The organism is Paenibacillus sp. OAS669 (genome assembly GCF_014873645.1).
GTDB classification, from domain to species: domain Bacteria; phylum Bacillota; class Bacilli; order Paenibacillales; family NBRC-103111; genus Paenibacillus_S; species Paenibacillus_S vulneris.
This window is the reverse complement of record NZ_JADBDR010000005.1, coordinates 173014-288356: the sequence shown is the minus strand read 5'-3', so window position 1 is coordinate 288356 and position 115343 is coordinate 173014. Positions and strand designations below refer to the sequence as shown.

The following is a 115343-nucleotide window of genomic DNA, read 5'->3' as shown; positions in this document are numbered from 1 at the left end:
GTGACGGCTTTAAGCGTTCCGAGCCGCTGCTTCCAAAAGGCAACCCCCGAATGATCGCAGAGTGGGTCAATGAGAAGGAAATCAAGATGACGCCGTTCCTATTCAAGAAAGAGTTTCAGACGAGCATTCCTGTCAAGCATGTCTCCAAGGACATGATCCGGTCAAGGGGCTTAAACACAGCATATACTCAGGCGATTGCACATGAACAGGAGGTATCGATAGTAAGCTAAACGGAATGGGGGAGCGAAGGATGAGCCCTGGATCCTTCCTTAACGCCGTGCATTCATTTTGTCATCAGCGAGGAGATGATTAGATGACCTACCATATTCGCGTAAGGCCCAGTGCATTAATCATACAGTCCAACTGTATTTTAATGGTCGAATATAAAGACAGTGACGGCGTTCATTACAATTTGCCGGGAGGAGGGGCCGAGCCGGGAGAGACTTTGGTGGAGGGTGCAGCGAGAGAAGTGCAGGAAGAAACCTGCGCTGCTGTAGAGGTTGGCCCGATAGCCTTCGTATATGAAATGGCTCCGCATAAGCAATCCGGCGATTATCCGAACGCACCGCACACCTTGTCTGTCATTTTTGAATGCTTTTTAAAGGAGGATGAGATCCCGAGATTACCGGACCGGCCGGACCTGCATCAAACTGCTGTGAAGTGGGTTCCTATACCGAGTCTGGATTCTATTGTGTTGTATCCCAATATCAAAAGTCATATCCGGGAATATGTGAGCAGGCGCAAAACTATCGAGCTTATCGAAGACCATAGCCTGGAATGCTATTAAACCCATTGGGATACTCCCAGAAAACGATGTCAGGAGGTACTAATGAAGCCGAGCCCCATCCAATTATTGAAGCAATTTGCAGAGTTCATTCCCTATGTAGAAGCGCTAGCCCGTTACGGAAATGAGTTGTGGGACAGGCCGCTGCAAGAAGGCAAATGGACGGTCCAACAAATTATCGCCCATATCCTGCTATGGGATCAATATTTCTACGAGCAGGCTATTCGGCATCTGGGTACAGGAGCTTCCTTGCCTCTTAGGCATCTGGATTTCGACGAGTTCAATAAGCAGGCCGTAATCTTCAGCCACCAACATGGCAAAGAGGACATAGTCAGACTTGCAATGGAATATCGGCAGCGAATTGTGGATCGTATAGGCCAGTTGACGGAAGAAGACTATCATGTTCCATACGTCGATCGGGATGGCAATGGGTTCACTGTATATGAGTACCTTATAGGTTTCGTTCCTCATGACAACCATCACATGCAACAGATTGAACAATGCTTGGAGGCTGCAAGGAGGTGCACGGTATGACCTTCCACAAACCTATAGCATCAAAAGAAGGCTTGAAGCTGGTTGAGCGAATCAGGAGGTTCTGCCAGGCTTTCCCCGAGGTGACGGAGAAGATCGATCAATTCGGTCATACCTCGTTTCGCGTCAGCGATAAACCGTTTGTCATGCTGGGTGAAGGGGAAGCCGTCTCCATGTCGATCAAGGCGGATAGAGATACCCAGGAGTTTCTCCTTCAGCTAGAGGATACGAACTACGCGAAAACCCGATATATCGGGCATCACGGGTGGGTCACGATTATTGACCTTGCCAGAGCGGATTGGAAAGAGATCGAAGAGCTGATAGCCGAAGCCTATGTCCGGACTGCTCCCAAAAAATACGCAAAATGGCTCCAGCAGACAGAGAACAGATAGAATCCTTCCAATAGCAAGAAGAAGGGTTCTATTTTGGGGTCGTAATGGAATTTGATGAACTAGGCCAAACGAAGAATCGGGAGAATGTATGTTGATCTATTTTAAAGATTATTTGCTAAATTTATTTTTTATCTTTTCTCCATTCGTGCTTTACCCCTATATCTACAAAACCAAAAAAAGGCCTTTGTTGTACCGCTTCTTGATCTATACCCTATTTGCCTGCGCACTGATCGTGACCATGTCTTTCCCTACTCATCTGGATGGGCTGCTATTTGATTTTCGTTCGATACCTTTAACCTTGGGGTCGTTTTATGGCGGGAACGCGGTGTCGGCCTTCTTATATATCACACTGATGGGATATCGCCTGATTATGGGTTACCCCAACAACTTTATCTATGCGATCTCGCTGGCGCCAAGCTTTCTGATTCTTTTGTACTACATCAAAAAGTACCCGACTTATAAGCTCCATCAGAAGGTGTGGAGTGCTGTATGGCTGTGCAGTTTCATTAAGCTGACGACCTTTACGCTATATCTTGCTTTGACTGATCATTTAGAGCTGCTGTGGATTGAGCCGATAACGAAGCTGGAAACGTATCTGCTGCAGGGGCTTATTGCCGGCTTGTGCGTGTACTTAATCGAGTTTTTGAACAACTATTTTTATATGCAGGAAGAAGTCGTTAATAGCGAAAAGGTGAAAATTGTAAGCGATATGGCGGCTTCCGTAGCTCACGAAATACGAAACCCGTTGACCACAGTGAGGGGATTTATTCAACTGCTGGGCTCGGCAAGCCTGGACCAAGAGAAGAAGCAGTACTATCAAAAGCTGTGTCTGGAGGAATTGGACCGGGCCCAAGTCATCATTACCGATTATTTGTCCTTGGCTAAGCCTGACCCGGAAGTGATTGAAAAGATCAATGTCAATGAGGAAGTGCGTTATTTATCGAACGTACTTCTTACTTATGCCAACTACTACAACATTCAGATTGACGGAAACGTGGGCCAGGACGAAGCTCTCTACATATTGGGGGACAAGTATAAATTCAGACAGGCGTTCATCAATATCGGGAAAAATGCAATCGAAGCCATGGTGAATGGAGGACTCTTGGCATTTACGGTAAAAAGCCAGGAGAATCACGTCTCCATAATTGTCAGTGATTCCGGAGTAGGGATGACGGAGGAGCAGGTGCGCCGGCTGGGAACACCGTACTTTTCGACGAAGGAGAAGGGAACGGGGCTCGGGACGATGGTTTCCTTCGGGATTATTAGAAAGATGAACGGAAAAATCGAATTGAGAAGCGAGCTGGGGAAGGGGACGGTATATACGGTCGTCTTTCCCCGGGTTTAGACCTCATTAAAGAGAGAAACCCTGTGTCCACAAGGTTTCTCTCCAATCCGAACCGGTTAGGCGGTTTCTATAAGCTCGGTTAAATAAATGCTTGTTTTAATAACCGTTCCATTTTTATCGAGTTTTACGTAAATCCACTCGGTCTGCTTGTCAACGACCGTCCCTCTGCCTTCTCTTGTTAACACCTTGGTTTTGTTCAACAAAACTTGAAACGGATAATGTGCTGATTGACTTCTTAGGACTTTCTTCGGCATCATTATATCTTCCTTTTTTGATAATGTATACATCATTTGTATACACATAATTCTAGCATGTCCTTTAGAAAGATTCTGTTTCAAATATCACAGATTGCGAAATTCATGATAATAATGTGGAGGGGATTTCAAGAGATCGGTATGGGTAGGGTATAAAACAATTTCTTGATACGTTGCGACAAGGTTTCTACATCTTTCGCTATTTTCCACCCGTTTACAATTGTTGGGACATGCTTCACAATGAAATGGAGTACAAACCAATACGGGAGGGATTCCGTTGTCCAAAAAAATTCTTATCATCACCGGCGATGCCGTAGAAGCGCTTGAAGTGTATTATCCGTATTATCGCGTGGTGGAGGCTGGCTATGAAGCCGTTATCGCCTCGCCGACGAAGAAGACGCTGCGTACCGTTGTGCATGATTTTGAAGGCTGGGATACGTATACGGAGAAGCCGGGCTATCAGCTTGATTCCCACATCTCCTTCTCGGAAGTGGACCCATCCCAGTTTGACGGCTTAATTATTCCTGGCGGAAGAGCGCCCGAATATATTCGTCTGGACGAGCATGTACCTCGCATTCTGACTCATTTCCTGGAGACGAATAAGCCTGTCGGAGCGATTTGCCATGCAGCATTAGTGTTCGGGGCGTTAAAGGACAAATCTGTGTTCGAAGGACGCACAATGACGGCCTATACAGCATGCCGCTTCGATGTGGAGCAGCTGGGAGCGACCTATGCTTCCGAAACGCTGCATGTGGACAGGAATCTGGTCTCCGGTCACGCATGGCCTGATTTGCCGGGATTTATGCGGGAGTTTTTGAAGCTGCTGTCTTAAATGATGATAAACCATGCGCCGGTAAACGGGGATATGCCTCGAATACCGGCTTTTTCCATGTTCATCGTTTTCCCTCCTTATAGCAATCCCGCCGCCAAACTTATAACTGCTGTGCTTATCAGCCACTCCATCATGGAAACCTGCGCCCGCCAACGATAGCGGCTCCGGCTGGTTCTCTCCATTTCTCCCTGACGTTCTTTCATCTGCCATTCAAGCTCGAATACATTCATCATGTTTTCTTCACTCCTTTTGTTAATGATTATAGCTGGATAAAGATGAATAAAAAGTGTAGAATGTCGATTGTATTCTTCATCTTTTATTTCAGGAGGATGTTCTATGCTGGAGTACTACTACCTGACTCTTCGAAAGCATCTCCCGAGCGCGCAGGATAAGGAAGAAATCGAGATCACTCTGCCCCAATTGACAGAATGGCTGCATTGCTCGAGCCGGAACGTGAATTTAATTTTAAAAAAAATGGAGGAGCATAAATGGATACAGTGGCTTCCGGGGAGAGGGAGAGGGCATCGGTCGAGAATCGTATTCAGGATGACCTGTGAGTCGCTAGTTCTGCAGATGGCACAGGATCATGTAAGAAAAGGCGATTTGCAGAAAGCTTTCGCTTGTATTGACGAGCACGGCTACTTGCCGACACTGAGAGATCAGTTCGTATTCTGGCTGGACAGCCACTTCGGTTATCGTCCGGAAGGGAATGAAGAGGATAGGACGGATACGCTTCGCATTCCCTATAATAAACCGATTCAATGTCTGGATCCGCCCTTTATCACCTTTGTTGTAGAATCGCATATGGCCAAACAAATTTTTGATAACCTGGTTCGTTATAACCGGCAGACGAAAACCATTGAGCCGCATCTGGCGCATTACTGGACCCGCAATGAGACGGGAACGGATTGGATGTTCTACCTGCGCAAAGGCGTGCTGTTCCACCATGGAAGGGAAATGACGGCGCTTGATGTGAAATTCACATTGGACCGAATCCGCTGTGAAGAGATTGACAGTCCTTATCGTTGGATGTTTGAGTGCGTTGACAAGATTGAAGTGTGTGCCCGATATGCCGTCAGAATCCGTTTGTCGCGGCCAAATGCGCTGTTCCTGCACTGCCTAAGCTTTGATAGGGCTTCCGTCGTTCCGGAAGATTTGGTCCTCTCCTTGGGGGATGCATTTCAACGCACACCTGTCGGTACGGGACCGTTCCAGGTGGTGCAGCATGATAACAATATGCTGGTGTGTGAAGCCTTCGCGCGTTATTTTGATAAAAGAGCCCATCTCGACCGGATTGAAATATGGTACACGCCGGAAGTGGAGTGCAAGGCGAACTGGATAGAACGGACGATGTATCGCATCCGCACCCAGTCCGGAGAGGAATCGCAAGAGCAGAAGACCAATGTGGAGATAAGATCCGATGGCTGCAGTAAAATGCTGACCTTTAATCTGAAGCTGAAGGGACCCCAGCAGCAGCTCAGCTTCCGCCAAGCCGTTATTCATGGAATAGACCGCAGCAGGAGTGAGCTGTTACCCTCACCTGAAGACGCTTATTTGGCGGACTGGTTTGTTCCTCGTGAGCATGTATCTCAGCAGGATACGCTGTACAACCCGGAGCTTGCAAAGCGGCTTCTCCAGGAAAGCGGTTATCAAGGGGAAATGATCCGTCTGGCCGTCTCAAAGGCGAACCTTGGTGAGGCGGAGGCAATTCAAAGGATGCTGGGAACAATGGGCATCCGCGTGGAGCTGAACATCTTCGGCGATGACTACCGGCAGCGAATAGAGGCTGTAGAGAAAAGTCATTTATGCTTCTATGTCATTATTCTCGATGACGATTTAGTCCTCTCCATATTGGAGCTGTTTCTTGCCGAAAACAGCTTTGTCCGAAGACATCTTAGCGATGAGCTGTTCGGAGAGCTGAAGCAGATCATCCATCAGCTATACAGCCATGAATCGGAGTGTGGGTCCGAGGGGCATATGGAGTGGATTAACCAGCTGGAGCAATTGGTGAAAAAAAACGCCGCCGTTTATTTCATGTACCATTGGCGGCAAAGAACTTATTATCATCCCTCTTTAAGAGGCGTAGCTTTGAATGCACTTGGCTGGGTATCGTTTCGCGATGTATGGTTTGAACCGGTAGCCGGGAAATAATGGGCAGGGACGAGCTTGCTGCGCTGCCCGTAATGAGCGCAAAGGGCAAGGGATCTTGATGGACTTATGGGAGTCCATGGGGGTCCTTTTTTGTTCCTGTTCAAAACGTTGATTCAACTCATCCTCATCGGAAAGAATTGCTCAAAGTTTGCTATTGGTGGATAAAAACGAAGTAGAATGAACTAATGGTCAATAAATTGCCTTTTAAATCGGGCAAAAATTCGAATTATAACGCACTATTGTTTTTAAATAGTGTGTATGATATCGTAATCTCATTAGAATTATTCCACTTCATTCCACATTCGGCTTTACATATTAGGACAGGGGGAACTGCCAATGGCAAGGGTGATGTCTTTTGGGCAAGGGGATGCAAGTATGAAGCATTTATTAGGCGGTAAAGGTGCTAATCTGGCCGAGATGACGCGGGTCGGATTGCCAGTGCCTCCAGGCTTTACAATCACGACCGATGTTTGCCGGGCTTATTATGCGGCCGGCCTCAGACTTCCGGAAGGTCTGTTTGAGGAAGTGCTTTCGGCTATGAAGGAGCTGGAGGATGCCAAGGGAGAGCGCTTCGGTGATCCATCGCGGCCGCTGCTAGTATCCGTCCGTTCGGGCTCCGTTACCTCCATGCCGGGGATGATGGACACCATTTTGAATCTCGGCTTGAACGACGATACGGTGGAAGGACTTGCCCGCTCTACCGGTGATGCGCGATTCGCCTATGATTGCTATCGACGGCTGATTCAGATGTTCGGTAATGTGGTATTCGACATGGAAGGCTATCATTTCGATTTTCTTCTGGAGCGCATGAAGCAGCAGCAAGGCTTCGAACAAGATCACCAAGTGACGGCCGATGGCTGGAAAGCGCTGATCGATGAATATAAATCCGTTATGGTGAAGCATGCGGGACGCTCCTTTCCCCAACAAGTGAAGGAGCAGCTCCAGCTGGCTGTAGAAGCGGTATTTCGCTCGTGGAACAATCAGCGCGCGCAAATCTACCGCCGTCTTCACCAAATTCCCGATGAGCAGGGAACAGCGGTCAATGTGCAATCCATGGTATTTGGCAATAGGGGAACGGACTGCGGTACAGGGGTTGTATTTACACGCAATCCTTCCACAGGCGGGCATGAGCTGTATGGGGAGTTCCTGATGAATGCCCAGGGAGAGGACGTTGTGGCTGGAGTCCGGACACCGATGCCGATCAGCAAGCTGGAGGAGGAGCTGCCGCAGGCTTACGAACAGCTTGTATCGGCGGCAAGGAAGCTGGAGCAGCATTACCGGGACATGCAGGACATTGAATTTACGGTAGAAAAAGGCAAGCTGTTTTTCCTGCAAACCCGGAACGGCAAACGAACCGCCCAGGCGGCTGTAAAGCTCGCGGTCGGGTTTGTGAAGGAAGGCACCATTTCCAAAGAAGAAGCCCTGCAACGGATCGAACCGTTCCATCTGGATCAATTGCTGCACCGCGCTATTGATTCCTCATCGCCCATGGAGGTGCTGGCTTCAGGCCTTCCGGCATCCCCCGGAGCGGCTGCAGGGCAAGCCGTCTTCGACGCCGATACGGCGGAAGCCTGGTCGCGCGCCGGGAAGAGGGTGATCCTCGTGCGTTCGGAGACGACGCCCGAGGATATCCACGGCGTGCTCACTGCCGAGGGCGTGCTTACGAGCCGCGGCGGGATGACCAGCCACGCGGCGGTCGTAGCCCGCGGGATGGGCAAGCCGTGCGTATGCGGCTGCGAGCCCATCCGGCTGCGCGATCGCGCCTTCGATGTTGCCGCCGCCGACAAGGTGACGGCGACGATAGCCGAAGGCGAGTGGATCTCGATTGACGGCGCCACAGGGCGCGTCATTCGCGGGGTGGTGCAGCTGCGCGAGCCGGAGCTGACCGCGGAGCTTGAAGAGCTGCTGGCGTGGGCGGATGAGATCCGCCGCCTGCAGGTCTATACGAACGCGGACACGCCGGAGGATGCCGGCAAGGCTCGCGGCTTCGGTGCGGAGGGCATCGGCCTATGCCGCACGGAGCATATGTTCATGTCGCCGGAGCGGATACCTGTGGTCCGCGGCATGATCCTGGCTGAGCAGCCGGAGGAACGGGCTGCCGCCCTTCGTGAGCTGCTGCCTATGCAGCAAAGCGATTTCGAAGGCATTTTCCGCGCGATGGACGGATTGCCGGTCACGATTCGCCTGCTGGATCCGCCGCTGCACGAATTTTTACCTAATTTGGAGGAGCTCGCCATCCGGCATTCTCTATTATCACAGCAGCCAACCGGTGATGGCGAGGAGCTGAAGCGGGTGGAACGAATGCTGAGGAAGGTCAGGAGCCTGCATGAAATGAACCCGATGCTGGGAACTCGCGGCTGCCGGCTGGGGCTCCTTTATCCCGAAATCTACGAGATGCAGGCCGAAGCGATTTTTCGTGCAGCCATCCAATGTCTGGACGATAACGTCGATGTTCAGCCGGACATTATGATTCCGCTGGTAGGGCATGACAGTGAGCTGAAAATCATACGCGAGCTGGTGGATCGCAAGGCGGCCGAGGTACTGGGCACCAGATGGAGCGCGATAAAGTATAGAGTAGGCACGATGATCGAGGTGCCGCGGGCGGCTATTACTGCCGGGGCGATTGCCAGGCATGCAGACTTCTTCTCCTTCGGTACGAACGATCTGACCCAGATGACGCTTGGATACAGCCGGGACGATGCGGAAGGCAAGTTCCTTACGCATTATGTGGAAAGCAAGCTTTTGCCCAACAACCCGTTCCAGGTACTCGATCAGGAAGGCGTCGGAACGCTGATCAGCTGGGCCGTTACCCAGGGCAAATCCGTTAAATCACAGCTGAAAACCGGCATTTGCGGCGAGCATGGGGGCGACAAGGAATCGATCTTCTTCTGCCATGCGGAGGGGCTTGATTACGTTAGCTGTTCTCCATATCGGGTACCGCTTGCCCGTATTGCGGCCGCACAGGCGGCTATTGCCTTGGGGAACCCTTCGGATAGAACCTCCTCACAGCTTGATCAAACCGCATCATAACCTTTTTAAGAGATCGTCATTATAATAAAGGGGTAAATGGGTAATAATGGATAATCCATTTAGTAACGATGACGGCGGGATGAGGTGCAGCCAGTTGGAAAAAACATTTTTAATGGTCAAACCCGATGGGGTACAGCGCGGCTTGATCGGTGCAATTGTTCAACGCTTTGAGGACAAAGGGTTCCAGCTAATTGGAGCCAAGCTGATGCATATAAGCAAGGAGCAGGCTCAGGTTCATTATGCGGAGCATGCCAGTAAACCTTTTTACGGAGAGCTGGTAGACTTCATTACATCAGGCCCTGTGTTCGCTATGGTGTGGCAGGGAGAGCAGATCGTCGCCCTGTCCAGAGCCATGATGGGGAAGACTAGACCGATGGAGGCGGCCCCTGGAACGATCCGTGGAGATTATGCGGTCCGAACGGAAAGCAATGTTATTCATGGCTCCGATTCGCCGGAAAGCGCGGAGCGGGAGATCGCCGTGTTCTTTAAGCCTGAAGAGCTGCTGAGCTATGAGCACGCAATTCAGCATTGGATCTAATCTCACAGGGACATGGATGCAGTGTCTTGGTTCCAGGCCCACTTTCCGATGCGGTCATCGGGAGTGGGCTTTTTTTCATATTACCGTGATGTCTGATAATCGTTTGATGTTTCAATCAAAATTGGTTACATTGATAAGGGAGGGCTGCCATAAAATCAGTAAGAGCTGTACGTTTTCCGCATGGTTTGCCCCATTGTCCGATGAACCGATAAGGAGAGAGAATAAGCAATGAGAGACCCTAGATTAAAAGTGCTGGCAAGCAACTTAATTCGATATTCCGTGAACTTTCAGCCGGGCGAAAATATTTTGATTGAGATGATAGGAATCAAGGATCAGGAATTGACCAAATGCTTGATTGAGGAAGTCCATGCTGTCGGCGGGCATCCGTTTATAGAGCTTCGCGACCCGGCGGTTACTCGGAGCCTGATGCTTCATGGCACGAAGGCGCAATATGAAACGCTAAGGGAGCTGGAGCTGAACCGGATGAAGCAGATGCAAGCTTACATTGGAGTCCGCAGCGGAGACAACATTACGGAAACCTCCGACGTGCCGGATGCGCAAATGAAGCTGTACGTGACGGAATATCAGCGCCCGGTAACGGATCAGCGCGTGAATCATACCAAATGGACAGTCATGCGCTACCCTAATCCGTCTATGGCTCAGCTGGCGAACACGAGCACCGAGGCGTTCGAGGATTTTTATTTTGAGGTATGTAATTTGGATTACAGCAAAATGGGGAAAGCGATGGAGTCTCTGGTGAGTCTGATGAACCGGACGGACAAAGTAAGACTGGTTGCTCAAGGGACGGACCTGACCTTCTCTATCAAGGACATACCGGCTATTCCCTGCGCAGGCAAAAACAATATTCCGGACGGCGAGGTGTTCACTGCGCCTGTGAAAGATTCTGTGAACGGCACGTTGTCTTACAACACCCCGACGATCTATCAGGGAACCTCCTTCGAAAATGTGGTGCTCCGCTTCGAGAACGGTAAAATCGTGGAAGCGACAAGCAACAATACGAAGAAGCTGAATGAAATTTTGGATACCGATGAAGGGGCAAGATACATAGGCGAATTCGCCATTGGAGTCAATCCGTACATCAAGCATCCTATGAAGGATATTTTGTTCGATGAAAAAATCGACGGAAGCATTCACTTCACGCCGGGGAACGCTTACGAGGAGGCGGATAACGGCAACCGCTCCTCCGTTCATTGGGACATGGTGCTGATCCAGCGGCCGGAATTCGGCGGCGGGGACATTTATTTCGACGATGTGCTGATTCGTAAGGACGGCAAATTCGTTATTCCGGAGCTGGAATCGTTAAATCCGGAGCATCTTATCTAATCTACTCCATAAAAGGACGCAGCCCCACTTAGCTGTGTCCTTTGATTTTTGAGAAACTAATTTTTTGAGAAATATGCTAAAAGGGAAGTGGGGTATGCCTCGGAGGAGTTTACGTCCGCCTTTGAAACCCGTGAAAATACAAAAAAATAGAATCGAAATTTCACGGGTTTCAACAGCGGCTGGAGGGGCATACCCCACTGTAGCTTCTTAGCAATATTTCGAGCGTACTTGTTTCTCAAAAATCACAGCCCCACGGCTGCGCCCTCTTTACTTCCCCGCCCACTTGCGGTACTGCAAAGGAGACATGCCGCAAGCCGATTTGAAGATCCGCCCGAAATGCGTGCTGCTGTCGAAGCCGACCTGCTCGGTAATGTCCGTAACGGACAGCCTGGTCGATTTGAGCAGCTTCTGGGCTTCTTGAACCCGCAGGCTGTTAACGTATTCGATGACGCCGAATCCGGTTACTTCTTTATAAATGCGGCACAAATAATAAGGGCTGATGTGAAAATGGCCGGACAACGCCTTCAATGACATCGGCTCCCGGAAATGCTCATTAATATATTTCACGATATCAGATACCTTGCGGTGAAGCGTGGTCGGATGCTCCGAGGTTCTGGCTTTGCTGTCCGAATGCTGGATATGCCGGTAGATCAACAGCAGCAGCTCGCTTAACAAGAGCCGGACGTAGCCTTCCGTGCCGTAATCGGTTTGTCTTCGCTCCCTCAGCAATTTTTCCATGATGGATTCGATCATAATAAGCTCTCTTGCATCGGGATGTAGAACCGGCCCCTCTCCGAACACGTCGAACAAATCCTCCAGTACCGAACGGTACATCGGTTCCATGAAGTAGGATTTGAAATTAATCAAGATCCGCTCATGATGGGGGGAATTGGCTACCATCGTTTTATGGAGCACATTGGGCTGAATAAGGACCAGATCCCCCTTTTTCACATGATAAGACCGGTCTTTGATGAAATAATACCGTTCACCCGCCCGCATATAATAGATTTCATATGAATCATGGGAATGGTTCTGATGCATGTTGAACGTATCCGTACGAATGGAATGATCCAGATGAAAGCCGTCCTTCTCGGCTACGAAGGAAAACGGCTTGGGCGCCGGCTTCGGCGTATTAGGAAGTAGGGGATGTTTCATAGATAAAGGACCTCCCTGCCGCGATGTTTTGGAGATTGTGCAATATAAGTTGAAAAATATTTAATGTAAGCAATTTCTGTGCTGTTTTCGAATATTTATTGCGCTATACTCACAATAACACAGACAAGGGAGGAAATATAGATGTCAAGCCGTAAACGTTATGCACTCGTGGGAACCGGAGGTAGAGCGGGATTTTTCTACACATCCATTGCCCGCGATTTTAAAGAAACATCTGAGCTCGTTGCTTTCTGCGACATCAACCAGACTCGGATGAATGTTGCCAACCAAAAATTGGAGCCGTTCGGCGTAGGTCCGATTCCTACTTATAAATCGCAAGATTTCGACCGCATGATCGAAGAGACCAAACCGGATATTGTCATCGTTACTACGGTTGACCGGACACACCATACTTATATTATCCGCGCCATGGAGCTCGGATGTGATGTTATTACTGAGAAGCCGATGACAGTGGATGAAGTGAAGTGCCAGGAGATCCTGGATGCGGTGAAAAGAACCGGCCGTAACCTGCGCGTAACATTTAATTACCGTTATTCTCCGCACAACACAAAAATCCGTGAGCTCATTATGGACGGCACGATCGGTGATGTTCACTCCGTACACTTTGAATGGCTGCTTAATACGAAGCATGGCGCCGATTATTTCCGTCGTTGGCACCGTGACAAACGCAACAGCGGCGGCTTGCTCGTTCACAAATCGACGCATCACTTCGATCTGGTTAACTTCTGGCTGGGCACACAGCCTAAGACTGTCTTTGCGTTGGGCGACCTCATGTTCTACGGACGTGAAAATGCCGAGAAACGCGGCGTAACCGAGTTTTATTCCCGTGCACACGGCAGCGAATACGCCAAGAACGATCCGTTCGCGCTGCACCTGGAGCAAAATGAGAATTTGAAAGCCATGTACCTGGATGCCGAGAAGGAAGACGGCTACTACCGCGATCAAAGCGTATTCGGAGACGGAATCAACATTGAGGATACTATGGGCGTTATGGTGAAATACCGCAACAACGCGATTCTGACTTATTCCTTGTATGCTTATGCTCCATGGGAAGGCTTCCGCGTGTGCTTCAACGGCAGCAAAGGCCGTATCGAAATGAACGTGGTTGAAGCATCGTATGTCAATTCCGGCGGCGAGCAGGCGCTGGAAGGTGCGGTTAAAGGGAAGAAAATTACGGTATTCCCGATGTTTGACGCTCCTTACGAAGTGAAGGTGGAAGAAACGAAAGGCGGGCATGGCGGCGGAGACCCTGTGCTGCTGAACGACTTGTTCGGCGAAAAAGCACCGGACCGCTTCAACCGTGCGGCTTCACACGTAGATGGCGCAATGTCCATCCTGACCGGTATTGCCGGCAATCATTCCATCAAAACCGGACTTCCGGTTCAAGTAGCTAACTTGGTTCAGTTCTAATTGTTTCCTTTTTCAAAAGAGTGCGGGGATCTGCTTGAATAAGCGGCCCTGCGCTTTTTTTGTGAAAATAAATCGTATATACTTTGTATATCTATGAAATTTATTCTAGTAAGGAGAATGCGAGAATGGGTCAAGGCTTTTTAGCAATTTTCATGATCATTGCCGGCATTGTTCATTTTGTAAGTGTTGGTGATGCAGGTATTGTAACGGCTGTGCCTGAAGAGACCAAGGCCGTTGAGCAAAACGCTGTACCTAACGAAACTAAAGCAGATGAACAGGAAAATCACAAGAAATACGATAAAGCTCCGGAAATGTCCATCGATGTGAACAAAACCTATGAGGCTGTCATCCATACGAGCAAAGGCGATTTTACGATGGAGCTGTTTCCGAAAACGGCGCCTTTGACGGTCAATAACTTCGTATTTTTGGCGAGAGACGGCTTTTATGAGGATGTTGAGTTTCACCGTGTTATTGAATCGTTCATGATTCAAACAGGAGACCCTACAGGCACTGGAACGGGCGGTCCAGGCTACAAGTTTGCCGACGAGCTGAACACTCCGTACAAGTACGAGCCAGGCATCGTTGCTATGGCCAACGCAGGCCCTAACACGAACGGCAGCCAGTTCTTTATTTGTACAGGAGAAGACAGCAAAAGCTTGAACCAATACCCGAACTATACGATTTTCGGAAAAATTACGGATGGGATGGACACGGTGCTGACCATAGCAGGAACTCCTGTGAAGGCATCGGGCTATGGCGAAAGAAGTCATCCTATTGAATCGGTCAAGATTCAAAAGGTGGACATTATTGAGCGGGATGCCGAGTAAAATAACAGGTAGAGCTGGTGAAGGATATGGAACAGTATTCAACGTTAATTGGCGTCATTTTGGAGAAGCTGGATCAGACGTATAAGGACCTGAAATTTAATTATAACGGGATGGACGGTGTCTTGAACCAGCATTCCGAGGAAGAACGTTCAAACACACCGGAGCTTCTTACTCTTGCTGAGCTTCGCGATGTATACGGTGAATTGATACAACGCTTGGAGGAACGAATGCCCGGTATTAAAGATTAAGAAAGGAAACACGACCTAACAGCTCGTCAGGCTGTTGAGGAACCTTTAATGGTTTAGAATATGGCAGATGGGTGGAGGTGGAGTATCCCCTGTAGGAGCGATAGCGACCGCCTTTGTTCTTGGGAAAATACCGCTATCGCACGATTAAAATCAAATTTTCCCAAGAACAACAGCGGCTGGAAGGGGATATTCCACCGGAGTAGCACGTACATATTTGCATCCTCAAAGGTTTTTCAGCAGACTCACGACCTCAATAGGTCGTTTTTCTTTGTCACACTAGGGAGGACATCATCATGAATCGGATAGTGGAAACACTCCTTGTCACATTTATCGGGGGACTGCTGTTTACACTGCTTCACGTCCCGCTAAGCTGGATGCTTGGCCCGCTGACAGCTGTTCTGCTGTGGACGGCATTCACCCGCCGCAGGATGACGTGGCCTGCCGGACTCCGAAATGCGGGCCTGGCGGTGTTAGGGTACGGCATGGGACTTACCTTCACGTTAGAGAGTGCCAAACAAATTTCGTCGCAGCTGCCTACGATGCTGATGGCAACCGCATTAACCATTGCTTTTAGCCTGGCCGCTGCTTATATTACATCGCGGCATACCGGGATCAGTATGGCAAGCAGCGCGATCGGCAGTATCCCGGGAGGCTTGTCGCAAATGGTTGTGTTAAGCGAAGAGATTGATGGGGCAGAGACGACGGTCGTAGCGTTTATGCAGACGATACGGCTGTTGACGGTGATTTTTACCGTTCCATTTCTCGCAGTACACGGACTGGCTGACGGAATTCAAACAGACGCTGCGTCAGGATTGAGCAAGCAAGGGGGCGGGAACAGCAGCATTATCGACTCGCTCCTGCATTGGATGCAAGATGCCGCTGCAAGACCGATGTGGTTTGTTCTCGTTGTCGCCGTCGTGGCCGCTTCGGCTTGGCTTGCTCTTAAGCTGAAATTTCCGACCCCTTTTTTTCTGGGGCCAATTATAGCAGCAGGGATATTAACCGTAACAGGGTGTGATCTGCCTCATTTGCCGTCCTTATTCACGTTGCTGGCGCAATGGAGCCTTGGCATTTATATGGGCCTCGGGATCAAATTAAGCGGCCTGTCCAATTGGAGGAAGCTGCTGCCATACTCTATCGCAGGCAGCATAGCGGTTGTCGCATTTTCGCTAGGCCTATCGTATGCGATAAGCATGGTTCACCCGATATCCGTGATAACCGGGTTTCTCAGTACTTCGCCAGGCGGGATGACCGAGATGGGGGTCACGGCCTCCCTGATCGGGGCTGATGTATCCATGGTCGTTGCTTATCAAATGTTCCGCATTTTGTTTATATTATTCTTCGTGCCTTATGCCCTTCGTTGGGGCTTCCGCCGGTTCAACGGCTCCAAATCAGCAGAAGGCCGCGGTTAGCGCTGCTGCTTGCGGTACTCGTGCGGAGTAAGCTTCGTCAACTTTTTAAACATGCGGCCAAAGTGAGCGATGTTCTCGAATCCGACGCTGTCGGCAATGTCTATGATTTTGCGGTTCGACTCCCTAAGCAGCTTCTGCGCCTCCCGTATGCGTGTCATATTGACATATTCGATGAAGGTGAAGCCTGTAATCTCTTTGAAGGCCCGGCTCATATAATAGGGGCTCATATAGAACAGCTCCGAGATACCGGATAAGGTCATGGGCTCCTGATAATGGGCGTTAATGTGCTGGACGATTTCGGATATTTTTTTGTGCAGCGGGCTCGCATGCTCGAAGGGCACGGCTTCGTGACGCTCCGCATAACGGCTGGAGAACAGCAGCAGTTCTACCAGCAGAAGCTTGATGTAGGTTTCATAGCCGGTCTGCTTCTCCTTAAGCTCCTTGGTGAGCTTGTTCATAATCGTCTGTACAAAGATTTGATCCTGTAGATTGAGACTCAGCACATGAGCCGACTGCTGATAGACGCCCAATAACGACGGATGGTAGAAAGGATGGTCCGTACCGATAAAATCGTCGCTGAAATTGATAACAATTCTTTCATGCCCGGGCTGTCCGACATCCGACGTTTTATGGACATCATGCTTGTTGATAAACACGAGGTCACCCGGAGAAATCAAATAGGAGCGGTCTTTAATAAAGTAGGTCCGCTGCCCGGATAACAAGTAATAAATTTCGTAGGTACCGTGAAAATGGTTGGTCCGCTCGAAAGGCTCCGTACGCTTGATATGCTGAATATAGAAATCGCCTTCTTCCGCACCATAGGTGAAGGATACCGTTTCGCTCATAGGGTTCACGTCACTTCCATGCTAGGTTTATCCCGCTAACGGGAATTTGATTTAATATAGATTTAATGGGCTCCAAGCAAAGACGCTGAAGCAGCTTCGAAGCCAAGACCCCAATTTGCGTGGACAGTCTCACCCACATTGCAGGGGATTTTTTTCATTGTAGCAGAGAATGATACTTTTTCATAGCAAGATGCGCATAGGTTTATCTAAATTAGACAAAATAGGCGAAGAAAGTGGTATGATTTTGCGCTATGATCGAATTATCTTATTATTCAAGGAGGCTTTATTCATGAGCAAGTTTCAGGCGATCGCCCAAGCAGTAAAAGAGGGTAACGTGAACCAAATCGACGCTAATGGCATCAAAGTGTATCCGCATTCATTGTCTGAGTCCGGAAACGTGAAGCTGGTTATGGTGAAGGATGGTCAGACCAAATTGATTTTGGCTGTCGGCGAGGGTCCATTGTTCGACGAGCTTCAAGGAACTGTAGAAGGCGGTATTAAAGCCTGCCCGTTAACACATGAAAACCGTCTGGTTATTAATAAATATTTCGATTATACCGTGCCTCGCGCATTCGGTACGCAAGTGGCGACGATCGGTCTTGGCGACCGTCTTGGCATCGCTTCTCCTGGTCATATCAAAACCGTACGCGGCAGAAATGTTCGCCCTATCTTGGCGCAGCAAAGTATTCGTGAATTGAACCTGACGGGCCGCGATTATAAGCAAGTTGTTGACGCTGCTTGCTTCGCGGCATTCCAGGAAGGCTACAAAGACGGCTTCGGCGCTGACGGCGACCACTTGAAAGTAGAGGCCGACATTGAATTGGCGCTTGGCCTTGGCTTCACCATGCTGACTCTGGACTGCTCCGAGTACATCGATAACTCTATCGAAGGTTCCTCCGCGGCAGATCAAGCAGCTAAATACAATGCTTTGTCCGAAGAAATCCGCAAGCATTACGAGTCCCGCTACCTGAACCAAACCTTCGAAGTAGCCGGAACTTCCATTACGTTTGACAAAGAAACATTGATCAAAAACGTGCTCATCTACGGACCTGCTATCGACTTCATGGAGCATATTTTCAACAAATATATCAAAACGGCTGACCGCGAAATCGACTTCGAAATCTCGATCGACGAAACGGCAACTCCTACGGCTCCTGAGTCTCACTTCCTGGTAGCTAAAGAATTGTACGCCCGCGGCTTGACAATCTACAGCATGGCGCCTCGTTTCATCGGCGAATTCCAAAAAGGGATCGACTACATCGGCGACATCGCGCAATTCGAGAAAGAATTGATCATCCATGCAGGGATTGCTGACGATTTTGGGTACAAGCTTAGTATCCACTCCGGTAGTGACAAGTTCAGCGTATTCCCGATTATCGGAAAATACACCAAAGGCCGTTTCCATGTGAAAACAGCGGGAACCAACTGGCTGGAGGCTGTTAGAACGGTAGCGAAAGTTAACCCAAGCTTGTACCGCAGAATGCATCAATATGCTTTGGAGCATTTTGAAGAAGCGACAGCTTATTACCATGTAACGACCGATCTAAGCAAAATCGTTCCATTGGACCAAGTGGCTGACGCGGATCTGGCCGATACGTACATGAACGAGAACAATGCCCGCCAAGTGATCCATATCACTTATGGTATTCTGCTTCAAGCGAAGGATGCGGAAGGCAAATCGTTGTTTAAAGACGAGTTCTACAGCACGTTGAGCGACCAAGAGGAAGCATTCGAGCAATCGCTGATTTCTCATATCGGCAAGCATTTGGATCTGTTGGGCAAGTAATATATCATCCAGGCCGAAAGGTGCTTACAGCACGTTTCGGCTTGGTCATAATTAACAATCATGGGAGAAGGGATGATTCCTGTATGAAGCAATTTCTCGACGAGAACTTTTTGTTGTCTAACGAAACGGCAGTACGTTTATATCATGATTTCGCTAAGGATATGCCGATTATCGACTACCACTGCCATTTGAGCCCGCAAGAAATTTACGAGAACAAAACATTCAAAAACATTACGGAAGCTTGGCTGTACGGAGACCATTACAAATGGAGAGCAATGAGATCCAATGGAGTGGAAGAGAAATTCGTTACCGGCGGCGAAGGCGCTTCCGATTATGACCGTTTCCTTGCATGGGCCAAAACCGTTCCGCAAACGATCGGCAACCCGCTTTATCATTGGTCCCACTTGGAGCTGCAGCGCTATTTTGGCATTTATGATCTGCTTAACGAGAAGAATGCCCCTGCCATTTGGGAAAAAGTAAACGCTCAACTGAACGGCGAAGGCTTCGGAGCGAGAGATTTCATCAAGAAATCGAACGTCAAAGTCGTATGTACCACTGACGATCCTACGGATTCCTTGGAATACCACATTAAAATCAAAGACATCAAAGATTTCGACGTCTTGGTGCTTCCTTCATTCCGTCCGGATAAAGGACTTGAAATCAACCGCGCAACCTTCCTGCCATGGGTAGAGAAGCTGGGGCAAGTTGCCGGTCAAGCAATCGACAGCTACGATCAATTGCTGGCGGCGCTGGAATCAAGAATTCGTTTCTTCCATTCAGTCGGCGGCCGCGTGTCTGACCATGCGTTGGATTATGTTGCTTACGCTGAAACAACGAAAGAGCAGGCGGCTGCGATTTTTGCCAAAGCTTTGAAGGGCGAAGCCGTAAGCCTTGAAGAAGAAAAGCAGTACAAAACGTATACCCTTGTCTTTATGGGCAAGCTGTATGCGGAATTGGGCTGGGCTATGCAGTTCCATATTAATGCTGCACGCAACAACAACAGCCGTATGTTCGGCAATCTCGGTCCGGATACCGGTTACGACTCCATCAACGACAGCTCTCTTGCATATCCTCTTGCCAAGCTGCTTGACGCTTTGGATAGCGAAGATGCATTGCCTAAGACGATTCTGTATTCCTTGAACCCTAAAGACCATTATGTGCTGGGCACGATTATGGGCAGCTTCCAGGGTGGAGGCGTTCCAGGCAAAATTCAGTTGGGCTCCGCTTGGTGGTTCCTTGATACTAAGGACGGCATGATCGAGCAAATGAAAGCTCTATCGAACCTGGGCTTGTTCAGCCGCTTTGTCGGTATGCTGACGGATTCCAGAAGCTTCCTGTCCTACACAAGACATGAGTACTTCAGAAGAATTGTATGTAATTTGATCGGCGAATGGGTCGAGAACGGAGAGGCTCCTAACGATCTCGAGCTGCTCGGCACCATCGTTCAAAATATTTGTTATAACAACGCCAAAGAGTATTTCAATTTCTCCTAAGCGGCAGGCGAATCTCGACAAGTCCGGTATATCCTCGCGATATGCCGGGCTTTTTTTGCATTGCGGAGCTTATTCATTGGATAAAAGGAAGGATATGGTTAGACGGCATGGAATACGTATGATGGAGAGGCACAGGAAGCGACTAAACGATGGAGGACCTCGATACATGGACAGCCGCAATGCAACGATGCATCCGGATGAATTAGAAGAGCAACGATTATCTTATAGAAAGCTGCTGGCCTTCTTCATTCCGCTGGGTGCCTCGGCCAGTCTGGTCATGATCTCCCATATCATTATTAACGGAACCTTGGCCAGAGCCGATCATCCGGAGCTTATGATTGCCAGCTACAGCATAGCCTTGAGCCTGATGGACGTCATTGAAAGGCCTGCGGTTTTGCTGAGACAGACTTGTTCCGCTTTGGTGCGTGACCGGGTATCGTTTCGAGCAATGTCGCATATCGCGATGTGTCTATTGCTGTGCAGCTTCGTGATCGGTTTGGCCATCAGTTATACTCCGCTTGGAGATTGGGTCTTTCTGCATGGTTTCGGGGCAAGCAGCGAACAGCTTCCCGAAATTATGAGCGTATTCAAGCTGCTCATTTTCGTCATTCTATTTTCCGGTATCCGGTGCTTGTACCATGGCATCATTATATACAACCTGCGGACCAAATGGCTCACGATCGGGATGGCTATCCGGTTGGTAGGGATGTTCCTTGTGGCGGCTTATTTTGTAGCCTTTGACAGGGTGACGAGCGGAGCCGTAGGTGCGCTTATTTTTCTCATCGGGATGGCGATAGAATGTATTATTAGCGTTATCGAAGGCCGGTCTCTGCTGAAGCATTCGATTCCGGAAAAGCTCGAGGGACATCCGATCACAAGCAAGCGCCCTATATTCCGGTTTTATCGGCCCTTAATGTATTCCTCCTTCCTGGCGGTGATCATTGATCCGTCTATCAATGCGTTTCTTGGCCAGACGTGGAATATGGAGCTCGCTATTGCTTCCTTTGCCATCGCGTTGAATCTGGCGCATTTAATGCAGAGCTTCTTTTCGTATATGCATCAGATCGTTCTGAACTTTTACCATGTGAGCGCCGGGCATGTATTCCGCTTTGCCCTGCTGATGAGTCTGCTGCCCGCAGGGTTGTTATCTATTCTTGCGTATACGTCAGTCGGCCCCTGGTTCATGGAGCATGGGCTGGGGTTGCAGGCGGGAAGCCCGTTAATGAACGAAAGCTTGAGAGCTCTCCGCTTTTTTATGATTATGAATCTGGTATTTCCGTGGCTGGACTACTGTCATGGCATCGTGATGCTTAGGGGGCAGACCCGAATCATGGTATGGTCGCAGGCGTTTAACGTTATCGTGACGCTGGTTACCCTATACGTTCTAGTTAAGCTTGTTCCGGGCTGGAGCGGATCTATCGGGGCTTTGGCGCAATCGCTTGGACTAACCGGAGAAATTTTGATTGTGCTATGTATTTTACGAATGACGAACCGTACCCGGCTCGGACCTGCTTTCGCCCGTTCATTGTAGACGGGGGAGGAAAGCTATATAATAAGCTGTGACTCATTAAAGCAAACTGGGGAGGTAATCGGGATGAAAGTGGAAGTTTGGTCGGACATCATGTGTCCGTTCTGTTATATCGGTAAAAGACGGTTTGAAGCCGGGCTGGAGCAGTTTGCCCATAAAGAGGAAGTGGAGATCGTCTATCGCAGCTTCGAGCTTGATCCGAGCTCGCCAAGGCATTCCAGCCAGAACGTCCATGAGATGCTGGCTTCCAAATACGGAATGAGCGTGGAACAGGCCAAGGGAATGAATGCGGATGTAGGAAAACAAGCCAAGGCAGTAGGTCTCGACTTTGCATTCGACACCATGATCTTGACGAATACGTTTGACGCCCATCGTCTAATCCAATTCGCCGCGGAGCACGGCAAAGGTAAAGAGGCAGCAGAGCTGTTATTTAAAGCATACTTCACCGATTCGCTTCATGTAGGCGAGCATGAGACATTAATTGAAATTGCGGGTCAGGCCGGACTTTCCCGGGAAGAAGCGGCAGCCATGCTGGCTGGCAACCAATATTCCGACGAAGTGCGGGCGGACGAAGAGGAGGCTCGCCGATTGGGAGTGAACGGGGTGCCGTTCTACGTCATTAACCGCAAATACGGCGTGTCGGGCGCTCAGCCAAGCGAGACGTTCCTTCAAGTACTGCAGCAGGTATGGGAAGAAGAGCAGCCGCTTCAAATGATTCAAGGTGAATCTGGCCAGGCTTGCAGCGATGGGGTATGCAGCCCTGGCGATCCGGATCAGGATCGTAAATAAGTGTCCATAAACGGCAAAACCGTCCTTGATAAGGACGGTTTTTGTCGTAAAGAGCCTGTTTGAGCTTAGGCGAGCTGCTGCTTTCTGGCTTTTCTGCCGTATTTGGCGTGGAAAAATTTGGTGAACAGCTCTTTCACCATCTCGATTTCCTCAGCGCTCAGCTTCATCACTTCCACATATTTGCGGGTCTTTTCATCCTTGATGAACTGATTCCAGGTTAACGTCTGCTCTTTTTCCAACGCATTATCCAACGATAGAGTGATCCATTTTTTAATGCCCCCGGTACATAGCTTAAATTGATTAGGGACAAAATAATCGGTAGAAGCAACCACCTCAGGCTTCAATTGAAGCAGCTGGGCCGTATTTAACGCATCATCCAATGCCGAGTGATGCTGCCCGATTGGTTCGAGATGATGGTCTGCCAGCGCTTGCTGCAGGCCGCCTTCGAAATAGGCGGTCACATCCAGCAGGTTGACGAGCCATTCATCGCTCAGCTGATTCACCTTGCAATCCAGGAACAGGTGGAAAAAGTCGCCTCCGCCCCAAGCTAGCATCGTATACTCCTCGCCGCAGAATTTCCGGAAGGCTTGTACCACTTCGGCAAAGCGTTTGCTTCGGTGCAGCGTTTCTTTGGAAATTCCGCAAAATTGCAGGGCAAATCTATTAATATAGAAATTAGGATTAATATAGCTTTGAAATGTATCGATGACCTCCAGCCGCTCGTTCAGCTTGACGGCTCCAATCTCGATGATTTCCATGGGATAAATATCGTAATGCTTTCTTCCGTTAAATTCGAGGTCTATCACGATATAATTCATTCTTTCACCCCCTGGTACAAGCATACCACGTTTAGGGCCTATTTTTGTAATGTTTTTCGTTACCAGAGTTGACGAAAAAAGTCGATAAACAGCCGAATTTGTAAACCTTTCGCACTTTAACGCTTTTCTTGTTCATAATAAGCCGACTTTTTGGTATAATGAAGTGAATTTTCGTACGCGAAGGGGATTAGTATGGACTATATTAGCACGCGAGGAAAAGTAGAGAAATGTGGATTCATCGACGCCTTCCTGATGGGGCTTGCCAACGACGGCGGTCTGGTCATTCCAAGTGAAATTCCGGTGATCTCGGAGCAGAAGCTGAAGGAATGGGAAAGCCTGTCCTACCAGGATCTGATGCTTGAAATATTCTCTTATTTTACAAATGACGAAATTCCTTATGAGGATCTGAGAAAGCTGATCTATGACAGCTACTCTACCTTCAGGGATGAGAACGTAACGCCTCTGAAACCAATCAATGATTCGCTGTATGTGCTGGAGCTGTTCCATGGGCCGACCTTTGCATTCAAAGACGTCGCGCTTCAGTTCATGGGCAATCTGTATTCTTATGTAGCGACCAAAAGAAATGAAATCATTAATATTCTCGGTGCAACCTCAGGGGATACCGGAGCGGCAGCCATTCAGGGCGTACGGGGCAAAGAAGGAATCCGGATTTGCATCCTCCACCCTCATCAAAAGGTAAGCAAGGTTCAAGAGCTTCAGATGACGACGGTGCAGGATGAAAATGTGCTGAACTTATCGGTCAAAGGCAACTTCGATGATTGTCAGCAGTTCATTAAAGAGCTGTTCGCGGATGTGGATTTCAAGCATAAATATCATTTGCGTGCCATCAATTCCATCAACTTTGTAAGGATTTTGGCGCAAACCGTGTACTACTTCTATGCTTATTTCCAAATTTCCAAATCCAAACCGGTAGGCAAGGTCAACTTCAGCGTGCCTACAGGCAACTTCGGGAATATTTTCTCGGGCTATTTGGCGAAGCAAATGGGTCTTCCGGTAGGCAAGCTGATCTTGGCTACCAATGAGAATAATATCCTGGAGCGTTTCGTTAAAGAAGGCGTATATATGCCTGGAGAATTCCACAGCACCTACAGCCCTTCCATGGATATTCAAATTGCCAGCAATTTCGAACGGTATTTGTACTACTTGACCGGGAAAAATTCGGAAAAGGTAGCTTCTCTTATGAACCAGTTCCGTTCCGAAGGCAAAATTGAGATAGCCGGCGAGGAGCTTCAAAAGGTTCAAGCTGATTTTGAATCCAAAGGGGTTCAAGGCAAAGATTGTCTTCAGGTTATCGAAAAGTATTACAAGCAATACAGCTACTTGTTCGATCCGCATACGGCCTGCGGTGTCTCCGCATACGAAGCTTGCAGCGGCGACGACGAAGTGTGTGTCGTATTCGCTACCGCTCATCCGGCCAAGTTCAACGAGTCCATCGAGCTGGTTCGTATCGAACAGACGTTCCCGCTGGAAATCCAAGGCCTGTTCGATAAAACACAGTACCAGACCGTTGTTGATAACGAAAAGCAGCAGCTGGTGAAGCAATTGGAAACCTTTTTCGCATAAATGGAATGTAAAAAAAGACATCGCTTTGGAGTTTGAGGGCGATGTCTTTTTTTCATTCCATAAAATTATCGTTTAGCGGAGGAGCCAATCTGGATATTGCGGCCGGCCCCAATCCCGCACATCAAGTATAATGCAGTTGCGATGATAAGCACGAGCAGCGGAGCGGACCAAGCGCCGGTCAAGTCATGCAGCCAACCGATCAAGATAGGCCCTACTGCGGCCAGCAGATAACCCAAGGATTGGGCCATCCCCGAGAGCACGGCAGCTTGAGCAGGAGTTGCCGACCTGAGCGCGAAGAAGGCAAGCGCCAAGCTGATGCTGCCTCCCTGCCCGATTCCGATCAGAACGATCCAGAGCGGAGCAATGGATGGAGAGCTTGTGAGCAGCAGTCCGACATAGCCCAGCAAAGCGGAGCAGGCGCTGAAGGCTACCAATCCGCGTTGACTGGCCCTTCTGCCGGCTAACGTCGGCATGATGAAGGAGAACGGCAAGCTGACGGCTTGCATCAGGGATAACATCCAGCCAGCCGTGGTCGGGCTCATCCCTCTGTCATGCAGGATGGCAGGCAGCCAAGCGATCGTTACATAAAATGCCAGAGACTGCAGCCCCATGAACAGAGTTACCTGCCAAGCGAGGCGAGAACGCCACAAGCTGATGGAAGCGCTCTGTGCGGCTGCCGCCGTGCTCTTGGACTGCGTGGAACGAAGCTGCGGCAGCCAAACGATAAGTCCCGCTATGGAGAGTACCGCCCAGCAGCCGAGCGACCCTCGCCAACCAAGACCGAGCCCGCTGGAAATAGGAACGCTGATACCCGAAGCCAGGGCGGCCCAAGTGCTCATGGACATGGAGTAGAGACCGGTCAGCAGTCCGACTTTGCCTGGAAAATCACGTTTAATGAGGCTGGGAAGCAGAACATTGCCTACTGCGATACCCGCGCCCATGACGGCTGTGCCGATAAATAGTGGGGCGACGCCCGGAACAGAGCGCAGCAGGATCCCTAAGGTCAGTGCGATAAGGCTTGCGAATAAAGTTTTCTCCGTTCCGATCCTCCTGGCTATTCCGGGTGCCAATGGCGACAGCAGGGCAAATGCGAGCAGCGGGAATGCCGTCAGTAAGCTGGCCAGCACATTCGATAAGCCGGTCTCCGCTCGAATGGTCGAAGTGAGAGGGCCTACGACCGTGATGGATGCGCGTAAATTCGAAGCTATCAGCACGACGCCGAGCATAAGCAGCAGGCTGCCGCTGCGAGCTGTTCCAGTTGCCTGGGCTTGTAAGGAAGAGGACGATGCATTATTGCTCATGATTAAGACTCCTTCTTAAGAAAATATAAGTCTGCAGCGAAAGAAAAATGGGCTTCTAGGTCTGCATCACGATTGCTTCTGACAGTAAACTATAATATACTTATATTGCAGAAAAGTAAACTATAATTTATTTTTGTGAGGTGGACTGGATTGGATTTACCGAAAGATACGGAGCAGGACATGATGGAGATGGTGCGGAGAATTGGACATCAGCTTAGGCACATGCGCAAGGAACGGAAGCTGAGCCTCGATGATCTTGCGGATCTCACCGGCGTCAGCAAGCTGACACTGGGGAAGATAGAGCGGGGGGAGACGAATCCGAGCCTGGCTGTCATTTGGCGTATTGCCGACGGATTATCCATTCCCATGTCCTCTTTATTCGAGAATGAGACATTCGTTCAACTGTCACGCTCGGGGGAAGGCATTCATTTTACAGACGGCCCTTTTCGGGTGGAGCCGATTTTTACTCGTTCCTCGAATGGAATAGCCGACAGCTATCGTGTATTTTTGCAGCCTGACAGCTCCTATTCCTCCGAGTATCATCCGGCCGGTCTCATTGAGACAGCGACCGTCATGTCGGGCTCGGTCCGGATCAATGTATGCGATACGTCTTATGAGATGGGGCTGTACGACTCCATTCGCTTTCGCGGCGATTACAGCCATTCCTACATCAATACCTCAGATTCCACGGCCGTCATCCATATTTCACTTGAAAGGCAGGGTTAGCAGTCACCTAATTAGTTTTGAAAACCGGCTATGTACCAGCTTAGAACCTCACTCCAGTCCCATTGCTCGTAATAGTTGGAGCCTAGATCAATGGAGCTGATCCATGTAATTGCCCCAGACCCGTCCGGCTGTCCCAGCATGACGGATGCCAGGTTACGGTCGGAACGGACCCATCCGAGCTTGTTCGCTGCAGGAATATAGGCAGGCGAATAGTCTCCGAACCCGGCAGGAGGCGCGGTAATAGGACGCTGCACGGCGCTCTGAAGCATTAAACGAACCAGGACGGGGACCGGACGTGCCGCAGGATCGGTCGACCATTTGCTCTCTGTAGCACGGGATACCACTATCGTATCCTCATTCAGCCATGCAAAATTGCCGTCGGCAAAGCCTTCAGGTGTTAGTGTCGGAGAGTGCAAGGCCGGCAGCTCCTTGATTTTCAAATGCTTGTTCTCCAATGCCATTCTTCCTCCGCCTTGAATATAGGCCAGCCGTGTTTTGACGGGAGCCCACTGAAACCAGCCGGTATTCGCCAGCATTTCATCGAGGGGTAGAAATGTTTTGCCATTGGAAGAAAGCAGGCAGAGCATGTCGCTGTCCGCCGACCACGAAGCCGTAGGATGAACGACGAAAGCAATCCATTTCCGATCGTAGGACCACTTGAAGAGGGTTGTGCCGATAGAGAGCACCGTGACGTTCCCTTGGGTCAGTTGAGAAGGGATGGTGAAAAAGGGCTTGATCTTCTTTTCATCGAGCTTGGCGTCGACCGGTATTTTGTACAGAATAGGCCGGGTCCAGCCGTCCGGCAGACGAGCCGCGGTAGAAGAAGCCAGGAAGCCTGTTCCATCCGGCAGCCAAGAGTAGTTATTGACCCCAAGTGCAACATTGTCGAAGCGATTGCCGGTTACCTTCTCGGCGTCGGTAATATTCAAAATCAGTTCATCCTGAAAGGCCAGAATATTAGAAGTTGGCGACCACTGGAGGTTGCTTCCGCGGCCTCCATAAGCTTGCTCATGACGACCGGTGTTGATGTGATAGACCCATATTTCGTTGTTTTGTTCTCCGGATGCCTTCATATAGGCGATCCATTGCCCGTCATAAGACCATCTCGGATGGGAGGCCCCGCCGTCTCTTGTCAGCTGCTTCTCGGTATCCCCTTCCTTTACCCATAGATTGCCGCCTCGAATAAACGCCGCTTTTACGGGAGTTTCCGGTGACGCATCCGCTGCAGGCAGAAGACCGGACATTCCGAACCACACGATGGCAATCAGACCCAACCATCTCAATAGATGTCCCCTCCTTATAGAATCAATGAACTTGAATCTTCCTTAATTTGCTCCTCGGGGTACCGCTTCATTCCATAAGTTATTGTCCATTGACACATTAGGTGGCGGAGGTTATATTTAACTTAGTACTAGGTACTAATACTTGATAATAAAAAAGGATGATGGGCTGTGGAAATCCAAAAAGCCAGAATAACCGCAATTGGCACCTACGTGCCTGAAAAACGATTGACGAATCACGATTTGGAGGGCATGGTGGAGACCAGCGATGAATGGATCGTTCAGCGTACAGGCATCCGTGAGCGAAGAATCAGTGAACCCAAACAATATACAAGCGATTTGTGCGAGGCTGCCGTAAAAGATATGATGCACCGGTACGGAAAGTCCGTATCCGACGTCGATTTTATTATCGTTGCTACCAGCACTCCCGATTTTCCTTTTCCGAGCACCGCTTCGATTTTGCAGGACCGTCTTGGCATTTCGGCTTCCACTGGGGCTATCGATGTTAGTGCCGCCTGCGCCGGATTCGTCTACGGTCTACATATGGCGAACGGACTGATCGCATCGGGATTGCATCGCAAAATATTGGTCATAGGAGCGGAGACGCTGACTAAAATTACGGACTACACAGACCGGACGACATGCGTATTGTTCGGGGACGGTGCAGGTGCCGTGCTCGTGGAACGGGAGGATGGAGACCTTCCGTCCAGCTTCCTGTCTGCCCATTTGTCTACGGACGGCAGCGGCGGCACACATATTTATCAAACCCGGATTGCTAACCAGTGGAACGGGATTGAATTAATCGATAAGCAGCTGCTAGTTCAGAACGGCAGGGAAGTATTCAAATGGGTTGTAAGGACGGTGCCGGATGGAATGAAGGAAGTACTCCGGAAGGCGCATATGGATTTGGAACAGGTCGATTGGTTCATCCCTCACAGCGCGAACCTGAGAATGATAGAGCCTCTCTGCGAACGGAGCGGTATTCCTATGGAGAAAGCGTTGTACAGTCTGGTGCATTTCGGCAATACATCGGCAGCTACTATCCCGCTTGCGCTGGATTTGGGACTCAGAGAAGGCAAGGTGCATAATGGGGACAGCGCCCTTTTATACGGGTTTGGGGCCGGACTTGTCCAAGCAGGAATGCTGATCCGTCTTCATTTGGACCGTCAGGAAGCTGATCCCGCACCTCTGTAAAAGGCGCCGGCATTCCATTTGGTTGCTTGCCGAATTCTTGGTATGATGGTATGTATATGGATAAGTACCTAAGACAGAGGAGTGAGTAGCTGTGGAAACCAATACAAATCAGGAAAGCGGGCTGGAACTGGCTACATTTGCGGGAGGATGCTTCTGGTGCATGGTCACCCCTTTCGACCAGCTGCCGGGCATCGTGAAGGTTGTGTCAGGGTATACGGGGGGACATAAACCGAACCCGACCTACCAGGAGGTATGCTCCGAGACGACAGGGCATGCCGAAGCGGTTCAAATTACGTTTGACCCGCAAATATTTCCATATGAAAAGCTGCTGGATACGTTCTGGCGCCAGATCGATCCGACCGATACCGGCGGCCAGTTCCATGATAGAGGGCCGTCTTACCGCACAGCCATTTTCTACCATACCGAGGAGCAGCGGCAGAAGGCGGAAGCATCGAAGGCTGCGCTCGAACAGAGCGGCCGGTTTGATCGTCCGGTTGTGACGGAGATTGTGCCTGCCACTGAATTTTATGAGGCGGAGGAATATCATCAGGATTACTATGTGAAAAATCCGCTTCGCTACAAAATGTACAGAAAAGGCTCGGGGCGGGATGCTTTTATCGAACAGCATTGGAACACGACCCGGGATAAAGAGCAGCGCAAAGGCCAATTGACCCCGCTGCAATACGAGGTAACGCAAAACAACGCCACCGAGCCCCCGTTTCAAAACGAGTTCTGGGACCATCACGAAGAAGGAATTTATGTAGATATCGTATCGGGAGAGCCTCTGTTCAGCTCCAGGGATAAGTTCGATTCCGGCTGCGGCTGGCCGAGCTTTACCAAACCGCTGATATCGGCTAACGTTAAGGAAAAGCAGGACTACAGCCATTTTATGATTCGTACCGAAGTTCGGAGCCGGGAGGCCGACTCCCATTTGGGCCACGTATTTACGGATGGGCCGAAGGAAGCGGGGGGACTGCGCTACTGCATCAATTCCGCCGCGCTTCGGTTTATACCGAAGGATCAGCTGGAGAAGGAAGGCTACGGCGCTTACGCCAAATGGTTTGATGAATCAGGGGAATAAACTGGAAGGTACACGCGGAGGCGTCTTTGTTCTCCTAAGGCAAAATCTCTTTGCGGCAAGCCGTTCAAGCATAGCTCCATGTTAGGAAGTGTATTGTTCCTGCTGTATCAGGCTGTTGAGATCATCTCGGCAGCCTTTTTTGCAGGGAGTCGTGCATGATTATACATAAAAGTGGAATTTTCATTGAGTTGGTAATATAGAAAATTTTGTCCGAATTGTGAACGGATCGATTTCGGATATGGAAAAAGTTTGAAAAAGTACTGCAATTCACCATCGATGCATTATATGATGGAGCAGAATTGTAAACCGTACTTATTTCGGAGGAATCATGTCAAAATCGATATTGTTGCTATTGACCGGCGATATCAGGTCTATTGACCCGATGCTGCAGGAGCAAGTATATAAAGAGTTTTACAGGCTCGTCTACCCGTTAATCCTCTATATTGTGAAGGATCATCCGACTACCGAAGATATTATTCAGGATACCTTTTTGACCATTATTCGAAAAAGCCCCCATGATATCGAAGAAATCCGGCTTCATGCCTGGATTCGAGCTGTTGCCCGCAACGCAACCATAAGTTATTTAAGAAAAAATAAAAAAAGGCGTGACGAACTTCTTTCTGATGACGTCTATATTGAAAATGCCGTTCCTCTGCCGCATCATCCGGCTTTCTCTACCGAATCCGAAGTGGAGGCCAAGCTGCTCGAGGAGGCTATTATACATTATATTCATCAGCTGAAGCCGATTTATCGTCAGGTGATCCAAATGCGTTGGACCGAATGTTTATCCTACAAGGAAATGGCGGATCGGTTAGGCGTCACGGAGGAGAAGATCCGTCAAACGCTGCACCGCTCCAGGGAAGCTATCAAGAAAAAACTGCAGCGTGATTGGAAGGTGAACGAGCCTTGAACAGATCCGATTTTGAGGCTGAATTTGATCGTATGTTTGAAGAAGCTGTCCGCAGGAGTGAGCTTGACGAGATTGCTGTGCCTGACGCCGATTCCTCGTGGCAGCGAATTCGCTCCAAGCTTCGCAAGGAACGGCAGAGGGTCCGATTTCTTCGCGCAGCCAAATGGAGCGGGCTTGCCGCTGCATCTTTAGGTTTGGGCACCTTTTTATTTCAATCCCTGCAGCCTACGGAAGCATTTCGTCCGATGTTTGAGATGGTCTATAAAGTAAAAGGCGGCTCGGTGAGCCTGAATGTGGCTAGTACGGACCAATCAACGGCCGGAGCCAAGACGGCTCCGCCGCCGCCAGATGACGAGCTTCCTGTTCAACCAGTGAAGGATAATCGGGATTTGCCGGAAGAAAACGCCTTTCGGCGGGAGAAGGTGACGATGGAGGAAGCGGCGGCCAGAACGCAGTTCGCGCTGCCTGAGCCGAAATATATTCCCGATGGCTATACATTACAAGAGGTCACGATCCATATAACCATCGGCCAGCCCAAGGCCAGCGCTGCCAAGCTGGTCTACGTTAAGGAGAACGTGCCTGAGCAGCTCTCGATCCTGGTCCGCAAACGCTCCTATAGTGATCATGCGGATTTGCCGGACGGCAAGCGGGAATTAACAAAGCCCGCTGCAGCTGTCAATGAGCTGGAGCTTAATGTTGGGGAAATCAATGTCATTGTTAAGGGTGCGCTTGAGGCAGGCGTGCTGAATCGGATTATCGATGGCATGAATTTGAGCGAATAAGCTTTGGGGAGGTCTTATGAATACGGGATGGCTGCTGTTATTTAAGGAGGATATCACTGCTCTCAAGTCTTCCGTCCAGTACGCTTTGTTCGAGGAGTATGTCCGACTGGCTGCTGCATCGGGTCTGCTCTTGGGGCTGAACGAGACGAACGCGAGGCTTGTCGTCAAGACGGTCTTTCTGCAGGCGGCGTCAAGACGTTTTGCAGACAAGAATGAAATTCAGATCAAAGAGCATTTAATGCGAATGATTGAAGGAGCGGTCTTGAAGCATCAAACGGCTGCTGGCTGTAAGTCTGATGCCGGAGTTCAAGCGGAACAGCTAATGGAGGCATGGAACGATATAGCCCCTGTTCTCCAAAGGAAGGTGCTGCGCCGCAGACGTTTCAGGCTGATGCTGTCCGTATGCTCGTTTGCGGTCATTTTGATCATTGGCGGCTTTGCGTTTGGTACGACGACTCCGGCGCAAAAATCAGCCAAAGTCGCTGCACCGCCGAATAAAGAATCGGATGGATCGGAGCTAACGCAGCCCGTTAGCGGCATTCAACATCCTTTGAAGGTGACAGCTGAGGAGGCGCGGCAGTATGCGGATTTTCAGCTGGGGATTCCGCAGATTTTGCCGGATGGCTACCATTTTGAAGAGGCTTTGGTATTCTTGAGCGGACAGGAAACCAAATCCAGGAACATTGTTTTGGTATATACCAATGAAGAGAACTATTTGCTGAGGGTTTTGTACAATAAGCTGGTTCCCCGCAGTGCGCTGTCTACAGGCGTTACGCTGCCCGAGAGCATGGAGGAGATCTTTTTAAGAGGCAGCAAGGCGCTTCTCGTCAAAACGAAGGACAATTATTCCCGGCTCGATTGGCTGGAAGGAGATACCTATACCAGTATCTCGGGAAGAGATATTGACGACAGGCAGCTGGTAAGCATGGCGGAGAGTCTTCAATAACCAGCTGTGGGGCCTGCATGTGGAGGAGAACCGTTCGGAGCAGCGTTCCGGACTGTTTTTGCTTATTCAGGATAACCGAGTCTAGGATGCAGGGAAAGCTTATGCCTCCTGGCTTTTTTGGCTTTTAGCGAAAAAAATGGTAAAGTAGGGTTGATGCAAGAAATGAGAAACGGTTCGAAAAAGGAGATTCGCAGGAATGATAGTATTGTTCATCTTGTTTATTTTAATTATGGGGTCCTTTTTTAGCGGTGCGGTCGTGTTGTTTTTCCAGAAAAAAACAAAGCTCGGCTTCCTTATGCTGGTTTTGGGAGCCATCTCCACATTCATGTTCTATTATTCTATCTACCAGGGCTGGGTTACCGTTCCTTCGCAGAGCTAGCAGCGTCTATCCTCTGGAGAGACATTGAGAGATCGCCGGAATTCCGGTGATCTTTTTTTGACCTCAGGGAGCATGTATCCTGGAACAAGAGGTATTTCAAGCGAATCCTTCCATATCCGGTTCCCCGCCCTTGCCTGCCCAAGGGTTAAGGCTTTGACAAGGAGATGCAGATCAGATATTGCTCCTTCCTCATCCGATGGACAGACACACAATTATCGGCAGGCGGTTCATGTACCCAAGCTATCGCGGCCATTACCGCATAGTGTACAGTACAGAACCAAGTGGGAGAGTATCAGGCGGCATTCCACTCCCGTACAAAATGAGGATACTGCAAAGGAAAGGGATTCGTATGAAAAAGACCATGGTGTCCAGAACGACGAGGCCATCTATGCATGCCTCCAAACCTTCGGCAAGGACGTCGGCCCGCGGACTGAAGAGAACGGCGAGCCCTCGCAAAGCACCATCATCGAGGACAAGACCAACAAGAAACAGCATGTCTAGAGATACGTTTACCGACAGTGACATTATGTCTTCAAGATCAGCAGGCATCAACGGCTTTTTTGATGGAGGAGGCGGAGCTGCCGGCGCCCTGCCTGTAGCCCAGGAAACGGCTGCCGCAGAAGCCGGAAATACAAGAGGCTTAGGATCTTTTTTGAGCGGCTTTGGAGGCATTGACGGCATCATATCGATGATGACCAAGGCGCAGCAAATGTTCAAGCTGTTTCAACAAATGGGCCCGATTTTTAAATTGATCAGCTCATTCGGCGGCGCGAAGGCTTCAACAGCAAGCGTCAGGCCGAGAAGAGGCCGAAAAACGGCATACCCGATAAAAGGGAAACGATAAGTGAAGCAGCCCGGTCCATGACCGGGTTTTTTGTTTTAACCTGCTGAGGAGGAAGCAATCATATAGCGCCAGGCATCCTTACCTTGAAGTAACTAAATGAAGTCATCGTCAGTCCTTATATTTCTTCGAAATATTTTATATGATGATAAGAGGCAGCCATAGTTTCATACAACACCTGCAGGAGACGGATTCAGATAACGGGAGGTAGTAAGGATGCTAATCAAACGGATCGGACATTTGGCGCTTACGGTGGAGGATATGGTGAAATCGCTTCATTTTTATTGCGATGTGCTTGGATTTGCCAAAGCCTTTGAGCTGCATGATGCAGAGGACAAGCCTTGGATCGTTTACTTGCGGGTGTGTGAGGGGCAGTTTCTTGAGCTGTTTTACGGCGGCTTGAACAAGCCGGAGCCCGTTCATCGGCCTATTGGATTTAATCATCTTTGTTTGGAAGTAGAGAATATTGATGAGATTGCCGGTCATTTAAAAAAGCACGGGATTCCTTTGGACGTTGAGCCCAAGCAAGGGAAGGATACGAACTACCAATGCTGGGCAAGAGACCCGGACGGAAACCGGATCGAATTTATGCAGCTGATGCCTGGCTCGCCGCAAATGAGAGGGCATCAGAGTGAGCTTGAGCAATGATCAAATAACCAGGAGGTAGGAAGAAATGGAATATCGGACATTAGGTAAAACAGGCATTCAAGTATCCAGCCTTTGCTTCGGTACGATGTCATTCGGGGGTCCGGCGGATGAAGAAGAGTCCAGGGCCATGTTTCGCCGCTGCAGAGAAGCAGGCATTAATTTCTTCGATACGGCCAACGTGTATAACCGGGGGCTATCGGAAGAAATATTGGGAAGATGCATCGCGGATTGCCGTGATGAGATTGTGCTGACGTCCAAGGTGAACTTCGCGATGGGACAGGATGTGAACGCCAAAGGGCTGTCTCGCCGTCATATTATGCTTGCGGTGGAGCAAAGCTTGAAGCGGCTTGGTACGGACCGGCTCGATTTATATTTTGTTCATCACTTTGATCCCAAGACCCCGATGGAGGAGACGCTGCGGGCGCTGGACGACCTTCAAAGGCAGGGAAAAATCCTGTTTCCCGCCGTCAGCAACTGGGCAGCCTGGCAGATAGCGAAGGCACAGGGGATTTCAGCGAAAGAGGGGCTTGCCCGGTTCGAATGCATCCAGCCGATGTATAACCTGGCCAAGCGCCAGGCGGAGGTTGAAATCCTGCCATTAGCCGCTTCGGAGCAAATCGGCGTCATTTCATACAGCCCACTTGGCGGAGGATTGCTGACAGGAAAATACGGGAAGGACCGGAAGCCTGCCGAAGGGCGCTTGGTCGATCAGAAAAATTATACCGAGCGTTACCGGGATGAAGTTTATTATGCCATTGCCGATAAGTTTACGGATTATGCGCTGGAGCATGACGTGCATCCGGCGTCGTTGGCTGTAGCATGGGTTATGAGCCATCCCGCCGTTACGGCTCCCATCATCGGAGCACGGAGTGTGGAGCAGCTGGAGCCGTCCCTGGCAGCACTGAATATTCCGATGACACAGGAATGGCGGGAGGAGATATCAGCGTTATCCGTGGCTCCTCCTCCGGCTACAGACCGAAGCGAAGAAAGATGAGGTGAACCGCTTAAAGAAGCGGCAGCATGAGCTTACCTAATTCAATTAGAAATATCGGCATTGTTGCTCACGTCGACGCCGGGAAGACAACAACGACCGAACATATGCTGTTCGAGAGCGGACGGATTCGTTCCCTTGGCAGGGTAGACGCAGGGACAGCCCAGACCGACTGGCTGGATGTGGAGCGGGAACGGGGCATATCCGTTCGTGCAGCGACCACCGTATTTCAATGGAACGGATGCACGGTGAATTTGATCGATACGCCGGGACACGTCGATTTTTCATCGGAGGTGGAGCGGTCGCTGCGGGTACTGGACGGTGCCATTCTTATCGTTTCGGCGGTCGAGGGCGTTCAAGCCCATACGGAAACGCTGTGGAATGCGCTTCGCACGCTGCGAATCCCGACGATAATCCTGATCAACAAAATGGATCGAATCGGCGCCGACGCACAACGCGTCTTGAAGGAAATGAACCAATATTTATCGCCGGATCTTATTCCCGTCCAGCTGTACGATGGAGTCGAGGAATCCTTTCATGGCGTACGGGGACTGAGGGAAGGTCTAGAAACCGAAGAGCCTCATCGAATGAAGGCGATGCAGCAGCTTTATGAAGGCGTGCTGGAGCGATTGGCCGAACACGACGAGTCGCTGCTGCATTCCTATATTAGCGGAGAAGCGGTGCCGGAATCGGCATTATTCGAGCGATTAACCGGTCTTACCCGCCAAGCGGTTGTTTATCCGGTTCTGTTCGGTGCGGCCAGCAAAGGGGTAGGCATACGGGAGCTGATGAATGCCATTGTCGACTACTTGCCCCCGCCTGCGGGGAAACCGGAGAATCCGCTCTCGGGAGTCGTATTCCGTCTGGAACGGGATAAGGCGATGGGAAAAATTGCGATGGTCCGTTTGTACGGGGGACGTATACAAAATCGGGACGTTGTTCGCAATACGACCCAAGAGATGGACGAGAAGGTAACCCAAATCCGCAAAGTTCATGCAGGGCATCATGAGGATGTAGGGATTCTCGAAGCCGGGGATATTGCGGGCGTATGCGGGCTAAGCCGTGTCCGAATCGGGGATGTCATTGGGGGTCCCGGCGCTGTTCCTCCGGCCCACAGGCTCACTACGCCGCTGCTGACGGTGCAGGTAAGTCCTGTTCAATCATCGGACTATCCTCAGCTTGTAGCTGCTTTGCAGGAGCTTTCCGACGAGGACCCGCTGCTGGACCTGCAATGGCATCAGGAGGAACGGGAGCTGCATATCAAAATTATGGGCCCGATCCAGCTGGAGGTGCTGACTCATGCCTTGCAGACCCGATTCGGTTTGCAGGCGGCTTTCGGACAGCCGACTGTCATATACAAGGAAACGCCGTCGCGCTCCGGCTTCGGCTTCGTCGCTTATACCATGCCTAAGCCTTGCTGGGCTATATTGAAGTTTCACATCGAGCCTGGACCGAGAGGAAGCGGGCTTGCGTACCGGTCGATGGTGAAGCCGGAGAGGCTGCTGCCCGGCTATCAGAACGAGGTGGCCCGGAGAGTTCCCGAGGCGCTGCAGCAGGGACTGCGGGGGTGGGAGGTAACCGATCTGAAAGTGACGCTGGTCGATGGAGAACATCACGTCTGGCATACGCATCCGCTTGATTTCGTACTAGCAGCCCCGATGGGGATCATGGATGGTTTGGCCAACACGGGGACAACCCTGATGGAGCCGTATCTGCATTTTCGAATTACCGCACCGGAGGAAGCGAACGGTAAAATTATGCACGAGCTCGTACTGATGCGTGCCGTATTCGACTATCCGGTCATTCATGGCGAGCGGTTTACGGTAGAAGGCACGATTCCGGCAGCTACATCGCTTGATTTTCCTGTTAAGCTAAGTACGTTAACAGGCGGCAGGGGAACCTTCACGACACGCTTTGACGGCTATAGAGAATGTCCGGCGGGTATGGAGATTACTAGACCGCGCCGGGGAGTCAATCCGCTCGATACGGCGAAATATATTCTTAGTATGCGAAATGCATTAGGCGCTCAACGATCCTAGACATAAAGGTTGGTAATCTAGGAAATCACAGGAATGAAGAGGAGGCTTAAAGATATGTTGACTCGTCAAGTCGGCCGATTGGGACATCAGAGCTCCGTCGTGATGTTTGGGGCAGCAAGCTTGGGCAATGTGACGCAGGATGAAGCGGATGAATCGATCTCGTTCGCTTTGCAGCACGGTATCAACCATTTTGATATCGCTGCAAGCTACGGTGATGCGGAGCTTAGAATGGGGCCATGGATACCCAAAATCCGCAGCGATATTTTTCTGGCGACCAAAACCGGGGAACGAACGAAGGAACAAGCGAAAGCACAAATTTATCGCTCCCTGGAACGGCTCCAAACCGATCATCTCGATTTGCTGCAGCTGCATGCGGTTGGAACGATCGAGGAGCTGAATAAGTGCACAGCGAAGGGTGGTGCGCTGGAAGCGCTGCTTGAGGCCAAGGAGGAAGGTGTCGTGAGGGCTATCGGCATTACAGGCCATGGGCATTTGGCTCCGTCAACCCATCAGGAGGCGCTCAACCGATTTCCATTCGATACGGTGCTGCTGCCGTTAAATTATTATCTGTATTCCCTTCCGGAGTACCGCACAGCGTTTGATGCACTGCTGGAGGAGGCCGGAAGGCAGAACACAGCGGTGAGGGTGATCAAGGCTATTGCGAAGGGGCCTTGGGGCGAACAGCAGGAGCGCAATTATGCAACGTGGTACGAGCCGTTCGACCGCCAGGAAATTATCGATGCCTGTGTCCATTTTGTATTGTCGTTCCAAGGGGTTGCCGGCTTCGCCAGCGCCGGAGACATCCACTTATTCCCTAAAATTGTCGATGCGGTCGAGCGTTACGGTTCCATGAGCGATGAAGAGACCGTCCGCATTCTGAGCGCAATCAGCGGATACCAATCGCCCTTTGGGGCACCCACATCCATAGCATAAGCTGAAGCCGGTTTGGGATCTAATCAGATTAACAGTTATTTCCTAATAGAGTGTTCTATTTAAGCAAACAGTCAATGCAGCCCCAGGCTTCCGTTATCAGCGGGAGTTATGGGGCTTTTTTAGCACCCTTATAGTGCTTCATAAATTTCGTGTCCCCCCGCAAAAACCGGAGTCTACAAAACAGAATCGCCCGACTTTGAGGAGGGGCCCATCTTTCTGTTTGCTTTCTGGTAAATCTAACATATCAGCAAAACATAAGGGATTTGTCAGTATGCGAGGATTACCATAAGAATTGAAAATAAGGTACAATAACATAGTACGCATCATTGCGGGTACTTCGATGGTTCCCTATGAAGCTCCCTACTATCATGGGTATCATCGAATAATAATAGACACTATCAAGTATTGCTAGATTGACAGCATGGCATCGGAGGGAATCAAGCTGGACACTTACGCTTGTCTTTATATTATCCGGGGGGAGCCCCATAGGGCAGGAACCTGCATCAACTTAAGCGCGGATGAATGGGTTGTCGGCCGTGCGTCCAATGATGAGGTTCCGGACCTCTCTTTTTCTACTGCCTTTATTTCACGTAAGCATTTGATGATTCGTAAGGAAGGGGAGAAAGCGGTTCTGTACGATATGGGCAGCAGGCACGGCACAGAAGTCAACGGAGTGCGTATTGAGCCCCATACCCCGCATCCCCTGCAATCCTTCGATATTATCAAGCTTGCCAAAGGGATGGTTGTCATCCACTTCTCCTACTTGTTCGCCGATCAAACGTTAGAGTTCGAGCCCATTAGCTATACTCAGCAATTTAACTTTCAGGAGCTGGGCTTTTCGATCAACTGGGAGAAGCGGGAATGTACGGTGGAAGGACAGCGCATCGTCATGTCGGAGAAAGAATACGGCCTAATCAAGCTGCTCTATGACCGGGCCAATCAGCTCGTCCCGTTCGACGAGATCAAGAAGACGGTATGGCCGGAGAGGACGTCCGGCGCCGACGGCGTTCCGGATGTCAGCATGGATGAATTGAATGCTTTGATCTACCGGATTCGCAAAAAATACGGAAAAGACACTTTTACCATCAGTGCCGTCCGCGGAAGCGGCTATGTTCTGGAGAAGGATTGATCCGCAATCCTATGCCCGCTATCCGCGAGCATTGTATAAGGAAAGAAGGAACGACTGTGAGATATATTCAAGTGCAAACGTCGGGACCGCTTCATGGCTCGGTAACGATTCAAGGCTCCAAGAACAGCTCTCAGGCTTTACTCGCCGCAACCTGCTTGGCGGATGCCGCAGTCGTGCTTGAGGGGATACCCAATAACAATGACTTTAAGACCATTCGCCAAATCGGCAAGGATATCGGCCTCAAGATTGAGCGTCAGGCCAACGGAGAGATGCATATCGATCCCCGTTTTATTCACAGCGCCTTTATCGATCCCGGCAAATCCTCCGCATATCGGGCATCGTATTATTTTGTAGGGTCGCTCCTGGCCAAGTTCGGCAAGGTGACGGTAGGCTTCCCTGGCGGCGATGATTTTGTCTCCAGGCCGATCGATCAGCATCTCAAGGGACTAAGAGCCATGGGGGCGCATATTACGACTTATGATGATCATTATGTCGTGGAAGCGAAGGAGCTTCATGGGGCCGACATTTATTTCGACATGATCACTTCCGGGGCTACGATTAATTGCATGCTGGCGGCGGTTCGCGCCAAAGGCCGCACCCGTCTGTACAACGCGGCAATGGATCCGGAGGTCGTCGATACCGCCAATTTCTTGAACCAGCTGGGGGCTAGAATTGTCGGAGCGGGCACCGATCAGATCCGCATCGATGGTGTGCCTTATTTGGGCGGAGGAAAATATTCGGTTATCCCGGACCGTCTCATTGCAGGCTCGTTTCTGATGGCGGCGGGGATGCGGGGCGGAAGCATAACCGTGAACAATGTAATCCCCGAGCATATGGGGGCTTGTCTTTCCAAGCTGAAGGAAATCGGAATGGAGCTTGAGATCAAGGACCAAAGCGTAACGGCCCATTCCTACGGGCGGCTGCGCGCCACGCGCGTGAGGACCGGCATGTATCCGGCTTTTGCAACCGATCTTCAGCAGCCGTTGACCGCTCTGCTGACACAGGCGCCGGGAAAAAGTATTATTACGGAAAGAGTTTTCACTCAACGATTTAATCATATTATGCAGCTGAAACGAATGGGCGCGGACGTGTCGATCCGTAAGGAAAGCGCCTATATTCGAGGCGGCGTCCCGTTGAAGGGGGATTGGGTGCACGCCACGGATGTACGTGCCGGAACCTGCCTCATCTTAGCGGGACTGGCTGCGGAAGGAAGCACGAACATTACCGGCATCGAGCACATTGAACGAGGCTATGAGGACGCCATCGGGTTATTTAGCTCGCTCGGCGCGCGTATTTCGCTGGTGGAGATGTCGGATCCCAGAGATTCCCATGCCGAATGGGGACAGATCTAGACAAGGAATACTAATCCGAAGGGAGGACGGTTGTGAATGGAGCCTGTCATAACGTTAGCGGAGGAGATTGCGGTTCAAGCCGCGAAAGCGGCGGGAGCGGTAGCAAGAAATTTTTTCCAGCAGGGCTTTGCGGTCGAGGAGAAGGACGATAACGGGGATTTGCTGACGGAAGCCGACTTATTGGCTGAACAAATTATTTTGCACAGCATTAGAACCGTATTCCCGGATCATCAAATACATAGCGAAGAAGCGGGTTTGTCCGGGACCGAAGGAGATTGGCTCTGGATGGTCGATCCGCTGGACGGTACGAATAATTTCGCCATAGGGCTGCCTTTGTTTGGCGTGTCTATTACATTGATTCATCGATCCGTACCGGTGCTTGGTGTTATTTATGATACGATGCAGGATAAGGTTTACGTTGCCAAGCAGGGATCGGGAGCAACCTGCAATACAGAAGAGCTTCGAATGCCATGGAAGCCGGAGCCCAAACGGCTGACCGTCGGCTGGATCCAAGGCCATCTGGTGCAGCGGGATGAGTCTGCCCTCCGTTTAAGGGGGCATATAGAGTCCCATACGAAGCGAATGCTGAGGCTCTGGGCGCCTACCCTGCAGTGGACGATGCTGGCACGCGGCCAAATCGACGGCGTTGTCCTGTATCAATCGGAGGGCGACGATTTGTATTCCGGGCTGCTGCTGGTTCGCGAAGCAGGCGGGCTTGTCATGGATTTTGACGGTCAACCGTTCCATGGCATGAGCCCGGAGCCTTGTATCATAGCCTGTCATCCGGATAGAAAAGAGGCGATGCTGCAGCTCGTTAGAGAAGGAATGGCCTCGGCTGCAGGGAGCATACGATAATTTTGCCGAACGACGGCTGAACGATCCGCTTTTCTTCATAAATATGTCATAATTTCTCGTTACAATGGTCCCGTTACCTGGATTTTATCCAATTAGAAGCAGGCGGAGGGAATAACGAATGTTCATGAGAAAAATAGCGGCGATCAGTATTGCAGGGAGCTTACTGCTGAGCTGCGGATTGGCGAGTGCGGCTGAATCAGCGGAGACACAGGCTGTACAGCCGACAGCAGACAGTGTCCAAAAGAGCGCCCATACGAAGAAGAAGCTTTCGGCAGAAGAGCGCAAGCAGCTGATTGCGGCCAAGGCGGAGAAGCTTGGTATCAGCACGGAGGGCAAGACGGACAAGGAAGTACAGGAGCTGATCAAGCAAAAAGCTGCCGAGCTGGCAAAGCAGAAGCAGGAGGAGCGGTTGAAGAAGCTCCAGGAGGAAGCGGCCAAGCTTGGAATCGAGCCGGGGCAAAAATCGGCGAAGGAGCTGTCGGCGGAAATCCATGAGAAACAAAAGCAAAACCGGGAGCAAAAGCGGCAAGCGCTGCTAGAGAAGCTGCAGCAGGAAGCAGGAAAGCTTGGAATCGACCCTGCCGGTAAGACGGCAAAGGAGCTTGGACAAGCCATCAAAGCGAAGCACAAGGAATTGGCGGCGCAAAAGCATACAGACAAGAAGAAAAAAGCGTCGGTGCAATAATCGGCGGGTATACATAGAGGAACGGCAGTGCCTAGGAGGGCGCTGCCGTTTTTGTGTTGTTGGGGCACCAAGGTACTGCACCTTGCCGTTTTAGCGGAAGCGGCTTGGCGGTGCGCCGAAATAGAGGCTGAACGAGCGAGAAAAGGACGCCGAATCGGAGTAGTGAAGGGTATAGGCGATCTCCGCTACGGTAAGCGGCGTTTCCTTCAGCAGTTCCATGGCTTTATTCATTCTAAGCTTTATTAAATACTTAACCGGAGTTAAGCCAAGGTGCTCCGTAAACACTTTGGAAAAATAGGAGCGATGTATACCGACATGCTCGGCAACATGATGAACGTCGATGGGCTCGCAGTAGTGCGTGTTCATATAATCAAGACTTTTTTGAATCCATTCCTTCTGACTGTCCCTGTGTGTTTCTGCTGCCGGGTTCGTTTGACGCTGCATAAGGTCAAATAGTTGGTACAGCAGGCTTAAAAACATGAATCGCGTACGCCCCGGATGAAGAGCGCCGGCGGACCAGAAGTGCTGAAGCGTTAATTCAACCTCCGAAGTAACGACGCCTCTTGCATAGGGTTTGTCCGGGGAGATGCCTGCCAGCGAAAGCAATATCGGAGCCTGCGGCCCATGGATGCCAATCCAGGTCATCTCCAGGACGACGTCCAGATTCGCAGGACGGTAAGAATAGATCAAATCCGGAAATAAGCAAAACATATCGCCTTTATTTAAAAAGACCGTCGTATCGTCATATTGCAGGCGAACGGTTCCAGACCTGACAAAATGCATGCTGTAATGCCCGGAGGCGCGAGGCCCGGCGTTGTAGTTGGGCTTCGCTTTGTTGCGTCCCGACCGAACCAGCCAGAGCCCCAGCGCTTTATCTGTCTCATCTGGAGTGAAATACATCGTATCTGCAAATTCCTGAGCGAATTCCTGCATGCTGATCCCCGCTTTTGCTGTTTCCTTTCAGTATACTCCCTACCTGACAAAATGCAAATCCAAAAGGACATTATGTCATTGTAATGGTCCTCAAGATGGCGATATAGTGGTGCTAGGACGCAACCATTACGAACATGAGAGGATTATTGGCCAATGACTCGCACTAATGTCTTATTCATTCTTTCGGATGATCAAGGAGCCTGGGCGATGGGCTGCGCAGGCAACAAAGAAATACGTACGCCCAATCTGGACCGGCTTGCAGCTACAGGCATCCGTTTCGATAACTTTTTCTGCACCTCCCCGGTCTGTTCTCCGGCCCGAGCTACCTTGCTGACGGGACGTATCCCGTCACAGCATGGCGTGCACGACTGGATTAAGGAAGGCAGCATGGGGCCGAACGCTCTTGCATATCTGGAGGGGCAGACGACCTATACGGATATTTTGGCCGCTGAAGGATATTGCTGCGGAATCAGCGGCAAGTGGCATTTGGGCGACAGCTTGAAGCCGCAGCACGGCTTTACCCACTGGTTCGTGCATCAATCCGGAGGGAGCCCTTATTATGATGCTCCGATGATTCGGGACGGCAAGCCCGGCAAGGAGCCCGGTTATGTAACCGACGTGATTACGGAGGATGCTCTTCAATTTCTGGATAGACAGATGGGGGAGCAGCCGTTCTATTTAAGCGTTCATTATACGGCGCCGCACAGTCCCTGGATCGATAATCATCCGGAAGACATCGTTGCGCTCTATGATGATTGCGAATTTGAATCTTGTCCCCAAGAGCCCGCTCATCCATGGACGATTCCCGATGCGCCGTGGGGTGATGACTGGAAGGCCAATTTGAAGGGCTACTTCGCCGCTGTTACTGCTATGGACATCCAGATAGGGCGGCTGATCGATAAACTGGAGGAAAAGGGCATGCGTGAGCACACGCTCATCGTATTCATGGGAGATAACGGATTCAACTGCGGCCATCACGGATTTTGGGGCAAAGGAAACGGAACATTCCCGCAAAATATGTACGATACCTCTGTGAAGGTCCCCGCTCTATTCAGCCAACCGGGAACCATTCCAGAAGGAATCGTTTCCTCCTCCATGCTGAGCGGGTACGACTTTATGCCGACCCTGCTGGACTATCTTCATGTCAGGAATCCTGAGGGGAAGGCTGATGGGATTCGGCTTCCCGGTCATAGCTTTGCATCACTGCTCTTGGGCAAGCAGGCGGAGGAGCGGGAGCACATCTTTGTTTTTGATGAGTACGGTCCGGTACGGATGATTCGCAGCCGCGACTGGAAGTATATTCACCGCTATCCATACGGACCTCATGAGCTTTACGACTTGAAGAACGACCCGGATGAGCGCAATAATCTGATGCTTGCCGGCGAGGATAACGAGCATGCGGTTCGGCTGAAGGCCGAGCTGGATGAATGGTTCGTGCGGTATGTGAACCCTGATCTGGATGGCGTCCGCGAGCCTGTAAGCGGGGGAGGACAGCTGACGCTGGCAGGCACGGCGGGGAAAGGCAGGAAGGCATTTTCCTAGAACGCCGGGAGGGGATCTTCCAACGGAAGTACATCCAGAACAAACGGAGGTAGCTAAAGCAATGAAGCGTAAGAAACCGAATATCCTTCTTATTACAAGCGATCAGCAGCTTTGGAATACGATCGGGGCTTTCAACAGCGAGCTTATGACGCCGAATTTGGACCGTCTCGTCCGTGAAGGAACTACGTTCGAGAGAGCGTACTGTCCGAATCCGACTTGCACTCCGACTAGAGCCTCCATTGTAACGGGAATGTATCCGAGTCAGCACGGGGCGTGGACGTTGGGCACCAAGCTGCTGGAGGATAGAGAAACGGTAGGGGAATTGCTCAGCAGCGAAGGGAGCTATAGAACCGCGTTAATCGGGAAGGCCCACTTTCAGCCTATCGGGTCGACCGGGCAATACTCGTCTCTGGAGGGCAAGGAGCGGCTGCATGATTTTGATTTCTGGAGTTCGTTTACCGGCCCGTACTATGGCTTCGAACGTGCCGAGCTGCTCCGCAATCATACGAATGAGTGGCTTGTGGGACAGCATTACGCCTTATGGATGGAGGAGAAGGGCTGCACGAACTGGCGGGATTACTTCACACCTCCAATCGGAACCATGGATGCGAGCGCGCAGTTTCATTGGCCGATTCCCGAGAAATATCATTACAATACCTGGATTGCGGAGAGGGCGAACGATCTGCTGCAGCAGTACCGGCAGGCGGATGAGGCGTTCTTTCTATGGGCGAGCTTCCCGGACCCCCATCCTCCGTATCTGGCTCCGGAGCCGTGGACCAGCATGTATGACCCGGAGAGTTTGACGATCCCAGGAATAACACCGGGAGAGCATGACGGCAATCCGCCTCATTTCGGGATGACGCAAGAGCACGATCCCGACTTTTCGGCATACAAGGAAACGGGCTTCGGCATTCACGGTTATCATTCCCACGTCAAAATGACGGAAGCGGAGCATAAAAAGGCGGTCGCTGTCTATTACGGCATGATCAGCTTCATGGACAACTATATCGGCTCCATTCTGGATAAACTGGATGAGCTCGGCCTTGCCGAGGACACCATCGTTATTTTTACGACCGATCATGGTCACTTCTTCGGGCATCATGGACTGCAGGCCAAAGGCGGCTTCCATTACGAGGATTTGATTCGGGTGCCGTTCATTGTCAGGTATCCTGGTGTAGTGCCGGCTGGCCGGCAATCGGATTCACTGCAATCCTTGGTGGATCTGGCGCCGACCTTCCTGTCTTTCGCTGGTGTTTCCATTCCTCCAACGATGACCGGAGTGAATCAGGCCCCTGTGTGGAAAGACCCCGTAACCCGGGTGCGGGATCATGCGATTTGTGAATTTCGTCATGAACCGACCACGATTCACCAGAAAACCTACGTCGATGCAAGATATAAAATAACGGTGTACTACAACCAAACCTACGGCGAGTTATTTGATCTGGCGGAGGACCCCGGTGAGGTTCATAATTTGTGGAATGAAGAGAGGTACAAGGAGCTTAAGCTGGAGCTCTTAATGAAATATATATGGGCTGAGCTCGGCAAGGAACCGATGCCAATGCCGAGAGTTTCCCACGCGTAGAAGGCTTTCGGGCCGCAGTGCAAATTTGGCATATGCCGTAAAAAATGGCTTATATACAAATAGAATTCCATTTTATTATTCTGGCAAAGAGCCGACCAAGGAAGGTGTTAAGACACAGGGTCGGCGCTTGCCGGGACCTAAGAGGAGGTAAGTCCAATGACCATCTTATTGAAAACCCAAGTGCTGAGCTCGTTGTCCAAGGTGTTTGCAGACGAAGCTTTATCCGAACCGCAGCTGCATAAAGCAAGCGCATTCATGAATGAAACCTTTTCCTTTCAAGTGGCGGTTCAAGCTCCTGTGCTTATGAAGTCCATCCAAGTGAAGGTGCTTGGAGAACTGGCCGAAGCGGCTGTCATACGAAAGGTCGGCCTGGTTCCTTCGGAGCTTCCATGGCTGCATGATGCCGATTTGCATGTTCTTCGCACAACGCCTGGCCTCTACCCGGACCCGCTCTATCCAATGGATTCCCAGGAAGGGCTGACGCTGTTTCCGGAGCAGTGGCGATCCGTCTGGATCACTGTTCCCCTGGAAGGACGTGTAAAGCCGGGGGGTTATGAAATCGAGGTTGTTTTTGAACAGGAGCAAGGAACGGAGCTGGGGGCAGGGAAGCTGGAGCTTGAAGTGATAAATGCCTGTTTGCCGGAGCAAAAGCTCATCCATACCGAGTGGTTCCACGTCGATTGTCTGGCTGTGCATTATGGGGTGGATGTGTTCTCGGAGCGTCATTGGGAGCTGATCGATCAATATGTGCATACGGCCGTTCAGCATGGGATGAATATGATTTTAACACCGATTTTTACCCCTCCTCTGGACACGGCCGTAGGTGCCGAGAGACCGACGGTCCAGCTGGTGGACGTGGAGAAAGCAGGGGAGACGTACCGGTTTAATTTTGACAAGCTGAAGCGCTGGGTGGACCTGTGTACCGCCCGGGGCATACGTTACTTCGAATTTTCTCACCTGTTTACCCAATGGGGTGCCAAGCATGCACCCAAAATCGTTGCTGTAGAAAACGGAGAGCACCGGAAGATTTTCGGGTGGGAGACTGATGCCAACAGCGATGCGTACCGCAGCTTCCTCACGCAATTTTTGCAGGAGCTTGTGGCTTTCATCGAGGATAATGGCCTGCAGCAAAGAAGCTACTTCCATAACTCGGATGAACCGAGAATGGAGGATATGGAGCAGTACAAGCGAATCAGCGAATTTACGAAAACGCATTTGGCTGATTATCCGATTATCGATGCACTCTCCGACTACGCCTTCTATGAGAAGGGGATCGTGGAAAGACCGATACCTGCCAACAATCATATCGAGCCGTTTATTGAGAATGGGGTGAAGCCTCTCTGGACCTATTACTGCGTTTCCCAAAGAAGGCTCGTGTCCAATCGCTTCTTCAACATGCCTTCGGCCCGTAACCGGATTATCGGGATGCAATTGTATAAATTTGATGCGGAAGGCTTCCTTCACTGGGGCTATAACTTCTGGTTCTCCCAGTACTCAAGGAAACCGATCAACCCGTTCCAGAATACGGACGCCGATCATTCCTTCCCTTCGGGAGACGCGTTTCTTGTATATCCGGGACCCGAGGGACCGATTGAATCGATTCGAATGGAAGTGTTTTACGAAGCACTGCAGGATTTACGGGCACTCCAACTGCTGGAAAGCTATATAGGAAAAGACAGGGTCGTCGCTTTGCTCGAAGAAGGCTTGGAGCAGCCGATTACCTTTAGCGAATACCCTCGCTCCATGGAATGGCTTTTGGACAAAAGAGAGCAGATTAATCAGGCCATCAAGCAGTATGCTGCCAAGGAAACCATCTAGAAGCTGATAGGGGAAGAGGAAACATGAGTCCTAAGAAACCGAACCTGCTGTTTGTTTTCCCGGATCAATGGAGAAGGCAGGCGGTAGGTTACCGCAAGGAAGACGAAGTGTATACGCCGCATATCGATCGTTTTGCACGGGAAAGTCTGATCCTGAATCAGGCGGTCAGCTGTTTTCCCCTATGCTCGCCGAACCGTTCGGTGATGCTGACCGGGAGATATCCGCTGTCGACGGGCGTGACAACGAACTGCAAGCTGGGTCTTCCTGTGAAAATGAACGACGGGGAGCTTACGATAGGAAATATTTTGAAGGAGGAAGGCTACCAGACCGGATACATTGGGAAATGGCATCTTGACTTGCCGGAGCAGTCTTATGTGGAAGTGCCGGAGTCGGGCGCGAGACACTGGGACGCGTACATTCCGCCGGGTCCGAGACGGTTTGGCTTCGATTTCTGGTACTCGTACAACGCCTACGATCAGCATATGCGGCCCCACTATTGGAAGGATACGCAGCAGATGATCGAACCAGAAGAATGGTCCACCCGGCATGAGACGGACGTAGCGATCGATTTCATCCGCAACCGGAATCAGGACCAGCCGTTCTGCCTGTATGTATCCTGGAATCCGCCTCATCAGCCCTTCGACCAGGTGCCGGATATGTATAAGCTTCTGTATGCGGATAAGCCGATTACCTACCGGCCCAATGTTCAAGGCAAAGGGCTTGAGCAAGCCGAGCAGCATCTTCGTAATTATTATGCGGCCGTGACCGCAACGGATGATCAGTTCGGGCGCCTGCTTCAAGTGCTGGAGGAGGAGGGGCTTGCGGAAGACACGATCGTCGTGCTTACCTCCGACCATGGGGAGATGATGGGCTCTCACGGATGGCTTGAGCACAAAAATATTTGGTACGAGGAAGCCATCGGGGTTCCGTGCTTCATACGATATCCGGGACGCGTCGCATCCGGTACGGAGGACTGTCTATTTAACAGCTCCGATCTCGTGCCGACGCTGCTAGGGTTGATGAACCTTCCGATTCCGGACCCTATTCAGGGAAGCGACTTATCACCCGTCCTTCTCGGCCAAGGGGGAGCGAAGCCGACCTCCGCCTTTATTTGCCATTACCCCGGAGCCATCGGGGAGCATGAGCAGGCGCGTGCTATGGGGTTGGACATTAATGCCTACGGCTGGCGAGGAGTTCGAACGAACCGCTATACCTATGTAGCCCGGCGTCATTTTGGCGAGAGTAAGGTCCTCAGACTATGCTATGACAACGAAAATGATCCGTATCAGCTGGATCCCATTATGCTGGATAGTGTACCTAAGGAGGGGGCGGCGGCTGAGCTTGAGCTTGAATTAAAGGCTTGGCTCACAAAGCTTCAGGATCCTTTTAGCCTGTAATCCTAGCAAGCCATTTGGATTAAGGCAAAAATTTTGCTGGAGAGTACGATGCGGTACTTCTGCTCTTCAGCAAATCCCTGCTGTATCAGGTCCTTTAAAATAAGGGGGAGTGCACGATGAAAAGAAAACGTTTACATAAATTTAGTACAGCGGCTTATATAGCCATGGCTCTAACTCTAGTTGTAACCGCTTGCAGCTCCGGATCTAACCCAGCGGCAACAACCTCCAAGGAAGAGACACCCGCCGTGAAGAACAGCCAGGAGCCCGTTGAGCTTGTTGTTTATAATGCTTCCAATTCGACGGCAACGGCTGAAGCGTTCATGGATAGCGATATCGGGAAGGAGATTAAAGCCAAATTTCCGCAGGTCACGATCAAATTCATCGCAACGGGGAAAGGAACGACGCCTAACGAGCTGATCGTATCCGGCCAACCGGTCGACTTGATCGTATGCTCCATCTTCTCATTCCCGTCGCTTGCCGATACCCAGCTGCTGTACGATATGAGCGAGCTGATAAAGAAGAACAACTACGATCTGAATCGCTTGGGACCGAATACGGTTGAGTTTCAGAAGCAGTTCGGCGGCGGGATATACGGCTTTCCTGTCGCAAGCGCACCTACAGCTCTTTTTTATAATAAGGATATTTTCGATAAATTCGGGGTTCCGTATCCAAAGGAGGGCATGACCTGGGATGAGACGTACGAGCTGGCCAAAAAGATGACCCGAACCGACGCGGGAACCAATTATTACGGCTTTGCTACCCGCTATCCTTTCATGTATAACACGAACCAGCTGTCGCTCTCTTACTACAACCCGACAACGCAAAGCGTGCAGGTTACGGATGACAAGTTCAGGCTGTTTATAGAAAATTTCACGAGGTTCAGTCAAATTCCAGGCAACGAGAAGGCGAATACGGACATGTTCGGCAAAGAGAAGAACGTCGCGATGATGGCCTACCAGATCGGCCGATGGGACTTTGACAGCTGGGATATGGTCAGTATGCCAACGTTTAGGGAAGCGCCGGGGATCGGTCCGCAGGATTACGCAACCTATATGAACATAGCGAGTACAAGCAAGAATAAGGATCTTGCCTTTGAGATATTGAAGGCATTGACGTCCGACGAGTATCAAATGAAAATATCCAAAGCCGGCACCCTGCCTGTCGTTACGACGCCGGAGGTTATCAAGGCGTTCGGTCAATCGGCCGATGGATCTAATGGAAGAAATTTTAAAGGGAAACATGTCGGAGCCTTCTTCGCCAAAGAAAGAGCCAAGCCTTCCTTCGTGACCAAGTATGACGATATCGTCGCCAAGCGGATGACGACCGCATTTAACGCCATTGTGTCCGGGGAGAAAGACTCCATCAGCGCGCTGCGCGAGGCTCAGGAAGGTGCGTCCAAGGACATTGCTTCTATGAAAAAGTAGCGTATATTGACGGCGTCTTCAGTCCAGTGCGGTCACCTTGACGCAGAAAGGATGATCGGGCATGATACTCTTAAAGACTTTGCCGACATCTGAAGGAGCATATTCTGGTCCGTGTTTGGATGGCGAATAGAGTCTGCTAACGATCGGGAGGCGCTTCTCATGAAAAAACTGCTTCAGGGCGGAGTCCGCTTTTATCGCAAATTCATTTCACCCTTGAAGCCGCCGACATGCCGCTTCTACCCTACTTGCTCCCAGTATGCGCTCGAAGCTCTGGAAATCCACGGTGCCGCGAAGGGAAGCTGGCTTGCGGTCAAACGGATTTGCAAATGTCATCCGTTTCATCCCGGAGGGATAGATTATGTTCCTCCTGCCCGGAAGCAGGAGGCTGATGCTGCGGCGGAGAGCGGCCCGGCTAGTCAAGCGGAGGACCGACGTTTAGAAACCGGGACGAAGCGGCAGCAATAATACGTAAGCCCTCACTTGACACGGGTCTTCTTTATCGCTATATTTGCCTTAACCCTATATTTGTATATAGCCTATGAACGGATAAGTAGCTTGCGGATGTCACACAGAGAGCCGGGTTGGCTGAGAGCCGGTTGACGGAAGCAGGGGAAGATGGTCCGGGAGGTAATGATGGTGAGCGTGGTGCGTCGTAAGCCGTAAGCCATCGTCGTAGTTCCGGCGTTAACGGAAGGTCGCATATGACTACTGAGCCTTGCTGGCAGCCAATCTGTTAGCGGGGGAAGTTGGGTGGTACCGCGTGAGCACAAGCTCTCGTCCCAAGCTGGACAGGGCTTTTTTTGTTTTCCAAAAAGAATCAAAGGAGCGATTACAATGCCAGAACAGAACAAAACGTTTTACATTACGACCCCGATTTATTATCCGAGCGATAAACTTCATATCGGGCATGCCTACACGACTGTGGCCGGCGATGCCATGTCGCGTTACAAGCGGCTGCGCGGTTATGACGTGATGTACCTGACAGGTACGGATGAGCACGGTCAAAAGATTGAGCGCAAGGCGCAGGAGAAGGGCGTTACACCCCAGCAATTTGTCGACGGCATCGTTGCCGGGATCAAAGAGCTGTGGAGCAAGCTCGACATCTCTTACGACGATTTTATCCGCACGACGGAACCGCGGCACAAGCTTTCCGTTGAGAACATTTTCGCCCGCCTGATCGAGCAGGACGATATTTATCTAGGGACCTACGAAGGCTGGTATTGTACGCCTTGCGAGTCCTTCTTCCTGGAAAACAAGCTGGTTAACGGTAACTGTCCGGACTGCGGACGTCCTGTAGAACTCATCAAGGAAGAAAGCTATTTCTTCCGCATGAGCAAATACGCTGACCGCCTGCTGAAATATTACGAGGAAAACCCTGACTTCATCCAGCCGGAATCGCGTAAAAACGAGATGATCAACAACTTCATCAAACCAGGTCTTGAAGACCTGGCGGTATCCCGCACGACATTTGATTGGGGCATTAAGGTGCCGAAGGATCCGAAGCATGTCATCTATGTCTGGATCGACGCGCTATCCAACTATATTACGGCGCTTGGTTACGGCAGCGAGGACGACAGCAAATACAAGAAATATTGGCCTGCCGACGTGCATCTGGTCGGAAAGGAAATCGTCCGCTTCCATACGATTTATTGGCCTATTATGCTGATGGCTTTGGATCTACCTTTGCCTACAAAGGTATTCGGACACGGCTGGCTCTTAATGAAGGACGGTAAGATGTCTAAATCCAAAGGCAACGTCGTAGACCCGGTAACGCTGATCGACCGTTACGGTCTGGATGCGCTTCGCTACTACTTGCTTCGTGAGGTTCCGTTCGGTTCCGACGGTACGTTCACACCGGAAAGCTTCGTGGAACGGATCAACTTCGATCTGGCGAACGATTTGGGTAACCTGCTCAGCCGGACGGTCGTCATGATCGACAAATACTTTGGCGGCACCGTACCGGAATATATCGAGAACGCAACGGAATTTGACGCAGCGCTTCTCGATACGATTCGTTCGACCGCCCGCAAGGTAGAGGAAGCTATGGAAAACATGGAGTTTTCCGTTGCTCTGGGCGCGATCTGGCAGATGGTCAGCCGGACGAACAAATATATTGATGAGACCCAGCCATGGGCGCTGGTGAAGGATGAAAGCAAGCGCTCGACGCTCGGCTCCGTGCTCTATTGCTTGGCGGAATCGCTTCGCATCGCATCGGTGTTGCTGCAGCCGTTCCTGACGCAGACCCCGCGGAAAATGTGGCAGCAGCTCGGCATCCAGGAAGGTCCGCTGACGGCTTGGGATACGATTCACCAATTCGGATCTCTCCCGAGCGGTACCCGCGTAGAGAAAGGGGAAGTGATGTTCCCTCGTCTGGAGGTAGACAAAGAGGTGTCCTACATTGTTCAAGCTATGGGTGGCGGAGCTGAAGCGGCGCCTGCATCGGTGAAGACGGAGGAGAAGCCGGCAAAAGCAGCCGAGAAGAAAGAAGCTGTTGAAGGTGTTCAGGAAATCTCGATCGACGACTTCTTCAAGGTCGAGCTTCGCGTCGCGGAAGTCATCGCCGCTGAGCCGGTCAAAGGGGCAGACAAGCTGCTGAAGCTTCAGTTGGATCTGGGGACCGAGCAGCGTCAGGTTGTATCGGGTATCGCCAAATTTTATACACCGGAGCAAATGGTCGGCCGTAAGGTCATCTGCGTAACGAACCTGAAGCCGGTGAAATTGCGGGGCGAATTGTCGCAAGGCATGATTCTGGCAGCATCCCATGGAGATCAATTAACTTTAGCTGCAATTTCTGATGCACTTCCTAACGGATCTGTGGTAAAATGAGGATTGTTCACGTTAACAATGAACTATGAATAATTCATGACTCTTACCAGGAGGCCTAACCATTATGCAAACCAAAGACGGAATGAATTACGCGCCGCAAGGCAAACCGAATCCGGTTGTAGCTAAGGGAGAATTTGCATTCGCCGCAATCGCACTGGATCACGGCCACATATATGGCATGTGCAACGGCTTGATCGAAGCGGGAGCCGATCTTGTTGCCGTGTATGACCCCGATCCTGCCAAGGTGGAAGCATTTATCAAGAAATTTCCGCAAGCCAAAGCAGCTTCTTCCGAGGCTGAAATTTTGAACGATCCATCCATCAAGCTGATCGCCGGCGCTGCTGTGCCTTCGGAACGCGCCGCGCTAGGTCTTCGCGCTATGGATCACGGAAAAGACTACTTCACGGATAAAACGCCTTTCACCACCTTGGAGCAGATTGAACAAGCTAAAGCCAAGGTGAAGGCAACCGGCAAAAAGTACATGGTTTACTACAGTGAACGTCTTCACGTAGAGAGTGCTGTCTTTGCAGGTCAATTGATCGAGCAGGGTGCTATCGGCCGCGTAGTCCAGGTTATCGGCTTTGGTCCTCATCGCTTGAATGCGCCGTCCAGACCGGAATGGTTCTTCCAGCATGAAAAATATGGCGGCATCTTGTGCGATATCGGCAGCCATCAAATCGAGCAGTTCCTGTTCTTCACTGGTGCGAAGGATGCGAAGGTGCTTCACAGTAAAGTTGCCAATTATAACAACAAGGATTATCCTGAGCTTGAAGATTTCGGCGACGCTACCCTGGTTGCCGATAACGGCGCGACCAACTACTTCCGTGTCGACTGGTTGACTCCGGATGGCCTTGGCACTTGGGGCGACGGACGTATGACGATCCTGGGTACGGAGGGATATATTGAAATCCGTAAATACATCGACATCGCCCGTGATCCGAAAGGCGACCATCTGTATTTGGTTAACCAGGAAGGCGAGAAGCACTATTCGCTGAAAGGCCAAGTAGGCTATCCGTTCTTTGGCCAGCTGATCCTGGACTGCATTAACCGTACGGAGAATGCAATGACCCAGGAGCACGCCTTCAAAGCGGCGGAGCTGTGCATCAAGGCGCAAATGCAAGCCGTGCGCGTAGAGTAGTGAACGAATGGAAGTCCCCATCCTCCCGATTTTTCGGGTATGGGGGCTTTTTTGTCTTTCATCTGAATAAATAAAACGCCACAATGGTATCTTAAAGAAAAAAAAGGTGGCTAGCTTCTTATGATGAAAACCGAACTCGAGAACACAAGCGTTAAGCAAGGAGATCTGTCTGATAAGTTGACTTCTGCTGAGATTGGTAAATTGTGGGTGACCTTTTCGGGGAATAGTATGGCTCGATGCGTGCTGCGCTATTTTCTTCAGCATGTGGATGACACAGAAATCCGACACGTTCTGGAGGAGGCGCTACAATTAGCTAATCGGTTCGCGCAAACCGTCACAGATATCTTTACTAAGGAACAGCATCCGATGCCTGTCGGCTTTACCGAAGATGACGTCAATTTGGGGGCGCCCCGGTTGTTTGCAGATGAGTTCTACTTGCATTACTTGAAGTATACCGGCAAAGCGGGGATCAACATTTACGGGATCGCCGTGCCGTTGATGAGCCGTCCGGACATACGGGAATTTTTTACCGACTGCCTTGTGACGACGATTAAATTGATGAACGACGTCAATGATTTGCTGTACGCGAAAGGCTTTTTGATCAAATCTCCGTATCTTCCCGTCCCCAAAAAAATCGATATCGTGAAAAAGCAGGGGTATTTGAACGGGTTCTTCGGAGATGTCCGTCCGCTCAATGCGTTGGAAATTACTCATCTCTATGATAACGTTCAGAACAATGCGGTCAGCAGAGCCGTATTGGTTGGCTTCTGTCAATCGGCAAGGCTCGATCAGACACGGGATTATTTCCGAAGAGGGAAGGAGATCGCTTCCAAGCAATTCGATATTTTAAGCAAAATGCTGCTTAAAGAAGATTTGCCGTCTCACACCCTCCTGGACCATTTGGTTACGGATTCCACAGTGTCGCCGTTTTCCGATAAATTGATGGTTTCCCATAAACTTGATATGTTTTCAATGCGAGTCCGGACATACGGCAATGCTCTAGCCTTCGGCAGCAGACATGACGTGGCGGCCACTTACGCGAGGTTTATAGCGGAGGTGGGCAATTACGCGGAAGACGGAGCCAATATTTTGATCGATTTAGGCTGGATGGAACAACCTCCGCAAGCGGCGGATCGTGACGCATTATCTGCACATTAAGGCCATGGCCAAAGCGTCACGCGTTGAGGCGATATTATGGAGCATCGCTCTCCCGGGATTCGGTCAGCTTCTTAACGGCAAATATATCAAGGGTATTTTGCTCATCGTTTTGGAGTTTTTCATTAACCTGAAGTCCAACTTGAATATGATCATCATCTCCAGTTTCCACGGGGATATCCAGGCAACGATCGACCAGACGAATTACCATTGGTTCATGTTCTACCCTTGTGTCTATATGTTCGGAATTTGGGACGCTTATAAGGATGCTGGGGGAGGCACGAAGCCGTACGCGGTAGTGCCCTTTACCTTCGGGGCTTTTTTCGGGACGATCGGGGTTGTTTATTCAAGTGACTTCTTAGGGGCGATTTGGCTTGGAATATTCGGGCTATGTGTCGGCTTCTTGATCGGCATGGGCCTCCGCTTGATTCTTGTACAACAAACAAACCTGTAGTTATACGAGCAGGCTGCCGCGGCAGTCTGCTTTTTCATTGATGCAATGAATCGGCAAATGCTGTTAATGAACCCCGTTAATCGTAAATATTATTAACTGTTGACATGGGCGGGGGCCGGACGTATAATCGTTAACGACTAATAAAAAAGTTTACGATTTACATTTCAGGGGGAGCGTTTTCCATGTCGTTACGCAAGAAAAGTGTTATGATTCCTTTTTTGCTTACATTGCTGATTTCAGTCGTTCTCGCAGGCTGCGGCAAGTCGCAGGCGACGCTGGTCAACGGTAAGGTGAATGTCGTAGCCAGCTTTTATCCGTTATATGATTTTGCGAAAAAAATAGGCGGTGACCATGTCAATGCCATCAACCTGGTACCCGCAGGCGTAGAGCCTCACGATTGGTCGCCAAAAAGCCGGGACATGCAGAACTTGTCCAAGGCTCAGATGTTTGTATATCTTGGAGCAGGATTCGAGGGCTGGGTTCAGGACACGCTGGACAGCTTGCCTAAGGATTCCAAAGTTTCCGTAGTAGAAGCCAGCAAAGGGATTCAGCTGATCGCTTCAACCGAAGATGACCATGCAGAGCAGGGCAAGAAAGAAGATCACGATCACAAACACGATGCTCATTACGATCCTCATGTTTGGCTGAGCCCGGTTAATGCGAAAATCATGGCCCAGAACATCAAGGACCAGCTGGTAAAGGTCGATCCTGCCAACCAAGCGGACTACGAGGCTAACTTCAAGAAGCTCGCAGACAATCTCGATCAGCTTCATAACAAATATAAAGACGCGCTGGCCAAAGCATCGAAGAAAGATATCGTTGTCACACACCAGTCCTTCGCATATTTGGCGAATGAGTACGGCTTGACGCAAAAGGCGATCATGGGTTTATCTCCAGACTCCGAGCCGACCTCCAAGGACTTGAAAGAAATTAACGAATTTATTCGCGCGAACAACATTAAATACATTTTCTTCGAGGAGCTTGTCTCCGACCGGTTGGCCAAGACATTAGCGAAAGATGCCAAAGTAGAGACAATGGTGCTGAATCCGATAGAGGGCTTGACGGAAGAGCAGCTGAAATCCGGAGCGGACTATATTTCGCTGATGGAAGCCAATTTGAATAATTTAATAAAAGCATTACAATAGAAGTAGGAACCTGCACAAAAGAAGGAGCTTACGCTATGAAGCCAGTGAATGCAGGATGTCATCAGAGCATTGTCTCGATGGATGACGTCTTTTTTTTCTACGAAAATAAAAAGGTGATTGAAAACCTCAGTTTTACCGTCCTCGAGCGCGATTTTATCGGTTTGATCGGATCGAACGGAGCTGGGAAAACCACTTTGCTCAAAATGATAGTGGGATTGTTGAAGCCGACGCAAGGCGAAATCCGGTTGTTCGGGGAGCCTCTCTCCACCTTTCGGGATTGGGAGAGAATCGGATATGTGCCGCAGAAAAATGCGTTCAATCCGCTGTTCCCGGCCACCGTGCGCGAGGTCGTCCTTTCCGGCTTGTACGGGAAAAAGAAAATGTTCCGCCGCTTGACCAAAGAGGATTACCAGAAATGCGAGGATGCGCTGTACGTCATGCGGATTGAGGATTTGGCCGACCGGCGTATCGGCCAGCTGTCAGGAGGACAGCAGCAGCGTGTGTTTTTGGCGCGGGCGCTGATCAACAATCCGGAGCTTCTTATCCTAGACGAGCCTACAGTGGGGATTGATGCGGAGACGCAGGCCGGCTTTTTCAAAATGATCCGTCACATGCATGAGCATCACCATATTACGTTTATTATGGTATCCCACGATATGGATATGGTACAATCTTATATTGGTAAGGAGCCGATTCAAAAAAACGGCTCGCTTTCATTCTATGTAAAGCATACTCACGAGCCCGAAAATTGCAAGGAGACGAATTTGACTCATTCCATCCAGCAGCTAAGGGAACAAATTGAGGTATTATCGTAAGAAAGACATGCACGGAAGCTGAAGCTAGGAGAGAAACAGGTGGATATTTTTACGGAATATTTTTTTCAACGCGCTTTGTTGGGCGGTCTGCTCATCGGACTTGCGGCCCCTATGATGGGAGTCTTTCTGGTGCTGAGAAGGCTCTCGATGATCGGAGACACCCTTGCGCACGTATCTATAGCAGGGATTGCTCTGGGCTTCCTGATCAATGTATATCCGATCGGCGTAGGGCTTTTATTCGCTGTACTAGCATCCTTCGCGATCGAATGGCTCCGCAAGGCCTATAAGACTTATGCGGAGCTTTCCATTGCTATTATCATGTCCGGCGGCGTTGCTTTGGCTACCCTGTTGTTCACATTGGGGAAGGGCTTTAATATCAACGTCATGAGTTACTTTTTCGGGAGCATTTATACTTTGGACTCGATGGATTTATGGGTCGTTCTAGGGGTAACGGTTATCGTAGTAGCTGTCATTTTGGCAAACTACAAGGAGCTGTTCCTGATGTTCTTTGATGAGGACGCTGCAGGAGTCAGCGGTTTGCCGCTTCGCTTCTATAACATGATGATTACCATATTGACGGCACTGGTCATAACGGTGGCTATCAAGATCGTCGGCGCGCTTCTTGTATCCTCGTTATTGACGATACCGGTCGCCTGCAGCCTGCTTGTAGCCAAGAGCTTTCGCAACTCGCTGTTCTGGTCCGTGCTGTTCTCAGAGATTGCCGTGGTCGGCGGCCTGGTTGCCGCAGGGATCTGGAGCACGGCGCCAGGCGCCACTGTCGTCCTGTGCCTTATTGTACTACTGATTATCAGTATGTTCATCAAGCGCGGCTTTCGTATGTAAGTACGATTCCGCGAAGGCTTTTCTAATGGATGTCTTGTAGAAAGGACCTAGTACATAGAAAGCCGTAAGAAAGGAGTCATCATGGAAGTTAATATATGGATCGCGCTATGGGCTGGCGTGGCATCGTTTATATCGCCCTGCTGTTTACCCTTGTATCCATCTTATTTGTCCTACATAACCGGAATCTCCGTCAGCCAGCTGAGGGAAGGCTCGAATGTCGGCGTCCGCAAGAGAACCGTTCTTCACACCCTATGCTTTATTGTGGGCTTCTCCATTATCTTTTACAGCCTCGGCTGGGGTGCCGGACTCGTATCCAATCTATTCATCGATTATAAAGATCTGCTTCGTCAGATTGCAGCGATTTTAATTTTTGCGATGGGATTGTTTTTGGTAGGGATATTTCAGCCGCAATGGCTGATGAAGGAACGCAAGCTGCAGTGGAAGTTTAAGCCTGCGGGGTATTTGGGCTCCGTCCTGATCGGCATGGGCTTTGCAGCAGGCTGGAGTCCCTGTATCGGTCCGATCCTGTCGGCTATTTTGGCTTTGGCTGCGACCAGTCCGGATTCGTGGCTGCCATTAATTACGGCATATTCCTTGGGCTTTGCCATACCGTTTTTTATCCTTGCCTTTTTCATCGGCAGCACCAAATGGATTCTTCGGTACTCCTCAAAGATTATGAAGATAGGCGGGGGCCTGATGATTGTCATGGCCGTTCTGTTATATACGGATCAGATGACCCGGATCACGATCTGGCTGAACTCCATTACCCCCGATTATCTGAAATTTTAAGTGAAATAGTCGATGCTGGACTTAGGGAATTTCTCGAAAATTTGTTCGGTTATAAACTCACGAAGCGCCGTTGCCTGTTCATCAGGATATACATATTTGCCTTGGCCCCAGCGGCCCCATTTATATTTGCGCTTCGTTTCGTCTAGCTCCAGCTTCGTCTTCGGGTATCTTTGCTGAATGACGGTCTTGGCTGTTTTGGTGAAGCGGTGCTGAATAAGCTCAAAGGTCAAATCAGAGGCAGCTTCTTCGGGAAGCGCCTCTTTTAATTTTTCCAGAAGCTCCCGGTACCCGTCCTCCCAGCCCTCATGCCATATGATAGGAGCGATAATGAATCCCAAAGGATATCCCGCTTTGGCCACTTTCCCTGCCGCGGTAATCCGCTCGTAGAAGCTGGAGGTTGCAGGCTCGAAGTTTTTGATGACATAATCGGCGTTGACGCTGAAGCGGAATCGGGTATGCTTATTATGCTTGGCATCCAGCAGCGGCTCTACATGATGGAATTTGGTCACAAAACGCAGCCGTCCGAGCGGCTCTTTCCCCATAAACTCAATAAGCTCCTTCAAAGAACCGCTTATGTGCTCCAAACCGACCGGATCCGATGTACACGCGGCCTCGAACCGGGTGATCTCCGGAGCCCGTTCTTCAATATATTGCTTGGCTACTTTCAATATATCATCGGTATTGACATACACTCGAATATAGGGCTTTGCTCCAAGTGTCGTTTGCAGGTAGCAGTAATGGCAATGTGCCATGCACCCCGTCGCTATCGGGATTGCATATTCGGCCGAGGGCTTGGATGTATCGAACTTTAATGTCTTGCGGATTCCGACAACGAGCGTTCGTTTGGCTATGCGGTACTTCTCCAGATCGCTGTCTCCGGGCAGATTCGTTATCCGGTTGTGGGAAGTTGTCATTCGGATCGGCAGCCCCTGCTGCTTGGCCCATTCCATAATTTTCTGGCCTTTCGGATATTGCAATGCGTCCGGCTCAAAATATACAAGCTCCGGGACGAACACCTCGGTCTGCCGAAGAGGGGGCGTTAACGTTTCTAATGTCATACCAGTTCTCCTTTTCAGGTGGCATAGATCGGTTTCATTTTCCAACCTTAACTTGCTTCGGGCATCCGGCTGTGATATAGTAAAAGGCGCTTATAATGACCATAGTTTGAACCTGAACGTTGACGCTCACTCGTGGGAAATAACAGAATCGATGAGCGCTTTTTGCAATGGTGACCCATCTTTACCGGGCTGCATACGTATGGTTTAAGAGGTACGGGAGGAAAGCAAATGGCTACACCAAGTATGGAGGACTATCTGGAGAGGATCTACAAGCTGATCGACGAGAAGGGATATGCTCGTGTGTCCGATATCGCCGAAGGCCTGGAAGTGCATCCTTCTTCCGTTACGAAAATGATCCAGAAATTGGATAAAGACAATTATTTGGTTTATGAAAAATACCGCGGTCTCGTATTGACTTCCAAGGGCCAGAAGATGGGAAAACGACTTGTCGACCGGCATCAATTGCTCGAAGAGTTTTTAACGTTAATCGGCGTTTCGGAGGATACCATTTATAAAGATGTAGAGGGTATTGAACATCACTTGAGCTGGGATTCCATCACATGTATCGAGACGCTAATTGAATATTTCAGAAAAGACCCTTCTCGTAAGGAAGAGCTGATGAAGCTGAAACAGGAAATGGACGAATCGTAAAAGCGGGCATCCGACGAATAGAATCGGGTGCTTTTTTTGTTCAGGAAATGATGGCAGGACAGCCGTTAATCTTTTTGCAACAAAAAGGTCAATTATGGTATAGTTTGCGTATATATGCTTGTTTTGAGGTGAATATGGTTGCTGAAGAAGCTGGTTCCACGGTTACAAGTGAATACCATTTACGATATTGATCTGCAGAAATTATGGAATGAAGGCAAACGCGGCATCATAACAGATCTGGACAACACGCTGGTCGGAGCCAAGGCGCCGCTGGCAACGCCTGAGTTAATCGACTGGCTGAAGGTAGTTGGACAAATCGGCTTTCAAGTTGTCATTGTATCCAACAACAATAAGCTGCGCGTAAGCAAATTTGCCGAGCCGTTATCGCTGCCTTTTATTTATCGGGCCAAGAAACCGACCAGAGCTGCATTTCATAAAGCCATGCATCTCATGAAGCTCGGGCCGGAGGAAACGGTCGTGATCGGGGATCAAATGATGACCGATGTTCTTGGCGGGAACCGGATGGGCTTGTATACGATCTTGGTATTGCCGATCGAACGGCGGGATGAAGGCTTGTTTACCAAAGTGGTCAACCGTTCGTTGGAAAAGGCCGCTTTAACCTGGATGAGAAAGTAGGTACACACAGAAGATGACAGAATTGCATTTGGAACAAGAAGCCTGTGCAGGCTGCGGAGTAAAGCTTCAAACCGAGAGTGCCGATAAGCTGGGGTACGTCCCGGACCAGGCGCTAAAGCGCACGCCGGTCATATGCCAGCGCTGCTTCCGGATCAAGCACTATAACGATATGGCAGGGATTACGCTCAATCAGGACGATTTCTTGAAGCTTCTGGGCCACGTTGGAAGCACGAAATCCCTGGTCGTCAATATCGTCGATATATTTGATTTCGAAGGGACGCTGATCAGCGGACTTCCCCGTTTTATAGGAAACAATCCTGTAGTGCTAGTCGTGAACAAAATCGACCTGCTGCCGAAGGTGACGAATTTCAATAGAATTGTCAACTGGGTCCAGCGGCAGGCCAAGGAGTTTGGACTTAAGGTTGTTGACGTCGTGCTATGCTCGGCTAAGCAGAATATGGGATTTGACCGGGTTATCGAGTCGTTGGACAAGCATCGCGACGGACGCGATATTTATGTCGTCGGGGCGACCAATGTCGGCAAATCGACGCTGATCAACCGGCTCATCCGCGACTACAGCGACCTTGACGCCGAGCTTACGACTTCCCAATATCCGGGAACCACGCTCGACTTGGTGAAAATTCCGCTGGATGATGGCACGTTCATTATTGATACCCCAGGGATTGTTTATTCGCATCGCCTGACGGAGCTGGTCGGCAAGAAGGATTTGCAGAAGCTTATGCCGGAGAAGCCGGTCAAGCCTTTGGTCTTTCAGTTGAACGAGGGGCAGACGATCTTTTTTGGCGGCTATGTCCGGTTTGATTTCGTTCAGGGGCAGCGTCAATCGTTCACCTTCTATGTCTCTAACGTGCTATCGCCGCACCGTACCAAGCTGGAGCGCGCCGATGAGCTGTATGAGGAACATAAGGGAGAGCTCTTGGCTCCGCCTAGCCTCGAAGAGCTGGAATTACTGCCGAAGCTGTCCAAGCATCCTGTAAGGATTGCCAAAGGGAAACATTATGATGTTTCGATTTCCGGGCTGGGATGGGTGAAAGTGAACAGCGACGTTGGGGCCGATCTTATGATTCATGTGCCCAAGGGCGTTAAAGTAGCCGTACGCGAGTCGATGATATAATCTGGGGGACGGGGAGTAAGAGAGCATGGGGAACAGTCATTTGGACAGTCACACGATCATGTACGGGGTTTTCGGTGATCCGATTCGTCATTCCAAATCGCCGATTATGCTGAACCGTGCTTTCGAAGTGGCTGGAATTAACGCTGCTTATGCGGCGTTTCACATTTTGCCAGGTCAGCTGAAGGACGCCGTGGCGGGCATCAGAGCTTTGCAGTTCCGGGGCGTCAACGTGACGATTCCTCATAAAGTGGAAGTCATGGATTACATGGACGTTATTGACGAAGGGGCTCGTGTTATCGGCGCCGTCAATACCATAGTCAATGATAACGGACGCCTCACGGGGTATAACACGGACGGCATCGGCTATGTTCGTTCCTTAAAGGAAGAGACCGGACTGGATTTGAAGGGGAAAAAGGTGCTTATACTGGGCGCAGGGGGGGCCGCGCGCGGCGTAGGCTACGCCTTGGCCAAGGAGGGCGCTTCCCACATGTATATTTCCAACCGGAACCCGGAGAAGGCGGTGGATTTGGCGCATTCGCTGTCCCAATTTACCGAAACGACGGGCATGGGAACGGACGCGATTCCGGATGTGATCGGCGATGTTAGCCTTGTGGTCAATATAACGCCTGCCGGCATGCATCCCAATGTAGATACAGTGCCGATGGATACTTCTTTGATTCACGATCGGCTTGTCGTCAGCGATACGGTCTATACCCCATTAGTAACCAGGTTCCTGCGCGAATCGGAGGCCAGAGGTGCGAAGATTCATTGCGGTCTAGGCATGTTCATCTACCAGGGAGCTTACGCGTTTGAATACTGGACAGGAGCTCCTGCGCCGATTACCGCTATGCGTCAGGTGGTCGAACAATCTTTTAAATAACACACGGGTTGAGCGATTGTTTGGATTTTTTTCCTTTCTATGTTCAAACCATCGCTCAGCACGCATTACATTAGAATTGAGGCAAGCATATGTTAACAGGCAAACAGAAACGGTATTTGCGCTCTTTGGCGCATCATTTAAACCCTATCTTCCAAGTGGGAAAAGGCGGCGTCAATGATCATCTGATCCGTCATATCGAGGAAGCTCTAGAGGTCCGCGAATTGATTAAGATTACGGTTTTGAACAACTGTATGGAGGATCGCGGCGAGGTTGCCGAGCAGCTGGCGGAACAATCCGGAGCCGAGCTGGTACAGGTTATCGGTAAAATTATCGTGTTGTATAAGGAATCCAAGGATAACAAAACGATCGAGCTGCCGTAGATCGGCAGACATGAAGCCTCGCTGCCAGGGGCTTTCTTGCATTTTTCATAAATGGAGCGAAAACGAGGTGGAAGCATGAAGGTTGGCATCATGGGAGGCACCTTTGATCCGATTCATATCGGCCACTTAATTGCCGCGCAATGCGCATTCGAACAGGCGGGGCTGGATCAGGTCTGGTTCATGCCGACCAACGTTCCCCCTCACAAACGGCAGGCTCCCGGCGCAACACCGGAGCAACGATGGGAAATGGTATGCAGAGCCGTTGAAGGACATCCTTCCTTTCGCCCTCTCGATATAGAGCTGCAAAAGGGCGGCGTTTCCTACAGTATCGATACGGTGAAGCTGTTAAAGCAGCAGCATCCGGACATCCGCTTCTCCTATATTATCGGTGCCGATATGGTCCAATTTTTGCCCAAATGGTATAAATTCGAAGAGCTGCTGCAGCTGATTTCTTTTATCGGATTGCAGCGGCCTGGTTACCCCCTGGATATCGGGGAGCTTCCCGATCCGGTGAAAGGCTCTGTCACCTTTGTGACGATGCCGCTTATGGAGCTGTCTTCGACCTACATCCGGGAACGGGTGGCGGCAGGAAAAACAATACGGTACATGGTTCCGGACCGTGTATACGATTATATTGAGGAGAGCGGGATCTATGGATCGTAAACAGCTGATGGAGTCGGTGAAAGCCCAAATGCCTGCCAAGCGTTGGGAGCATACGCTAGGTGTAATGGAATCCGCAGTGATGCTGGCGCGTCAATACGGATGTGATCCCGATAAGGCGTATTTAGCGGCCATTCTACACGATGTATGCAAATTTTGGCCGGTCAAGGATCAGGAGAGCATCATCAGGGAAAACGGCCTGCCCGCCGATCTGCTCGATTATGATAAAGAGCTGTGGCATTCCTTTGCCGGAGCTTTTGTCGCCCAGAGAGATTATGGCATCGATGACGAGGAAATCCTGGATGCGATCCGCTATCATACCTCCGGCAGAGCAGGCATGACCCTGCTGGAGAAGGTGGTTTGTCTCGCCGATTATATCGAGCCGGGACGCGATTTTCCGGGTGTGAATAATATCCGTGAAATCGCCGAACATAGTGTAGAGAAGGCATTAGTTGCCGCATTTGACGGTACGATCCGTTTTCTATTGGAAAAGGGGAAAAAGGTGTATCCTTTAACCATGCTTTCAAGAAATAGTCTTATTGATGAAATCAAAAGGCAGGAGCAAGCTGCCGGAAATTTGGATAAAGTACAGTAGGAATACATTGGTCTACTATTATTGGTTCACATATAGAGGAGGAAAATGAATGAGTTTAACCCCGGATAAATTGATGGCCCTTGTTGTTGAGGCAGCTGAAGATAAAAAAGCGATGAATGTGGTGACGCTGGATCTGCAGGGAATCTCCCTGATCGCCGATTATTTTGTGATCTGCCACGGGAATTCGGAGACCCAGGTACAGTCCATCGCTACGGAAATTCGCAAGCGTGCCGAAGAGAAGGGCATACGAGTTCGCGGTATGGAAGGAATGGATACGGCGCGTTGGGTACTAGTTGACTTAGGCGACGTGGTTATTCATGTATTCCACCGCGACGACCGGGAGTATTACAATATTGAGAGACTATGGTCTGACGCGAAAGTGGTTGAGCGGGTATGAGGCTTGAAGCGGGAACGCGTATCAATCTGGAGGTAGCAAGAGAAGTCCCGCCTAACGGATATTTTCTGACAGATGGCCATCAGGATGTTCTGCTGCATTACAGCGAAGTGATCGGAGAGATCAAGGCAGGAGACCGTGTGGACGTGTTTTTGTTCTATGATACGGAGGATCGTCTGGCCGCTACGATGCGCGAGCCGCTCATTCAGCTTGGCGAGGTGGCGCTGCTGGAAGTGGTTGATATCCATCGCCGCTTCGGCTGCTTTCTAGAAATGGGTCTGGGCCGCAATCTGCTGCTCCCCTTCCGGGAGCTTCCCGAGCTGCCTGAGCTCAGACCGCAAATTGGGGATAAAGTATTCGTCCTGCTGGACCATGACCGGCAAGGACGGCTGGTGGCCAAGCTTGCAGGAGAGGCGGACCTGGGTCCGCTATGCTTCGATGCCCCGGCTGCCTGGAGAAATAAATGGGTTAAGGGCAGGGTGTACAAAACGCTGCAAATGGGCACCTTCGTCGTCTGTGACGGCGGTGTGGTCGGTTTCGGCGTGATCGGCATGATTCATGCTTCCGAACGGACCCGATTGCTGCGTCTTGGCGAAGAAGTAGATGTTCGGGTGAGCTTTATCCGGGAAGACGGAAAGATCAATCTCTCGATGCGTGCTCCCAAAGAAGTAGGACGCGATGAGGATGCAGAGAAGCTGCTGCAATTTTTGCGCGAAAGACCGAATGGTTCCATGCCGTATTCGGATGAAACTCCGGCGGATGTCATTATGCAGAGGTTCAAAATAAGCAAATCGGCCTTTAAGCGTGCTGTCGGCAAGCTGATGAAGGAAGGCCTGGTATACCAGGAAGGCAGCTGGACTCACTTGAAGGAAGAACATAAAGGCGGAGAATAATTCTCCAACCGGCAGCAGCCGGACATTCCATGCGGGTTAGACTTCAACGGTCCGCAAGCTGCAGGAATGCCGGCTTTTTTCACGCTTTGGAACAGTGATGCGGTTGTCATGACCTGGGTGCGGGACAAAGCGGAAGATGACAGGCTTACTAGGGGCATTCCCTTTTACGGTGAGCTTACCTATTTCAACATGGAGGTTGAATGTTATGGCTTACGAGCTGTTTGCATATCATTACGATCGCTTGATGGAAGATATGCCGTATGCAGAATGGCTTGACTTTTTGAATCGATGCTGGGACCGATATGGAAGACCGGGAACGATTGCGGATTTGGGGTGCGGGACCGGTAATATAGCCATACCGCTGGCGCAGCAGGGCTATGAGGTGTATGGCATCGATCTGTCGGAGGATATGCTGGCTGTCGCGCAGCAAAAAGCGCATGAAGCGGAACGCGCCCTTGCTTTTCCAGGCAAAGGGAGCGTTACCTGGATGCAGCAGGATCTTAGGGATTGGGGCCTGCTTCAGCCGGTCGACGCGGTGATCTCGCTCTGCGATTGCATGAACTATTTGCTGGAAGAAGAAGAGATTATAGAAGCTCTGGGACAAGCTTATGGCGGCTTAAAAGAAGGGGGTATCTTCGTATTCGATGTTCATACCCCGTATCAGCTGGAGTCCTACGCGGAGGAGCAGCCGTTTTTTTTGAATGAAGACGATATTGCCTATATCTGGACAAGTGAGCTGGATACGGACCGGTGCGAGATAGAGCACGCCTTAACCATATTTGTCCGTGAAAGCGGACGGGAAGACGACAGTGATTCACCGGAAAGGTTTCGAAGAGTCGATGAGGTGCATGTGCAGCGGGCGTACCCGTTGGCGTGGATCAAGGAGCAGGTGCTGGCAGCGGGCTTCCGTGAGGTGGACTGCTATGCGGATTTTATGTGGAAATCCGTTACGGATACGACGCAGCGTGCTTTTTTCGTAGCGCGAAAATAACGTCCTGATATCTTTCGGGAAGCTACCTGAGCAATATCTGGACGACGCCCAAAATAATCCCCCACAAAGGAAGGGATAATGCAATGCCATTCAAAAGACCTGTCATGTTCTCACCTCTGCCATCGGCGCATTCTATGAACCTAGTATTTCCAGCATCGGTGTAATTTAATCATAGTACTTCTCCAGTGGACTCGATTGTCAGGTCAGCGCATGCATACTTGACACCGCTGCCGTTTTTTACATATAATCGCTTTATATGCTGCTAACGGCTGGGATAAGAAGTAGTAACTCCATCCCCTGCTTTTCAGAGAGTCGGCGGTTGGTGAGAGCCGGCGTAGGGGAAGAGCGAACTCGTCTTGGAGCCAGAAGGTGAAGTTCATGCATGAGCAGCCGGGGTTTTTCACACTCGGTCAGCTGAGCTTAGCCGGATCGTCGCCCCCGCGTTAAGGGGAAGAGTGAGCACAGACAAAGCATGTCTGCTGCTAACTAGGGTGGTACCACGGGAATCATGCCTCTCGTCCCTAGCGTTGCGCTAGCGATGAGGGGCTTTTATATTGAGATGTTGATCTATTGAAGGGGGCACAACCGAATGACACAGGAAGCAAAAGAACAGCAGGGCTATAACCCGCTCTTCATCGAGCCGAAATGGCAACAATATTGGGAAAACCATAAAACGTTCAAAGTGCTGGACGACGACAGTCTGCCTAAATTTTACGCATTGGATATGTTTCCTTATCCATCCGGCGCAGGTCTGCACGTAGGACATCCGGAAGGCTATACGGCTACGGATATCGTATCCCGCTATAAGCGGATGCGCGGATATAATGTGCTTCATCCGATGGGCTGGGACGCATTCGGTCTGCCTGCCGAACAGCACGCGTTGGATACCGGAGAACATCCGCGGGATATTACGATCAAGAACATCAATAATTTCCGCCGCCAGATCAAGTCTCTGGGCTTCTCCTACGATTGGGACCGCGAGATCAGCACGACCGATCCCGAATATTACAAATGGACGCAATGGATCTTTATCCAGCTGTACAAAAAGGGTCTTGCCTATGTAGACGAGGTTCCGGTGAACTGGTGTCCGGCATTGGGCACGGTATTGGCTAACGAAGAAGTCATTGACGGCTTGAGCGAGCGCGGTAACCATCCGGTAATCCGTAAGCCTATGCGTCAATGGGTATTGAAAATTACGGAATATGCGGAGCGCTTGCTTGAAGATTTGGAGGAGCTGGATTGGTCCGAATCCATCAAGGATATGCAGCGCAACTGGATCGGGAAATCCAAGGGTGCGGAGGTTGTATTTGCGATCGACGGCCATGCGGATGCAAGCCTGAAAGTATTTACGACACGTCCGGATACCTTGTTCGGCGCAACCTACTGCGTGATGGCTCCTGAGCATGAGCTGGTAGACACTATAACGACTGCAGACCAGGCGGCTGCCGTGAAGGAATATCAGGAGAAAGCCGCTCGCAAGAGCGATCTGGAGCGTACCGATCTGGCCAAGGATAAGACCGGGGTATTCACGGGAGCGTATGCGATCAATCCGGTGAACGGCAAGAAAACTCCGATCTGGATTGCCGACTATGTGCTTGCAGGGTACGGCACCGGGGCGATTATGGCCGTGCCGGGCCATGACCAGCGCGACTGGGAATTCGCGAAGCAATTCGACCTGCCGATCATCGAAGTCGTGAAGGGCGGCGACGTGACGAAGGAAGCCTATGCGGGAGACGGAGAGCATGTGAACTCCGAGCAGCTGAACGGCTTGAATAACGAGCAGGCTATCGCCGCGATGATCGAATGGCTGGAGGCAAACGGCAAGGGTCAGGGCAAGGTGACCTACCGTCTGCGCGATTGGCTGTTCAGCCGTCAGCGTTATTGGGGCGAGCCGATCCCGATCCTGCATCTGGAAGACGGCACTATGAAAACTATTCCGGAGGATCAGCTGCCGCTCTTGCTGCCGGATGTCGATCAAATCGCTCCGTCGGGCACAGGCGAATCTCCGCTGGCGAACGTAACGGAATGGGTGGAAACCGTTGATCCGGAGACGGGCATGAAAGCCCGCCGCGAAACAAACACGATGCCGCAATGGGCGGGAAGCTGCTGGTACTACCTGCGTTTTATCGATCCTAAGAACGACAAAGAGCTGTGCTCCAAGGACCTTCAGCAAAAATGGCTTCCTGTCGATCTGTACATCGGTGGCGCGGAGCATGCGGTGCTTCATTTGCTGTATGCGCGTTTCTGGCATAAAGTGCTGTACGATCTGGGCGTCGTATCGACGAAGGAGCCGTTCTATAAGCTTGTAAACCAGGGCATGATCCTGGGTGAAAATAATGAGAAAATGAGTAAGTCCCGCGGCAACGTCATTAATCCGGATGTCATTGTTAATGAATTCGGCGCGGATACGCTTCGGATGTACGAAATGTTCATGGGACCTTTGGAAGCAACCAAGCCTTGGAACGTGAACGGAGTTGAAGGAACCTACCGTTTCTTGAATCGGATCTGGCGTTTGTTTGTCGGGGAGAACAGTCAGCTTCATCCGAAAATCAGCGCCGACGAGACACTGGGAAGCGACAGCTTCAAACGGACCTGGCACCGTACGATTAAGAAAATTACGGAAGACCTCGAGGCGCTGCGCTTTAATACGGCGATCAGCCAGCTGATGATTTTCGTTAACGAGGCTTACAAAACCGACACGCTGCCTAAGCAAGCGATGGAGCATTTCGTGCAAATGCTGTCCCCGATTGCTCCGCATTTGGCTGAAGAGCTGTGGGAGAAGCTGGGTCATACCGATACGGTTACTTATGCGAAATGGCCTGAATACGACGAAGCTTGGACGGTCGATAACGAGGTAGAAATCGTCGTTCAGGTGAACGGCAAAATCGTCGATCGTACATTGGTTTCCAAGGATGCCAACGAAGCTGAGCTTCAAGAGCTGGCGCTCGGGATGAGCAAGGTGCAGGAAGCGATGAGCGGCAAAGCCGTTCGCAAAGTGATTGCCGTTAAAGGCAAGCTGGTTAACATCGTAGTTGGATAATCATTCAAATAAATAACCGCTCTGCTGCGGCAGGCGGTTCATAGGGAAAAGCGTGAAAGCATCACGTTCTTAATCGTCCTTCGATTCATGAAACAGGGCTTCCACCTTTTCCAGATCTTCTTGGTACTTGGAATGAGTTGTACGGATGAGGCTGTTGAACATCCCGTGCAGCTCTTTTTCCATTACACGGAGTCCTTCTGCGGTAATACCGCCGGGGACCGAAACCCTTTTTTGCAGGGAGGCAGGAGTAAAGCCGCCGGTTGTCAGGAGCTTGCCTGTGCCGAGCGTCATTTCGCTGGCCAGCTGTGTCGCCTCTTCTTCTGAAATACCGGTTTCCTCCACGGAGGCCTGAATGAACTTCTGAATGAAATATGCCAGGAACGCCGGGCCGCAGCTGGACAAATCAGAGGAAATGCGCGTGTAATTCTCGGAGACTCGTATCGGTGCACTGATATAGGACAGCAAATTTTCCAGCAGCTCCTTATCCTCGACATCCAAACGGTCTCCGAAGATACATAAGGTCGCTCCGCTAAAAACGTAATTGGTAATGCTTGGGATGATCTTGGCCACCTTGCAGCGCAGCTGCTCTTCCAGCAGGCGTATTTGCACAGGGCTCGTGATCGAAACCAGCAGCTGATCCGGGTCGGCTGATTCCTTGATTTCTGACAGAACCACCTTGTAATCGGCAGGCTTTACGCATAAGAAAATAAGAGAAGAAGAGGTAACGACTTCTATATTGGAATGGGCCACCTGAAGGCCCGGATAAGCCGCGGCCAAATGCTCCACTTTAGTAATGGTCCGGTTAGTAGCGACGATCTGATCTGGATTCAAAGCCCCGGATTGGATAAATGCTTCTATCAGAATACTGCCCATGCTGCCTGTTCCTATGAATCCTACTTTCATGACTATCCCCCCTGAAAAGTGCAGCCTTCTTAATCCTTATGCACGGTAGTCAATAAATATGATTGCCGGGATTATCGTGATGTCCATTCGTTTGAACAAAGTACAACAACAATTTATGAATAAGTACGTTAAGGAGGGAACGGCGAGTGGCTCTCCCATTTGTGAATAAAACAAAATCCGGGACGGTTCTCCTAGTCGTATCATTAACGGTTGCGCTGGGAGGATGGTTTGGTTATACCGCTTGGAAGGAAGCGGCCCGTGAAGCGGGACAGTGGCGATTGGCGAATGAGGATATGCAGCGTCTGCTAACAGAGCAATCGGAGAAGGGACAGCTGCCGAACGGGGATGCCGGACGCAAGGAGAACCATGCGTCGTCATCCAAGAGCAATCCGGCAAATACCGAGAGCAAGGAGGCGGGCTCGGGATCAAAGAATCCTGATTCAACCGTACAACCCGGTTCAGGAATCCCGGATCAAGCGAACGATATTAAGGGCGGTGAGCTGCCCGGTAACGTGTCGGGCTCCGCAGCTCAGCCTGCTCCGGCTCCTGCAGCGGCGGCCAATAGCAGCGGGTCATCGTCATCCAAAGAAAGCAAGTTGAACATAAACCATGCTACAGAGAAGGAGCTTGATGCGCTGCCAGGCATAGGAGAAAGCAAGGCGAAGGCGATCGTTGCTTACCGCGAGAAGATCGGAGGGCGCTTCAAATCGGTCGATCAGCTGAAGGAAGTCAAAGGGATAGGGGACAAGATGCTGGCCAAAATGAAGCCTTATATTACCGTAGAGCCTTAGTCCTATGAATCCTCTTTTGTTTTCTTACAATATATGAGAAAATAGGATAGACTTCATACATTATTTAGTTAGGGAGGATTTAACGAATGTCTAATGAACGTAAGCTTGGTTTGGAAACGCTGGCAGTTCATGCCGGTCAGGAGATTGATCCCGCTACCCTGTCCCGCGCAGTGCCATTATATCAAACGACTTCCTATGGCTTTCGCGACACGGATCATGCGGCTAATTTGTTCGCTTTGAAAGAATTCGGCAATATCTACACTCGCTTAATGAATCCGACAACGGATGTTTTTGAGAAAAGGGTTGCGGCATTGGAAGGTGCTCCTGCTGCTCTGGCAACAGCTTCCGGACAAGCTGCGATCACTTATTCGATTTTGAATATCGCGGGCTCCGGCGATGAGATCGTATCTGCAGCCAGCTTGTACGGCGGTACATACAATTTGTTCTCCACCACATTGGCGAAGCTTGGCATTACCGTCAAGTTCGTGGACCCGTCCAATCCGGAAAATTTCCGCAGCGCCATCACGCCCAAAACGAAAGCATTGTTTGCGGAAACGATCGGCAATCCCAAAGGAGACGTTCTCGATATCGAAGCCGTAGCGGCAATCGCGCACGAGAACGGAATACCTCTTATTGTCGATAATACGTTCCCGAGCCCGTACCTGCTTCGTCCTATTGAGCACGGAGCGGATATCGTAGTTCATTCGGCAACCAAATTTATCGGCGGCCATGGTACCTCCATCGGCGGTATTATCGTGGACGGCGGCAAATTTGACTGGAAGGCAAGCGGCAAGTTCCCAGGCTTGACGGAACCGGATCCAAGCTACCACGGCGTAGTTTATACCGATGCCGTAGGACCTATCGCCTACATTATCAAGGCCCGTGTACAGCTGCTGAGAGATATGGGAGCGGCGATCTCTCCATTCAACTCCTTCCAGCTTCTTCAAGGGCTGGAGACACTGCACCTGCGTATGGAGCGTCACAGCTCGAATGCATTGAAGGTGGCTCAATTCCTCGAGGAGCATGAAGCGGTAGAATGGGTAAGCTACGCTGGTCTGCCAAGCCACCCTTCCTATGAGCTTGCTCAAAAATATATGCCTAGAGGCCAAGGCGCCATCATGACCTTTGGCATTAAAGGCGGAGTTGAAGCGGGACGTGAGGTTATTAACAATGTCAAGCTGTTCTCGCATCTCGCCAATGTCGGCGATTCCAAATCGTTGATTATCCATCCTGCGAGCACTACGCATCAGCAGCTGTCCGAGGAGGAACAGGCGGCTGCAGGCGTAACTCCGGGAATGATCCGCTTGTCCATCGGAACCGAATCCATTGATGATATTATTTATGACTTGGATCAAGCGATTCAAGCAAGCCAGAAATAAACGGAGCTAATAAGACATGACAACTCGCAAAGATTGGGATACTTACTTCTTGGATATGGCGTATATGGCATCGACACGATCCCAATGCAGCCGCAGGCATGTTGGAGCCGTGCTCGTGCAAGGGAAGAAGCTGTTAGGTGCCGCCTATAACGGAGCGCCTATGGGAGTTCCGGATTGCTCGGAGGCCGGATGCATGCTGGTTGAAGAGTACGAAATGGTAGAACAGGGCGGTGCCGAGCAGGTTGTCAAAAAACAGCGATGCATCCGCACGATTCACGCCGAGCAAAACCTGCTGTTATTCACCGACCCTAAGGACAGGGAAGGCTCCGCCGTGTACGTTACCGATCAGCCGTGCTGGACCTGCGCCAATATGCTGGCTAACAGCGGAATCAGTGAAATTGTCTACCATCGCTCCTATCCGAAGGACAGCGAAAAGGTAAAGTCACTCATGGCGCAAAAAGGGATCACACTGAGACAATTGGAGGCCTACGAGCCTCCGACGGGGACTATGACGGAAGTTCAGCCATAAGCTGAAACAAGGGGGAAGAACCTCTTTCGATGATGATCGAAGGGGGTTCTTCTTTTTTTATGGCTATTTATCGGGAAAGGAGAAGAGCGTGTGAACCGTCCTGTTGTACTTTTTACGCTGCTTTGGACGTTCGGCTATATTGTGGGCTATACGGCGGATATTCCATGGCTTTCATTGTATACCAGCCTTGCTGGAGCCATTGCCGCCATAATCCTATGGATGACGCGCCGTCCCTGGACTCCACTCGTATGTATGCTGCTGGTCATAGGGATCTCCGCAGGATATTACGAGGATTATGACCGTCGCAATCGGAGCGCGCTGGATTTAGAGCCTAACAACACGGCAAGCTCAAGCTTCGAGCTAAAGGGGGTTATCAGTAATCAAGTCGAGGTAGACGGCGATAAAGCCGCTTTTACCGTACGAATGGACGATAAGGCTGGGGAGAGGTTCGCTGTATCCGTCAAGCTTCTCTCGAAGCAGGAACAGCAGGAGGCAATGACATGGCGGCGTGGAGATCACGTCCGGCTGCAGGGAGCTCTGCAGGCTCCGAACGAAGCACGTAATTTTGGCGGATTTGATTACCGCCATTACTTGCGTTATCAGCACATTCATTGGCAGCTAACCGTCAAAGGGGCCTCCAATGTCGAGAGAACAGAACCCGAGGCCTGGACATGGACTCAGGTGCTTCGATGGAATGACCAGTTTCGCTCCATGCTGGGGGATGGGGTAGAACGGTTGTTTCCGAAGGAGCAGGCAGGGTTTATGAAAGGCATGCTGATTGGTTTAACGGACGATATAGATCCCGAGCAGTTCCAGCAGTTCTCCCAGCTTGGACTAACCCATATCATAGCCATTTCCGGGCTGAATGTGGCTATTTTTTTGGCTTGTTTATTGTGGATTATGCGCCGATTAGGCTTCACCCGCGAGACATATCTGATCACAGGGATGATCATGATGCCCGTTTACATTGCCGTCACCGGAGCATCTCCTTCCATTATCCGTGCAGGCTTAATGGCCATGCTGGGGTTGTACGCCGCCTACCGGCATACTTTGAAGGACGGGCTTCATACCGTGTTGATTGTCGGGTGGCTGATGCTGCTGTGGGAGCCTTATTATTTGCTGGATGTAAGCTTCCAGCTCTCATTTCTCGTAACGATCGGTCTTATTCTTGGCGTTCCGTACGCTAACAAGCTGCTGCCCATTCGTTCACGCTCCCTGAGGGATGCATTGTCCATAACGATAGTGGCCCAGTGCATATCTTTTCCGGTTTCGATCTATTATTTCAATCAATTTTCTCTGCTTTCCCTCGCCGCTAACTTCGCCTTGGTACCCGTGTTTAGCATGTTTACGATGCCAGCGGGGACGGCAGCCTTGTTAATCAGCTTTCTGTCCTCAACAGTCGGGCAAGCACTGGCTTGGCTGGTCGCCAAAGGAAATGAATGGATTTTTATGCTTGTTGCTGCGGTGAGTCCATGGCATCTATTTCAGACGATATGGCCTACTCCGGGTATTGTATGGATTATCGCTTATTATGCGGCCTGGGCATTGGTTATTTACGGCTGGCTCAATAGAAAGGGGAGCGGGCTTGACCAGACGGGAGAGGCGAAGGCCGGACCCATGCTGACTGGCGTGCCTGCAGGGAACAAGCCCTTCCGCTTTTCAAGGGAAAAAGCCGTGAAGTCCATCAAAGCCCTTCTGTTTCCAGCGGCTTCCGCAGGTCTCATCCTGCTGCTGCTTTATGCCTATCAGCCGGATCGATGGAGCCGGGAGGGGCAGGTGAACTTTATGGATGTGGGGCAGGGTGACAGCATCATGATCCGCTCTCCGCAGAGCGGCAGGATTATTTTAGTCGATGGAGGTGGGACGGTCACCTTCCGCAAGCCGGGCGAGGAATGGAAGCAGCGCTCGGATCCGTATGAGGTAGGACGCAAGCTGCTGGTGCCCATGCTGAAGAAAAGAGGGGTTCAGCAGATCGATTACTTGATCGTGACGCATCAGGACGCGGACCATATTGGAGGACTCCAGGCTGTATTGGAGCAAATTCCGGTCAAGCAGCTTATTTTTAACGGAACGGCGAAGCCGACAACCGGGGCCGAGACTTTATTTCAGACAGCATTGGATTACGGTGTCCAGCTGGTTAAAGCTTATGCGGGCGACGTCCTTAAGGTCGATGAGGAGACGCGTCTTCAATTTTTATTTCCCCTTCCTTCGCAGCAGGGCAATGCAGGGATTCGGGTAGAGAAGGAGCAGAATGCGGAGTCTGTCGTTTTTTTAATGGACATGCAGGGAACGAGGTGGCTGTTTACGGGGGATATGGAGCAAGCCTCAGAAGCAGCTGTGCTTCGAATGCTGGAAGGAGCGAGTGCTTCAGGATTGGATGTTATCCCTTCAGGGGATCGCCAAAAATCGGAATCTATAGGTCCGATTGATGTTCTGAAGGTCGCGCACCACGGCAGCAAAACCTCGACGACCGAAGCATGGCTGGATGCATGGCAGCCCAGGTACGCGGTTATTTCCGTCGGCCCCAATAATGTATACGGTCATCCTCATCCTACTATATTAGGCCGATTAGAAGCGAGGGACATTCGTATTTTGCGTACGGATGGCCACGGCGAGGTTCAAATGCGGATCAACGATGGCGCTATCCGGATGCGAACGAGATTTCTTGAAGACTCAGAGCAAAAATGACAAATATTTGCTGTTATTGAGCATCGAATCGCATAGAAATTGGAAATGGCAGGGTTTACAATGAAATCTGCAACATACGACCATGCCAGCTACAACAATTTCATAGTAAAGGGAAGAAGCATGAGAAGACAATCTAGACGCAAGCCTCTTATTGCGGCGGGAGCTGCTATTTGCCTGGGAATAGTAGCTTTGCTGTTCGTTATGGATAAGCACCGGAATGATCAGATGGCTGCAGCACTCCCTTCCGCCGGTTCGGACAAGTCTACTCAAGAATTGCCTATCGTCAGCAGCGTATTAACTAACCCGTCAACAGTAGAGATTACATTCGGCGGTAAGCTCAGCTCTTTCAGCGCCTCCGATTTGGCCATCAAAAAAGCCCAGGGAACCTGGTACGGGCTGGAACCGCTATTAAGCTCCAGTCTCCCGGTTAACAAAGTAACGACCAAGGAGAATAAAAGCCACCAAACGGTTGCCGTAATGGAGCTGGAGCAAGCGCTGAACCCGGATGCGACGTTTAGCAAAGAGGAGGTTATCCTGCCGGGAAAAGCCCCTTATTTCACAGCAGATTATTATACGGGGAGCAGGGAGCAAAATATCGAGCAGGCGAATCACCTGATCTCCTGGCAGATGGACAACGGCGGCTGGTTTAAAAACATGTCCAAAGAATACAAAAAGCCTTGGGATGGGAAAGTGCTTCGCTCCGAATGGCGCACGAAGGACGGACAGGACATCGGGACGATCGATAACGAAGGTACGACGAACGAGCTGCTCTTCATGGCCATGGTATATAAGGATACAGGGGATTCGAAATTCAAAGCATCGGCTCTCCGTGCCATCGATTTTTTATTGAAAATGCAGTATTCAAGCGGAGGGTGGCCGCAGGTATACCCGGCAAGAGGCAATTATTCCGATTATGTAACTTTCAACGACAATGCCATGATGCGAGTCATGAATGTGCTTGCTCTTGCGGTTAAGAAGAAATATCCTTTCGATACCGACTTGATTGACGATGACAGGCGCCAGGCCATTCAGCATTCGCTTGACCGGGGGCTGGAATATATTCTGAAGTCCCAGATCATAGTCGACGGCAAAAGAACCGCCTGGTGCGCGCAGCATGATCCGGTCACGTATGAGCCAAGGCCGGCGCGTGCCTATGAATTTCCATCTATTTCAGGGTCGGAATCGGTTGCAATCGTTCAATATTTAATGTCGCTGCAGAAGCCTTCGGAGGAAGTGAAGGACGCGATAGAAGGTGCTCTGAACTGGTTCGAAGAAGTCCGCTTAAAAGGGATCAAATACGTTCCGCGCGATCCTAACAAAGTGTACTTAGTTCCTGATGCCAAAAGCTCAACCTGGTACCGTTTTTATGAGATCGGCACGAATCTTCCGATTTTTTCCGGTCGTGACTCGGTCATCAAGCATGATTTAAGTGAAATTGATGAAGAAAGACGAAATGGCTACGCATGGGCGGGAACATGGCCCGACAAGCTGCTGCAGACCGCCCGGACGACAGGTTATTTTGAAAATCGTGTTTATGTGCAGGTCGTCCAGACGGATTCCAAGTCCCCGACGGGGCAAACCTTACAGCAAGGTCAGCTATCGGTCGTCACGGCTCCGGATTTGAAATAATTATCACTAGTTGTAGACACCACCGAGCCGTTGGATCTGATTATGGAAAAGATCTTAACCTTCCTAAACCGCGGCCAGTAACTCGCCGAGAGGAGGCTTCTCCTCTCAAGGTTTATCTTTTTGGCGGATTAGGTGCTTATCCTTGTCATCCCCTTGATCATCCCGCTCCTCCTTCTCCTGCTTCTCTTTATGAATTTCAACGGGAGTATGCCCTGTTATGGCATCGAAAGGGGTGTAGTCACTGTTTGGAATGCCTTTTCCTGAAATTATTTTTGCTGTGATGATTCCTAACAACACAAGAATGGGCACGATAAGCGAGAGGGTGGCGTATAAGGCAAAGTCCATAGGAAAACGTCCTTTCGGCAGAAAATGGGTGAGCTCAGCTAGCACATCACTATACCAAATAAAATGCTCTATAATACGTACAGCATGCAAATTCGTTCCGGTCATTCAAAAAAACGGGGGGGCCAATATATGGCGGTTGTTGAAAAATGAAACAATCGCTTGAATATTTTCGACCGTTCCCTTATAGTGTAAGATTGTGTGAGTCTTGTAAAAGACTTCATGGGTGGGTGAGGGAATTGAAAAAGAAGGAAAAGACATGACATCTAAGAACCGTTGGAAAGCCATTTGGTTCGTCTTGTTGGGCGCCGCCTCTTACGGCGTGTTGTCAACTTTCGTGAAGCTCGGTTACCAGAGCGGATTCTCGGCAGCGGAAATTACCGGCAGCCAGGTATCTTTTGGCTTTATCGTCCTTTGGCTCTTAAGCCTAACGAAGCTTCGGCAGATGAAGGGAATTACACCAGGGATCATCCTGAAGCTCGTGGCAGGCGGAACGTTTACAGGACTGACAGGCTATTTTTACTACCAATCGCTGCAGGTGCTTGATGCATCATTCGCCGTTTTGCTCCTGTTCCAGTTTACCTGGATGGGGATGCTGCTGGATTGGCTGGTAGAGAAAAGGTTGCCGACTCTGTTCCAATGGATCGCCATGGTGCTGACCTTGGCAGGCACGGTGCTTGCCTCTGGTATTGTTTCGGGTACGGTATCGCGTCCAAGCGCTAGCGGGATCGGACTCGGTTTATTGGCGGCCTGCTGCTATACGATGTTTATCTTCTTCAGCGGCAGAGTGGCGACGCATTTGCCGGCACTGTTTCGCAGTACGTGGATGATCACGGGGGCTGCATTGATTGTGCTGATCCTGATGCCGCCGCAATTTCTGTGGAACGGCTCGCTTGCTCAAGGACTGTGGAAATGGGGAATCTTACTAGCCGTGTTTGGTATGATTCTGCCTCCGTTTTTGTATGCCAAGGGCGCGCCTTTTATCGAGACCGGATTAGCGGCCGTGCTGGGTTCTGTTGAGCTGCCAGTGGTCATAATTTGTTCCGCCCTGCTGCTTCATGAGCAGACATATCTGCTGCAGTGGATCGGAATAGCGATCATTCTGCTCGGAGTATTCGTTTCAGAACGAAAGACGGCATCACCGTCCGGTGAAAAAGCTTGATTAGCCACTATTCATAGGGGCTTTGATGTAACGACTTATACAAAAAAGCAGCACCTGTACGATTAAACAGGATGCTGCTTTTTTTGCTTTGTTATATTTCGGGGTACCCAGCCAACTATTTGGATTCAGCTTTATAAGGCAACGCCCATTCTTCCAGGGGTTATGTTGCAACATAATTAATAAAGTGCTTTATCAATAGGGAAGCTTTGAGAGCCCCATGCCTTCTTGTTCGTCCAATCCGCTGCTCCTTGCCAGAACGGGTCCTCCTCGGGCAAGCCCAGCGGCAGAAATACAGCAGAGCACAAGTAGAGGCTTCCGGTAGAAATGTAAGTTTCCCCGACCTCCGGCTGATGCCCGCAAAAACCGATCGTAAGCCACCCTTCCTCGTCGAAAGTCCCCGGCGCTTGAATCATTCGCTTCATAACGGCTGTCAGCGCGCATCGCACCTGAGCAGGCTCCAGGCTGGGGTCCAGCTGATGCTGCAGAGCCATTTGACTGAGCAGCTGGAAGGCTCCGAAACGGTATGCCAACGAACGCCCGATAGCAGGGAAGGTTCCTTCCGGCGAGATGGATCTTTCCTGTTGAACGGTATAGCGCCTTGCACGGCGAATGACGTTCTCTTCCATCTCAGCCCAAGTCGGGTCTTCACCCTTAAGCGCGGCTATAATATCGACCAGCATAGGCTGGATAACGAAGCTGTTGTAATAATCGGCATGGAAGTCCGGTCCGTCCCCATAGACGCCGTCTCCCTTATACCACTGCTCATGCTGTTTAAGCGCATAATCGACACGCATTCGGTCCCACTCCGCCCCGGCACGATATAATGCCGTCTCAATCATGGCGGAGAACAGCAGCCAGTTATTAAAGAAAGGTTTACGTGTACGTGTGGATTGCAGCGCCCGGATAACATTCTGCTTCACATCCGGGTTCAGCTTGTTCCACAGTTCCTCCGGTGCGCGTAGCAAAGCATGCGACAGGAAAGCTGCGTCAACGATCGGCTGATAGCCTTCGGAGAAATTCATGAAATCCGGTGAGGACGGATCCGTGGCAGCTTCAATCGCCCCTCGGGCCAGCTCGGCATAGCGCTCACGCAATCTGCCTTCCTCACCGGTACGAGCCCCGTGTTCCAGCCAGGGAGCCATTCCCGTTAATAGACGTCCGAGCGCCTCCAAATAAGTGAACAGGTGTCTGTCGTCCACCTTGCGCTCGATTGGCATTTTAGCCTTTAACTGCCGTTGATTTAAATGATAAAGCACAGGCTGTGCAATTCTGCTCATAGTATCGAGCCAAAAAATGCGGTCTTCACTTCCAACGGACATAGCCACAATCCCCTCTCCTTATAAGACAAGCATCCATCTCATTTTCACATCATTTTACATCAATTTACGACAGGGGTCATTGGTGAACCTGACAATAATCTTTGTGGGAAAAAGCGGTTCTTGGCAGAAATAAGTTCTTCTCTAAAGCTCCCGGGATCGGACCTGTTTTTGCAGGACAAAAGGGAAGCGATCCTAGTATACCTGCAAGCCAAAATTTGATATTCTAAGTAGAGTTCATGAGGTGCAACATTTTATTCATTGCGTTCGTTTATATAGTTGCAAGAGAGGGGGATCCCAGTGGTAGCGCCAGAACTGATAAAGGCTGCCCAGTCGGGCGATCGCGACGCTCTAATTACCCTACTGCGTGAAATAGAGAATCATGTATATCGGACTGCTTATTATATTCTGGGCAATGAGCAGGACGCTATGGATGCCGCACAGGAAGCGTTAATACGGATTTATACGAAAATCAACTCATACGAAGAGAAGGCTCAGTTCAAGACATGGGTACAACGGATTGTCACTAATCTATGTATAGACAAATTCAGAAGAACCAAGCCTACAATTTCCATTGAGGAGCATGAGCTGAATTTTACTGCAAACAAGACGGTAGAAGATGAGGTAATGTCCGCATATGTTGCCCAAGATATAAAAGAGGCGATTGATAGGCTGCCGGAACATCATCGATCGGTGGTTGTACTGCGATATTTGCAGGATTTTTCCTACAACGAAATTGCCGAATCTTTAGATTTGCCCATCAACACGGTGAAGTCCTATTTATTCAGGGCAAGGCAGCAGTTACAAACGTTGTTGCAGGATTACAAAAAAACCAAAAGCGATACGGTCAGAGGGTAGATCGTTATGCGCGGCGGAACGGATAATAACAGACAATAAGGATTCTGCTTTCGTCTTTGTAAAAATATCAATTGTGAATTGTTTAGAAAGGTAGTGTGCGGGATGATGTGTCAAGAGGTGATCGAACTCATGCAGAGATACCTCGATCAGGATCTCGATGAATTGGAATATGAACAAATGCTCGGGCATTTGCAGCAGTGCTCGGAATGCACAGAGCTGTTTCAACGGCTGGTGGCATTGTCTGAGGAGCTGGAGCAGCTGCCGAAGGTAACCCCAGCCTACAGCCTGGTGGATGCCATTATGCCTAAGCTGCAAAGAATTGATGAGGGCTTCCCGGCCGTGGAATATCCGGCGGCTCCTGTCATGGCACAGCCTGAACAATATAATGAGAAGAACAACAACGAGAAAGCTGCCGTATCTATAGACCAGGCAGCGGGATGGCGGAAAAGAATTCGCGGGCTCGTTTCCATGCGTATTGTCGGCGGTGTGGTTGCTGCCGGTCTGGTTCTCGGGTTCTTCGTATTTGAGCAGCAGGAGAAAAACAGCAGCATGCAGGATGCGGGACCCATGCTGTTATCTTCTTCGCAGTCCAAAACGGAAAGCGCGGACTCCGCGGCTTCTTCGGGGGCAGGGAATTCGACGCAGCCGAAGGCGGCAGGAGCGGCCGAACCGTTTTTGGATAGGAATGTGGCAAAGGAAGCACCAAAGCCGGATTCCGTTCCGACAGCCCCGGCGGCTTCTCCTGCACCTAAGGATGCGGAGCCAAAGGTTTCGGCCAATGGCGGTGGCAATGAATCGGGGGCGTTGACAGATCAACTGAAGAAATCAGTAGATACAGCTCCTGTACAAGAGCAGCAGGTAAATCAGCAGCAGCAAGCTCCTCCTGCGGGCGCAGCAGAAGAGCCTAAGCTGCCGGATGCGGGTGATCAAGCTCCGGCGTCCGAGCCCGAGGTACAGCCGTCAGAAGCCCCTGTGAATGAGGGGATGGCCCCTCCTCCTGTCAGTGCTTCACCGGAGCGAACCGGCGGTGCCGTCAGCAAGATCGTGGCTCCTGACCACGGACACCCGGATTCCAGCGGGGAAGAGAACGATAGCAGATCTTCTATGCCAGCTCCCGATCAAAAGGCAGGAATGATGGGGATAACGAATCATGATTCCGAAGACAAGACGAATCAGGAGGAGCCAGGATATAATCGGCTGTATTCGGCAGCCTCTGCGGGTACTCCGACCGCATTGGCCTCTCAGGATAAGGCTTATATCGCGTCTGTCAATGATAACCATCAGGTTATTATTACCGATAATCAGCAGAAGGTTCTCTATACTTCACCCAACAAGTGGACGGATAAAGACAAGATCGAATTGGTGGAATGGACGGAAGGCAATCTGCTGACTTACCGTGTAAGTAACGATTCAGGAACAACGACTTATGTCATTCATTTAAAAGACAAAACGGAAATAAAAAAATAAGGATTATGCCGCGGCAGTCACCAAATTGTCGCGGCGTAATATAATATGGTGTACCGTCACTCTACGAGCGCGTCGTATGACCACCACGGGGAAGGTTTCTAGAGCTTTCCTCTAAGTGTTTATATAGATGGGGTTTCGTGCAAAGGGATTATGTCTAAAACCTGCAGGTTTTGACGTAATCCCTTTGTTGTTGCTACAATGGCAAAAGAAGAATGTAGGGGTGGCGGAGATGGATTATAAAGCGGCATTAAAACAAATTCAACAGGGGAGGTTTGCTCCTGTTTATGTGTGCTACGGTGCTGAATCTTACCTGATTCACGCCTTGATAGAAAAGCTGACGGACAAAATGATCGATCCGGAGCAAAAGCCTTTTGCCGTAACCAAATATGACCTGTCGGAGACACCGCTCGATACCGTCATTGAGGAAGCAGAGACACTCCCTTTTATGGTGCCCCGCAAGCTTGTTGTGGCCTCTAATGCCTTGTTCCTTACTGGGGCCAAGGAAAGTGCCAAGGTGGAGCATAAGCCCGAACGTCTAACCCAATATTTGAAGACGCCGGCCGACTTCTCCGTCATTGTGCTGACGGTGGATGCGGATAAGCTCGATGAGAGAAAGAAGGTGGTCAAGAGCTTGAAGGAGGCGGATTGCCTCGTTTCCTGCGCTTCATTATCGGCGGACGACCTGTCCCATTGGGTGAAGCAGGAGGCTGAGAAGGCAGGCTTCTCGTTCGCGCCGGGTGTCATCGAGCAGTTCATTATGTATACGGGGACAAGCCTTCAGGCTTTATCGAGCGAGCTGGAAAAATGCGCGCTCTTCGTCGGGCGCGGAGGGGTTTTGACGGAGGATGCATTGGAGCAGCTGGTCACGCGTACGATAGAGCAAAATATTTTTATCCTGATAGAGCATATTGTACAGCTGCAATTGGAAAAAGCATTTACGATGCTTTCCGAGCTGCTGCGCAGAAAAGAAGAGCCGATCAAGATTATGGCTTTAATTGCCCGTCAGTTCCGCATCATGTTCCAGGTAAAGGACTTGCAGCAGCAAGGCTACTCCCAGCAGCAGATGGCTTCCCAGCTGGGGCTGCATCCATATGCAGTGAAAATTGCGGCAGGCCAAAGCAGCCGTTTTGAGCTGAAGCGGCTCGCGAACATTTTGGATCAATTATCCGATTTGGATTATCAGATGAAGAGCGGCAAAATCGACAAGGTACTGGGGCTTGAAATGTTTTTATTGAAGCTGATTGCTTAAAGTGTGGGACATCTGAGCTGGAGGGGGAAAGATATACTCCGATAGCTCGGATGATAATTACAACCGATGCCCTTAGAGCTTATCCATTCTACAGGAGTAAAAAAAGACCGATTCCCAATGGGAACCGGTCTTTTTAATTAAGCCTGAGCAGAAATCGCGTTCAGTTTTTTCGCTAAACGGGATTTTTTGCGGGCAGCGGCATTTTTATGGATTAAACCTTTAGTTGCTGCTTTGTCCAGTTTTTTGCTGGCAGCAATCAAGGCTGCTTTTGCAGTTTCCACATTGTTGCTGGCTGCAGCAGTTTCAAAGCTCTTAACTGCAGTGCGAAGAGCGGATTTGTGAGATGCGTTGCGAAGACGACGCTTTTCACTTACTTTTACTCTTTTAATCGCGGATTTAATGTTCGGCATTGACGTTCACCTCCTAATACGACTTGCATTCCTACATTCGATGCCTATTTGTTGACAACTCTTGATATTCTAACATGCCCCATATCAAATTGCAATAGAGTCATTTGGGCGGGTCTGACAATTTTGAATAGCGCTCATTCCTTTATCACACACTAACGATGCATGCTTATGATGAAAGGAGATATGCCCGATGGATTTAAGCGCTTATTCGGTCCGGACTGACCTGGCTCTCGAAGCGCATGATTTGGCTTCTTCAGGCGAGCAGCTCATCCCGGGAGTACATAGGTCTGTAGATAATCAGGATGGCATTCGGATCAGCACGATCGATATAACTTCGAATGAAGGCGCCCAAGCAATCGGCAAGCTTCCCGGTCATTACATCACCATCGAGGCTCCCGAGCTTCGTCAAAAAAACACCGATCTGCAGGACCGTGTTGCCATGGTGATAGCCAAGGAATTTGAGGCGTTTTTGAAAAAGCTCAACATAAGTCCGAACGCCAAGGTTCTTGTTATCGGGCTGGGCAACTGGAATGTGACGCCGGACGCGTTAGGCCCTATTGTCGTTGAAAATATAATGGTCACCCGCCATTATTTTGAGCTGATGCCTGATCAGGTAAGTCCGGGGTACCGTCCTGTCAGTGCCGTGGCACCCGGGGTGCTTGGAATTACCGGGATCGAGACAGGGGATATCGTCCAAGGGATTGTGGAGAAGTCCAAGCCGGATTTGGTCATAGCCGTCGATGCTCTTGCCTCTCTATCCCTCGAAAGAGTCAATACGACGATCCAAATAGCCGATACGGGCATCCATCCCGGGTCCGGAATCGGAAATAAACGCAAAGGATTGACACTGCAAACCCTGGGTGTACCGGTTATTGCGATCGGGGTGCCGACGGTAGTCTTTGCCTCCACCATCGTCAATAATGCGTTCGACATGATGCACAATCATTTTCGGAGACAGACCGATAATACGGGAACCATATTGGGTCTTCTGGATAAAATGCAGGAAAATGAACGTCTGGAGCTGGTTAGAGAGGTATTAAATCCGCTCGGGCATGATCTGCTGGTAACCCCGAAAGAAATCGACCAGTTCATTGAGGACATTGCCAATATTATTGCGAGCGGCTTGAATGCAGCTCTCCATGAGGCCATCGACGCCGATAATGTAGCGGCTTATACACATTAATCCTGCTTTACCATAGGGACATTCGGTCAAGCCGTTCTACGGCTTAGGGCGGGTGTCCCTATTGCTGTTGTTTTATGCTCTCTATTAAAAAGGAATCTCAAAAAAAGCCTATGACTATGAAATAGCAGTTCTATCTTCTAGCATCCTCTCATAGATTTAAATTAGAAGGCAGGACGATGGATGAAGGATGGGTGCTAGTTACTAGGCAGAGGATGCTTCGATGGCTTGCAGCGAATATGATGATAGTTTTCCAGAAAGGAAAGCTTGTAACGCTTACGAAAGACAGCTTTCCTTTGGAAAGCTTGGATTGTTAGAAAACCTTGATTTGCGAGAACTACACTGCAAACGGAGGTGGGGTATGCCTCGGAGGAGTTTACGTCCGCCTTTGAAACCCGTGAAAATACCGCTAAATATAATGACATTTCACGGGTTTCAACAGGATACCCCACCGGAGTATATGGGCAATAGTTCAAGTGCTGTGTTTTTTAACAAACTAGCTTTCCTGCGGAAAGCGCAGCAACGCTTACGAAGAGAGCTTTCCTGCGGAAAGCTCTGTAACGCTTACGAAGATAGCTTTCCTGCGGAAAGCTCTGTAACGCTTACGAAGACAGCTTTCCTGCGGAAAGCTCTGAGGAGGGAACCAAATGAAATGGACTGCAGTAACGGTAAATCTGAACAAATATCGCAAAGCAGGACAAGACCTGGGAGTATACGTTCGTATCATCAGTTTTTTAGTAGCAGGCTGCCTGTTCTTTTTCATAGCGCTAGGCTTGCTTGGATACGCTCAGGCGAGATGGAGCAATACGACGCCGTCGTCCTCCATGAAAGGATTGGCTGCGGCGGTATCGAGTCAATTTTTTATGGATATGATGGGGATGGAAATGCCGCACTTGCAAAAAAATCGGCAATCGTTCACCTTTTCCCAGGCTAACGTATCCGGGTTTCTCTTTTCTTTGGTTACGGATCTCAATATGAAGGATCCCAAGACGTTTATCGCGAGAGAGATGCCGGGGTTAACAGAGGACCGGTCGGTGGTTCTGCGCAAGAGCAGCACGACTGGCAACGATGGTCCGGAGGATTACAGCCCCAAAGGCGATGCTCTTCCAAAAATCGGCGAAGGAGCTGAAGGCTCGATAACTGCCAACCCCACAGCCCCTAAAGAAGGAGATGCTGCCGTGATCGGGCCTGCCGTTCCTGCCCCTTCGGCACAGCCTCCAAAGACAGCCGGCAAAAATGTAGCCTTCATCTATCAAACTCATAATACCGAATCCTATTTACCGGAATTGCCCGGTGTAACGGACCCGGATAAAGCATACGACTCCAAAAAGAACGTCACGCTGGTCGGCTTGCGACTGGCACAGAAGCTGGAGGAGGACGGTATTGGCGCCGTTCACTCAGATATTAACTATCCGGCAGTAGAAAAGAAATTCTATTATCCCTATTCCTATAAATACTCTTTGAAAACTTTGCAGGAAGCGACGACATCTCACCCGGATTTGAAATTTTATTTTGATATTCACCGTGATTCGCAGCGCCGCGAGAAAACGACGGTAACCCTTAACGGCAAAGATTATGCACAGCTGTACTTCATCATTGGGGGGAAAAACCCGGATTGGAAGGAAAACGAGCAATTCGCTTCTCAAATTCATTCGGCTTTGGAAGCCAAATATCCGGGAATCTCGAAAGGAATGTTCGCTAAAGCGGCGGAAGGCAATGGCGTGTACAATCAGAACTTTTCTCCTAACAGCGTGCTGATCGAAGTAGGCGGTGTGGACAATACGCTGGAAGAATGCTATCGAACGGTGGATTTACTGGCCAACGCTATTACGGAGGTTGTACTGAACGTGCAGAAGGTGGACGGCGGAGTTCAGAACGATGCCAAGGAAGCCAAGAAAAATTAATGGGTGTTTGAACCAGCGGGGGCGGATTCCATGAAAAAGTTTTATGTAAGATTGCTGATTATCGTTCTTGGTATCGGGTTTTGCATCTTTTTCGGCGTCGATATGGCTACGCGAGGGGTCGAGAGAATTCAGGGGCCGATCTCCTCGGACGCAGCCATTGTCAAGCCATGGCAGCCGGGTGGCAAAACGCAGGAGCAGAAGCCGAACACTACCGGCTCCAAGTCAGCAGACTCTTCCTCCCCCAAGGAAGAAAAGGCAAAGGAACAGGTGGAGCCTGCCGAGCCCAAAACGGAAATTTCCAAAGCAACCGGGATTAACCGGTTAGGCAACAAAATAGGCGAGCTGCTGCAAATCATTGCCTTCCACGGCATAAGGTGGTTTGTTGCGCTATTTGATACGATTACTTAATCAGGTTTACGGCAACGATCCATTGCTGTGCACCCTCACAACTGCTATAATTAGAGGTATTGTAAATTTGTAGGTTAGTGAGGGTCTCCGCAGATGGATATTCAAGCAAGACAGAAGAAGATTAGAAACTTTTCGATTATTGCCCATATCGACCACGGCAAGTCGACCTTGGCCGACCGGATTCTGGAGTATACCGGAGCGCTCTCCTCACGCGAGATGCAGGAGCAGGTTCTGGACCAGATGGATCTGGAGCGGGAACGGGGCATTACGATTAAGCTGCAGGCCGTACGTTTAAACTATCGTGCGGATGACGGGGAAGAATATATTTTAAATTTGATCGATACGCCGGGACACGTCGATTTTACGTATGAGGTATCGCGAAGCTTGGCCGCCTGTGAAGGCGCTTTGCTCGTGGTGGACGCAGCCCAAGGCATAGAGGCACAAACGTTGGCTAACGTGTATCTGGCTCTGGATAACAACCTGGAGATCCTGCCGGTGATTAACAAGATTGATCTGCCGAGTGCAGATCCGGAGCGGGTCAAGCAAGAAGTTGAGGATGTTATCGGATTGGATGCAAGCGAAGCGGTTCTAGCGTCAGCGAAAGCAGGAATCGGGATTAAGGAAATATTGGAGCAGGTCGTTCAGAAGGTTCCTGCCCCTTCAGGAAATCCGGACGAACCTTTGAAGGCGCTGATTTTCGACTCGCACTATGACCCGTACAAAGGGGTTATCGTTTACGTTCGTGTCATTGACGGCTCGATCCGTGCCGGCTCCAAGATCAAGTTCATGGCGACCGAGAAAGTATTCGAGGTGATTGAGGTCGGCGCATTCAAGCCGCGCATGACGATCGTCGACTCCCTGGATATCGGCGATGTAGGGTTCATTGTAGCCGGAATTAAAAACGTCGGTGACACCCGGGTCGGGGATACGGTGACGGATGCCAAGAATCCGGCTCCGGAGGCACTGCCGGGGTACCGCAAAATCAACCCGATGGTATTCTGCGGATTATATCCGATTGAAACCAGCGATTATAACGATTTGCGCGAAGCGCTGGAGAAGCTTCAGCTGAATGACGCTTCGCTGAGCTTTGAACCGGAAACGTCGACCGCTCTTGGCTTCGGCTTCCGCTGCGGCTTCCTGGGGCTTCTGCACATGGACGTTATCCAGGAAAGGATTGAGCGGGAATTCAATATCCCGTTGATTACGACCGCACCGAGCGTTGTGTTCAAGGTGACTTTGACCAACGGCGACGTTCTGAGCATCGAGAACCCTTCCTTATTCCCGGAAGTGGGCAAGATCGATTTTGTGGAAGAGCCTTACGTCAAAGCGGCCATCATTGTTCCTAACGATTACGTAGGAGCGATTATGGAGCTGTGCCAAAACAAGCGCGGCGAGTTTGTCAATATGGAGTATCTCGATACAACGAGGGTTACGCTGACGTACCAGATTCCGCTGGCCGAAATCGTGTACGATTTCTTCGACCAATTGAAATCGAGCACCAAAGGTTACGCCTCCTTCGATTATGAGCTATCCGGCTACAGAAGATCTAATCTGGTGAAGATGGATATTCTGCTGAACGGGGAACAGGTGGATGCCTTGTCGTTTATCGTTCACCGCGACCGCGCCTATAACCGGGGACGCATCATTTGTGAGAAGCTCAAGGAGCTGATTCCTCGCCAAATGTTCGAAGTGCCTATCCAGGCCGCAATCGGACAAAAAATTATTTCCCGGGAAACCGTCAAGGCCATGCGCAAAAACGTATTGGCCAAGTGTTACGGCGGTGATATATCGCGTAAACGGAAGCTTTTGGAAAAGCAAAAGGAAGGTAAAAAGCGGATGAAGCAGGTCGGAAGCGTTGAGGTTCCGCAGGAAGCGTTCATGGCCGTTTTGAGAATAGACGAGTAGTAGGTACAGGCAGGTGCGCCAAGCAAGCGCATCTGCTTTTCACATTAGAAGGGAGGGAGACGCGAAATGATGTACCAGCGTCAGGAAACGCCGCAGGCTGTATATATTCACATCCCGTTTTGCACGAATAAATGCCATTACTGCGATTTTAACTCGTTCGTATTGAAGGGCCAGCCGGTGATGGATTATTTGGATGCGCTGGAGAGGGAGATGGAGCAGACCGTAGCTGCAGTACCGCCCGGCGAAATTGAGACGATCTTTGTTGGGGGCGGAACTCCGACCGTATTGCTGCCAGATCAAATGGAGAGCTTTTTGCGAAGAGTCCGAACGTATTTCCCTAACCGGTCCCCGCACATCGAATTTTCAATGGAGGCGAACCCGGGAACAACGGACTTGGAGAAGCTTCAGGCCATGAAGGAAGGCGGCGTCAATCGGATCAGCTTCGGCGTGCAGTCGTTTGATAACGGGCTGCTGGAAGGGATCGGACGCATTCATAATACCGACGATGTGCACCGCAGTCTGGAAAATGCCCGCAAGGTCGGCTTCACCAACATGTCCATCGATTTGATGTTCGGACTTCCGAAGCAGACAGTTGGCATTTTGAACGATACTATAGACAAGGCTCTGGCGTTGAATTTGCCTCATTACTCCATTTACAGCCTGAAGGTGGAGGAGAATACGCTGTTCCATACGCTCTACCAGAAAAATCAGCTTCCTTTGCCAGAGGAGGATGAAGAGCTGAGTATGTTCCTGCTTATTATGGATCGTTTGAAGAATGCGGGATATTCGCAGTATGAGATCAGCAATTTTGCCAAGCCCGGCTTTGAGAGTCGCCACAACAGCATGTACTGGCTGAACCGCAGCTACTACGGCATCGGTGCCGGCGCTCACGGCTATACGTACGGCAACCGCCACATCAATATTAAAGGGGTACAGCCTTATATCGATGCAACGCGTGAAGGACTGCCAATCCTTGAAAGGTATGAGATCAGCGAGCAGGATGCCATGGAGGATTTCATGATGGTCGGTCTGCGTCTGCTTCGCGGCGTTAACCGGGCGGACTTTCAGCGGCAATTCGGGCGGGAGCTGGAATCGGTCTTCGGGACCGAGTTGAACAGGCTTATCGGGCAGAACCTGCTGGAATTGACGGAGAGCGGATACCGTTTGTCGCCGCAAGGGATATTGCTCGGAAATGAAGTATTCGGGGCGTTTTTAAGCGAATAGCAGGGGGGACAACCCCTCGTCATTAGGAGTATATCCCGGCGGAGGAACCGTAAAGAGGGACTGAGCTTTGCTCGGTCGGTCCTTTCCTGAAATTTTCAGGAGTGAGCATTTTTCTTATTGAATTCTTTATACGTCTTGTTGTATATTTATTCATATCTTATTTTTTCTATGAATGGTGGGTTTTCTATGGCAGTCACATGCAGAAAAGCAACAGAAGACGATATTGAAACGTTATATGAAATTATACAAGGATATGCAGAGCAAGGGATTATGCTGCCAAGATCGAGAGAAACCTTGATCGAGCAGCTGGATACCTTTGTTGTGGCTGTTATAGAAGACCGTTTGGTCGGCTGCGGTTCCTTAACGCGGTTAGGACAGGATCTGGTTGAGATTCGCTCGCTGGGCGTGACGGGAGGATACAAGGGACAAGGAATCGGAAGCTCCCTGGTCGACACTCTGATCGAAGAAGCAAGACGCCAGGAAATCCCTAAGGTGATGGCATTGACCTACGAAGTATCCTTCTTTGAGAAAAACGGCTTTACGGTCGTACAGAAGGAGATTTTTCCCGAGAAGGTATGGCGCGACTGCATTCACTGCAAAAAGCAGCATTGCTGCGATGAAATAGCCGTTTTGAAGCGGCTGGATTGACTTGACACAGACCTTCGGGTCTGTTATTTTTGTATTATGATTTAGCACTCAACAGTTCGGAGTGCTAACGGCGAAATAATCATGTAAATCCTGGTAATCATTTGGGAGGGTTGAATATGTTGACCGAACGCCAGCGGCAAATTTTAAGTGCTATCGTAGATGATTATATTCGTTCAGCAGAGCCGGTAGGCTCCCGCAGTATTTCCAAGCGCGGAAATGTGGGATTCAGCCCTGCCACCATTCGCAATGAAATGTCCGATTTGGAGGAAATGGGCTATTTGGAGCAGCCGCATACATCTGCAGGACGAATACCGTCCCACAAAGGCTACCGTTATTACGTTGACCATCTGGTCACCTTCGGCAGCCTTGCGCAGCATGAGGTGGAGGCGCTCAAATCGTTCTTTTCAGAAAAGATGCAAGAGATGGAGCAAGTCATCCAGCATGTGGCGATGATGTTGTCCAATCTTACTAATTATACATCGATTGTTATGGGTCCGGAAATGTTCAGCACTACGCTGCGCCATCTGCAGATCGTTCCGTTGAACGACCGTACGGCTGTCGCTATTATTGTTACGAATACGGGACATGTCGAGAACAAGACGGTGACGATTCCGGAAGGAATATCGGTTTCGGAGATTGAGAAATTCGTCAATCTGCTTAATATCAGGATGCAAAACGTACCGCTGCTGCATTTCAAATCCAAGCTGTTCAGCGAGATTGGAGAAGAAATGCGCAGCTACGTGACAGGCTATGAAGAGCTGATAGCGATGCTGAACAATGTCGTCGAGCACGACGATGAGAACCGTATCGTGCTGGGCGGCACAACCAATATGCTGACCCAGCCTGAATTCCAGAATATGGAGAAGGTCAAGAGCATTCTCGATCTGCTGGCGGAGACACCTGTACTTGCTAAGCTCATTACAGGGACGCCTACAGGTATACAAGTCAGAATCGGCAGCGAAAACTCGTTCGAGGCTATCAACGATTGCTCCTTGATAACCGCATCCTATTCGTTTGAAGGCAAGCACCTCGGCACCGTAGGGATTCTCGGACCTACCCGGATGGATTACGGCAAAGTGATCAATTTGCTCGATCACTTGTCCAAAGATATGACCTTGATGCTGGAGCGATGGTATAAATGAGTCAGATGAAACCTGTCACGCACGAAAGCGATGATACGTATGCTACGCTGTTGAATAACGCGGGGGCCATCCGCGCAATTTGTTCGGCTGTCGAAGGTACGCTCGGGCCCAAAGGACTTGATACGATGCTGGTCGGCGGACAGGGCGAGGTCATTATTACGAATGACGGCGTGACCATACTGGAGAAGATGGACGTTACGCACCCGGCGGCGCGCCTCCTGATTCAGGTCGCACGCTCGCAGCAGCAGCAGGTCGGCGATGGAACGACGACAGCTACGGTTCTGGCCGGAGCGCTGGTAGCCGAGGGAGTCAATCAGGTGACGCGCGGGGTGCCTGTAGCCAAAGTCGTTAAAGGGATTCAGCAGGGGGTCGCTGCAGCGCTGGAATCCCTTGCCAAGCGGAGCAGGCGGATCGAGGGCTTAAAGGATCCGCTGTTGTATCGCATAGGCTATATTGCCGGCCGCGAGCATTCCGACCTGGCAGAGCTGGTCCTGGAGGGAGTCCGACGGCTCGGGGTTCATAAGCTGCAGGAGGAAAACTTCCGTTATGCGGATGTCGTGATTTCTCACAGCCGGGCGGTTAGCGAAGTGTGGCCCGGCCTCCTGATTCAGAAGAAGCCGATCAATTCCCAGCTCGAATTCCCGCCGGACGCCGCTTCGGTTCTGGTGTTTCAGGACGCATTCGAGCCGGAAACGATCGATGAGGAAGCGCTGATGACCGAAGCGGGCTTCCAGAAGCAAATGCAGCTGAAGGAGCAGTTCCGCAAATCGCTCGAGAAGCTCGTAGAGCTGCAGGTTGGACTTATTGTTGCCGATCGGGGTGTGAACGCCGAGGCGGAGCAGTTCTGTACGGACCATGGCATTATGGTCGTACAGCGCGTGCCGAGATCGGACTTGAGACTGATCTGCGAATATACGGGGGCCCGCCCGATTCGGCGCAGCGGGCTGCGCAAGCCGTCCTCCGAGCTGGCAGGCTATCTCGGCTTCGCGGGCCGTGTCTCGTACGATGAGCGGCTTGAATGCGTCCGGATGGCCGAGGGCAAAGGCAGGACGCAGGTGACGATCGTCGTCGGCGCCAGCACAAGCGAAGTGGTAGGCGAACGCCTGCGCATCGCCAAGGACGCCGCTTCGGCGGTACAGGCCGCACTGCGCGGCGGCTGTCTGCCTGGCGGGGGCGCAGCCGAAATGGCCGCGGCCTATGAGCTGGATCGCTTGAGAGAGACGATCCAGGGCATGGAAGGCTTCGGCGTAGCCGCCGTAGCTCAAGCGCTTCGCAAGCCGCTGGCCCAGATCGTTGTCAACGCGGGATATAACCCGCTGGAGAAGGTCGAAGAGGTCAAGGCGGCGCAGATTAACGCGGGCTCCGATGCACTCGGCGTCGATTGCGATACCGGATTGGTTATCGACATGCTGGAGCACGGCATCGTCGATCCCGCTCATGTGAAGCTGCATGCTCTGCAGGCAGCGGGAGAGGTGGCCGCGGCAGTGCTTCGCATTCATACGGTTATCAAGATGAAGCAGGCCCGCGCTGAAGAATAGCTTTTATCCGGTCACCCGCAGCTCCATCATCTATGATTGCTTACATCAGGGATGGCTTGGTTAAAATAAATAAATAGAACCTTATCGGATTCAGATTAAGGAGGTGACAGAGATTGAGTACTGAACACAAAAACCAATTCGAAGAACAAGCGGACAACGGGCAAGAGGTTGACGCTACATATAACGAAAATGCCGGAACTGAAGCAGAACAAGCAGAAGCAGCAAGCGAGCCATCGAACGAGCTGGAGCAGCTTCGCCAGCAGGCAGAAGAGAATTACCAGCGTCTCCTTCGTGCGCAAGCGGATTTTGATAACTTCAGAAGACGCACGCGTCAGGAGAAAGAGGAGTTCGCCAAGTATGCTTCCATGAAGCTGGTTGAGCAGCTTCTTCCGGTAGTAGATAACTTCGATAGAGCTTTGGCTGTTGGCAGAGACAGTAAAGATTACGATGCGCTGCTGAAGGGCGTCGATATGATTTTCCGCCAATTGGATCAAGTTCTAGCAAACGAAGGCTTGAAAGCTATGGATGCCGTAGGACAACCGTTTAATCCCGAGTTCCACCAAGCGATTATGCAGGTGGAATCCGATGAGCACGAGGAAGGCATCGTAGTGGAGGAAGTACAAAAAGGCTACATGCTGAAGGATAAAGTACTGCGTCCTGCCATGGTGAAAGTAAGCTCCTAGACCCAGTTTAAGTAAGAGGACCTATGGCTTAACGCGAACCCCATTCCTTTATTGCCTAAGGAAACGCATTTTTCACCGTCATCTATCATGACATCAATGCTTCATCAGCGCATCATGCGACCGTTTGTAAATTAAAGGAGGTTTAATCCAACATGAGTAAAGTTATCGGTATTGACTTAGGAACAACAAACTCTTGCGTGGCCGTAATGGAAGGCGGAGAAGCTGTTGTTATTCCCAATGCGGAAGGCAACCGTACAACTCCATCCGTAGTCGGCTTCAAAAAAGACGGAGAGCGTATCGTTGGGGAGACGGCAAAGCGTCAAGCCATCACGAATCCGGACCGTACGGTCATTTCGATTAAACGTCATATGGGTACAAACCATAAAGAAGTGATTGACGGTAAAGAATATACACCTCAAGAAATTTCCGCAATGATTTTGCAAAAGCTGAAAGCTGATGCAGAAGCATACCTTGGAACTACGGTAACCCAAGCGGTTATTACCGTTCCGGCTTATTTCAACGACAGCCAGCGTCAAGCAACGAAGGATGCCGGCAAAATTGCAGGTCTTGAAGTTCTTCGTATCGTCAACGAGCCTACTGCGGCTGCATTGGCATACGGTATGGAGAAATCCGAAGACCAAACGATCCTCGTATACGACTTGGGCGGCGGTACGTTCGACGTTTCTATTCTTGAGCTGGGCGACGGCTTCTTCGAAGTTAAAGCAACCAGCGGTGACAACCGTCTGGGCGGTGACGACTTCGACCAAGTCATCATCGATTATTTGGTAGCCGAGTTCAAAAAAGAGCAAGGAATCGACCTGAGCAAAGATAAAGCGGCAGTTCAACGTTTGAAGGACGCTGCGGAAAAAGCGAAGAAAGAGCTTTCCGGCGTGTTGACGACGACGATTTCCCTGCCGTTCATCACGGTAGTGGATGGAGTTCCTCAGCACTTGGAGATCAACCTGACTCGTGCCAAATTCGAAGAGATCTCCGCTTCCCTAGTTGAAAGAACTATGGGGCCTACTCGCCAAGCGCTAAGCGATGCTGGCTTGTCTGCAAGCCAAATCGACAAAGTGGTACTTGTCGGCGGATCTACTCGTATTCCTGCCGTTCAAGAAGCTGTAAAACGTTTGATCGGCAAAGAGCCGCATAAAGGTGTTAACCCTGACGAAGTCGTTGCATTGGGCGCTGCCGTTCAAGCAGGCGTATTGACAGGCGACGTAAAAGACGTTGTTCTTCTGGACGTAACTCCATTGTCTTTGGGTATCGAAACTGCAGGCGGCGTATTTACGAAAATGATCGAGCGCAATACGACGATCCCTACAACCAAATCGCAGGTGTTCACCACATATGCTGACAATCAGCCTAGCGTTGAAATTCACGTGCTCCAAGGGGAGCGCTCCATGGCTAGCGACAACAAGACATTGGGCCGCTTCATTCTGGGCGATATTCCTCCGGCTCCGCGCGGAATCCCGCAAATCGAAGTTACCTTCGATATCGACGCCAACGGTATCGTTAACGTAAACGCTACGGATAAAGGAACAGGCAAGAGCCAAAAAATTACCATCACCTCCTCCAGCGGCTTGTCGGATGAAGAAATCGACCGCATGATGAAGGATGCGGAAGCTCATGCTGATGAGGACCGCAAACGGAAAGAGTTGGTAGAGGCTCGCAACAATGCCGATCAGCTGGTATACTCTGTAGATAAAACGATTAAAGATCTTGGCGACAAAGTAGACCAAGGTGAAATCGATAAAGCGAATGCCGCAAAAGAAAAAGTGAAAAAAGCTCTGGAAGGCGATAACCTGGACGAAATCAAAGCGGCAACGGATGAGCTGACTGAAGTTGTTCAACAGCTTTCCGTCAAGCTGTATGAGCAAGCTCAGCAAGCGCAAGCAGGCAATGCGGGTGCAGCCGGAGCAGAAGGCGCGCCTAAAAAAGAGAATGTCGTAGACGCGGATTTTGAAGTCGTAGACGACAAGAAGCAAGGCTAATTCACGGTAGTTCAACCCTATAGCGTATGGAAAGGTCAAAGCTGCCTGTCGGCTTTGACTTTCCGTATGTTGATTAGGAATTTCGGCTATCGGCGATAACGTCATGCTTGGAATACAGACTGCAGCACACACGTTCAGGTCGTTCATCCTGCCTGGTTAGCAATTATCACCATATAGGAAATGCTGTTTCACTACGATGATTTGCCCGGTGAAAGGATTTCCTATTGGCGATAAAAACCGCGATGAACGAGTCGCGCATCTATGAAAGAACGTCGTTAGACGTTTTCTCATGGCTTTAAGAATGGGAGTGGAACAATGAGCAAACGCGATTATTACGAGGTACTTGGGGTAAGCAAGAATGCTTCGCAAGACGAGATCAAGAAGGCTTATCGCCAAATGGCCCGAAAATTCCATCCGGACGTTAATAAAGCTCCAGACGCCGAACAAAAGTTCAAGGAAGCGAAGGAAGCCTATGACGTTCTGAGCGATGATCAAAAGAAAGCGCAGTACGACCGTTTCGGCCATGTAGACCCGAACCAGGGCATGGGCGGCGGTGCAGGCGCGGATTTTGGCGGCTTTGGCGATCTGTTCGATATGTTCTTTGGCGGGGGCGGGCAGCGTCGTAACCCGAACGCTCCTCAGCGGGGGAACGACTTGCAGTACACGCTGACCATCGAATTTAAAGAGGCCGTATTCGGTAAAGAAACCGATATTCATATTCCTCGCACGGAAACCTGCGATACTTGCCACGGCAACGGTGCGAAGCCTGGAACCAAGCCGGAGACATGTACGGTTTGTAAAGGTACAGGTCAACAGGAAGTGGTTCAGAACACGGCATTTGGCCGGATCGTCAACCGCCGTGTATGTTCGGCCTGCGGCGGTCAAGGCGTAACGATCAAGGAAAAATGCGGTACCTGCCACGGCTCCGGAAAGGTGAAGAAGCAGCGCACGATTCACCTGAATATTCCTGCGGGTGTGGACGATGGAGCACAGCTTCGTGTTTCCGGCGAAGGGGAAGCAGGGACTCGCGGAGGTCCTCCGGGAGACTTGTATGTGGTTATTCGCGTAAAGCCGCATGATTTCTTCGAACGCGAGGGTGACGATATTTATTGCGAAATTCCGCTGACGTTCGCACAAGCGGCATTGGGTGATGAGATTGAAATTCCTACGCTGACGGAAAAGGTGAAGCTGAAAATCCCGGCCGGAACGCAGACCGATACGTATTTCCGTCTGAAGGGGAAAGGCGTGCCCCGCTTAAGAGGCTACGGGCAAGGGGACCAGCATGTGAAGGTCGTCGTCGTAACGCCTACCCATCTGAACGACGAACAAAAAGAGCTGCTTCGCGAGTTTTCGCGGCTCAACGGAGAAAATACTCACGAGCAGCAGCAGTCCATTTTTGAACGCATGAAAAAAGCGTTTTTAGGCGAATAAGCTGAACACACTGACAGGGGCACCTGTCAGTGTGTTTTTTATTATTTTCAGATCTCTCCGTAAAATACCTGAATCGGCTCCGCAGCCATGACCCAGCTTATTTGGGACTTCTTATGCATAGAAACCATGTTTTTGCGGACAATAGAAGGAGTCTTAATCCACATTCGCATTCACTTACTCGGAAGGAGAGATGCATGATGCCTGGAAAGAAGCAGCCGCTTCAATCTAACAAGAAGCTTCCCGTTGCCAAAAACGAAGATGTTGAATACAATGCCGAATTTGCTGACGAAGAGGATCTGGAGGCTCGTGAACGCGCAGAGCAGGCGGATGCACGTCAGCAGTCCTAGGCAAGCCGACAGGAGGCAAGCTGATTATGGCTGAGAAGAGTATTATGGCTTTCTTTCAATCCCCCGATCAAGCGGAACGTATCGTTCCGAAGCTAAAGGCTCTTAGGGTCGTCGACGTTTCCGTGGATGCAATTCATCATAACGCTGCCGCAGGTGTCAGCGAATCGATGAATCCGGCGACAGGAACGTTTCCCGGGCTTTCCTTTTTAACCTATGGAAACGAAGGTCAAGGGATAGACGAACGCATTCTTACTGCGGCTAGCGTCGATGCCAGCGGAATGAGCGCGCCTATGGAAGAAGTGTTCGGCGGGGGCTTTAACGGAACTGACAGAATGGATGCCGTACTAACGGTTGTTGTGAACGAACCTTATTATGAGCAAGCCCTTCGCGTCATTACCGAGGCCGGGGGGAAATTATAAGACCAATCAAAGCTTCCTTAATGGGGAAGCTTTTTTGTTTGCCGGAATTATTGTATACTGGGAATCATGTGCATTGCCATAGTTGAACGTTTAGGGAGGATTTTAGACATGCGTTGGCATGAAGTTACCGTACATACGACAGAAGAAGCAATTGAGATGATTACGAATTTTATCCATGAGCTCGGAGCGGGCGGAGTATCGATAGAGGAATCGGGGACCTTGAACAAACAAAGAGATACTTCCCTTGGGCAATGGTATGAGCTTCCTCTTAACGATATCCCGGAAGGACGTGCCGTTATCAAGGGCTATTTTTCCGACACGACAGAGATGGATTCCATTATGGAATCACTGAAGCGGTCGGTAGAGCAGCTGGCTGATTATGATATCGATACGGGAAGCCCGACTTATGAGCTGAAAGAAGTGGACGACGAGGATTGGGCTAACGCGTGGAAGCAGTATTTCAAGCCTTTGCGCATTTCCGAACGATTGACGATCAAGCCGACCTGGGAGGACTATCAGCCAACCCCTGAGGAGCTGATTATCGAGCTTGATCCTGGCATGGCATTTGGTACGGGGACTCACGCTACTACCTCCCTCTGCCTGAGAACGCTGGAGAAGGTTATTCAAGGCGGGGAGGACGTTATCGACGTAGGAACAGGCTCCGGCGTCCTTGCTATTGCAGCATCCAAGCTGGGGGCCAAGCATGTATTAGCCGTGGACCTGGACCCGGTAGCTGTATCAAGTGCTACGGAGAACGCAAGGTTGAATGGATTGGAGTCAAACATAACCGTCAAATTGTCCGACTTGCTTGGGGTTTTGAGAGAAAGCGAAGCGGAAGGCTCGGAGGCATCTCTGGGCGTGAAAATCCCGGTTCAGGTGGTTGTCGCTAATATTTTGGCGGAGATCATCCTCCTGTTTGTGAAGGATGTCTACGATGTATTGGCCCCTGGAGGCACCTATGTGGTTTCCGGGATTATCAAGAGCAAGCAGGATGACGTAGAAAAAGGGCTGGCGGAGGCCGGATTCACGGTAACCGAATGCCATGAAGACCAAGATTGGGTCGTTATCATCGCCCGAAAGCTGTAGGTGGAGTCTATGGATTGGAATTCGTTCTTGCCTTTTCCGGTCGAGCAGCTTCCGTTTGTATTTGTTGTGCTGCTGATCGGCTTTACGGTGCATGAATTTGCACACGCATTTTTCGCTGACCGGTTCGGGGACCCGACTCCCCGTTCCATGGGTCGGCTTACGTTAAACCCGAGGGTTCATCTGGATTGGCTCGGGATGATCTTTTTTCTGATCATTGGAATCGGGTGGGCGAAGCCGGTGCTGGTGAACCGTTCCCGCTTCAAAAATCCGCGTCTCATGGGGATTATCGTATCGGCCGCCGGTCCGGTCAGCAATCTTGTTCTTGCCTTTATCAGTCTTATTATTTTTTATTTGCTGATGAAATACCAAGCGCTGGACCATGCATCGAACGGCGTCGGTATGGCGGTGAAATTGTTTTTCAATCTGATGATATTGCAAAATATTTTTCTGTTTATCCTGAATCTGCTGCCGCTGCCTCCGTTGGACGGCTACCGGATTGTCGAGGATTTGCTCCCGACCTCTATCATGATGAAGATAAAGGCCTATGAGCAATGGCTGTTTTACGCTATATTGCTGATGTTCTTCATTCCGCCGATTCGCCGCGTAACGATAGGACCGGTTTTTGCTCTGCAGTGGGATATATTGGACGCGCTGAACCGCGTAGTCTTGTTCATATTCGGGAAATAGCAACGTACAGGAAACAGCTGCCGTCATTCGGGTATTGCTGTAAACGGTGGCTTTTTCATAAAAAAAGTTGTATGATGAAATTTGATGCTCCAAGCAGTTGATATGTGAAAGAGAAAGTAGAGAAGACCATGCAACGTTACTTTATTGCACCCGAGCTTTTCCTGGAATCGTCCGTAGCCATAGTCGGAGATGATGCCCACCATTTGAGCCGCGTCATGCGTGCCAAGGCAGGCGATCAAGTCATTGTCAGCGACGGCATGAGCCGCGAGGCGCTGGTCCGCCTAAGAGAGCCGGCAAAAGACAGAGTGGAAGCAGACATTATCGAATGGCTGCCTATGACCCATGAGCCTGCGGTAGAGGTTTGGATAGCGCAAAGCTTGCCCAAGGGCGACAAGATGGAGCTCGTTATTCAAAAAGGGACCGAAATCGGCGCAGACCGGTTTGTTCCCTTCGTATCGGAGAGAACGGTCGTTCAGTTGGATGCGAAAAAAGAAGGAAAACGGATCGAACGCTGGCAAAAAATTGCCAAGGAGGCCGCCGAGCAGGCTCACCGCAACCGGGTGCCCGCTGTAGAGGCGCCTCATTCATGGAAGCAGCTGCTGCAGCTGATCCCGCAAATGGATGCGGCCTGGATCTGCTATGAGAAGGAATCGGGACTTGCATTCAAAGAACAAATCCAAGAGGCTTTGTCCAAGAGCAAAGCGTTTCGTATAGATTCATCCGATGGTGAAGGAACAGGCCATTTGGGTCAACGATTGAAGCTGATGCTTGTCATTGGCCCTGAAGGCGGCTTTACCGAGCAGGAAGTGCAAGCGTCGGAAGCGGCCGGATGCCGTTCCGTCAGCTTGGGAAGACGTATATTGCGGACGGAAACGGCAGCAATGGTTGGTCTTACGTGTATTTTGTACGAAACCGGAGAGATGGGAGGATAACGAAGATGCCTACAGTTGCGTTTCATACGTTAGGCTGTAAAGTTAATTTTTACGATACGGAAGCGATTTGGCAGCTGTTCAAGCAGGAAGGCTATGAGCAGGTCGATTTCGAGTCAACCGCGGATGTATATGTTATCAACACTTGTACCGTAACGAATACGGGCGATAAGAAGAGCAGGCAGATGATTCGTCGCGCGGTTCGCCGCAACCCGGAAGCGATCATAGCGGTTACAGGCTGCTATGCGCAGACGTCCCCGGCGGAAATTATGGCTATTCCGGGTGTCGATCTTGTTATCGGTACTCAGGATCGTGATAAAATCATTCCTTACGTGCAGCAGCTCGAGAATGAGCGCAAGCCGATTAATGCGGTTCGCAACATCATGAAAACCCGTCAGTTCGAAGAGCTGGACGTTCCCGACTTTGCAGACCGGACAAGAGCGTTTTTGAAAATCCAGGAGGGCTGCAATAACTTCTGTACGTTCTGTATTATTCCTTGGTCCCGCGGTTTGATGAGAAGCCGGGAACCGGAGAGTGTTCTGAAGCAGGCCCGGATGCTTGTGGATGCCGGTTATCAGGAAATTGTTCTGACAGGTATTCATACCGGCGGGTATGGGGAAGATATGGAGAACTACAGCTTGGCGAAGCTGCTCTGGGATCTGGATAAAGTGGACGGGCTGAAGCGTATTCGGATCAGCTCGATCGAGGCAAGCCAGATTACGGACGAGGTGCTGGAGGCTCTGCAGGGCTCGGATAAAATGTGCCGTCATCTGCATATTCCGCTCCAGGCAGGACATGACGCCGTGCTGGCCAGAATGCGCCGTAAATATACGACGGCCGAGTTCGGCAGCAAAATTGAGAAAATCCATAAAATTATGCCCGGCGTGGCTATTACGACGGATGTTATCGTCGGCTTCCCGGGGGAAACGGACGAAATGTTCCGAGAAGGATATCGTTTCATGGAGCAAATGCAGTTCTCTGAAATGCATGTGTTCCCTTACTCCAAACGCACAGGAACTCCTGCGGCGCGGATGGAGGATCAAATTGACGAGGAAATTAAAAATGCACGTGTGCACGAGCTGATCGATTTGTCCGAACGGATGCAGCTGGCCTATGCCAAGCAATTTGTCGGCCAAGTCCTTGAGGTGATTCCGGAGCGAGCTCATAAAGGGGAGGCTAACAGCGGCCTCATTATGGGATATTCCGATAACTACATTCAGCTTGTGTTTGAAGGCAGCGAAGATTGGATCGGCAGCGTATGTAAGGTGAAGGTAACGGAAGCGGGCGTAAATGAGTCCCGCGGACAGCTGCTGCGTCTTCCTGAAATGTCTCGCGCTTTGATCGTGTAGGGCAGCAATAAGCAAGGATTTCATTCCGGTTCCAGGGTGAAATCCTTGTTCTTTCTCAACTAAACGGAAAGGGTGGGCCGCATGAAAGAAATATCTGCTGGAGGGGTTGTATTCCGGAAAAACGGAAATGAAACGTATGTACAAATGATTCAGGATCGCTATGGCAAGATTACGCTTCCCAAAGGGAAAATGGAGCCTGGAGAAACCGTCGAACAAACGGCACTTAGGGAAATTTTGGAAGAAACGGGTATTGTCGGAGCGATTGTGGAGCCCATAGAGACGATCAAATATCAGTTTACGATGTCGGGTGTAGGTCTGGTCGATAAAGAGGTTCATTACTTTCTGGTCGAGGCGACCGGCGGTACGCTGCAAGCCCAGGTTGAAGAGATTCGGGGCGTCGAATGGCTGCATCCCTTGGAGGCATGGCATCAGCAGACGCATTCCGGGTACGGTAATAACGATAGCGTTTTGAAAAAGGCTTTGCATACTCTCGGGTACGAAGTGAACTAAGCCGATAAGAGGAGCCCATGGTTTTGTATGGCGCTCCATTTCTATTAGATCCTTCGCCCGCTTTAAATACATAACGATACACAGGCAAGTAAGTATAAGGAAGTTTCATTAGGAGGAACGGCTACATTGGCATCTATTTTTTTAAACAAAAAAAGAAAAAAACGGCTTGAAGCGGGGCATCCCTGGATTTTCAAAACGGAAGTGGAGCGGTTCGAGGGCGAAGCGGAGCCGGGGCAGCTGGTCGATGTATACACTCATGCGGGACAATATGGAGCCACCGGCTATTGGAACCCCGCCTCGCAAATTGTGGTCCGAGTCGTTTCTTATGAGCCGATAGCGGAGATGACGCATGAATTTTTCGCCGAACGGTTTCGCCGCTGTCTGGAGCACCGAGACCGCTTCCTGCAGGGGGCTCGTTCCTACAGGCTCGTTTACGGAGAAGCGGACTTTTTGCCGGGGCTCATCGTCGACCGTTTCGAGGATGTTCTGGTCGTTCAAATATTGACTCTTGGCATGGATCGGGTTCGCGATGCTATTGTGTCTGCGCTGATAGAGGTTGTCCGTCCTTCCGGCATCTATGAACGAAGCGATGTGTCGGTACGAGGGCTGGAAGGACTGGAAGAGCGGACGGGACTGCTGTACGGAGAATGTCCGCAGCATGTTCGCATTACAGAAAACGGGCTGCTGCTCGATATTGATATCATGCAGGGGCAGAAGACCGGGTATTTCTTCGATCAAAGGGAAAACCGTGCCGCAATAGCACCGCTGATGCTAGGATGGGGCAAACGGAGCGGGATTGCGCTCCAAGAGGTTGTCGGGGAAGACGGGGCCGGACAAGGGGTTATGGCTCCGTTCAATGCTAACGGCAAGCAGGTGTCCTTCCCTTACTGGGATGGCGCGACAGTGCTGGAATGCTTCTCCCATACGGGAAGCTTTACTTTGAATGCCTGCAAATATGGGGCCAAGAAGGTTACCTGCCTCGATATTTCCGAGCATGCAATTGAGAGTGCTAGAACGAATGTCAAGCTGAACGGCTTTGAGGACCGTGTTGAATTTGTCGTTGCAGATGCTTTCGAATATTTACGTGAGCAGGTTAGAGGGCTGGATCAGCGTGCTGAGCGCGGTCAAGCGGACAAGAAAAAGGTAGATACCTCCCAGCCTATCCAGGCGAAGGGCAGGACATGGGATGTCGTCATTCTTGATCCTCCGGCATTTGCCAAAACGAGAAGCGCTGTGGAAGGCGCATGCAGAGGATATAAGGACATCAACCTTCATGGAATGAAGCTGGTCAATGAAGGAGGCTATCTCGTTACTGCGAGCTGCTCTTATCATATGAAGCCGGAATTGTTCCTGGAAACGATTCATGCAGCAGCCGTCGACGCTAAAAAAATATTGCGTTTAATCGAGTTCCGCGGCGCCGGTAAGGACCATCCGCGTATCCTGGGTGTCGATGAAGGGCATTACCTCAAATTCGCGATATTTGAAGTACGCAGCAAGTAAAAAAATAAGTAGTCGAATCTTTTAACGAAGCAGCGGTGAACAGGAGCTCTACCGTCCTGGATAGCCGCTGTTTTTTGTTTAGCTTAGGGATGCAGCCGAATCAGGCTGCCGGGTGAAGCAAATGGGCTTGAAATTGAAGCTTTCCGAACTTATAATGGTAATGATAATTATTCTCAAATTAAGACTTGCTTTGGACCGGCACAGAAAAGGTGGGACTCGACAATGAATCAATTAATCGATATAAAGATGCCCTTATGGGAAGCTATTAAAGACCGTCGCAGCGTAGGTAAAGTGAAGCAGGACCCAGTAGATAAGCAGCTGATTGAGACTTTGCTGGAAGCGGCGAACTGGGCCCCTAGCCACCATGCTACGGAGCCGTGGCGTTTCTTCGTCATGACGGGCGGAGGGAGACAGGCTCTTGCCGATGCGTATGCCGATATTGCGGCTGAGGCGGCTCCGCATGCTTCCGATGAGGAGCTGCAGGCATTAAGGCGCAAGGCGGGAGATAAAGCCTTCCGGGCTCCCGTAGTGATTGCAGTTGCCGTATCGCCTTCAACAGCACCGAAGGTCAATCGAATGGAGGAATTTGCCGCAGCGCATTCCGCGGTTCAGAATATGCTTTTGACTGCGCATGCCCTTGGTCTCGGAGCTATATGGCGTTCAGGTGAGCCTGCTTACCATCCGAGAATGAAGCAGGCGTTCGGCTTGAACGAATCGGAGGCGGTCGTCGGATTGATCTATATCGGGTATCCCGATATGCAGCAGCTGCCGGGCAAACGAAAGCCCGCGGCTGATAAAACCGTGTGGATGACGGAGTAAATAAGTGCATTCACGAGACAAAGCTCCCTTTGGCTGGAAGCGGAAAAAGCTTTCTGCCGAGAGGGGCTTTTTTTGACCTTCCTGCAGCTGTCTTATCTGCCAAACTGAGGTTTCAGATATTCATATGAGACTCAATAATTCACATTGATCTGCCCTCTATCAGAGCTTACTATTATGGTAATAGCAGCAGGAGGGATGAAGAATTGAAGGTTCATTATCGATTTGCGCTTCATGAGGAAGAGACAAGCTCCGATTCGATTCCGCTTCAGGAATCGGCGGCTTACGATGCAGTTAAAGGCTACGGGTATGCAAGAGCGGTCAAGCCGTCTAAAAACGAGGATCTGAGGGATTCCTGGACAGGGGACTACTTTGCCAAGCCTGTACCGACGCTGCTCGTGGATGTTCCCTATGGAGCCTACAAGGTATCCGTAACCCTGGGGAGCGGGGAGGCACCGACGTCGACGACCGTCAAGGCGGGATTAGGGAGACTCATGCTCGATAACGTTAGGATAGAATCCGGTCAAATCGAGCGGTTGACGTTTGCAGTGCTAGTAGAGGATGGTCAGCTGAAGCTTGCGGTTTCGGGAGAAGCGCCAAGCGTAAGAGCGATTGAAATTGAAAGCGCGCCTCATCTGCCTACCTTATTTCTGGCGGGAGATTCTACAGTCACGGATCAGCCGTCCGGACAATATCCGTACGCCGGCTGGGGGCAAATGCTGGGTAAGTTTCTGGGGCCGGAAATCGCCATTTCCAATCACGCGCGGTCCGGAAGAAGCTCCAAGAGCTTTATTACGGAAAACCGTCTGAATAACATTTGGAACAAAATAAAGCCCTCCGATTATTTGCTGATCCAGTTCGCGCACAATGACGAGAAGGACAATGAGGGCGGGACGAAGCCCTTTACCACATACCAGCAATATTTAAAGGAATATATAGATGGAGCCCGCGAGCGGGGAGCCTTCCCCGTACTGGTAGCGCCGATGCACAGACGTTTCTTTGACGAAAATCACTGTATCCGCAACACCCATGGCGAGTACATTGAGGCGATGCGTCAGCTTGCCGTGCGTGAGGGAGTTCCCTTTTTGGATTTGGCGGCCAAGAGCAAGCAATTATTCGAGCGGCTGGGTGAGGAAGCGACCAAAGAAATTTTTATGTGGGCCGACCCCGGAACATGGGCTAATCTGCCTGAGGGAGCCCAAGACAATACCCATTTTTGCGAATACGGCGGAATTGAAATAGCCCGGCTCGTTGTGGAGTGTATCCGGGAAGCCGGTGTATCCCCGCTGATGACGTATTTACGAACCTGATTCTCCGAATCATAGAAATGTTTAAACTCTGGAACCGGAACGCGTTTGCGCCCGGTTTTTTTGTATTATGGGCGATGAAGCGCCGTCTATCGCAAGGAGGGTCCGGTTACGACCAAAAGGCTTAAGCGAATGGGGTGTACTCCCGGGCGCATCTTTTTCAGTCACCATGGATAGGAACGAATGTTCTAACTTCCGATGGTATGATATACTAATCCAAAACATCCCTTTCCCACGATTCTTTATTTTTTGGTAGAATAGTAGAGTTAGGGAGTTATTTACAGAGGTTGGATGACACAGGTTTTACATCGTTGAGGGGGAAGTGTTATGGCGATCCGTTTTGTTCTCGGGAGATCCGGAAGCGGGAAAAGCGAATATTGTTTGCGAAATATAAAAGAAAAGCTGATCGAAGCGCCGAACGGGAGGCCGATCATTCTGCTGGTTCCGGAGCAGGCAACGTTTCAAGCGGAATATGCGCTGGTCTCTGCACCCGAGCTTGGAGGTACGCTTCGCGCCCAGGTGCTCAGCTTTAGAAGGCTGGCATGGCGTGTCATGCAGGAAGCGGGAGGAACGGCAAGACTGCCGATAGACGAAACAGGCAAAAAGCTGCTTCTTCATAAAATTATACATAAACAAAAAGACCGTTTGAAGCTGTTCTCCACTACTGCGGACCAAATGGGTTTCATAGAAAAAATAAATGACTTGTTCAAGGAGTTCAAAAGGTACTGTGTGACGTCGGAAGGCTTGTCGCAATTCCTGGAGAGCCCTTCGATGCAAAATCAGACACTGTCAATGAAGGAAAAGCTGCACGATCTTCAGCTTCTATTCGGAGAGTTCGAACAGGAGCTGTCACGAACCTACCTGGATGGCGAAGATTATTTGACGCTGCTCGCATCACAGCTCTCGCAATCCGAGTACGTGCGCGATGCCGAATGCTGGATCGACGGCTTCCACGGCTTCACTCCCCAGGAATTTGCAGTCATTGAAAGCTTGGCTTCCGTATGCAGTGAAGTGACAATGACACTTTGTCTTAATAGGGAGTACCGCCTTGGCGAGAAGCCCCATGATCTGGATTTGTTTCATCCGACGGCGAGAACCATGCTCCAGCTGCTGGAGAGGATGGATAGGCTGCAGATTCCCGTTCGGGAAAGCATCCTGCTGAATCCGAGTCCGCCGGTTCGTTTTATGGAAAATCCTATGCTGGCTTACATGGAGCAAGCTTTTGAGCATCGGGTGAAGAAGCCCTACAACAGTCCCTTTAAGCCTGCTGAGGAAGGCGTTCGCCTGACCGCTGCCGTGAACCGCAGAGCGGAGGTTGAGGGGGCGGCGCGCGATATTCTTAAGCTGGTCCGGGAGGAAGGGGCTCGCTTCCGAGATATTACCGTAACCGTAAGGAACGCGGAAGTCTACGGAGACCTGTTGTCCTCCACTTTCGCCGACTTCGGCATTCCTTATTTTTTCGATCAGAAGAGAACGGTTATGCACCATCCGCTGGTGGAGCTGATTCGTTCGTCGCTGGAGGTTATTCTCCATTATTGGAAGTATGATGCCGTATTCCGCTGCGTCAAAACGGATTTCTTTTTGCCGCTCGGCAATGACGATACGGGGATCCAGCTGGATCGCCATGCGATGGACCAGCTCGAGAACTATGTGCTGGCCTTCGGGATTCAAGGAGCGCGGTGGTTCGACGGCAAGCCGTGGACCTATTCGCTGCGCGCCAGTCTTGAGCAGCCGGAAGCAACTGCCAGTGAAGCCGAAGCGGCCTTTTTACATAAAATGAATGTTTGCCGCAGCAGGGTCGCCGAACCGCTGTATGCGTTCCAGGAACAAATGAAGCGCAGCCAGACGGTTCAGGAGAAGGTAAAAGCGCTCTATGAGCTGCTGGTTCAGCTTCAGGTGCCGCAAAGGCTAGAGAGCTGGAGCCAAAGAGCCATTCGCGACGGAAAGCCGGAAAAAGCCCGTGAGCACTCCCAAGTATGGGACCGGATCATCGACATGTTCGATCAGCTGGTAGAGCTTCTTGGGGAGGAAGAGGCGTCAACCGAGACGTTTGCAGCTCTTCTCGAAACGGGAATGGAAAGCATTAAGCTAGGGCTGGTGCCGCCGTCGCTCGATCAGGTTTTGATCGGAAGCATGGACCGGACGCGGACCGGGAACGTGAAGCATGTCTTTGTGCTTGGCGTCAATGAGGGCGTCATCCCGTCCAAAATGAAAGAAGACAGTGTGCTGAGCGAGCCCGAGAGGGAGAAGCTGACCGATCTCGGCTTACCGATGGCGGAGGGCAGCCGCAGAAAGCTGCTGGACGAGCAATTCCTTATTTATTGCTCCTTCTGTACGCCTTCCCAGTGCTTATGGCTCAGTTATCCGCTGGCCGATGAAGAAGGCAAGATGCTGCTTCCTTCCGAAATCATCCGGCATATGAAACGTATGTTTCCAGGGGTGAAGGAGCGATTGCTTATGAGCGAGCCTACGGCCGGCATGGGCTTAAATGAGCAGCTCGATTATATAGCGAGTCCCGGCAACGCCTTGTCCTATCTTATCGTCCAGCTGAAGCAGTGGATGAAAGGAGAGCCGATGCCGGAGCTTTGGTGGTCCGTATATAATTGGTTCGTCCGTCAGCCAGGCTGGGGAGTCCGTCTGGGCTTGACCCTGAAGTCGCTCCAGTACACGAATGAAGCGCTGCCTCTCAGTCCTGCAACGAGCCGTTTATTGTACGGCGAGCATGTGCTGACCAGCGTATCCAGAATGGAACGGTTCGTCGCCTGCCCCTTCTCTCAGTTCGCCTCACACGGTCTGCGTCTGCAGGAGAGGCGGATCTATCGCCTTCAAGCCCCGGATATCGGTCAGCTGTTCCATGCGGCGCTCAGCTTGTTTGCGGAGCAGGTGGCTCAGGATGGCGGGGACTGGGGAAGTCTGACAGCCGAAGAATGCATGGTCAAAGCCGGCAGCGTGGTCGATTTGCTGGCTCCAAGACTGCAAAGCGAGATCCTGTTCAGCTCCAAGCGCAATCACTATATTGCACGCAAGCTGAAGCAAATTATCGGGCGTTCGGCCTGGATGCTCGGCGAGCATGCGAAATATGGACAATTCCAGCCTATTGGACTCGAAATCGGTTTTGGCTCGGACCAGGCCATTCCACCGCTTACATATCAGCTCGATAACGGGATCCGAATGGATGTGAGAGGACGTATTGACCGTGTGGATCGGGCGGATACGGACCAGGGCACGCTGCTGCGTGTAATTGATTATAAGTCGAGTGCAACGGCGCTCCATCTGGCAGAGGTTTATTACGGCTTGTCGCTGCAGATGCTTACTTACCTGGATGTCATTATGACTCATGCCAAAGAATGGCTCGGAACGGAGGCCAAGCCTGCCGGAGTGCTGTATTTCCATGTACATAACCCGCTTCTCCAGACCCAGAACCGGATTTCAGCGGAGAGAGCGGAGGAAGAGATCCGCAAAAAGTTCAAGATGAGAGGGCTCATACGCGCAGATGCCGAAACGGCACGGCTGATGGATGCTGCGCTGGCGGATTCCAGCGGCCATTCCCAGCTGATCCCCGTCGCACTCAAAAATGACGGCAGCTTCTACAAATCATCCTCGGTGGCGGACGACGCTCAATGGACTCTGATGCGCAATTATGTCCGTAAAACGATCAAAGACATCGGCTCTTCCATGACAGGCGGGAACGTAGGGATTCAGCCTTACCGTATGGGGGCGGAGGTCGCCTGCACGTTCTGCTCGTTTAGACCCGTATGCCAGTTCGATCCGCAGTTTGAGGCCAATGAGCACAGGGTGCTGCCGCCGATGGGCAAAGACCGTGCGCTGGATATGATGAAGGAGCGGATGGAAGCCGCGGAAGCTTCGCCGCAGGTCATTCCGTTCCGGCCGGCAAGGGCTCAAAAGAAGCAGAACTCTTCACTCTTAGCGATCACCGATGAGAATGCGTCCGAGCCGGATCTGCTGCAGACGGATGATACGATTGACCTGACGGGAGGAATAACGAATGATCAACAAGATACCTAAGCCGGAAGGAGCTTCATGGACGGACGACCAATGGGATGCGATTTCGATCCACGGCCATGACATGCTGGTGGCCGCCGCCGCCGGATCCGGTAAAACGGCTGTTCTGGTTGAACGCATTATTCGGCGGATCTCCAACGAACAGGATCCGGTGGATGTGGACAGGCTGCTTGTTGCGACCTTTACGAATGCGGCGGCCGCAGAAATGAGGCATAGAATCAGTGAGGCGCTGGAAAAAACGTTGGAACGTCATCCCGAATCGGATCATGTCCGCAAACAGCTGGCTCTGATCGGAAGGGCCTCCATCACTACGCTTCATTCCTTTTGTTTAGAGGTCATTCAAACTCATTACCAAAAAATCGCGCTTGATCCCGGATTCCGAATCGCCAACGAGACGGAGAGCGAATTGATGAGGCAGGATCTGATCGAGGAGCTGTTTGAGGAACGATACGAGGAGGCTTCCGAGGACAGTAACTTTTGGAGGCTTGCCGAATGGTTCAGCGGAGACAAGAGTGATGATGCCCTCTACAGATTGGTTCAGCGTCTATATGATGAATCGCGAAGCCATCCCAAGCCGTCGCAATGGCTTCAAGAGATGGCCTCGATGTTCGAAAGAACCGAAGGAACACCAAACCCGTGGCTGCCAAGCTTGCTTGCTTCCGTACGATTGGAGCTTGAAGGCATCGCATCCGTATTGAAGGAAGCGGCACGTATTGCCGAACAGCCCGGGGGGCCCGCTCCCTATTTGCATAATTTGAAGGAGGATCTGGAGGCTGTTGCTTATTTGCAGCAGGTGGCGGCCTATTCTTGGGAGCATTTGTATGATTCCTTCCAGGGAACCTCATTCGGCAAGCTGAAGCCTTGCAAGGGGGATCAGTACGATAAAGAGCTTCAAGAGCAGGTCAAGGAGCTCAGAAACAAAGCGAAGGACCAATTGTCGGGCATCGGGGCCGAGCTGTTCGGGCGGACTCCGGAGCAGTATGACGAGGAGCTCAGGATTATGGCTCCATTGATGCAAACGCTCATAGAGCTGGTCATGGAGTTCGGGCGCAGGTACCAGCAGGCCAAAAAAGCCAAAGGGCTTGTCGATTTCGGTGATTTGGAGCATTATTGCCTGCAAATCTTATCGGAGGATGATGGGGAGTCCGAAGAGCTGAAGCCTTCACAGGTCGCACTCAGCTATCAGGAGCACTTCGTTGAAGTGCTGCTGGATGAATATCAGGATACAAA

Annotated in this window: 105 protein-coding genes (2 of these 105 only partly in view); 92 read left to right on the top strand and 13 right to left on the bottom strand. The window is 50.6% G+C overall.

What is annotated here, in order from left to right:
• The 5 genes from GGC63_RS13800 to GGC63_RS13780 form a co-directional block, all read left to right on the top strand.
• Window positions 1–230, top strand: the 3' portion of a protein-coding gene (locus GGC63_RS13800) for a DUF3891 family protein (RefSeq protein WP_192702808.1). The gene continues 538 nt to the left of window position 1, outside the view; the window shows 230 of its 768 coding nt (coding positions 539–768); its start codon lies beyond the left edge, outside the window; the stop codon is at window positions 228–230.
• A gap of 83 nt (window positions 231–313) precedes the next feature.
• On the top strand, window positions 314–787 hold the full coding sequence (locus tag GGC63_RS13795) for an NUDIX domain-containing protein (protein WP_079910099.1): 474 nt from the start codon (window positions 314–316) through the stop codon (window positions 785–787).
• Window positions 788–829: 42 nt separating this feature from the next.
• Window positions 830–1318: a DinB family protein gene (locus GGC63_RS13790; protein ID WP_192702807.1), complete on the top strand. Its 489-nt coding sequence runs from the start codon at window positions 830–832 to the stop codon at window positions 1316–1318.
• Window positions 1315–1707 carry an MmcQ/YjbR family DNA-binding protein gene (locus GGC63_RS13785; protein WP_192702806.1) on the top strand — a complete coding sequence of 131 codons (393 nt, stop codon included), beginning with the start codon at window positions 1315–1317 and terminating at the stop codon, window positions 1705–1707. Before GGC63_RS13790 ends, GGC63_RS13785 begins: the two co-directional genes overlap by 4 nt.
• Window positions 1708–1795: 88 nt before the next feature.
• On the top strand, window positions 1796–3052 hold the full coding sequence (locus GGC63_RS13780; RefSeq protein ID WP_192702805.1) for a sensor histidine kinase: 1257 nt from the start codon (window positions 1796–1798) through the stop codon (window positions 3050–3052).
• Between the two features lie 56 nt (window positions 3053–3108).
• Here the strand turns inward: GGC63_RS13780 and GGC63_RS13775 are convergent, their stop codons facing one another.
• Entirely contained in the window at window positions 3109–3309 is a 201-nt protein-coding gene (locus GGC63_RS13775; protein ID WP_144027821.1) for a hypothetical protein, read from the bottom strand.
• A 274-nt stretch (window positions 3310–3583) separates the two neighbouring features.
• Here GGC63_RS13775 and GGC63_RS13770 point away from each other — a divergent pair, with 274 nt between their 5' ends.
• Window positions 3584–4138 (top strand): DJ-1/PfpI family protein, encoded by a 555-nt coding sequence (locus tag GGC63_RS13770; RefSeq protein WP_079910104.1) that lies wholly within the window; start codon window positions 3584–3586, stop codon window positions 4136–4138.
• A 77-nt stretch (window positions 4139–4215) separates the two neighbouring features.
• Here the strand turns inward: GGC63_RS13770 and GGC63_RS13765 are convergent, their stop codons facing one another.
• Window positions 4216–4371, bottom strand: a complete 156-nt coding sequence (locus GGC63_RS13765; RefSeq protein WP_192702804.1) for a hypothetical protein — start codon at window positions 4369–4371, stop codon at window positions 4216–4218.
• A 103-nt stretch (window positions 4372–4474) separates the two neighbouring features.
• Between GGC63_RS13765 and GGC63_RS13760 the strand changes: the two genes are divergently transcribed.
• From GGC63_RS13760 to GGC63_RS13745, 4 genes are all read left to right on the top strand, one after another.
• A complete protein-coding gene (locus tag GGC63_RS13760) occupies window positions 4475–6289 on the top strand; it encodes an ABC transporter substrate-binding protein (RefSeq protein WP_192702803.1) in 1815 nt (604 codons plus the stop codon).
• Window positions 6290–6625: 336 nt separating this feature from the next.
• The gene (gene ppdK / locus GGC63_RS13755) at window positions 6626–9319 is read left to right on the top strand and encodes a pyruvate, phosphate dikinase (protein WP_192702802.1); all 2694 of its coding nucleotides are present in this window, start codon (window positions 6626–6628) and stop codon (window positions 9317–9319) included.
• Between the two features lie 94 nt (window positions 9320–9413).
• Window positions 9414–9857 (top strand): nucleoside-diphosphate kinase, encoded by a 444-nt coding sequence (gene ndk, locus GGC63_RS13750; RefSeq protein ID WP_192702801.1) that lies wholly within the window; start codon window positions 9414–9416, stop codon window positions 9855–9857.
• 228 nt (window positions 9858–10085) lie between these two features.
• Window positions 10086–11201, top strand: coding sequence for an aminopeptidase (locus GGC63_RS13745; protein WP_192702800.1), 1116 nt, complete (start codon window positions 10086–10088; stop codon window positions 11199–11201).
• 267 nt (window positions 11202–11468) lie between these two features.
• On the opposite strand, the gene GGC63_RS13740 is transcribed toward GGC63_RS13745, so the two are convergent.
• The gene (locus tag GGC63_RS13740; protein ID WP_079910110.1) at window positions 11469–12356 is read right to left on the bottom strand and encodes an AraC family transcriptional regulator; all 888 of its coding nucleotides are present in this window, start codon (window positions 12354–12356) and stop codon (window positions 11469–11471) included.
• Between the two features lie 141 nt (window positions 12357–12497).
• On the opposite strand from GGC63_RS13740, the gene GGC63_RS13735 reads away from it, so the two are divergent.
• The 4 genes from GGC63_RS13735 (at window position 12498) to GGC63_RS13720 (ending at window position 16271) form a co-directional block, all read left to right on the top strand.
• Window positions 12498–13784, top strand: a complete 1287-nt coding sequence (locus GGC63_RS13735) for a Gfo/Idh/MocA family oxidoreductase (RefSeq protein ID WP_192702799.1) — start codon at window positions 12498–12500, stop codon at window positions 13782–13784.
• A 125-nt stretch (window positions 13785–13909) separates the two neighbouring features.
• Entirely contained in the window at window positions 13910–14611 is a 702-nt protein-coding gene (locus GGC63_RS13730) for a peptidylprolyl isomerase (protein WP_192702798.1), read from the top strand.
• A gap of 26 nt (window positions 14612–14637) precedes the next feature.
• A complete protein-coding gene (locus tag GGC63_RS13725) occupies window positions 14638–14859 on the top strand; it encodes a hypothetical protein (protein ID WP_192702797.1) in 222 nt (73 codons plus the stop codon).
• A 293-nt stretch (window positions 14860–15152) separates the two neighbouring features.
• On the top strand, window positions 15153–16271 hold the full coding sequence (locus GGC63_RS13720) for an AbrB family transcriptional regulator (RefSeq protein WP_192702796.1): 1119 nt from the start codon (window positions 15153–15155) through the stop codon (window positions 16269–16271).
• On the opposite strand, the gene GGC63_RS13715 is transcribed toward GGC63_RS13720, so the two are convergent.
• Window positions 16268–17116, bottom strand: coding sequence for a helix-turn-helix domain-containing protein (locus tag GGC63_RS13715; RefSeq protein ID WP_079910114.1), 849 nt, complete (start codon window positions 17114–17116; stop codon window positions 16268–16270). The two genes, GGC63_RS13720 and GGC63_RS13715, sit on opposite strands and share 4 nt — an antisense overlap.
• A gap of 289 nt (window positions 17117–17405) precedes the next feature.
• Between GGC63_RS13715 and GGC63_RS13710 the strand changes: the two genes are divergently transcribed.
• The 4 genes from GGC63_RS13710 to GGC63_RS13695 all read left to right on the top strand — a co-directional run bounded on the left by GGC63_RS13710 (window position 17406) and on the right by GGC63_RS13695 (window position 22712).
• Window positions 17406–18902 carry a tagaturonate epimerase family protein gene (locus GGC63_RS13710; RefSeq protein WP_192702795.1) on the top strand — a complete coding sequence of 499 codons (1497 nt, stop codon included), beginning with the start codon at window positions 17406–17408 and terminating at the stop codon, window positions 18900–18902.
• Window positions 18903–18985: 83 nt separating this feature from the next.
• The gene (uxaC, locus tag GGC63_RS13705) at window positions 18986–20395 is read left to right on the top strand and encodes a glucuronate isomerase (protein WP_192702794.1); all 1410 of its coding nucleotides are present in this window, start codon (window positions 18986–18988) and stop codon (window positions 20393–20395) included.
• Window positions 20396–20561: 166 nt separating this feature from the next.
• Window positions 20562–21926 (top strand): multi antimicrobial extrusion protein MatE, encoded by a 1365-nt coding sequence (locus tag GGC63_RS13700; protein WP_225948179.1) that lies wholly within the window; start codon window positions 20562–20564, stop codon window positions 21924–21926.
• A gap of 63 nt (window positions 21927–21989) precedes the next feature.
• Window positions 21990–22712: a DsbA family oxidoreductase gene (locus tag GGC63_RS13695; RefSeq protein WP_192702793.1), complete on the top strand. Its 723-nt coding sequence runs from the start codon at window positions 21990–21992 to the stop codon at window positions 22710–22712.
• Between the two features lie 65 nt (window positions 22713–22777).
• Here the strand turns inward: GGC63_RS13695 and GGC63_RS13690 are convergent, their stop codons facing one another.
• A complete protein-coding gene (locus GGC63_RS13690; RefSeq protein WP_179135969.1) occupies window positions 22778–23530 on the bottom strand; it encodes a 3'-5' exonuclease in 753 nt (250 codons plus the stop codon).
• Between the two features lie 192 nt (window positions 23531–23722).
• On the opposite strand from GGC63_RS13690, the gene thrC reads away from it, so the two are divergent.
• Window positions 23723–25114, top strand: a complete 1392-nt coding sequence (gene thrC / locus GGC63_RS13685; protein ID WP_192702792.1) for a threonine synthase — start codon at window positions 23723–23725, stop codon at window positions 25112–25114.
• 65 nt (window positions 25115–25179) lie between these two features.
• Here the strand turns inward: thrC and GGC63_RS13680 are convergent, their stop codons facing one another.
• Complete coding sequence (locus GGC63_RS13680; protein ID WP_192702791.1) at window positions 25180–26415, bottom strand: CynX/NimT family MFS transporter; 1236 nt, start codon at window positions 26413–26415, stop codon at window positions 25180–25182.
• Between the two features lie 150 nt (window positions 26416–26565).
• On the opposite strand from GGC63_RS13680, the gene GGC63_RS13675 reads away from it, so the two are divergent.
• Entirely contained in the window at window positions 26566–27141 is a 576-nt protein-coding gene (locus tag GGC63_RS13675) for a helix-turn-helix domain-containing protein (protein WP_225948178.1), read from the top strand.
• A gap of 11 nt (window positions 27142–27152) precedes the next feature.
• On the opposite strand, the gene GGC63_RS13670 is transcribed toward GGC63_RS13675, so the two are convergent.
• Complete coding sequence (locus GGC63_RS13670; RefSeq protein WP_192702790.1) at window positions 27153–28424, bottom strand: translocation protein TolB; 1272 nt, start codon at window positions 28422–28424, stop codon at window positions 27153–27155.
• A gap of 168 nt (window positions 28425–28592) precedes the next feature.
• Here GGC63_RS13670 and GGC63_RS13665 point away from each other — a divergent pair, with 168 nt between their 5' ends.
• From GGC63_RS13665 to GGC63_RS13595, 15 genes are all read left to right on the top strand, one after another.
• On the top strand, window positions 28593–29615 hold the full coding sequence (locus GGC63_RS13665) for a ketoacyl-ACP synthase III (RefSeq protein ID WP_192702789.1): 1023 nt from the start codon (window positions 28593–28595) through the stop codon (window positions 29613–29615).
• Between the two features lie 91 nt (window positions 29616–29706).
• Window positions 29707–30696, top strand: coding sequence for a peptide-methionine (S)-S-oxide reductase MsrA (msrA, locus tag GGC63_RS13660; RefSeq protein ID WP_318781049.1), 990 nt, complete (start codon window positions 29707–29709; stop codon window positions 30694–30696).
• Window positions 30697–31024: 328 nt separating this feature from the next.
• Complete coding sequence (locus GGC63_RS13655; protein ID WP_192702788.1) at window positions 31025–31606, top strand: RNA polymerase sigma factor; 582 nt, start codon at window positions 31025–31027, stop codon at window positions 31604–31606.
• Window positions 31603–32388, top strand: a complete 786-nt coding sequence (locus GGC63_RS13650) for a hypothetical protein (protein ID WP_192702787.1) — start codon at window positions 31603–31605, stop codon at window positions 32386–32388. Before GGC63_RS13655 ends, GGC63_RS13650 begins: the two co-directional genes overlap by 4 nt.
• A 16-nt stretch (window positions 32389–32404) precedes the next feature.
• The gene (locus tag GGC63_RS13645) at window positions 32405–33334 is read left to right on the top strand and encodes a DUF4367 domain-containing protein (protein WP_192702786.1); all 930 of its coding nucleotides are present in this window, start codon (window positions 32405–32407) and stop codon (window positions 33332–33334) included.
• A 196-nt stretch (window positions 33335–33530) separates the two neighbouring features.
• Window positions 33531–33713 carry a hypothetical protein gene (locus GGC63_RS13640; RefSeq protein WP_079910128.1) on the top strand — a complete coding sequence of 61 codons (183 nt, stop codon included), beginning with the start codon at window positions 33531–33533 and terminating at the stop codon, window positions 33711–33713.
• Between the two features lie 349 nt (window positions 33714–34062).
• Window positions 34063–34557 (top strand): hypothetical protein, encoded by a 495-nt coding sequence (locus GGC63_RS13635; protein WP_192702785.1) that lies wholly within the window; start codon window positions 34063–34065, stop codon window positions 34555–34557.
• Between the two features lie 213 nt (window positions 34558–34770).
• Complete coding sequence (locus GGC63_RS13630; protein WP_192702784.1) at window positions 34771–35202, top strand: VOC family protein; 432 nt, start codon at window positions 34771–34773, stop codon at window positions 35200–35202.
• Between the two features lie 25 nt (window positions 35203–35227).
• The gene (locus GGC63_RS13625) at window positions 35228–36196 is read left to right on the top strand and encodes an aldo/keto reductase (RefSeq protein ID WP_192702783.1); all 969 of its coding nucleotides are present in this window, start codon (window positions 35228–35230) and stop codon (window positions 36194–36196) included.
• 26 nt (window positions 36197–36222) lie between these two features.
• Window positions 36223–38232, top strand: a complete 2010-nt coding sequence (locus GGC63_RS13620) for a GTP-binding protein (protein ID WP_192702782.1) — start codon at window positions 36223–36225, stop codon at window positions 38230–38232.
• A 54-nt stretch (window positions 38233–38286) separates the two neighbouring features.
• Window positions 38287–39165, top strand: a complete 879-nt coding sequence (locus tag GGC63_RS13615; protein ID WP_192702781.1) for an aldo/keto reductase — start codon at window positions 38287–38289, stop codon at window positions 39163–39165.
• 421 nt (window positions 39166–39586) lie between these two features.
• Entirely contained in the window at window positions 39587–40294 is a 708-nt protein-coding gene (locus tag GGC63_RS13610; protein WP_225948177.1) for an FHA domain-containing protein, read from the top strand.
• A 56-nt stretch (window positions 40295–40350) separates the two neighbouring features.
• Window positions 40351–41646 carry a UDP-N-acetylglucosamine 1-carboxyvinyltransferase gene (gene murA / locus GGC63_RS13605; RefSeq protein WP_192702780.1) on the top strand — a complete coding sequence of 432 codons (1296 nt, stop codon included), beginning with the start codon at window positions 40351–40353 and terminating at the stop codon, window positions 41644–41646.
• Window positions 41647–41682: 36 nt separating this feature from the next.
• On the top strand, window positions 41683–42501 hold the full coding sequence (locus tag GGC63_RS13600; protein ID WP_192702779.1) for an inositol monophosphatase family protein: 819 nt from the start codon (window positions 41683–41685) through the stop codon (window positions 42499–42501).
• A gap of 118 nt (window positions 42502–42619) precedes the next feature.
• Window positions 42620–43186: a hypothetical protein gene (locus GGC63_RS13595; RefSeq protein WP_192702778.1), complete on the top strand. Its 567-nt coding sequence runs from the start codon at window positions 42620–42622 to the stop codon at window positions 43184–43186.
• 90 nt (window positions 43187–43276) lie between these two features.
• Here the strand turns inward: GGC63_RS13595 and GGC63_RS13590 are convergent, their stop codons facing one another.
• Window positions 43277–44119: a helix-turn-helix transcriptional regulator gene (locus GGC63_RS13590; protein ID WP_192702777.1), complete on the bottom strand. Its 843-nt coding sequence runs from the start codon at window positions 44117–44119 to the stop codon at window positions 43277–43279.
• 153 nt (window positions 44120–44272) lie between these two features.
• On the opposite strand from GGC63_RS13590, the gene GGC63_RS13585 reads away from it, so the two are divergent.
• The 14 genes from GGC63_RS13585 to GGC63_RS13520 all read left to right on the top strand — a co-directional run bounded on the left by GGC63_RS13585 (window position 44273) and on the right by GGC63_RS13520 (window position 61047).
• Window positions 44273–45661: a sulfatase-like hydrolase/transferase gene (locus GGC63_RS13585; RefSeq protein WP_192702776.1), complete on the top strand. Its 1389-nt coding sequence runs from the start codon at window positions 44273–44275 to the stop codon at window positions 45659–45661.
• A gap of 61 nt (window positions 45662–45722) precedes the next feature.
• Window positions 45723–47243, top strand: coding sequence for a sulfatase (locus tag GGC63_RS13580; RefSeq protein WP_192702775.1), 1521 nt, complete (start codon window positions 45723–45725; stop codon window positions 47241–47243).
• 156 nt (window positions 47244–47399) lie between these two features.
• Entirely contained in the window at window positions 47400–49061 is a 1662-nt protein-coding gene (locus GGC63_RS13575; RefSeq protein WP_192702774.1) for a DUF4091 domain-containing protein, read from the top strand.
• A gap of 23 nt (window positions 49062–49084) precedes the next feature.
• The gene (locus GGC63_RS13570; RefSeq protein ID WP_192702773.1) at window positions 49085–50458 is read left to right on the top strand and encodes a sulfatase; all 1374 of its coding nucleotides are present in this window, start codon (window positions 49085–49087) and stop codon (window positions 50456–50458) included.
• Window positions 50459–50574: 116 nt separating this feature from the next.
• The gene (locus tag GGC63_RS13565; protein WP_192702772.1) at window positions 50575–51882 is read left to right on the top strand and encodes an ABC transporter substrate-binding protein; all 1308 of its coding nucleotides are present in this window, start codon (window positions 50575–50577) and stop codon (window positions 51880–51882) included.
• Window positions 51883–52041: 159 nt separating this feature from the next.
• Window positions 52042–52347 carry a membrane protein insertion efficiency factor YidD gene (yidD, locus tag GGC63_RS13560; protein WP_192702771.1) on the top strand — a complete coding sequence of 102 codons (306 nt, stop codon included), beginning with the start codon at window positions 52042–52044 and terminating at the stop codon, window positions 52345–52347.
• A 369-nt stretch (window positions 52348–52716) separates the two neighbouring features.
• Complete coding sequence (gene metG, locus GGC63_RS13555; protein WP_192702770.1) at window positions 52717–54708, top strand: methionine--tRNA ligase; 1992 nt, start codon at window positions 52717–52719, stop codon at window positions 54706–54708.
• Between the two features lie 64 nt (window positions 54709–54772).
• Window positions 54773–55846: a Gfo/Idh/MocA family protein gene (locus tag GGC63_RS13550; protein WP_192702769.1), complete on the top strand. Its 1074-nt coding sequence runs from the start codon at window positions 54773–54775 to the stop codon at window positions 55844–55846.
• A 120-nt stretch (window positions 55847–55966) separates the two neighbouring features.
• Entirely contained in the window at window positions 55967–57004 is a 1038-nt protein-coding gene (locus GGC63_RS13545) for a DUF3231 family protein (RefSeq protein ID WP_318781048.1), read from the top strand.
• Window positions 56982–57455 carry a hypothetical protein gene (locus GGC63_RS13540; protein WP_318781047.1) on the top strand — a complete coding sequence of 158 codons (474 nt, stop codon included), beginning with the start codon at window positions 56982–56984 and terminating at the stop codon, window positions 57453–57455. Before GGC63_RS13545 ends, GGC63_RS13540 begins: the two co-directional genes overlap by 23 nt.
• A gap of 182 nt (window positions 57456–57637) precedes the next feature.
• On the top strand, window positions 57638–58600 hold the full coding sequence (locus tag GGC63_RS13535; protein ID WP_192702768.1) for a metal ABC transporter substrate-binding protein: 963 nt from the start codon (window positions 57638–57640) through the stop codon (window positions 58598–58600).
• 35 nt (window positions 58601–58635) lie between these two features.
• Complete coding sequence (locus GGC63_RS13530) at window positions 58636–59415, top strand: metal ABC transporter ATP-binding protein (protein ID WP_192702767.1); 780 nt, start codon at window positions 58636–58638, stop codon at window positions 59413–59415.
• A 39-nt stretch (window positions 59416–59454) separates the two neighbouring features.
• Complete coding sequence (locus tag GGC63_RS13525; protein ID WP_192702766.1) at window positions 59455–60258, top strand: metal ABC transporter permease; 804 nt, start codon at window positions 59455–59457, stop codon at window positions 60256–60258.
• Window positions 60259–60339: 81 nt separating this feature from the next.
• Window positions 60340–61047 carry a cytochrome c biogenesis CcdA family protein gene (locus GGC63_RS13520; RefSeq protein ID WP_225948176.1) on the top strand — a complete coding sequence of 236 codons (708 nt, stop codon included), beginning with the start codon at window positions 60340–60342 and terminating at the stop codon, window positions 61045–61047.
• On the opposite strand, the gene splB is transcribed toward GGC63_RS13520, so the two are convergent.
• Window positions 61044–62105, bottom strand: coding sequence for a spore photoproduct lyase (splB, locus tag GGC63_RS13515; RefSeq protein WP_192702765.1), 1062 nt, complete (start codon window positions 62103–62105; stop codon window positions 61044–61046). The two genes, GGC63_RS13520 and splB, sit on opposite strands and share 4 nt — an antisense overlap.
• Before the next feature lie 228 nt (window positions 62106–62333).
• Here splB and mntR point away from each other — a divergent pair, with 228 nt between their 5' ends.
• From mntR to leuS, 11 genes are all read left to right on the top strand, one after another.
• On the top strand, window positions 62334–62756 hold the full coding sequence (gene mntR, locus GGC63_RS13510) for a transcriptional regulator MntR (protein WP_079910603.1): 423 nt from the start codon (window positions 62334–62336) through the stop codon (window positions 62754–62756).
• Between the two features lie 138 nt (window positions 62757–62894).
• Window positions 62895–63392 carry a YqeG family HAD IIIA-type phosphatase gene (locus tag GGC63_RS13505; RefSeq protein WP_079910602.1) on the top strand — a complete coding sequence of 166 codons (498 nt, stop codon included), beginning with the start codon at window positions 62895–62897 and terminating at the stop codon, window positions 63390–63392.
• A gap of 13 nt (window positions 63393–63405) precedes the next feature.
• Window positions 63406–64527: a ribosome biogenesis GTPase YqeH gene (gene yqeH / locus GGC63_RS13500; RefSeq protein ID WP_192702764.1), complete on the top strand. Its 1122-nt coding sequence runs from the start codon at window positions 63406–63408 to the stop codon at window positions 64525–64527.
• A 25-nt stretch (window positions 64528–64552) separates the two neighbouring features.
• Window positions 64553–65407 carry a shikimate dehydrogenase gene (locus tag GGC63_RS13495; protein ID WP_192702763.1) on the top strand — a complete coding sequence of 285 codons (855 nt, stop codon included), beginning with the start codon at window positions 64553–64555 and terminating at the stop codon, window positions 65405–65407.
• A gap of 89 nt (window positions 65408–65496) precedes the next feature.
• Complete coding sequence (gene yhbY, locus GGC63_RS13490) at window positions 65497–65787, top strand: ribosome assembly RNA-binding protein YhbY (protein WP_192702762.1); 291 nt, start codon at window positions 65497–65499, stop codon at window positions 65785–65787.
• Between the two features lie 75 nt (window positions 65788–65862).
• Complete coding sequence (locus tag GGC63_RS13485; RefSeq protein ID WP_192702761.1) at window positions 65863–66450, top strand: nicotinate-nucleotide adenylyltransferase; 588 nt, start codon at window positions 65863–65865, stop codon at window positions 66448–66450.
• Window positions 66440–67042: a bis(5'-nucleosyl)-tetraphosphatase (symmetrical) YqeK gene (gene yqeK, locus GGC63_RS13480; protein ID WP_192702760.1), complete on the top strand. Its 603-nt coding sequence runs from the start codon at window positions 66440–66442 to the stop codon at window positions 67040–67042. The genes GGC63_RS13485 and yqeK overlap by 11 nt, the downstream gene beginning before the upstream one ends.
• Window positions 67043–67091: 49 nt before the next feature.
• Entirely contained in the window at window positions 67092–67439 is a 348-nt protein-coding gene (gene rsfS / locus GGC63_RS13475; protein ID WP_079910596.1) for a ribosome silencing factor, read from the top strand.
• Complete coding sequence (locus GGC63_RS13470) at window positions 67436–68329, top strand: S1 RNA-binding domain-containing protein (protein WP_192702759.1); 894 nt, start codon at window positions 67436–67438, stop codon at window positions 68327–68329. Before rsfS ends, GGC63_RS13470 begins: the two co-directional genes overlap by 4 nt.
• Window positions 68330–68534: 205 nt before the next feature.
• Window positions 68535–69320, top strand: coding sequence for a class I SAM-dependent DNA methyltransferase (locus tag GGC63_RS13465; protein WP_192702758.1), 786 nt, complete (start codon window positions 68535–68537; stop codon window positions 69318–69320).
• Between the two features lie 589 nt (window positions 69321–69909).
• Window positions 69910–72360 carry a leucine--tRNA ligase gene (gene leuS, locus GGC63_RS13460; RefSeq protein ID WP_192702757.1) on the top strand — a complete coding sequence of 817 codons (2451 nt, stop codon included), beginning with the start codon at window positions 69910–69912 and terminating at the stop codon, window positions 72358–72360.
• 69 nt (window positions 72361–72429) lie between these two features.
• Here leuS and comER read toward each other — a convergent pair whose 3' ends face one another.
• Window positions 72430–73263: a late competence protein ComER gene (gene comER, locus GGC63_RS13455; protein ID WP_192702756.1), complete on the bottom strand. Its 834-nt coding sequence runs from the start codon at window positions 73261–73263 to the stop codon at window positions 72430–72432.
• A 146-nt stretch (window positions 73264–73409) separates the two neighbouring features.
• Between comER and GGC63_RS13450 the strand changes: the two genes are divergently transcribed.
• From GGC63_RS13450 to pelA, 5 genes are all read left to right on the top strand, one after another.
• Window positions 73410–74054: a ComEA family DNA-binding protein gene (locus GGC63_RS13450; protein WP_192702755.1), complete on the top strand. Its 645-nt coding sequence runs from the start codon at window positions 73410–73412 to the stop codon at window positions 74052–74054.
• Window positions 74055–74140: 86 nt separating this feature from the next.
• Window positions 74141–75433, top strand: a complete 1293-nt coding sequence (locus GGC63_RS13445; protein WP_079910590.1) for a homocysteine synthase — start codon at window positions 74141–74143, stop codon at window positions 75431–75433.
• 16 nt (window positions 75434–75449) lie between these two features.
• On the top strand, window positions 75450–75962 hold the full coding sequence (locus tag GGC63_RS13440; protein WP_079910589.1) for a deoxycytidylate deaminase: 513 nt from the start codon (window positions 75450–75452) through the stop codon (window positions 75960–75962).
• A gap of 90 nt (window positions 75963–76052) precedes the next feature.
• Window positions 76053–78650, top strand: a complete 2598-nt coding sequence (locus GGC63_RS13435) for a ComEC/Rec2 family competence protein (RefSeq protein WP_318781046.1) — start codon at window positions 76053–76055, stop codon at window positions 78648–78650.
• A 60-nt stretch (window positions 78651–78710) separates the two neighbouring features.
• Window positions 78711–80279 (top strand): pectate lyase, encoded by a 1569-nt coding sequence (pelA, locus tag GGC63_RS13430; protein WP_192702754.1) that lies wholly within the window; start codon window positions 78711–78713, stop codon window positions 80277–80279.
• 105 nt (window positions 80280–80384) lie between these two features.
• Here pelA and GGC63_RS13425 read toward each other — a convergent pair whose 3' ends face one another.
• The gene (locus tag GGC63_RS13425; RefSeq protein ID WP_192702753.1) at window positions 80385–80624 is read right to left on the bottom strand and encodes a DUF3951 domain-containing protein; all 240 of its coding nucleotides are present in this window, start codon (window positions 80622–80624) and stop codon (window positions 80385–80387) included.
• Window positions 80625–80880: 256 nt separating this feature from the next.
• Between GGC63_RS13425 and GGC63_RS13420 the strand changes: the two genes are divergently transcribed.
• Entirely contained in the window at window positions 80881–81783 is a 903-nt protein-coding gene (locus tag GGC63_RS13420) for an EamA family transporter (protein ID WP_192702752.1), read from the top strand.
• 176 nt (window positions 81784–81959) lie between these two features.
• On the opposite strand, the gene GGC63_RS13415 is transcribed toward GGC63_RS13420, so the two are convergent.
• Window positions 81960–83102 carry a DUF2264 domain-containing protein gene (locus GGC63_RS13415; RefSeq protein ID WP_192702906.1) on the bottom strand — a complete coding sequence of 381 codons (1143 nt, stop codon included), beginning with the start codon at window positions 83100–83102 and terminating at the stop codon, window positions 81960–81962.
• 297 nt (window positions 83103–83399) lie between these two features.
• Between GGC63_RS13415 and GGC63_RS13410 the strand changes: the two genes are divergently transcribed.
• The 3 genes from GGC63_RS13410 to holA all read left to right on the top strand — a co-directional run bounded on the left by GGC63_RS13410 (window position 83400) and on the right by holA (window position 86673).
• The gene (locus GGC63_RS13410; RefSeq protein WP_079910582.1) at window positions 83400–83957 is read left to right on the top strand and encodes an RNA polymerase sigma factor; all 558 of its coding nucleotides are present in this window, start codon (window positions 83400–83402) and stop codon (window positions 83955–83957) included.
• 102 nt (window positions 83958–84059) lie between these two features.
• A complete protein-coding gene (locus tag GGC63_RS13405) occupies window positions 84060–85424 on the top strand; it encodes an anti-sigma factor family protein (protein ID WP_318781045.1) in 1365 nt (454 codons plus the stop codon).
• Window positions 85425–85653: 229 nt separating this feature from the next.
• Window positions 85654–86673: a DNA polymerase III subunit delta gene (gene holA, locus GGC63_RS13400; protein ID WP_192702750.1), complete on the top strand. Its 1020-nt coding sequence runs from the start codon at window positions 85654–85656 to the stop codon at window positions 86671–86673.
• A 137-nt stretch (window positions 86674–86810) separates the two neighbouring features.
• Here the strand turns inward: holA and rpsT are convergent, their stop codons facing one another.
• Entirely contained in the window at window positions 86811–87083 is a 273-nt protein-coding gene (rpsT, locus tag GGC63_RS13395; RefSeq protein ID WP_079910579.1) for a 30S ribosomal protein S20, read from the bottom strand.
• Between the two features lie 190 nt (window positions 87084–87273).
• Here rpsT and gpr point away from each other — a divergent pair, with 190 nt between their 5' ends.
• From gpr to addA, 23 genes are all read left to right on the top strand, one after another.
• The gene (gene gpr, locus GGC63_RS13390) at window positions 87274–88266 is read left to right on the top strand and encodes a GPR endopeptidase (RefSeq protein ID WP_192702749.1); all 993 of its coding nucleotides are present in this window, start codon (window positions 87274–87276) and stop codon (window positions 88264–88266) included.
• Between the two features lie 644 nt (window positions 88267–88910).
• Window positions 88911–90167 carry a stage II sporulation protein P gene (locus tag GGC63_RS13385; RefSeq protein ID WP_079910577.1) on the top strand — a complete coding sequence of 419 codons (1257 nt, stop codon included), beginning with the start codon at window positions 88911–88913 and terminating at the stop codon, window positions 90165–90167.
• A 30-nt stretch (window positions 90168–90197) separates the two neighbouring features.
• On the top strand, window positions 90198–90575 hold the full coding sequence (locus GGC63_RS13380; protein WP_192702748.1) for a hypothetical protein: 378 nt from the start codon (window positions 90198–90200) through the stop codon (window positions 90573–90575).
• Between the two features lie 93 nt (window positions 90576–90668).
• A complete protein-coding gene (gene lepA, locus GGC63_RS13375) occupies window positions 90669–92480 on the top strand; it encodes a translation elongation factor 4 (protein WP_192702747.1) in 1812 nt (603 codons plus the stop codon).
• Between the two features lie 69 nt (window positions 92481–92549).
• Window positions 92550–93704, top strand: coding sequence for a radical SAM family heme chaperone HemW (hemW, locus tag GGC63_RS13370; RefSeq protein ID WP_192702905.1), 1155 nt, complete (start codon window positions 92550–92552; stop codon window positions 93702–93704).
• A 186-nt stretch (window positions 93705–93890) separates the two neighbouring features.
• Window positions 93891–94352 (top strand): N-acetyltransferase, encoded by a 462-nt coding sequence (locus GGC63_RS13365; RefSeq protein ID WP_079910574.1) that lies wholly within the window; start codon window positions 93891–93893, stop codon window positions 94350–94352.
• A 116-nt stretch (window positions 94353–94468) separates the two neighbouring features.
• On the top strand, window positions 94469–95494 hold the full coding sequence (hrcA, locus tag GGC63_RS13360; protein WP_079910573.1) for a heat-inducible transcriptional repressor HrcA: 1026 nt from the start codon (window positions 94469–94471) through the stop codon (window positions 95492–95494).
• Complete coding sequence (locus tag GGC63_RS13355) at window positions 95491–97032, top strand: TCP-1/cpn60 chaperonin family protein (RefSeq protein ID WP_192702746.1); 1542 nt, start codon at window positions 95491–95493, stop codon at window positions 97030–97032. The genes hrcA and GGC63_RS13355 overlap by 4 nt, the downstream gene beginning before the upstream one ends.
• Before the next feature lie 113 nt (window positions 97033–97145).
• Window positions 97146–97715 (top strand): nucleotide exchange factor GrpE, encoded by a 570-nt coding sequence (gene grpE, locus GGC63_RS13350; RefSeq protein WP_079910571.1) that lies wholly within the window; start codon window positions 97146–97148, stop codon window positions 97713–97715.
• A gap of 152 nt (window positions 97716–97867) precedes the next feature.
• The gene (dnaK, locus tag GGC63_RS13345) at window positions 97868–99709 is read left to right on the top strand and encodes a molecular chaperone DnaK (RefSeq protein WP_192702745.1); all 1842 of its coding nucleotides are present in this window, start codon (window positions 97868–97870) and stop codon (window positions 99707–99709) included.
• A 315-nt stretch (window positions 99710–100024) separates the two neighbouring features.
• Window positions 100025–101140, top strand: a complete 1116-nt coding sequence (dnaJ, locus tag GGC63_RS13340; RefSeq protein WP_192702744.1) for a molecular chaperone DnaJ — start codon at window positions 100025–100027, stop codon at window positions 101138–101140.
• Window positions 101141–101334: 194 nt separating this feature from the next.
• The gene (locus tag GGC63_RS13335) at window positions 101335–101487 is read left to right on the top strand and encodes a YfhD family protein (RefSeq protein WP_192702743.1); all 153 of its coding nucleotides are present in this window, start codon (window positions 101335–101337) and stop codon (window positions 101485–101487) included.
• 26 nt (window positions 101488–101513) lie between these two features.
• Window positions 101514–101906, top strand: coding sequence for a hypothetical protein (locus GGC63_RS13330; protein ID WP_079910567.1), 393 nt, complete (start codon window positions 101514–101516; stop codon window positions 101904–101906).
• A gap of 108 nt (window positions 101907–102014) precedes the next feature.
• Entirely contained in the window at window positions 102015–102992 is a 978-nt protein-coding gene (prmA, locus tag GGC63_RS13325; protein ID WP_192702742.1) for a 50S ribosomal protein L11 methyltransferase, read from the top strand.
• A 9-nt stretch (window positions 102993–103001) separates the two neighbouring features.
• The gene (locus GGC63_RS13320; RefSeq protein ID WP_079910565.1) at window positions 103002–103679 is read left to right on the top strand and encodes a site-2 protease family protein; all 678 of its coding nucleotides are present in this window, start codon (window positions 103002–103004) and stop codon (window positions 103677–103679) included.
• A 128-nt stretch (window positions 103680–103807) separates the two neighbouring features.
• A complete protein-coding gene (locus GGC63_RS13315) occupies window positions 103808–104611 on the top strand; it encodes a 16S rRNA (uracil(1498)-N(3))-methyltransferase (protein ID WP_192702904.1) in 804 nt (267 codons plus the stop codon).
• A gap of 5 nt (window positions 104612–104616) precedes the next feature.
• Window positions 104617–105957: a tRNA (N(6)-L-threonylcarbamoyladenosine(37)-C(2))-methylthiotransferase MtaB gene (gene mtaB, locus GGC63_RS13310; RefSeq protein ID WP_192702741.1), complete on the top strand. Its 1341-nt coding sequence runs from the start codon at window positions 104617–104619 to the stop codon at window positions 105955–105957.
• An 81-nt stretch (window positions 105958–106038) separates the two neighbouring features.
• On the top strand, window positions 106039–106467 hold the full coding sequence (locus GGC63_RS13305) for an NUDIX hydrolase (protein WP_079910562.1): 429 nt from the start codon (window positions 106039–106041) through the stop codon (window positions 106465–106467).
• Window positions 106468–106593: 126 nt separating this feature from the next.
• Window positions 106594–107967 carry a class I SAM-dependent rRNA methyltransferase gene (locus GGC63_RS13300; protein ID WP_192702740.1) on the top strand — a complete coding sequence of 458 codons (1374 nt, stop codon included), beginning with the start codon at window positions 106594–106596 and terminating at the stop codon, window positions 107965–107967.
• Between the two features lie 222 nt (window positions 107968–108189).
• Window positions 108190–108786, top strand: coding sequence for a nitroreductase (locus GGC63_RS13295; RefSeq protein WP_225948175.1), 597 nt, complete (start codon window positions 108190–108192; stop codon window positions 108784–108786).
• A 203-nt stretch (window positions 108787–108989) separates the two neighbouring features.
• On the top strand, window positions 108990–110093 hold the full coding sequence (locus GGC63_RS13290) for a rhamnogalacturonan acetylesterase (protein WP_192702739.1): 1104 nt from the start codon (window positions 108990–108992) through the stop codon (window positions 110091–110093).
• A 324-nt stretch (window positions 110094–110417) separates the two neighbouring features.
• Window positions 110418–114116, top strand: coding sequence for a helicase-exonuclease AddAB subunit AddB (gene addB, locus GGC63_RS13285; RefSeq protein ID WP_192702738.1), 3699 nt, complete (start codon window positions 110418–110420; stop codon window positions 114114–114116).
• Window positions 114097–115343 carry the 5' end (the start) of a helicase-exonuclease AddAB subunit AddA gene (gene addA / locus GGC63_RS13280; RefSeq protein ID WP_192702737.1) on the top strand. It continues 2782 nt past the right edge of the window, so the window shows 1247 of its 4029 coding nt (coding positions 1–1247); its start codon is at window positions 114097–114099; its stop codon lies beyond the right edge, outside the window. The genes addB and addA overlap by 20 nt, the downstream gene beginning before the upstream one ends.

Excerpts from the sequence above, each read along its gene's own strand:
- GGC63_RS13795 (WP_079910099.1), top strand. The coding sequence starts at position 314 with ATGACCTACCATATTCGCGTAAGGCCCAGTGCATTAATCATACAGTCC.
- GGC63_RS13790 (WP_192702807.1), top strand. The coding sequence starts at position 830 with ATGAAGCCGAGCCCCATCCAATTATTGAAGCAATTTGCAGAGTTCATT.
- GGC63_RS13785 (WP_192702806.1), top strand. The coding sequence starts at position 1,315 with ATGACCTTCCACAAACCTATAGCATCAAAAGAAGGCTTGAAGCTGGTT.
- GGC63_RS13780 (WP_192702805.1), top strand. The coding sequence starts at position 1,796 with ATGTTGATCTATTTTAAAGATTATTTGCTAAATTTATTTTTTATCTTT.
- GGC63_RS13775 (WP_144027821.1), bottom strand. The coding sequence starts at position 3,309 with ATGATGCCGAAGAAAGTCCTAAGAAGTCAATCAGCACATTATCCGTTT.
- GGC63_RS13765 (WP_192702804.1), bottom strand. The coding sequence starts at position 4,371 with ATGATGAATGTATTCGAGCTTGAATGGCAGATGAAAGAACGTCAGGGA.
- GGC63_RS13760 (WP_192702803.1), top strand. The coding sequence starts at position 4,475 with ATGCTGGAGTACTACTACCTGACTCTTCGAAAGCATCTCCCGAGCGCG.
- ppdK (WP_192702802.1), top strand. The coding sequence starts at position 6,626 with ATGGCAAGGGTGATGTCTTTTGGGCAAGGGGATGCAAGTATGAAGCAT.
- GGC63_RS13745 (WP_192702800.1), top strand. The coding sequence starts at position 10,086 with ATGAGAGACCCTAGATTAAAAGTGCTGGCAAGCAACTTAATTCGATAT.
- GGC63_RS13740 (WP_079910110.1), bottom strand. The coding sequence starts at position 12,356 with ATGAAACATCCCCTACTTCCTAATACGCCGAAGCCGGCGCCCAAGCCG.
- GGC63_RS13735 (WP_192702799.1), top strand. The coding sequence starts at position 12,498 with ATGTCAAGCCGTAAACGTTATGCACTCGTGGGAACCGGAGGTAGAGCG.
- GGC63_RS13730 (WP_192702798.1), top strand. The coding sequence starts at position 13,910 with ATGGGTCAAGGCTTTTTAGCAATTTTCATGATCATTGCCGGCATTGTT.
- GGC63_RS13725 (WP_192702797.1), top strand. The coding sequence starts at position 14,638 with ATGGAACAGTATTCAACGTTAATTGGCGTCATTTTGGAGAAGCTGGAT.
- GGC63_RS13720 (WP_192702796.1), top strand. The coding sequence starts at position 15,153 with ATGAATCGGATAGTGGAAACACTCCTTGTCACATTTATCGGGGGACTG.
- GGC63_RS13715 (WP_079910114.1), bottom strand. The coding sequence starts at position 17,116 with ATGAGCGAAACGGTATCCTTCACCTATGGTGCGGAAGAAGGCGATTTC.
- GGC63_RS13710 (WP_192702795.1), top strand. The coding sequence starts at position 17,406 with ATGAGCAAGTTTCAGGCGATCGCCCAAGCAGTAAAAGAGGGTAACGTG.
- uxaC (WP_192702794.1), top strand. The coding sequence starts at position 18,986 with ATGAAGCAATTTCTCGACGAGAACTTTTTGTTGTCTAACGAAACGGCA.
- GGC63_RS13700 (WP_225948179.1), top strand. The coding sequence starts at position 20,562 with ATGGACAGCCGCAATGCAACGATGCATCCGGATGAATTAGAAGAGCAA.
- GGC63_RS13695 (WP_192702793.1), top strand. The coding sequence starts at position 21,990 with ATGAAAGTGGAAGTTTGGTCGGACATCATGTGTCCGTTCTGTTATATC.
- GGC63_RS13690 (WP_179135969.1), bottom strand. The coding sequence starts at position 23,530 with ATGAATTATATCGTGATAGACCTCGAATTTAACGGAAGAAAGCATTAC.
- thrC (WP_192702792.1), top strand. The coding sequence starts at position 23,723 with ATGGACTATATTAGCACGCGAGGAAAAGTAGAGAAATGTGGATTCATC.
- GGC63_RS13680 (WP_192702791.1), bottom strand. The coding sequence starts at position 26,415 with ATGAGCAATAATGCATCGTCCTCTTCCTTACAAGCCCAGGCAACTGGA.
- GGC63_RS13655 (WP_192702788.1), top strand. The coding sequence starts at position 31,025 with ATGTCAAAATCGATATTGTTGCTATTGACCGGCGATATCAGGTCTATT.
- GGC63_RS13645 (WP_192702786.1), top strand. The coding sequence starts at position 32,405 with ATGAATACGGGATGGCTGCTGTTATTTAAGGAGGATATCACTGCTCTC.
- GGC63_RS13640 (WP_079910128.1), top strand. The coding sequence starts at position 33,531 with ATGATAGTATTGTTCATCTTGTTTATTTTAATTATGGGGTCCTTTTTT.
- GGC63_RS13635 (WP_192702785.1), top strand. The coding sequence starts at position 34,063 with ATGAAAAAGACCATGGTGTCCAGAACGACGAGGCCATCTATGCATGCC.
- GGC63_RS13630 (WP_192702784.1), top strand. The coding sequence starts at position 34,771 with ATGCTAATCAAACGGATCGGACATTTGGCGCTTACGGTGGAGGATATG.
- GGC63_RS13625 (WP_192702783.1), top strand. The coding sequence starts at position 35,228 with ATGGAATATCGGACATTAGGTAAAACAGGCATTCAAGTATCCAGCCTT.
- GGC63_RS13620 (WP_192702782.1), top strand. The coding sequence starts at position 36,223 with ATGAGCTTACCTAATTCAATTAGAAATATCGGCATTGTTGCTCACGTC.
- GGC63_RS13615 (WP_192702781.1), top strand. The coding sequence starts at position 38,287 with ATGTTGACTCGTCAAGTCGGCCGATTGGGACATCAGAGCTCCGTCGTG.
- GGC63_RS13610 (WP_225948177.1), top strand. The coding sequence starts at position 39,587 with ATGGCATCGGAGGGAATCAAGCTGGACACTTACGCTTGTCTTTATATT.
- GGC63_RS13600 (WP_192702779.1), top strand. The coding sequence starts at position 41,683 with ATGGAGCCTGTCATAACGTTAGCGGAGGAGATTGCGGTTCAAGCCGCG.
- GGC63_RS13595 (WP_192702778.1), top strand. The coding sequence starts at position 42,620 with ATGTTCATGAGAAAAATAGCGGCGATCAGTATTGCAGGGAGCTTACTG.
- GGC63_RS13590 (WP_192702777.1), bottom strand. The coding sequence starts at position 44,119 with ATGCAGGAATTCGCTCAGGAATTTGCAGATACGATGTATTTCACTCCA.
- GGC63_RS13585 (WP_192702776.1), top strand. The coding sequence starts at position 44,273 with ATGACTCGCACTAATGTCTTATTCATTCTTTCGGATGATCAAGGAGCC.
- GGC63_RS13580 (WP_192702775.1), top strand. The coding sequence starts at position 45,723 with ATGAAGCGTAAGAAACCGAATATCCTTCTTATTACAAGCGATCAGCAG.
- GGC63_RS13575 (WP_192702774.1), top strand. The coding sequence starts at position 47,400 with ATGACCATCTTATTGAAAACCCAAGTGCTGAGCTCGTTGTCCAAGGTG.
- GGC63_RS13570 (WP_192702773.1), top strand. The coding sequence starts at position 49,085 with ATGAGTCCTAAGAAACCGAACCTGCTGTTTGTTTTCCCGGATCAATGG.
- GGC63_RS13565 (WP_192702772.1), top strand. The coding sequence starts at position 50,575 with ATGAAAAGAAAACGTTTACATAAATTTAGTACAGCGGCTTATATAGCC.
- yidD (WP_192702771.1), top strand. The coding sequence starts at position 52,042 with ATGAAAAAACTGCTTCAGGGCGGAGTCCGCTTTTATCGCAAATTCATT.
- metG (WP_192702770.1), top strand. The coding sequence starts at position 52,717 with ATGCCAGAACAGAACAAAACGTTTTACATTACGACCCCGATTTATTAT.
- GGC63_RS13550 (WP_192702769.1), top strand. The coding sequence starts at position 54,773 with ATGCAAACCAAAGACGGAATGAATTACGCGCCGCAAGGCAAACCGAAT.
- GGC63_RS13545 (WP_318781048.1), top strand. The coding sequence starts at position 55,967 with ATGATGAAAACCGAACTCGAGAACACAAGCGTTAAGCAAGGAGATCTG.
- GGC63_RS13535 (WP_192702768.1), top strand. The coding sequence starts at position 57,638 with ATGTCGTTACGCAAGAAAAGTGTTATGATTCCTTTTTTGCTTACATTG.
- GGC63_RS13530 (WP_192702767.1), top strand. The coding sequence starts at position 58,636 with ATGAAGCCAGTGAATGCAGGATGTCATCAGAGCATTGTCTCGATGGAT.
- GGC63_RS13520 (WP_225948176.1), top strand. The coding sequence starts at position 60,340 with ATGGAAGTTAATATATGGATCGCGCTATGGGCTGGCGTGGCATCGTTT.
- splB (WP_192702765.1), bottom strand. The coding sequence starts at position 62,105 with ATGACATTAGAAACGTTAACGCCCCCTCTTCGGCAGACCGAGGTGTTC.
- mntR (WP_079910603.1), top strand. The coding sequence starts at position 62,334 with ATGGCTACACCAAGTATGGAGGACTATCTGGAGAGGATCTACAAGCTG.
- yqeH (WP_192702764.1), top strand. The coding sequence starts at position 63,406 with ATGACAGAATTGCATTTGGAACAAGAAGCCTGTGCAGGCTGCGGAGTA.
- GGC63_RS13495 (WP_192702763.1), top strand. The coding sequence starts at position 64,553 with ATGGGGAACAGTCATTTGGACAGTCACACGATCATGTACGGGGTTTTC.
- yhbY (WP_192702762.1), top strand. The coding sequence starts at position 65,497 with ATGTTAACAGGCAAACAGAAACGGTATTTGCGCTCTTTGGCGCATCAT.
- GGC63_RS13485 (WP_192702761.1), top strand. The coding sequence starts at position 65,863 with ATGAAGGTTGGCATCATGGGAGGCACCTTTGATCCGATTCATATCGGC.
- yqeK (WP_192702760.1), top strand. The coding sequence starts at position 66,440 with ATGGATCGTAAACAGCTGATGGAGTCGGTGAAAGCCCAAATGCCTGCC.
- rsfS (WP_079910596.1), top strand. The coding sequence starts at position 67,092 with ATGAGTTTAACCCCGGATAAATTGATGGCCCTTGTTGTTGAGGCAGCT.
- GGC63_RS13470 (WP_192702759.1), top strand. The coding sequence starts at position 67,436 with ATGAGGCTTGAAGCGGGAACGCGTATCAATCTGGAGGTAGCAAGAGAA.
- GGC63_RS13465 (WP_192702758.1), top strand. The coding sequence starts at position 68,535 with ATGGCTTACGAGCTGTTTGCATATCATTACGATCGCTTGATGGAAGAT.
- leuS (WP_192702757.1), top strand. The coding sequence starts at position 69,910 with ATGACACAGGAAGCAAAAGAACAGCAGGGCTATAACCCGCTCTTCATC.
- comER (WP_192702756.1), bottom strand. The coding sequence starts at position 73,263 with ATGAAAGTAGGATTCATAGGAACAGGCAGCATGGGCAGTATTCTGATA.
- GGC63_RS13445 (WP_079910590.1), top strand. The coding sequence starts at position 74,141 with ATGTCTAATGAACGTAAGCTTGGTTTGGAAACGCTGGCAGTTCATGCC.
- GGC63_RS13440 (WP_079910589.1), top strand. The coding sequence starts at position 75,450 with ATGACAACTCGCAAAGATTGGGATACTTACTTCTTGGATATGGCGTAT.
- pelA (WP_192702754.1), top strand. The coding sequence starts at position 78,711 with ATGAAATCTGCAACATACGACCATGCCAGCTACAACAATTTCATAGTA.
- GGC63_RS13425 (WP_192702753.1), bottom strand. The coding sequence starts at position 80,624 with ATGGACTTTGCCTTATACGCCACCCTCTCGCTTATCGTGCCCATTCTT.
- GGC63_RS13420 (WP_192702752.1), top strand. The coding sequence starts at position 80,881 with ATGACATCTAAGAACCGTTGGAAAGCCATTTGGTTCGTCTTGTTGGGC.
- GGC63_RS13415 (WP_192702906.1), bottom strand. The coding sequence starts at position 83,102 with ATGTCCGTTGGAAGTGAAGACCGCATTTTTTGGCTCGATACTATGAGC.
- GGC63_RS13405 (WP_318781045.1), top strand. The coding sequence starts at position 84,060 with ATGATGTGTCAAGAGGTGATCGAACTCATGCAGAGATACCTCGATCAG.
- holA (WP_192702750.1), top strand. The coding sequence starts at position 85,654 with ATGGATTATAAAGCGGCATTAAAACAAATTCAACAGGGGAGGTTTGCT.
- rpsT (WP_079910579.1), bottom strand. The coding sequence starts at position 87,083 with ATGCCGAACATTAAATCCGCGATTAAAAGAGTAAAAGTAAGTGAAAAG.
- gpr (WP_192702749.1), top strand. The coding sequence starts at position 87,274 with ATGGATTTAAGCGCTTATTCGGTCCGGACTGACCTGGCTCTCGAAGCG.
- GGC63_RS13385 (WP_079910577.1), top strand. The coding sequence starts at position 88,911 with ATGAAATGGACTGCAGTAACGGTAAATCTGAACAAATATCGCAAAGCA.
- GGC63_RS13380 (WP_192702748.1), top strand. The coding sequence starts at position 90,198 with ATGAAAAAGTTTTATGTAAGATTGCTGATTATCGTTCTTGGTATCGGG.
- lepA (WP_192702747.1), top strand. The coding sequence starts at position 90,669 with ATGGATATTCAAGCAAGACAGAAGAAGATTAGAAACTTTTCGATTATT.
- hemW (WP_192702905.1), top strand. The coding sequence starts at position 92,550 with ATGTACCAGCGTCAGGAAACGCCGCAGGCTGTATATATTCACATCCCG.
- GGC63_RS13365 (WP_079910574.1), top strand. The coding sequence starts at position 93,891 with ATGGCAGTCACATGCAGAAAAGCAACAGAAGACGATATTGAAACGTTA.
- hrcA (WP_079910573.1), top strand. The coding sequence starts at position 94,469 with ATGTTGACCGAACGCCAGCGGCAAATTTTAAGTGCTATCGTAGATGAT.
- GGC63_RS13355 (WP_192702746.1), top strand. The coding sequence starts at position 95,491 with ATGAGTCAGATGAAACCTGTCACGCACGAAAGCGATGATACGTATGCT.
- dnaK (WP_192702745.1), top strand. The coding sequence starts at position 97,868 with ATGAGTAAAGTTATCGGTATTGACTTAGGAACAACAAACTCTTGCGTG.
- dnaJ (WP_192702744.1), top strand. The coding sequence starts at position 100,025 with ATGAGCAAACGCGATTATTACGAGGTACTTGGGGTAAGCAAGAATGCT.
- GGC63_RS13335 (WP_192702743.1), top strand. The coding sequence starts at position 101,335 with ATGATGCCTGGAAAGAAGCAGCCGCTTCAATCTAACAAGAAGCTTCCC.
- GGC63_RS13330 (WP_079910567.1), top strand. The coding sequence starts at position 101,514 with ATGGCTGAGAAGAGTATTATGGCTTTCTTTCAATCCCCCGATCAAGCG.
- prmA (WP_192702742.1), top strand. The coding sequence starts at position 102,015 with ATGCGTTGGCATGAAGTTACCGTACATACGACAGAAGAAGCAATTGAG.
- GGC63_RS13320 (WP_079910565.1), top strand. The coding sequence starts at position 103,002 with ATGGATTGGAATTCGTTCTTGCCTTTTCCGGTCGAGCAGCTTCCGTTT.
- GGC63_RS13315 (WP_192702904.1), top strand. The coding sequence starts at position 103,808 with ATGCAACGTTACTTTATTGCACCCGAGCTTTTCCTGGAATCGTCCGTA.
- mtaB (WP_192702741.1), top strand. The coding sequence starts at position 104,617 with ATGCCTACAGTTGCGTTTCATACGTTAGGCTGTAAAGTTAATTTTTAC.
- GGC63_RS13305 (WP_079910562.1), top strand. The coding sequence starts at position 106,039 with ATGAAAGAAATATCTGCTGGAGGGGTTGTATTCCGGAAAAACGGAAAT.
- GGC63_RS13295 (WP_225948175.1), top strand. The coding sequence starts at position 108,190 with ATGAATCAATTAATCGATATAAAGATGCCCTTATGGGAAGCTATTAAA.
- addB (WP_192702738.1), top strand. The coding sequence starts at position 110,418 with ATGGCGATCCGTTTTGTTCTCGGGAGATCCGGAAGCGGGAAAAGCGAA.